The sequence below is a fragment of the Streptomyces sp. CB09001 genome, assembly GCF_003369795.1.
Classification (GTDB): Bacteria; Actinomycetota; Actinomycetes; order Streptomycetales; family Streptomycetaceae; genus Streptomyces.
Map to the genome: position 1 here is coordinate 6050644 of NZ_CP026730.1, position 115343 is coordinate 6165986.

A 115343-nucleotide genomic window follows, 5' to 3' on the forward strand; every position below is an offset into this window, starting at 1 on the left:
CGACACCCAGGGCACGGCCCGGATGCTCGACCGGCTGCTGGGCCACCGGCTGCCGCGCTTCGCCCGTCCGGTGGTCGTGCTGACCGCGCCGGTCCTGGACGGGCTGGCCTACCGGACCGAGGCCCGTACAGCCGTGGAGGTGCTGCGCCCGCGCAGTGTGCTGACCGTTCCCAGCGCGCGTGCCGTGGCCCTCGCGGCGGGCGCCGACCTGACCCGGCCGCTGCTGGTGATGGACATCGGTGCCCATCTCACGGAGGTGGTGCTCCTGGTGGACGGCGCCGTCTTCGACGCCCGCCGCACGGCGCTCGGCACGGGTGACATCGACGACGCGACCCCGTCCGCGCGGATCGGCGAGGCGCTGGCCGACATGACGACCTCGATGCTGCGCCAGGACGGCACGTCCCTCACGGTCGAAGCGCTCGGCCGGGGACCGCTGCTGGCGGGCGGGGGAGCACTGCGCCCCGAGATCACCTGCCGGCTCGCCGACCGGCTGCACGTGCCGCTGCGCGCGGTACCGGCACCGCACACGGCGGCCGTACGCGGCGCCGCCAAGCTCCTGGAGGCCGCGCACACCCACCCGTCGACCACGGGCACGGACCCACCGGACGGCCACCCGCACTGACCCGGCGCCGGGCCGGTCCCCGTCGCCGGTCCGTCTCCCGATACGGCGGGGTGCGGACCGGGGGCCGAGGTGTCGGCCGTTCGTCCGTGGCACGGGCGTCGTTCCGCCGGTGGGGTCGCGTGCACCGCTGGGGTGCCGGGCCGGTCTCGGTCGTCGGTCCGTTCCCGGTAGGGCGGGGTGCGGGCCGGGCGTCGAGGTGCGGGCCGGGCGTCGAGGTGTCGGTCGTTCGTCCGTGGCACGGGCGCGGTTCCCCGGTGGGGTCACGTGCACCGCTGGGGTGCCGGGCCGGTCTCGGTCGCAGGTACGCCGGAGCCCGGGACCCGCACTTCGGCGCCCGGTCACCCACCCCGGAAGACGGGCCCCGCCCTCCCGGCCGCCGCACGGGAACCGGTTGCCGGAACCGGTTCCGGGCCACGGCACCGGCGCGGGACGCCGGCCGTCGGGCGCGGCCCGGAGGCTCCGGTGTCCACCACTCGTCCGGCGGGCCGGGGCACCGCTCGCCCTCGGCCCGCCGGACCGGAAGCACCGCCCCCAGACCTCCCGCAAGCCGACCCCACCCCCCGATCATCGCCCCGTCCCCGTCCCCGTCCTCGTCCCCGTCCTCGTCCCCGTCCCCGTCCTCGTCCTCGTCCCCGTCCCGTCCCCGTCCCCGTCCCCGTTCGTACGGCCGGCGCCCGCCCCGGCGTCGGCCGTACCCCGCGTCTCGCGCGGGCGACCGCGCGACCCCGACGATCGTCCCGTCCAGGAAGGAGGCACCCCGTGGCCGGAGAGATTCCTCAGGCCCAGCCACCACCCGCCGATCCGGATCCCGATCCCGACCGCGGAAGGTACCCGTACCTCCTGCTGTGGCGGTGGCGGCGCAACCCGCTGCGGCGGCCGAGCGACCGGCTGCGGGCGTGGGTCTCGCTCGGGCTCGTGCTCGCCGTGCTGGTGGCGGCCCCGGCCGCGATGTTCGGGGTCGGCGACAGCGCGTACCGGCACTACCGGAGCACCGCCGAGCACGAGCAGCGGACCCGGGACCACCGCCCCGCGGTCCTGACCCACGACGCCCCACGCCATCCCGAGCCGGGTTCGGACGAGGCGAAGAAGACCCGCTACCCGGTCCCGGTCCGCTTCACCGGCCCCGACGGGGCGAGCAGGACCGGGAAGACCGAGGTCGAACCGGGCCTGCCGGCCGACAGCACCGTCCTGGTCTGGGTCGACGACGAGGGCCGGATCACCGAGCCGCCGCTGACCGCGGAGCAGATCCGCAGCCGCACCATGGGCTGGGCGATCCTCGCGTTCCTGGGCGTCGTCATCACCGGCCTCGCCGCCCACGCCGCCACCGGCCTCGTACTGCACCGGCGCAACCTCGCCCAGTGGGACGCGGCCTGGGCCAACACGGCCCCGCGCTGGAGCCGGTTCCCGTGACGCCCGTCCGGGCGCGGGTCCCTCACGCCGTCGCCGCGCCCGCCGCCGGCGGCGTCAACTGCCGCGCCAGCCACGTCGGCACGCCGCCCAGCAGCCGGAACAGCCGCCGCGCCTCCTCCCGCAGCCGGGACGCCTCCGGCTCCGACTCGGCGTCCGCGAGCGAGGCCAGCGCCGGGGCCGTACCGACGAGGTACCCCAGCTCCTCGCGGATCCGCAGCGACTCCGCGAAACCGTGCCGCGCCTCGGCCAGCTCCCCCTCCCGCAGGGCGAGTCCGGCCAGATGCCGCCAGGTGAAGGACTGGAGCAGCGGGTCGGCGTGCGCGGTGGCACCGGCATGGGCCCGCCGGTACGCCGCGCGGGCGGCCTGCGGCGAGCGGGTCAGGTTCTCCGCGAGCAGCCCCCGCCGGAAATCCAGCAGCGCCCGCCCCCCGGCCCCCGGCGCGATCAGCGCCGCCGCCCGGCCCAGCGCGGCCCGCGCCTCGTCGGCCCGGTCGCGCACCCCGTGCACCGTGGCGGCGTAGGCGAGCTGCCCCCGTTCGCACGCGGCTGCCCCGCGCTCGTCGTCGGTGTGCGCCAGGGCCTCGGCGGTGCGCAGCGCGTCCTCGGCCTCGGCCCAGCCCTGCTCGGTGTACAGGCACCGCTCCACCAGCAGCGCGGTCCGCTGCAAGGCGGTGTCCGCGGTGACCGGCTCCAGCAGGGCGGCCGCGTCGGCCCAGCAGGCGCGCGAGCGCAACCGCCATACCGCGGTCTGGAGCGGATCGTCACCTTCGGTCGTTCCCGAGCCAGAACCAGCCATGGCGGAATGCGCCACGTCGCCCTCCCCTTAGCACGCCATCGAGCTCTCGAGTGGTGGCCGCATCTCAGCACGGATCCGGCGGCCCGGCCAAGGGGATGGGTGAAAGATTTCACAAAGTCGTGGACTTCGGGCCGTCGAGGTTTGGGAAGGCGCGGGGCTCTTCGGCGCCTTCCGCGCGCCCCGCGGCCCCGGAGGTGTCGGAGGCGAAGGCCGCGCCGACGCCGCGGCCGGAACCGCCGCGCCCCGCGGGATCTTGGCGGGGTCGCGGGGTCTGGCACGCCCGTCTGCGGCGTTGTCGCCGGTTGCCAACCCCCCCCACCCTCGAAACTTCCCCCACCCTCGGCTTCCCCCACACTCGGCTCCCCCACGCGGGGACCCCGTCGCGTTGCCGCCCTCCTCCGTCTTGCAGCTGCACGCGCCGGACCCCGCCCGGATCGGCCACACGGCACCGTCTCCCGGAGCCGGCCTGATCCAGACGACGCCCCCTAGCTCATCCGCAGGGCCAGGAAGAAGTCCAGCTTGTCCTCCAGGCGCGACAGATCACGCCCCGTCAACTGCTCGATGCGTCCGACGCGGTAGCGCAGCGTGTTGACGTGCAGGTGCAGCCGGTTCGCGCAGCGCGTCCAGGATCCGTCGCTGTCGAGGAACGCCTCCAGTGTCGGAATCAGCTCGGCGCGGTGGCGCCGGTCGTAGTCCCGCAGCGGGTCCAGCAGCCGGGCGGTGAAGGCCCGCCGCACGTCGTCGGGGACGAAGGGGAGCAGCAGCACGTGCGAGGCCAGCTCCTGGTGGCCGGCCGCGCAGACCCGGCCGGGGCGGGCCGCGGCGACCCGGCGCGCGTGCCGGGCCTCCTCCAGTGCCCCGCGCAGCCCCTCCGCCGAGTGCACGGCCGCGCTGACGCCGAGCGTGACCCGCCCGTCGCCGTCCAGCCCCGCCGCCAGCGGCTCCCGCACGGATGCGAGCAGCGCCTCCGCGAGGACCCCGGTCTCGGAGCCGTCGTGCTCGCTGGAGACCGCCGGCAGCGGGACCAGGGCGACCGCCTCCTCACCGGTGTGCGCCACGGCGATACGGTCCGACTGCTCGGGGCCGGCGGCGTGCGGGTCGACGAGGATCTCCTCCAGCAGGGTCTGCGCGACCCGGCCGGTCTGCTCGTCGCCGTCCTCCCACTCCACCCGGGCCACCACGACCTGCCAGTGCGGCGCGGCGCCGAGGCCCGGCAGCAGCACCGGCGCCGCCACCCGGAGCCGGGCCGCGATCTCGGCCGGCGCGGCGCCCGTCTGCACCAGCTCCAGGACCTCCTGGGCGAGGCGCCGCCGCACCGTGCGCGCCGCGTCCCGCCGGTCCCGCTCGACCGCGATCAGCTGGGTGACGCCGTACAGCAGGTCGAGGCGCTCCTCGGCCCAGTCCCCGGCGTCCGCCTCCACCACCAGCAGCCAGTCGGACAGCACCGTCTCGCGCACGTCACGCCCCGCACCGGCGCCCTGCGGCGAACGCGCACCCGGGGGCGTGACCGGGGGCTGTCCCCGGCCGCGCACCGGGAAGAGGCTGTACGTCGTGGAGCCCACGGTCACCCGGTGCGGCGCGCGCCGGCCCGTACGGGTGGCCGCGAGGTGCTCGGCCGCCAGCTCGGCGCACACCTCAGCGGAGAGCGCGGGCTCCGCGTCCTTCGGCCCGGCGACCTGCCGCCCGGTGGGGGAGAGCACCCACGCCCGCAGGTCGAGGTCGGAGCCGAGCAGGTCCAGGACCACGTCGGGGCCGCCGCCCGCCGGTCCCGAGGTCATCATCCGGCGGTGCCGGTCCACCACCGCCGCGAGGTCCCCGGCCCGCTCGCCGGACACCTGCCGCACGACGTGCTCGGTGATCGTCGCGAAGGCCACCGACTCGTGCACCGCGAACAGCGGCAGCCGGTGCCGCGCGCACGCCACCACCAGGTCCTCCGGCACGTCCCCCAGCTCCGCCTCACCGGCGGCCAGCGCGGCCACCTGGGCCTGCACCAGGAGACGGACGAACGGCTCGGAGTCCGCGGCGCCACGACGCCAGGCCAGGCCGGTGAGCACCAGCTCGCCGCCCGAGAGGTAGCGGCTGGGGTCCCGCAGGTCGGTGGTCATCACACCCCGGACCGTGCGGTCCAGCTCGTCCTCGCCGCCGAGCAGCTTGAGGCCCAGCGCGTCGGTCTCCAGCAGTGCGCGCAGCCGCATTCTCGTCGCCGCCGTTCTTTGTCTCGAAGTGTTCCAGGTCACGCGGCTGTGTCGCCCGATTCCAGAGGAGAGCAGGGAGGCAATGGAGCACCTCCGTTCATACGAATCTACAAGATGCCCGCCCTGGCCAGCCAACTCCTTCATGGTTTCTGCGACTGACCCTGGTGGAGTACCCGACGGTGTACTGAGGCCATTCCACGTGAACAGCACATGAACGAGCCGGGCCCCCGGTACCCGCAGGTGGCTCAATCCGTACGCCCGATCAGACCCGCCCGAGCAATGCGCACCGATCAGACGAGGAAGAGAGCCGGTCATGGACTTCCTTCGCCCCGCCGGCTGGGAGGAGGCGCTCGCCGTGAAGGCCGAGCACCCCAGCGCTGTGCCGATCGCGGGCGGTACCGATGTGATGGTCGAGATCAACTTCGATCACCGCAGGCCCGAGTACCTCATGGACCTGGGCCGCATCGGCGACCTGGCCGAGTGGGAGGTCGGCGAGACCTCCGTACGGCTCGGTGCCTCCGTGCCCTATACACGGATCATGGAGAACCTGAGCACCGAGCTGCCGGGTCTCGCCCTCGCCTCGCACACGGTCGCCTCCCCGCAGATCCGCAACCGCGGCGGCGTCGGCGGGAACCTCGGCACCGCGTCCCCGGCCGGCGACGCCCACCCGGCGCTGCTCGCCGCGGGCGCCGAGGTCGAGGCCGCGTCGGTGCGCGGCGTGCGGCGCATCCCGATCGACGCGTTCTACACCGGTGTGAAGCGCAACGCGCTGGAGCCCGACGAACTGATCCGCGCCGTGCACGTCCAGAAGGCCGACGGACCGCAACAGTTCTCCAAGGTCGGCACCCGCAACGCCATGGTCATCGCCGTGTGCGCCTTCGGCCTCGCCCTGCACCCCGCCACCCGTACCGTCCGCACCGGCATCGGCTCGGCCGCGCCCACCCCGGTCCGGGCCACGGTCGCCGAGGAGTTCCTGAACGCGGCGCTCGAGGAGGGCGGCTGCTGGGAGAACGGGAAGACCATCACCCCGTCGGCCGTCCAACGGTTCGCGGACCTGTGCGCCGCCGCCTGCAACCCCGTCGACGACGTCCGGGGCACCGCGGACTACCGCCGCCACGCGGTCGGCGTCATGGCCCGCCGGACGCTCACCTGGACCTGGGAGTCGTACCGCGGCGCCCGCCGCACCACGGAAGGAGCCGCGTGATGCGCGTCAACCTCACCGTCAACGGACGTCCGCAGGAGGCCGACGACGTCTGGGAGGGCGAGTCCCTGCTGTACGTGCTGCGCGAGCGGATGGGGCTGCCCGGTTCCAAGAACGCCTGCGAGCAGGGCGAGTGCGGCTCCTGCACGGTCCGCCTGGACGGCGTGCCGGTGTGCTCCTGCCTGGTCGCGGCCGGCCAGGCCGAGGGCCGCGAGGTCGTCACGGTCGAGGGCCTGGCGGAGTCCGCCCGGCAACGCGCCGGGGGCGGCGCCGCCACCGGTGCCCGCGGCGCAGAGAGCGCCTCGCTGGACGCGGCACGGCGGTGGCAGGCCGGCGGGACCGACTCGCAGACCGGCGAGAACATCGAACTGGCCCCCGTCCAACAGGCGTTCATCGACGCCGGGGCCGTCCAGTGCGGCTTCTGCACCCCTGGACTGCTGGTCGCCGCCGACGAATTGCTGGAGCGCCATCCGAACCCGAGCGACGAGGACATCCGCGAGGCGCTGTCGGGCAACCTGTGCCGCTGCACCGGCTACGAGAAGATCATGGACGCGGTCCGCCTGGCCGCGGCCCGCCGGTCCGAGGAGGCCTGAGCATGGCTGCCAACGGCGCACCCACCGGCCTCACCCAGGGCGCCAGGACCAAGGGCGGCATCGGCGAGTCCACGCTCCGCCCGGACGGGGTCCTCAAGGTCACCGGCGAGTTCGCGTACGCGTCCGACATGTGGCACGAGGACATGCTCTGGGGCCAGATCCTGCGCTCCACCGTCGCACACGCCGAGATCGTCTCCGTCGACACGAGCGAGGCGCTGGCCACGCCGGGCGTCCACGCCGTCCTGACGTACGACGACCTGCCGACCGACGTGCGCCACTACGGGCTGGAGATCCGGGACACCCCGGTCCTCGCCCACGGCAAGGTCCGTCACCACGGCGAGCCGGTCGCGATCGTCGCCGCCGACCACCCGGAGACCGCGCGCCGCGCCGCCGCGAAGATCAAGGTGGAGTACCGGGAGCTGCCCGTCGTCACCGACGAGGCCTCCGCGACCGCCCCGGACGCGGTCCTCGTCCACGAGAACCGCACCGACCTCCCCCTCTCACCTCCGACAAGCTCCGGCGCCGGGGGGACCCCCGTCATCCCCCACGTCCCGCACCCCAACATCGTGCACCGCCAGCCGATCGTGCGCGGCGACGCCACCGCGGCCGCCGGGCGCGCCGACGTGATCGTCGAGGGCGACTACTACTTCGGCATGCAGGACCAGGCCTTCCTCGGCCCCGAGTCGGGTCTCGCCGTGCCCGGCGAGGACGGCGGCGTCGACCTCTACATCGCCACCCAGTGGCTCCACTCCGACCTGCGCCAGATCGCCCCCGTGCTCGGCCTGCCCGAGGACAAGGTGCGGATGACGCTGTCCGGCGTGGGCGGCGCGTTCGGCGGACGCGAGGACCTGTCGATGCAGATCCACGCCTGCCTGCTCGCGCTGCGCACCGGCAGACCCGTCAAGATCGTCTACAACCGCTTCGAGTCCTTCTTCGGCCATGTCCACCGCCACCCGGCCCGGCTCCACTACGAGCACGGCGCCACCCGCGACGGCCGGCTCACCCACGTGAAGTGCCGCATCGTCCTGGACGGCGGCGCCTACGCCTCCGCCTCCCCGGCGGTCGTCGGCAACGCCGCCTCGCTCTCGGTCGGACCGTACGTCGTCGACGACGTGGACATCGAGGCCCTCGCCCTCTACTCCAACAACCCGCCCTGCGGCGCGATGCGCGGCTTCGGCGCGGTCCAGGCGTGCTTCGCCTACGAGGCGCAGATGGACAAGGTGGCGGCCGAACTCGGCCTGGACCCGGTGGAGTTCCGCCGGATCAACGCCATGGAGCAGGGCACGCTCATGCCCACCGGACAGCCGGTCGACTCCCCGGCGCCGGTCGCCGAACTCCTGCGCCGCGTCAAGGCGATGCCGATGCCGCCGGAGCGCCAGTGGGAGTCCAGCGAGGGCGCCGACGTACGGCAGCTGCCCGGAGGCCTGTCCAACACCACGCACGGCGAGGGCGTCGTACGGGGCGTCGGCTACGCGGTCGGCATCAAGAACGTCGGCTTCTCCGAGGGCTTCGACGACTACTCCACGGCCCGGGTCCGCCTGGAGGCCGCGGGCGGCCGCCCCGTCGTCACCGTGCACACGGCGATGGCCGAGGTCGGCCAGGGCGGCGTCACCGTCCACGCGCAGATCGCCCGCACCGAGCTGGGCGTCAGCCAGGTCACCATCCGGCCCGCCGACACTCAGGTGGGTTCGGCCGGTTCGACGTCGGCCTCCCGGCAGACCTACGTCACCGGCGGCGCCGTGAAGCACGCCTGCGAGCTGGTGCGGGAACGGGTCCTGGAGCTCGGGCGCCGCAGGTTCGGCTCGTACCACCCCGCCTGGGCCACCGCCGAACTCCTCCTGGAGGGCGGCAAGGTCGTCACCGACGGCGGCGAGGTCCTCGCCGACCTCGTGGACGTCCTGGAGGACGAGGCGGTCGAGGTCGAGGCGGAGTGGCGGCACCGGCCGACCGAACCCTTCGACCGGCGCACCGGACAGGGCAACGGACACGTCCAGTACTCCTTCGCCGCGCACCGCGCCGTCGTCGAGGTCGACACCGAACTGGGTCTGGTCAAGGTGATCGAGCTGGCCTGCGCCCAGGACGTCGGCAAGGCGCTGAACCCCCTCTCCGTGATCGGCCAGATCCAGGGCGGCACCGTCCAGGGCCTGGGCATCGCGGTGATGGAGGAGATCGTCGTCGACCCCGTGACCGCGAAGGTCCGGAACCCGTCCTTCACGGACTATCTCCTCCCCACGATTCTCGACACGCCGGCCCTACCGGTCGACGTGCTCGAACTCGCCGACGACCACGCGCCCTACGGGCTGCGCGGCGTCGGCGAGGCACCCACCCTGTCGTCCACCCCGGCGGTCCTCGCGGCCATCAGGAACGCGACCGGGCTGGCGCTCGACCGCACGCCCGTACGCCCGGAACACCTCACCGGCACGGCGGGCGCCGACGGTACTTGAAGTACCACCAGCAAGACGATTGCCACCAGTACCACCAGTACCACCACACATGCGTTCGTCTCGGGCCGTCCCCCGGGTCGTGCATATCCCAAATCCCGCGGCCGCCCCAGCGGCCGGCCGGGTGCACCTATGAACCTTGGGAGACGACCCCATGACCCAGCAGTCAGTGGAGCCCGAGATCACCGCCGAAGACGCGGGCGCGGGCTCCCGCGTCCCCGGTGGACGGTCCTGGCTCGACCGGTACTTCCACATATCCCACCGAGGATCCACGGTCGCGCGTGAGGTGCGCGGCGGCATCACCACCTTCATGGCGATGGCGTACATCGTCCTGCTCAACCCCGTGATCCTTTCCGGCAAGGACGCCGCCGGGGACACCCTGGGGCAGAAGGCCCTGATCACCGCGACGGCGCTCGCCGCGGCGGTCACCACGCTCCTGATGGGCTTCGTCGGCAAGGTGCCGCTCGCCCTGGCCGCCGGGCTCTCGGTGTCCGGCGTGATCGCCGGACAGGTCGTCCCCCAGATGACCTGGCCGCAGGCCATGGGCATGTGTGTGATGTACGGCGTGGTGATCATGCTGCTCGTGGTCACCGGGCTCCGCGAGATGATCATGAACGCGATCCCGCTCGCCCTCAAGCACGGCATCACCATGGGCATCGGCCTGTTCATCGCCATCATCGGCCTGGTCAAGGGCGGCTTCGTCCACGCGGGCGAGGCGACCCCGCTCACCCTCGGCCCGGCCGGGGAACTCGCCGGCTGGCCCGTCCTGCTCTTCGCGGGCACGCTGCTGCTGATCTTCATGCTCCAGGCCCGCAACATGCCCGGCGCCATCCTGATCGGCATCGTCACCGGCACGATCGTCGCGGCGGTCCTCAACGCCACCGGGGTCATCGACCCCAAGCAGTGGGCCAACGGCGCCCCCGAACTGCACGGCAGCGCGGTCTCCATGCCGGACTTCTCGCTCTTCGGCGACCTGGAGTTCGGCGGCTGGGGCGAGGTCGGCGCGATGACCGTCGGCATGATCGTCTTCACCCTGGTGCTGGCCGGGTTCTTCGACGCGATGGCCACCATCATCGGCGTCGGCACCGAGGCCAAGCTCGCCGACGACAAGGGCCGCATGCCGGGACTGTCGAAGGCACTGTTCATCGACGGCGCCGGCGGTGCCATCGGCGGCGTGGCGGGCGGATCCGGCCAGACCGTCTTCGTCGAGTCCGCGACCGGCGTCGGCGAGGGCGCCCGCACCGGGCTCGCCTCGGTCGTCACCGGCGCGTTCTTCGCCGCCTGCCTCTTCTTCACCCCGATCACCGCGATCGTGCCGCAGGAGGTCGCCTCGGCGGCCCTGGTCGTCATCGGCGCGATGATGATGATGAACGCCCGGCACGTGGACTGGGCCGACCGGGCCACCGCGATCCCGGTCTTCCTGACCGTCGTCCTGATGCCGTTCACGTACTCCATCACGGCCGGTGTCGCCGCCGGAGTCATCTCCTACGTCGCCATCAAGGTCGCCCAGGGCAGGGCGCGGGAGATCGGCGCGTTCATGTGGGCCCTGACGGTGATCTTCGTCGTCTACTTCGCCCTCAACCCGATCGAGAGCTGGCTGGGCGTGCACTGACCGCCACGACGGGAACCCGTCACGTAACCCGTCGGCCGAGGAGGACCGGAAGATGCTGGACATCGCCGAAGAGCTGCACCGGTGGGTCGAGCAGGGGCGCGACTTCGCCGTGGCCACCGTGGTGGCCGTCGGCGGCAGCGCGCCCCGGCCGACCGGCGCCGCCCTCGCCGTGGACGCCGAGGGCACGGTGGTCGGCTCGGTCTCCGGCGGGTGCGTGGAGGGAGCGGTGTACGAGCTGTGCCGACAGGCCCTCCAGGACGGCGAGACCGTCCTGGAGCGCTTCGGGTACAGCGACGAGGACGCCTTCGCCGTGGGCCTGACCTGCGGCGGAGTCATCGACGTCCTCGTCACCCCCGTACGGACGGGCGACCCCGTCCGTCCGGCCCTGGCCGCGGCCCTCGCCGCCGCCGCACGCGGGGAGACGGCGGCCGTGGCACGCGTCGTGAGCGGCCCGGCGGCACTGCTGGGCCGCGCGCTCGTCGTCCGCGCGGACGGCTCCCGCACCGGCGGATTCGGTGGCCACCCCGAGCTGGACCGCACGGCGGCCGCCGAGGCGGGCGCCTTCCTGGACGCCGGGAGCACCGGCACGCTGGAGATCGGGGAGCAGGGCTCGCGCTGCGGAACACCGCTCACCCTGCTGGTCGAGTCCTCGGTCCCGGCCCCCCGCATGATCGTCTTCGGCGCGATCGACTTCGCGTCCGCGCTGGTCCGGATCGGCAAGTTCCTTGGCTACCGGGTGACGGTGTGCGACGCCCGCCCCGTCTTCGCCACCCCGGCCCGCTTCCCGGACGCGGACGACATCGTCGCCGAGTGGCCGCACGAGTTTCTGGCGCGCACCGCCGTGGACGCGCGCACGGTGCTGTGCGTCCTGACCCACGACGCCAAGTTCGACATCCCGCTGCTCCGGCTGGCGCTGCGCCTCCCGGTGGCGTACGTCGGCGCGATGGGCTCCCGCCGCACCCACCTCGACCGCGAGGCCCGCCTGCGCGAGGTTGGGGTGAGCGAGCTGGAGCTGGCCCGCCTCAGGTCGCCGATCGGTCTCGATCTCGGCGCCCGCACCCCCGAGGAGACGGCCCTGTCCGTCGCCGCCGAGATCGTCGCGACCCGCCACGGCGGCACGGGCACCTCCCTGACCGGCGCGCACACCCCCATCCACCACGACGGCCCGGCGGCCCCGACGGGGCGCATCGGGTCGGTGGCGTAGCGAGCCGGGGCTCCATGCCCTCCACCCGACAGCCACTGGCGTGCTCAGCCGGTATCAGCTACCACTTGACCTTGGTGGGAGTCCATCGTGCCGAAGGTCGTGACGTCGCGTAGCTCCACAGTGCGTACTGCCGCTCGTCGGCACTGCGATAGGTCTTGCCGAAACCGTTGTCGACAATCTCGGTCCAGCCCTCGCCCCGTCCGTAGTGGGCGAACAGCCGTTCGTTGCGGCGTGACGCCTCTGCTTCGGACTCCGCCGCGGTCTGGTAGATCACCTCATGCAGCCGACCGGGGGCCCGACGACTCGAGTTCGCCGGGGACCCGCACGTCGTCGGCGGCGCACAGCAACTCCAGCAACGGCAGGCCATCGGTGAGGTAGCCCATGAAGGAGCACCCTATGCCCTGCCCGGGGGATCAAGGAGTGTCCAGGACCGGTACGGCGGCGTGCCCTGGTGACTCCGGCCCCGTCCGCTGAGGAACTGAAGGAAGAGACCCATTCGGAGGACAACCAATCCCCCCTGCCCGTAGTCAGACCAGACAGGAGTAAATAACTCCAACGACCGCAAGGGGGAAATATGCGCATCACGCGCTCCGTTCTGTCCGCCACCGCCGTGGCGACCCTGGTCCTCGGCACCGCGACGGCGCTCGCCGCACCCGCGTCCGCCGCTCCCAACACCACACCCGAGAAGGTCTGCGGCAGCGGCTACAAGACCGTCAACTCGGCCGCCGTCGGCTCGCGCGGCACCGTCTACCTCACCTACAACGCCGCCAACGGCAAGAACTGCGTCGCGACCATCCGCAGCACCCCCGGCACCGCGACGGACATGTCCGCGTGGATCTACGTGCCCGACATCGAGGCGTACGACGAGGACTACGGGAAGTACACCTCGTACGCCGGCCCCACCTACGTCTACGGCAAGGCCCACTGCGTGGACTGGGGCGGCAGCATCGGCAACGTCAGCGTCCAGATCACCGGCTCCAACTGCGCCGCCCGCACCGAGCACAGGGTCACCACCGTCCGGTGATCCACCGCTCGTGACGGTCGCCGTCCGGCGGCGACCCACCACGGCGGCCTGCCACGTCCCCGACGCGGCAGGCCGCCCGTCGCCGTCACCTACCCCTTGTCGCGTCACACGGCCCGTCGGACAGGACCTAGCCGAGTGGCCAATTCGTCAGTTTCATCGGATTCAGCATCAGCCACACGTTCGTGACGTTTTCGTTGCAGACCTCAAAGGTGAGCATTCCGTACCGACGTCCTTCGTTTCGGAGAATGAATCCGAGGCCGTCAGCCGTGTCGCGTCGCTCGAGACGGAGAGCGGGCTGCTTGCGCATCACGCCCATGAACCACCGGGCCACATGGTCCGACCCACGGATGACCTGAGGCGCGGCATTGACGAAGCCGCCGCCGTCCACTCGTAGTTCGACGTCCGGAGCCAACACGCGGAGCAGGTCCTCGATGCCCCCTCCGGCGGTCGCGTCACGGAATGCCCGGACCGTCTCGTCGTGCTGGCGGGGAGAAACCCGTGCGCGTCTTCCTCGTCGAACGTGGCGGCGTGCGGACGTCGCCAACTGCCGTGTCGCCGCCGACGAACGGCCTACGACACCGGCGATCTCGTCGAACGGGACGCCGAACACGTCATGCAGCACGAACGTCACTCGCTCCGCCGGCGTCATGGCCTCGAGGACCGTCAGCAGTGCCATGCTGACGGCATCATCAAGGGTGACGCGTTCGAGCGGATCGGCTGCGAGCTGACCGGAGTTCAGGGACACCTTCGCCGTGTCCGCGAAGAGGTCGGCGGGAATGGGCTCCGGCAGCCATTGCCCGACGTACGTCTCCCGTCGTGCCCGCGCGGAACCCAGCAAATCGAGGGAGATGCGGCCGGCAACTCGAACCAGCCATGCGGCGGGCACGGCGATGTCGTCGCGTTCCTCGGGTGCGAGGCGGTACCACCTGACATACGTCTCCTGCACGACGTCCTCGGCGTCGGCCAGGGTGCCCGTCATGCGAAAGGCCAGCGACAGCAGACGATGCCGCTCCGACATGACCGAATCGAGAGCCCTTGATCCAGCCCGTTCGGCTCCAGTGAATTCCATGGATTCCTCGGATTCCCCGGGCTCCGTGGATTCCGCAGGAAGATCTTCCGACATGGGGCACCCTTTCCCCTGGGCGCGGCACGCCCAATCCGTTGCCTGTCACTATCGCATTCAGGCGGTGGGGATTCCTGAAACCGGGTACCGCACGGTGCCTGCCCGGTAGGAGCCGCGCGGAACCATGGCATCGAGGGGCGCCTGTCCGTCCACCGTCACCACCTCACGACCGTCTCCGCGATGGGCCAGAGTGGCACGGAAGAGGTCGTCGTGGTAGAAGCGGTCGGGTCCAGCGATCTCGACCGCACTTCCCGGCTCCGGCGTCGTGACAGCCTCGGCGAGCAGTTCGATGACCTCGTCCAAGGCGACGGGCTGGATGAACGACCTCGGAGCGAGAACTCTGCCGTCCACGGTGTGCTGGTCGATGAGGGCAGGAATGTAGCTCTGGAACTGCGTGGCCCGAATGATCGTGGCGGGGATCGAAGCGGATCGCACGGCCCTTTCCTGCGCTACCTTGCCGAGGTAGTAGCCGACCTCGGATGCGTCCCCTTCCCCGACGCCGACGATGGAGAGCACGATGTGATGACGCACGCCTGCCCGCTTTCCCTCCGCGGTCAGGTTGTCGATCGCTCCCTCGAAGAACGAGATGGCCCCCTCCGCATCGAAGCGGGGGGTGTTGAGGACGTTCACGATGGTGTCGACCCCGACGAGAGCCTCGGCGAGACCCTTGCCCGAGATGACGTCGACCCCGTCCTCAAGCCCTCCCGAGACCACCTCGATGCCCTTGGCCTCCAGGCTGTCGGCAAGGGGGGAGCCCACACGACCACGCCCACCTGCGATGAGAACCTTCATTTCCTCACTCCGTTCCGGGGCACCGGTCGCTGCCCTCGAACCATGACGACGCAGGCCGGAAGAATGTGAGGCCGAGAAGCAGAGCCTCGCCCCGTCGCTCCAAACCCGTGCGGCGGCGTCCGTGCGGGCCGGTGGCTCCGTCGCGTCGGGGGCTCCCCCCTCGTCGGGCTCAGTCCCGGCCGGGGGTCCTCCTGGGCAGGGACACGTCCGCGACCACCGGGCGGTGGTCCGAGGCCGTGGGCTCCTCCGGTACCGCGGTGTTCCGGATCCGTACACCCTTGCTCGCGGTCACGTAGTCGATGCGCTTGACGGGGGCCTCGGCCGGATACGTGGCGGGGGTCCCCGCTCCCGTGTCGCGCAGCTCCTTCCACAGGGGTGCCAGCTCGGGCGCCGAGGGCTCGGCGTTGAAGTCCCCCAGCAGGAACTGGTGCGCGCCCGGCAGCTCCGCCCGCTCCCGGGCCATGATCCGCCGGGTGTCGGCGACCTGGGCCCGGCGCACCGCCGGGTCCGCGCGGTAGTCGAGGTGGGTCACGAAGACCTGCACCGGAACCCCGCGCACCTTCAGCGTCACCTCGCCGAAGCCGGGCGCGGGGGCCGGCACCGGGTTCTCGTCCTGCGTGGACAGGCGCGTGATCTCGTGGTTCGTCGCGGAACGGACCGGGAAGCGGGACAGCACCGCCACGCCGTACTCGCGCCGGGGATCCCCCGCCGTCACGGGGTCGAGGCTGTAGATCGGCGCGAAGGACACCCGCATGCCGAGCCGCCGGGCCAGCTCCCCGGCCACGTCGAGCCCCTGACTGCGGGCTCCCCAGTGCACGTCGACCTCCTGGAGGCCGATCACGTCCGCGTCGAGGGCGCGCAGCGCGGCAGCCTGCCGGTCGAGGTCGAAGACGCCGTCCGAGCCCGCCCCGGCGTGGATGTTGTAGGTGGCGATGCGCAGCGGGACCGAGTGACCCCGGTCGGCGGCCGAGGCGGACGGTGCCGCCACGGCCAGGGTCAACAAAGCACCCGCGACGGACAGTTGGGTGAGAGTACGCGCTCTGAGAGACATGCCGGCACGGTACGCGGGAAACGGCGTCCGCGAGGCGTGCGGCGCGGTCCCGTCCGCGACCCGACTCCGGCCCGCAACCTCCGGTTCACGGGTGTCGCAGCAGGTGGTCGACCGTGCGGCCGAAGACGTGGCGCCCCGAGCCGGCGAGGAGGCCGTCGAGGAAGGGCGGGAGGAGCCGGACGTCCAGTTCCTCGCGCCACACGACGCGCGCCCGGCCGCCGGGCCCCGCCCCGACCTCGATCTCCGCCCAGCCCCTGACCACCCGGCCGCGCTTCTCCAGCCGGCACCGGCCGGGGGAGTCCTCCCGCGGCGGCCGCCAGACCGTCACCTCCATGGTGTCGTCGAAGGCGAGCGGCCCGGCCCCCGTGCGGGCCACGACCAGCGTGCCCCGGCGGGTGGGGCCGGGCGGGCCGGCGGTGACCCGGGTCAGCAGCACGGTGTCGCCGTGCCGCTCCCACCGGGTGAGGCGGCGCCAGGCCTCGTCCGGGACGAGCGGAACGGTGCGTTCGAGAGAGAAGACGGCCACGGGGCGATCGTGGCACGTCCGCCGGGGCCCGTCCGGCATGGTCCGCCGTACCCGCCCTAGCGGTAGACCTTGCCCGGCTCGGCCTTCCCCGGGGCCAGCAGCTGGGGGACCGTCACGAAGACGTAGCCCCGCTTCTTGAGCGCGTCGATGATCCCGGGCACGGCGGGCACGGTGCCGTCGTAGATGTCGTGCAGCAGGATGATGCCGTCCCGGGACGACTGGTCCAGGACCCGCTCGGTGATCAGGTCGGAGTCGTTCGTCTTGTAGTCCTTGGCGGTCACGGTCCACAGCACCTCCGCCAGACCCAGCTCGCGGGAGATGCGGTGCACCGTGTCGTCCGTGCGGCCCTGCGGCGGGCGCATCAGGGCCGGGCGCTCGCCCGTGAGGCGCTCTATCTCCTTGTTCGGGCGCTCCAGCTCCTCGCGTATCTCGTCCGGCTCGGCGTCCGTGAGGATCTTGTGCGTCCAGGTGTGGCTCGCCACCTCGTGGCCCTCGTCGGCCATGCGCCTGACAAGCTCGGGATATGTGTCGATATGCCGTTTGCCGAGCAGGAAGAAGGTCGCCGGGACCTGCTTCTCCTTCAGTATGTCGAGCAGCCGGGCGGAGTTCTCGCTCGGTCCGGCGTCGAAAGTCAGCGCGATGCACTTGGCGTGCGCGCAGTCCACGGTGCCGAGTCCGCCCGCGCGGGCCTGGGTGCCGCCCGTGCGGGCCCCGGCGTCGTCCGTGCGGGCCGCCTGGGTGCCGGCGGCATTGCGGACGGAGCTGGGCGACTCTGTCTCCAGCTTCGTGCAGCCGCTCAGCGCGAGGGTCAGCGAGGCGGCGGCCGCGAAGGTCGCGTGCACACGCAACCTGGTCCCCGTTTTCGTCATCTTCCTGGTCAGCGAAGGCATGCGAGGACTATACGCTGTGTGTATAGTCGCGGTTTATGGTACCCCCTCGCGTCAGATGTCGAATGTACGTTCGAGGTCGATCCCCCTTCTCGGGGAGTGACGTGTCTTCAAGGGTTTGAGGCAACCTCCTCGCGGCACCCGCGTCGCCGAGAGAGGAGCCCGCCCCATGCGCATCCTTGGTGTCCACGCCCTGCACGGAAAGCTGACGGTGAACTTCTCCGCCCGGGAGGTTCCGGAGCTGTCGGCGCGGTGGTTCCCGGAGCGGGCCGGAGCGCGGGCGTTCGCATGAGCACCGCCTCCGGAGCCGGCGGCCCGCGCACCGGCTACGCCGTCGTCGTCCCCACCCTCGTACGCGACACGCTGGCCGACTGCCTGGCCGCGCTGGTCGCCGCGCACGGTCCCGACCCGGACGAGATCGTCCTGGTCGACGACCGGCCGGCACCGGATGCCGACCCCGGCGCCCTGGAGCACGCCCTGACCGTCCTCGGCGACCTGCGGGAACGCACGGTGGTGCTGCGCAGCGGGGGCCGCGGGCCCGCAGCCGCCCGCAACACCGGTGTCCGCGCGGTCACCTCACCGTGGACCGCCTTCCTCGACGACGACGTCCAGGTCGGCCCGCACTGGTGCGACCAGCTGATCCAGGACCTCGCCGAGGCGGCGCCCGACACCGGCGCCGTGCAGGGCGTGATCGCCGTGCCGCTGCCGGGGGAGCGCCGCCCCACCGACTGGGAGCGCGACACCGCCTGTCTCGCGCAGGCCCGGTGGATCGCCGCCGACATGGCCTACCGCACCGACGTGCTGAAACAGGTCGGCGGCTTCGACGAACGCTTCACCCGCGCCTTCCGCGAGGACGCCGACCTCGCACTGCGCGTCCTCGACGCGGGCTGGCGCATCCGGCGGGGCCGCCGCACCACCCGCCACCCGGTACGCCCCGCCGCGCGCTGGGTCTCCTTGAAGCAGCAGCGCGGCAACGCCGACGACGCCCTGATGCGGCGGCTGCACGGTCCCGACTGGTGGGCCAAGGCGGTCGCGCCCCGGGGCCAGATCCGGCGCCACGCGGCGATCACCGCCGCCGGTACCGCGGCGCTCGCCCTCGCGGCGGCCGGACACCCCCGCGTCGCCGCCCTCGCCGGGGCCGGCTGGGCCGCGGGCACCGCCGAGTTCGCCTGGGTCCGCATCGCGCCCGGTCCGCGCACCGGGCACGAGATCACGACCGTGCTGATCACCAGCGTGCTCATCCCGCCCGCCGCGACCTGGCACCGGCTCAGCGGTCTCTGGCGCCACCGCGGCACCCCTGCCTGGCGGGAGGCGGCCGCATGAGCCGCGTGGGCAACCCGGTCAAGGCGGCCCTCTTCGACCGTGACGGCACCTTCCGTGACGGCACCTTCGACCGTGACGGCACCTTCCGTGACGGCACCCTCCTCCGCGACATCCCCTGCGACGCCGACCCGGAGCGGACCCGGCCGGTCGAAGGCGCCCGTGAGGCGGTGGCCCCGCCGCGCGCACGCGGCATCCGTGCCGGCGTCGCCGCCACCGAGGCAACCGAGGCCACCGAGACCGGAGTCACCGAGACCGGAGTCACAGGGGCCGTGCCGCCCGGCACCGGGGCGGTGTCCCACGGCATCGACGTACTGACCGACGCCGTACCCGACTTCCCCGCCGACCCGCCGCACGCGCGGGCGGCCGGTGTGGCGGTCCTGGCCCACTCCGGGCCGTCCCGCTTCCCGGCCGACCGGGAACGGCCGCTCGAGGAGGTGACCCGATGAGGATCGCCATGGTGTCCGAGCACGCGAGCCCGCTCGCCGCGCTCGGCGGCGTGGACGCCGGTGGACAGAACGTCTACGTGGCCCGTCTCGCCGAGGAGCTGGCGGGGCGCGGCCACGACGTCACGGTCTACACCCGCCGGGACGCCACCGACCTGCCCGACCGGGTGGCGCTGCCCGGCGGGGCGGTCGTCGAGCACGTGCCGGCCGGACCACCGGTGTCCGTTCCCAGGGACGAACTCCTCCCGCACATGCCCGCCTTCGGCGCCCACCTGGCCCGCGCCTGGGCCCGGGAAGGGCCCGACGTCGTACACGCCCACTTCTGGATGTCCGGCATGGCCGCGCAGATCGGCGCGGATCCGCACGGCATCCCCCTCGTCCAGACCTTCCACGCCCTCGGCACCGTCAAGCGGCGCCACCAGGGCATGCGGGACACCAGTCCCTACGAGCGCATCGGCATCGAACGGCAACTCGGCCGGGCCTGCCAACGGGTCCTGGCCACCAGCACCGACGAGGTCGACGAACTCGGCGACATGGGCGTCCCGCCCCGGCAGGTCTCCGTCGTGCCCTGCGGCGTGGACGCCGAGCACTTCCACCCCGCCGCCGACACCGGCCGCACCCCCGAGCGACACCTGCGGCACCGGTTGCTCGCCTGCGGCCGGCTCGTCCCCCGCAAGGGCTACGACCACGCCGTCCGCGCCCTGGCCCACATCCCCGACGCCGAACTCCTCATCGCCGGAGGCCCGCCGGCCGGCGCCCTGGCGGCCGAACCCGAGGCCCGGCGCCTGACCGGCATCGCCCGCCGCGCCGGCGTCGCCGACCGGGTCCGGCTGCTCGGCGCGGTCGACCCGGACGACATGCCCGCCCTGCTCCGCAGCTCCGACCTGGTGCTGTGCACCCCGGTGTACGAGCCGTTCGGCATCGTGCCGCTGGAGGCCATGGCGTGCGGCGTACCCGTCCTCGCCACCGACGTCGGCGGCCACCGCGACTCCGTGGCCGACGGCGTCACCGGCCGCCTGGTCGCCCCGCAGGACCCCGGGGCCGTCGCGGAGGCCGCCCGCGAAGTCCTCGCCGACGAACGGCTGCGCCGCCAGTACGGCAGGAACGGCCGCGAACGCGTCCTGCGGCACTACACCTGGGCACGCGTCGCCGACGGCGCCGAACAGGTGTACCGCCTGACCCGCGCCGAGCACGCGCGCACGTCGCCCGGCGCTGCCGCGGGGGTGACGTCCTGATGCCGCTGTCCAGCAGCGGCGCGGGCGAGGTACGGGTGCGGCGCCCACCGTGCGGGGGATCCGCCTGGTCGCCGTCCGCACGAGCCGTACGCCGGTCAGCGGCCGACCACCGGCCCGAAGGCGTCGCGCACGTCCCCGTCCGAGGGTGTGACGGCCATCCGCGACGGCAACGCGTCGAAGTACCGGAGGACGCCGGGGCAGCTCTCGCCGCCCATCTGCACCGTGCGGTCGACGACGAGCTTCCCGGTGCGCAGGGCGTAGCCCTTCACCCGGACCGCCAGCTTGTTGAACCTGACACTGCCGATCCGGCCGTTGTGGTCCCGGTACTGGCACGTCTCGACGACGTCTCCCGCCTCCGCCTCGTCGGCGCACACCACCAGGGAGGCGTGGGCCGTGTCGGTCCGCCACTCCTCGGGCAGCTTGTCCGTGTACTCGGTGTCGCCGACGAACACGGCGCGGATCCGGCCCTTGCGGTAGGCGGGGGCCTGGGAGTACTTCGCCGGTTTCCGGCAGTACCCGGAGCCCATGGAGTCCGCCGCCTCGACCAGCCCGCTGATCCGGTCCAGCTCGATCGCCAGCCCCGCCTTCCTGACCCCCGTGCGGGCCGCGTCCGCGTGGGTGTCGTCGGGATACTCGTCGAGCAGCCGCTGGTAGCGCTCGCGCGCGTCCGGCCAGTCCTCCGTGAACATGAAGTCGGCGGCGCAGTCCATCAGCGCCCCGGGGGCGACCCGGGCCGCGGTGGCGGCGGCGGGGCCGGTCAGGTCCTCGGGCCCGGCCGCGTGCTCCCGCAGCCAGTCCGCGATGGTCACGGTGAGGCAGCCGTCGTCGGTGGGCAGCCGGCCGAGGAAGCGGTCCAGCGTGGCCCGGACGGTCCGTTCGTTGCCGGACTCGCCGAGCACCGCGCCGAGCCGCCGGAAGCCGCTCTCCAGCGAGTCCAGGTCACCGGTCAGCCCGCCGCTGAGATAGCCCCCGGCCGTGTCCAGCCGCACGCACGCCTCGACCACCGCGTCCCCCCGGGCGGCCAACGGCGCGGCGACCAGCCGGTGCCGGAACTCCACCCCTTCCTGGGCGTCCGCGGCGGCCCCGCAGTCCCCGTCCGCGCGGGCGTCGGCGACCTCGTCCTGGACCCCCTGCGCGTCGAACCGCACCCACCCGGCGGCCGCCAGCACCGGCACGGTGAGGGCGAGCGCGAGCAGCCGCTGCGCGCGCCGGGGTCCGGCGCCCGGGTGCCGTCGCGCGAGCCACCAGCCGTGTCCGACGACCGTCGCCCACCACAGCACCACGAGCAGCTCGCACCATGTCTCCGCGCTCCGGTACGTCAGCCACAGCAGCGACGCCGTGACGACCGCGGCGGCCCAGAACAGCGCCCGGCGCCCCAGGATCAGGTAACCCGCCCCGAGCAGTGAGGCGTTGCCGACGGCCACCGCGAGCGGATCGGCCGCACGCGGCTCCCGGGGCGCCACCCGCCCGTAGTCCGGCGGGGGGTTCCAGGGCTCGGCCGGGTCAGTCCCGGGGTACCTGGTCTCGGCGGGGTCAGTCCCGGGGCACGGGGCCTCGACGGGGTCAGAACCCGGATCCGGGTACGTGGCCTCGGCCGGGTCAGTCCCAGGGTACGGGGCCTCGGCGGCGTCAGAACGCGGATCCGGGTACGCGGTTTTGGCGGGGTCAGGACCGGGACACGCGGCCTGGGCGGCGTCCGAAACAGGATGCGTGGTCTCGGCGGCGTCCGAAACAGGATGTGTGGCCTCGGCGGGATCAGGACCCGCATACGCGTCCTCGGGCGGGTCCGGTTCTTCGTGCGGCGGCTCGGTCATCCCGCGAACTCCTCGTCGGGCTCCCCGCTGCGGGCCCGCACGTACGCCTCCCCGGCCGGCAGGTACAGCAGGACCACGCCCGGGACGGCGAGCAGCGCGGCCAACAGCAGCGTGGTGCCGCCGTACAGCGGATCGTCCAGGGCGAACGGCGCGGCGACGACGAGGATCGCCGCGGTCAGACCGCTCACCGCGGTCCGGGCGGTGCGTCGGCCGCGGCCCGCCCGGATCGCGAACCAGAAGCAGACCGCCAGCAGCAGGAGCACCAGGGTCGCCGCGCCCTGCGGGCCGGCCGCCGTCGTCGCCGCGACCAGCGTCCCCAGCATCACCAGCACCACCGCCAGCGTCACGGTCCACGGCCGACGGGTCGCCGTCTCGGCGGTCATCGGATCACTTCCCTCATGTGCCTCGTCCGGACCTACGGGTGCGGGGTGGCGCGGCCGTGACGGACCCGGCGGTCGTGCCACCCCGCATTCCCCCGGTCACCGATTCCACCGCGGAACACCGTTGTTCAGCAGCCCGCACCCGGCACTGAACAATGCGGCGGGCCGCGCGGAGCGAACCGGAACCATGCGGACCCGGCGTGAAGACAGCGTGAACTCCCCGTGCGCCACCCCCCGACGAGCAGCCCGGAGCTTGCCGCCCACTGCCGCGCCTCCCTACCGTGGGCGCGCGGACGGGGACCGAGAGCGACGGCGGGGCGGGGCACACGTGGGCGGAAACGGAGTGGGACGCCGGGAGCGACGGCTGGATCCCGCGGCCGGACCGGTGGAGCGGTTCGCCGCCGAACTCCGCGCCCTGCGCGACGCGGTGGGGCGACCGACGTACCGGACGATGGCCGACAAGGTCCCGTTCTCGGTGACCGCCCTCTCGCAGGCGGCCGCCGGACGGCAGCTGCCCACCCTCGCGGTCACCCTCGCCTACGTCGACGTCTGCGGCGGCGACCCGGGGGAGTGGGAGCGGCGCTGGCGGGCGGCGAGCGCGGAGGCCGCCGCACTCGCCGGCGCCGACGACGAGACCCGCCCGCCCTACCGGGGCCTGACCCGCTACGAACCGGACGACGCCGCCCTGTTCTTCGGCCGCGACCGACTCGTGGACCGGCTGGCCGGACTGACTCGCGAGCACCGTTTCACCGCCGTCTTCGGCCCCTCGGGCAGCGGCAAGTCCTCCCTGCTGCGGGCCGGCCTGATCCCCCGCCTGCGCACCCCCGGAACCGGCGCCGACGCACCCGCCGCCCCCGCGGCCGTCCGCATCCTCACCCCCGGCGCGACGCCGGTGACCACCCACGCGGACCGGCTCGGCCCGGTGCCGGACACGGACGCCGACACCTGGCTGATCGTCGACCAGTTCGAGGAGCTGTACACCCTCTGCGCCGACCCGGCCGAGCGGAACGCCTTCGTCGACCGGCTCCTGACCGCCACCGGCCCCGGCAGCCGGCTGCGTGTGGTGGTCGCCGTACGCGCCGACTTCCTCGGGCGGTGCGCCGAACACCCCGGACTCACCGTTGCGTTGCAGGACGCGACCCTGCTGGTCGGCCCGATGAGCCGGGAGGAGCTGCGGGAGGCCGTCGTCCGCCCGGCCGCCGCGGCCTCCCTGGTCGTCGAACGCGCCCTGACCACCCGGCTGCTGGACGAGGTCGAGGACGCGCCGGGCGGACTGCCGCTGATGTCGCACGCGCTGCTGGAGACCTGGCGGCACCGCACCGGCCGCACCCTGACCGTGTCCGGTTACGAGGCGGCCGGGGGCCTGCGCGGCGCCGTCGTCCGCACCGCCGAGGAGCTGTACGGCGAACTCACCGCGCCCCAGGCCGACCTGGCCCGCCGGATCCTGCTGCGGCTGGTCGCCCCTGGCGACGGCACCCCCGACACCCGGCGCCCCGCCGAGCACGCGGAACTCGACCTCGGCGACCCCGACGGCACCCGCACCGTGCTGGACCGGCTGGTCGCCGCCCGGCTGCTCACCTTCGACGACGGCACGGTCGAACTCGCCCACGAGGCCCTCATCACCGCGTGGCCGCGGCTGCGCGGCTGGATCGACGCCGAACGCGACCGGCTCCGCGTCCACCGCGCCCTCTCGGAGGCCGCCCGCACCTGGCTGACCCTCGGCCGGGAGAACGCCGCGCTCTACGCCGGCTCACGGCTGGCCGCCGCCCGCGAGGCCTTCGCCCGGGACCACCGGGGCGGAGGGCCGGTGCCGGGTGAACTGACGCCGGTGGAGGGCGAGTTCCTGGCCGCGTCGATCCAGCGGCGGCGGCGCGCGGTGTGGATCGGACGCGGGCTGTCGGCCGTCCTCGCCCTGCTGGTGCTGGTCGCCTCGGCCACCGCCGTCGTGGCGCTCAGGGCGCGGGCCACCGCCCAGGCCGAGCGGGACGACGCCGTCTTCGGCCGGATCACCGCGGAGGCCGACCGGCTGCGCGAGACCAACGCCGCCCTCTCCGCCCGGCTGGACGTCGCCGCGCTCGGCATGCGCTCCACCCCCGAGCTGCGCACCGCGCTCACCACGGACACCGGCCGGGTGCTGTCCACCCGGCTGTCCGGACACGACGACATCGGCAGCGCCGTGGCCTTCGCCCCGGACGGCCGCACCCTCGCCAGCGGCGGCCACGACGGCACCGTACGGCTGTGGGACACGGCCGGGTCCGGCGAGCAGCTCGGGGAGCCGCTGCGGATCGCCGGCGGCCCGGTGGGCGCGGTGGCGTACGCGCCGGACGGCACCGTGCTGGTGGCGGCCGGGCACAACGGCGGCATCCGGTTGTGGGACACCCGGGACCGCACCCGGCCCCGGCCCCTGGGCGCCCCCCTCGTCAGCCACGCGGGCGAGTCCGTCACCTCCGTCGCCTTCGCCCCCGACGGCCGCACCCTCGCCACCGTCGGCGACGACGGCACCCTGCGTCTGTGGGACCTCACCGACCCCGCCCGGCCCGCACCGATCGGCGCACCGGCCCGCGCCGACGCGCGCAGCGTCCGGGACGTCGCCTTCGCCCCGGACGGCCGCACCCTGGCCACCGCCGGGCACGCCGGAACCGTACGGCTGTGGCGCCCGGACGGTGCCGCCGGACCGGTCCCGCTCGGCGAGCCCCGGCACGCGCACGACGCGGCGGTCTGGTCGGTGGCGTTCTCCCCGGACGGCGACACCCTCGCCACCGCCGGCTACGACGACACGGTGCGCCTGTGGGAGGTGTCCGACGGGGGCGGAACGGCTTCCGGTGGGCCGGCCTCCGACGGCCTGCGCCCGCTGGGCGAACCGCTGACCGCGCACACCGCCGCCGTGTGGTCGGTGGAGTTCAGCCCGGACGGAGACACGCTGGCCAGCGCCGCGCAGGACGACACCGTCATCCTGTGGAACGTGGCCAACCCCGCCTACCCGCACCGGATCGGCGAACCGCTGACCGGGCACACCGAGGGCCTGTGGGACCTGGCCTACGGCCCGGACGGCCGGACCCTCGCCACCACCGGCGCCGACCACAGCGTCCGCGTGTGGCACCTGCCGGACAGCGTCCTGACCGACTTCACCAACCCGCTCACCTCCGTGGCCTACGACCCCACGGGCAGGCTGCTCGCCGCCGCCAGCACGGACGACGCCCTGGTCCGGCTCTGGGACGTCGGCCGACCGGGGGCCCCGCGCCCGCTGCCACGCCCCCTCACCGGCCACGAGGCCCCCGTCCTGACCGCGGCGTTCGCGCCGGACGGCCGTACCGTCGCCTCCGGCGCCGAGGACGGCACGCTACGGCTGTGGGACGTCTCCGACCCGTCCCGGCCGCGCCCCGCGGCCACCGTCCCGGACGCCCATCCCGGCGGCGTCCTCACCGCGGCCTTCGCCCCCGACGGCCGCACCCTCGCCACCGGCGGCGTCGACGAGCGGGTCCGCCTGTGGGACGTCTCCGACCCCGACGACGTGCGCCCCGTCGGCACGCCGCTGACCGGCCACACCGACTGGGTCGGCTCCGTGGCCTTCGCCCCGGACGGGCGCACCCTCGCCACCGGCAGCCAGGACAAGACGGCCCGGCTGTGGGACGTGCGCGACCGCGACCGGCCCCGACCCGTCGGCGAACCCCTGACCGCCCACGGCGACTGGGTCAACGCGGTCGCCTTCGCCCCCGAGGGCCACGTCCTCGCCACCGGCGGACGGGACCGTACCGTACGGCTCTGGGACGTCACCGACCCCGGCCGGGCCCGCCCGCTGGGCGGCGAACTGACCGGCCACCGCGGCGGCGTCACCTCGGTCTCCTTCGCCCCGGACGGCCGCACCCTCGCCAGCGGCGGCGAGGACCACGCGGTCCGCCTGTGGAACGTGGCCGACCCCGGCCACGCCGAGGCCTACGGCACCGCGCTCACCGGCCACCTGGACACCGTCACGTCGGTCGCCTTCGCGCCCGGCGGCGACACGCTTGCGTCGGTGGGCAACGACCTGACGGCCAGGATCTGGACACTGGACACGGACCGGGCGCTCCGCCAGGTCTGCGACCGCACCGGCGGCGACCTCACCCCCACCCGCTGGTCCGAACTTCTGCCCCGACTGCCCTACCGGAGCACCTGCGGGTAGGGCAGCGCCACGGACGGGCCGCCATCGAGGACAGAACCTGTCCTCGATCCCCGCTACCGTGCACGACATGACGACCAAGGCAGGAACGACCGGCCCCGTCCTCGGCATCCGGGCCCTCAACCGCGCCACCCTGGCCCGCCAGTTGCTGCTGCGCCGCGCGGCGATGTCCGCCGAGGCCGCCGTCGCGCACCTCGTCGGGCTCCAGGCCCAGAACGTGAAGCCCCCGTACTACGCGCTCGCCGCCCGCCTGGAAGGCTTCACGCCCGAGGATCTGTCCGGGCCGATGGCCGACCGCCGCGTCACCCGCCTGGTCACCCTGCGCTCGACCATCCACACCCACACCGCCGATGACTGCCTCACCCTGTACCCACTGGCGCAGGCCGCCCGGGACCGGGAGCTGAGGACCTTCCGCAAGGGTCTGGCCGGCGTCGACCTCGACCGGCTGGCCCGCCTCGCCCGGGAACTGGTCGAGGCCGAGCCGCGCACCCTGGGGCAGTTGCGCGAGGCCCTCGGCGCCGAGTGGCCCGACGCCGACCCACTGGCCCTGTCCGTCGCCGCCCGCTGCCGGCTCCCGCTCGTCCAGGTGACGCCCCGCGGTCTGTGGGGCCGGAGCGGTCAGGTCACGCTCACCACGGCCGAGCACTGGCTCGGCCGCCCGGCACGCCCGGCGCCCGCACCCGACGACACCGTGCTGCGCTACCTCGCCGCGTTCGGACCCGCGTCGGTCAGGGACATGCAGACCTGGGCCGGTGTCACCCGGCTCCGGGACGCCTTCGAGCGGCTGCGCCCCCGTCTCGTCACCTTCCGGGACCCCGGCGGCACCGAACTCTTCGACCTCCCCGACGCGCCGCGTCCCGACCCGGACACCCCGGCCCCGCCGCGCTTCCTGCCCGAGTTCGACAACCTGCTCCTCTCCCACGCCGACCGCACCCGCGTCGTCCCGCCCGAGCACAAGGGCCGCACCTGGAAGAAGAACCAGGCCTACCGCGTCCTGCTCGTCGACGGCTTCGTGGCCGGACTGTGGAAGCTCGAGGACGACGCCCTGGTCGTCGAGGCCTTCGACCGTCCCTCGAAGCGGCGGCGCGACGAGATCGCGGCCGAGGGCGAGCGGATGCTCGCGACGATGCACGCCGGGACCGCGTACGACATCCGCTTCGGGACGATACGCGGCTGACCGGACTCCCACGCGGGGGCAGACATGGAAAGGGAGCGTTGCGGGCCGCTCGTGGAGGCCCGCAACGCCCCCTGGTCTTGCGCCTGAGGGGTACTCAGGGGGTCATACGGCGGCCGGTCTGGAGCGGGTGAGCCCGGACATGAGTCTCCTCAGGTGGTAGCCGGTGGGGGGTCGCACGGGCGTGGGGGGTTGGACGGGGGTCTCGGGACAGACCCCCGTTTGCCCGGGCGAGCGGCACATGCTCACGCTAGAACCGGCGGTCCGGACCGCCCAATGAGGGAACCCCCTAGGCGCGTCGGGCAGGGAAAACCCTCGGTTTACCGCCGGTAAACCCGCCCGTTGGCGGCAGGCCCTCGTCAGTCGGGGCGCCGGCCCGCCGCCAGGCGGACGATGTCGACCCGGGACCGGATCCCCAGCTTGCGGTAGACGCGCGTGAGGGTCGCCTCGACGGTCTTGACGCTGACGAACAGCCGGGCGGCGATCTCCCGGTTGGTCGCGCCCTCCATCACGAGCGCGGCCACCTGACGCTCCATCGAGGCCAGCCCCGCCAGACCGTCCGGCTCGACGGCCGGCACCGGGGCCGGTCCGGACGCCCGCACCGCGACGGCGGCCTCCACCCGCCGCAGCCAGGACAGCGCCCGGCACCGCCGGAACAGCCGCGCCGCCTCGTCGTACGACGCCGACTCCGGGGCCCGCCCCGGCCGTTCGGCGTGCAACTCGGCCAGCGCGAAGACCGCCCGGGCCTCCTCCAGGCCGAACCCCAGCCCGGCCAGCCGCTCCCGCGCCGACGTCAACCGTGCCACGGCCGCCCGGTGTTCGCCCCGCGCCGCCCGCACCAGCGCCTCGGACCGGTCGAGGACGGCGAGCACGCTCTGCCGCCCGAGTCGCAGCGCGTGCGCCCGGGCGACCTCGATGACGTCCATGGCCTCGGCCGGCTCCCCGGTGCGCACCAGCGCCTCCGCGAGATCGCCCTGCCACCGGCCGCGCGCCGGGTCGGTGATGCCCGCCCCCGCCTCCAGCTCCCGCACCCGGCGCAACGCCCGTACGGCCGCCGCCGCGTCGCCCGCCACCAGGTGCGCGTGACCGAGCGCGGCCAGCGCCCGCGACAGGTACACGGCGTCGCCGTCGCCCTCCGACCGCCGTACCGCCTCCCGGGCCAGCTCCAGGGCCCGGTCGGGGTCGCCGCCCGCGGCCTCGGCGAGCGCGGCCTGCATCGCGCCCGCGCCCTCCCCGATGCCCGCGTCGCGCGCCAGGGTGAGGCTCTCCCGGGACAACTCCAGGGCCCGGCCGCAGTGGCCGGAGTGCAGTTCGGTCTCCGCGAGGAAACGCAGGTAGTGGACCTCGCTCTCGGCCATGCCGCGCCGGCGCACCTCGCGCAGCAGCGCGGTGACGGTGGTCCGCGCCTCGGTCAGCCGGTCGCTCATCACCAGCCACCGGAACCGGGAGGAGCCGGCCCCGTTGTGATGGCACGCCACCCGCGGGTCCTGCGGCTCCTGGAGCGCCCGCTGGATGGTCGCCGGAGCACCCGGATGACCCATCAGCGTCTCCGCCTGCGCCTGGAACGCGAGCGCGAGCAGCTCGGTACGCCGGTCCCCGGCCCGCGCCGCCAGCCGGGCCGCGTGCGCGGCCTCCTCCCGGCCCTGGGCGAAGTCGCCCTGCACCACCAGGGAGCGCCAGGCCAGCTGGTAGTGGACCAGGGCGAGCAGCCGGGGATCGTCGCCCGCGTCCGCCAGGGCCTGCGGGAAGACCGCGTCGACCTCGCCGATGGCCTGCCCGGCCGCCTCGATCACCGCCATCCAGGCCCGCACCCGCTCGCCGGGCGCGGTGGCCCGGGTCAGCACCTCGCGGGCGACGTCCCGGGCCAGGTCCTGCTCGCCGGCGGTGATCGCGTCCTCGGCGGCCGTCAGCCGGCGCTCGTCCGGACCCGGCGTGCCGTCCGCCGGAGTGTGGCGCGCGGCGAGCAGCCCCAGCGAGGCGGCCACCGACGGCGCGCCGCGGTCCCGGGCCAGCGCGGCGGCCTCCGCCAGCCGGGCCGCCACCTGCGGGTCGGTGCCGGTGGTGGCCAGCGCCAGGTGCCGGGCGCGCTCGATCGGGTCGGAGGCGGCCGTGGACAGCGCCGCGTGCGCGGCCCGCCGCTCCGGCGCCGGAGCCTCGGCATACAGCGCGGCCGAGATCAGCGGGTGCGCGAACCGTACGGTCGGGCCCTCCGGGTCGGGCGTCAGCAGCCCGAGCGCCGCCGCCTGCGCGGTCTCCGCCTCGGCGTTCTCCCGGCCGGCCGCGCGCAGCAGCGCCGGGGTGGGGCGGGCGCCGGCGCTGGCCACCAGGAGGGTGCGGCGCGCCTCGCCCGACAGCATCTCCAGGCGGGACAGGACCAGGGCGCGCAGCGAGGTCGGCACCGGCAGCGGCTCGCCCGGACGGGGAGCGGCGGGACTCTCGGCCAGGGCCCGGCCCAGCTCCAGGGCGAACAGCGGGTTGCCGCCGCTGGTGCGGTGGATGTCCCGGACGGTGGAACGGTGCAGGCCCGAGTAGCCGCGTTCGTCGAGCAGCGCCGACACCTGGGCCCGGGTCAGCGGCCCGAGGCGCACCGCCCGGGTGTCCGGCGGGGAGGCCCGCAGATGGCGGTCGTACTCGGCGTCGTCCGTCTCGGGCCCCTCGGTGCGTACCGCGCACAGCAGCCGTACCGGGGTCTCGCCCAGGCGGCGGGCGGCGAAGCCGAGGAGTTCCGCGCTGGCCGGATCGAGCCACTGGAGGTCGTCGGCGACGACGAGGACGGGCCCCTCGGCGGCGAGGGCGCGCAGCGCGGACAGCACGGCCAGCCGCAGCGCCAGACCGTCGCGCTGGAGGGTGGACTCGCCGCGGCCGGTGAGCGCCGACTCCAGTGCGGTGCGCTGGGCGGCGGGCAGCGCCCCGGAGACCTCGTCCAGGACCTGGCCCAGGAGGTCGGCCAGGGCGAGGAAGGGGAGATGGGATTCGGACTCGGTCGCCGAGCAGCGCAACACGGTGCGCGCCGTGCGGGCGTATTCCGCGGCCAGGGTGCGCAGGACCGTCGACTTTCCGATTCCGGCGGGACCGTGCAGCAGCACACTGCCGCCCCGGGCGAGCTGCTCACGCGCCGCACCGAACGGCCCCTCCCGCCCGATGACCAGGTCGGAGCGGCATCCGGCAGCCTCCGCGAAGTCCCGTGGCACGGTGACCGCTCCCCTCCGTGTGGCGTGTCCGGGCCAATATTAGGCAACGGCGCATCGCGTTACGGAGGGTCGGCGAGGTGACCCGAACAACAAACGGGCCACCGCCGAAATCAAACACGGCCCGGAGATGCCCGCGCCCGCCCCGTCCCGGCCCGCCTCCTACGGCAGCCACCCCGTTCGGCGGGCCGACGCGACGGCCTCCGTGCGGGTGCGGGCACCCAGCTTGCGCATCGCCGAGCGCAGATAGCTCTTGACGGTCTCCGGACCCACCCCGAGCCGCTCCGCCGCCGCCCCGTTCGTCGCGCCCGCGGCCACGCAGGCCAGCACGTCCACCTCCCGCGGCGCCAGCCGGGGCGCCGGCACGGAGCCGCTCCCCGCCACCAGCAGTCCGCACGCGCGCAGCAGCTCGTCCCGCAGCCCCGGATCCGTGATCCTCGGTGCCAGCGCCCGCAGCGCCGCGTGCGCCTCCCGCACCTGCTCCCAGACCGCGCCGTCCGCCGGTCCGGGCGCGGCCGCCCGCGCCGACGGGGGCGAGGCCGCCGCCAGCAGCTCGTCCGCCTCGTCCCGCAGCACCAGCGCCTGCTCCGCGTCCCGCGCCGCCGCCACCGCCGCGCCGAGCGTGCGGTCGCCCAGCGGCTGGGCCGTGCGCAGGGCGCCGTACAGCACGCCGCGCACCCGGCGCCTGACGACCACCGGCACCGCGAGGACCGAGCGCAGGCCCTCGGCGGCGACGGGCAGGTCGTACTCGTGGCTGATCTGCCGGGAGACGGAGTAGTCCGTCACCGCGCACGGCCGCGACAGCGCCACCGCCCGGCCACCGAGCCCGTTGCCGGCCGTCACCGCCAGCGCGCTGAGCGCCGTCGTCGCCGTGCCGCTCAGCTCGCTGATGCGCACCTGGCGCCGCCCGGACTCGACGAGACCGCCGAAGGCGACGGGCAGCCCGGTCGTGCGCCGCAGCCGCACCAGCGCGCTGCGGATCTGAGCCGCGTCCGCCGCGTCCACCGCCACCCGTTCCGCCCTCCCTCGTGATCGTCCCGGGACGCACACCCCCGTTCGGGGGTAGTGAGACCCACATCACGGATTACACGATGGCACAGAGCCGCCCGGCAAGGTCCGGCACCGAGGAGGACAGATGACGACGGCCACGGAGCTGTTCCGCACCGCACGGGACTTCCTGCTGGAACACCGCGAGGACTACACCGCCGCCTACGAGGGGTTCCGGTGGCCCCGCCCCGAGCACTTCAACTGGGCCCTGGACTGGTTCGACGTCGTCGCCGAGGGCAACGGGCGCACCGCCCTGCACATCGTCGAGGAGGACGGCCGCGAGGTCCGGGTCTCCTTCGCCGAGATGTCCGCCCGCTCCAACCGGGTCGCGAACCGGCTGCGGGAGTGGGGCGTCGGCCCGGAGGACCGCATCCTCGTGATGCTCGGCAACCAGGCCGAGCTGTGGGAGACCGCGCTGGCCGCGATGAAACTGCGCGCGGTCGTCATCCCGGCCACCACCCTGCTCGGCCCCGCCGACCTGCGCGACCGCGTCGACCGCGGCCGGGTCGGGCACGTGATCGTGCGCGCCGAGGACACCGGCAAGTTCGACGACGTGCCCGGCGACTACACCCGCATCGCCGTGGGCGGCGGCACACCGGCCCCCGGCTGGCGGGCCTACGAGGACGTGTACGGCGCCGCCGGCACCTTCACCCCGGACGGCCCGACCGCCGCCGACGACCCGCTGATGCTGTACTTCACCTCCGGCACCACCGCCCGCCCCAAACTGGTCGAGCACACCCACGTGTCGTACCCCGTCGGCCACCTGGCGACCATGTACTGGATCGGGCTCAAGCCCGGCGACGTGCACCTCAACATCTCCTCGCCCGGCTGGGCCAAGCACGCCTGGTCGAACCTGTTCGCGCCGTGGAACGCCGAGGCGACCGTCTTCCTGTACAACTACACGCGGTTCGACGCACCCCGCCTGATGGCCGAGATGGACCGGGCCGGAGTGACCACCTTCTGCGCCCCGCCCACCGTGTGGCGCATGCTCATCCAGGCCGACCTCACCCGGCTCGCCACCCCGCCGCGCGAGGTCGTCGCCGCCGGTGAGCCGCTCAACCCCGAGGTGATCGAACAGGTCCGCCGCCTGTGGGGGAGGACCATCCGGGACGGCTTCGGCCAGACCGAGACCGCCGTCCAGGTCTCCAACAGCCCCGGCCAGGTGCTGAAGACCGGCTCCATGGGCCGCCCCAGCCCCGGCTACCGCGTCGAACTGATCGACCCGGTCACCGGCGCGCCCGGCGCCGACGAGGGCGAGATCGCCCTGGACCTGTCCGCGCGTCCCGTCGGCCTGATGACCGGCTACCACGGAGACCCCGACCGCACCGCCGAGGCGATGGCCGGCGGCTACTACCGCACCGGCGACATCGGCGCCCGCGACGAGGACGGCTACCTGACCTACGTCGGCCGGGCCGACGACGTGTTCAAGGCCTCCGACTACAAGATCAGCCCCTTCGAGCTGGAGAGCGCGCTGCTGGAGCACGAGGCGGTCGCCGAGGCCGCCGTCGTGCCCGCCCCGGACGAGCTGCGCCTCGCGGTGCCGAAGGCCTACATCGTGCTCGCGGCCGGCTGGGAGCCCGGCCCGGACACCGCGAAGGTCCTCTTCGAGCACTCCCGCGACACGCTCGCCCCCTACAAGCGCGTGCGCCGCCTGGAGTTCGGCGAGCTGCCCAAGACCGTCTCCGGCAAGATCCGCCGCATCGAGCTGCGCGAGGCCACCGCCGCCGGTTCCACCAACGAGTACCGCGAGGAGGACTTCCGGTGACCGCACCCTCGGCACAGCCGTCGTACGCCCACGGCACCAGCACCACCCCGCTCCTCGGCGACACCATCGGCGCCAACCTCGGCCGCGCCGTCGCCGCCCACCCCGGCCGCGAGGCGCTCGTCGACGTCCCCTCCGGACGGCGCTGGACCTACGCCGAGTTCGGCGCCGCCGTCGACGAGGTGGCCCGCGGACTGCTCGCCAAGGGCGTCACCAGGGGCGACCGGGTCGGCATCTGGGCGGTCAACTGCCCCGAGTGGGTCCTCGTCCAGTACGCCACCGCCCGCATAGGCGTCATCATGGTGAACGTCAACCCCGCCTACCGGGCCCACGAGCTGGAGTACGTCCTCAAGCAGTCCCGCATCACCCTGCTGGTCGCCTCCCTCGCCCACAAGAGCAGCGACTACCGGGCGATCGTGGAGCAGGTCCGCGGCCGCTGCCCCGCGCTGCGCGAGACCGTCTACATCGGCGACCCGTCCTGGGACGCGCTGACCGCGGGCGCCGCGTCGGTGCCGCAGGAGCGGGTCGACGCGCTCGCCGCCGAGCTGAGCTGCGACGACCCGGTCAACATCCAGTACACCTCCGGCACCACCGGCTTCCCGAAGGGCGCCACCCTCTCCCACCACAACATCCTCAACAACGGCTACTGGGTGGGCCGCACGGTCGGCTACACGGAGCAGGACCGGGTCTGTCTGCCAGTGCCCTTTTATCACTGTTTTGGCATGGTCATGGGCAATCTGGGTGCCACGTCCCACGGGGCCTGCGTCGTCATCCCGGCCCCGTCCTTCGAGCCGGCGGCCACGCTGGAGGCGGTGCAGCGGGAGCGGTGCACCTCCCTGTACGGCGTCCCGACCATGTTCATCGCCGAGCTGAACCTGCCCGGCTTCGCCTCCTACGACCTCACCTCGCTGCGCACCGGCATCATGGCGGGCTCCCCGTGCCCGGTGGAGGTGATGAAGCGGGTGGTCGCCGAGATGCACATGGAGCAGGTCTCCATCTGCTACGGCATGACCGAGACCTCACCGGTCTCCCTGCAGACCCGCATGGACGACGACCTCGAACACCGCACCGGCACCGTCGGCCGCGTCCTGCCGCACATCGAGGTCAAGGTCGTCGACCCGGTCACCGGCGTGACCCTGCCGCGCGGCGACGCGGGCGAACTGCGCACCCGCGGCTACAGCGTGATGCTCGGCTACTGGGAGGAGCCCGGGAAGACCGCCGAGGCCATCGACCCGGGCCGCTGGATGCACACCGGGGACCTCGCGGTGATGCGCGAGGACGGCTACGTCGAGATCGTCGGCCGCATCAAGGACATGATCATCCGGGGCGGCGAGAACATCTACCCGCGCGAGGTCGAGGAGTTCCTGTACGCCCACCCGAAGATCGCGGACGTCCAGGTCGTCGGCGTCCCGCACGAACGCTACGGCGAGGAGGTCCTCGCCTGCGTCGTCCCGCTCGACGCCGCCGACCCGCTCACCCTGGAGGAACTGCACGCCTACTGCACCGGACAGCTCGCCCACTACAAGGTGCCCAGCCGCCTCCAGCTCCTCGACTCCTTCCCGATGACCGTCTCGGGGAAGGTGCGCAAGGTGGAGTTGCGGGAGCGGTACGGCACGCGCGCCTGACGGGCCCTGAAGGAGGGTCCCGAATGTCAAGTGCTCCGGGATCGTGGCGCGGTAGTCACCGCGTCAGTCCCAGCCGGCCGTGGCGTCCAGCGCCGCGGCCGGCGCGTTCGCCGGGCGCGGCACGCCCGACGGGTCGAGCACGAACAGCGCGACGTCCAGCAAATCGCCGCGGACGCGGGCGTCCTCGGCGTACCCGGCGAGCGAGAAGTACACGCCCCGCGCCGACTCCGCCATGGCCGACAGCCACAGGCACTCCACGTCCCGGACCGAGGCCGGGCCCACCGTCGGATCCACCTGGACGACGAGGCCGGGCGCGGCCAGCCCGATGCCGGACAGGGGCCGCTGGTCGGCGCGGCGCACCTCCCGGTGGCCCAGGCCGCGCAGATACAGCACGGCGGCCGTGACCGCGTCGCGGGCGGTGCGGATCGGAACGGCCCGGTGCGCCGGGACCCGTGACCCCGGGGTGCGCCCGGACCGGCCGGTGGCCGCGGGCTCCACCGGCACGCACAGCACCGTCCCGCAGGGGCAGCCCAGCTCCGGCCGCGGCCACCGGCTCTCGGTGCCGCAGACCGCGCACCGCAGCCCGATCCACTCCTCGTCCCAGGCCCGCCGGGTGACCGCGGTGGCGGCCCCGCGCGGGTCCAGCTCCGGGGCGACGGGCGCCCCGCACACGCAGGGGTACGACGGTGCCGTGTAGCGGTGCCGGCGCCCGCAGGCGGTGCAGCACACCGAGATGGTCTCGGACATGACCCCCATCGTCCTCTCTTGACGGCCCTCGGCCGCCCACTTACATTACTTCCAGATCGTAGAAAACAGATTTCGCTATACGGAAGTTGCTACGGAAGAAGCTCACCGCGGGGCGCGACGGGAGTGCGAATCCGACAGCCGGATCAGGAGTACTCGATGGCTCGTATGACCGCTGCCCGAGCGGCAGTTGAGATCCTCAAGCGCGAGGGCGTCACCGACGCGTTCGGTGTGCCCGGTGCGGCGATCAACCCCTTCTACGCCGCGCTCAAGGCGTCCGGCGGCGTCCAGCACACCCTGGCCCGCCACGTCGAGGGTGCCTCGCACATGGCCGAGGGCTACACCCGCACCCTCCCGGGCAACATCGGCGTCTGCATCGGCACCTCGGGCCCGGCCGGCACCGACATGATCACCGGTCTCTACTCGGCGATCGGCGACTCGATCCCGATCCTGTGCATCACCGGTCAGGCACCGACCGCCGTGATCCACAAGGAGGACTTCCAGGCCGTCGACATCGCCTCGATCGCCAAGCCGGTCACGAAGATGGCGGTCACCGTCCTGGAGGCCGCGCAGGTCCCCGGCGTCTTCCAGCAGGCGTTCCACCTGATGCGCTCCGGCCGTCCCGGCCCGGTCCTGATCGACCTGCCGATCGACGTCCAGACCACCGAGATCGAGTTCGACCCGGAGACCTACCAGCCGCTCCCGGTCTACCGGCCCGTCGCCACCCGCGCCCAGATCGAGAAGGCGATCGGCCTGCTCAACGCCGCCGAGCGGCCGCTGATCGTGGCCGGCGGCGGTGTCATCAACGCCGATGCCGCCGACCTGCTCGTGGAGTTCGCCGAGCTGACCGGCACCCCGGTCGTGCCGACCCTGATGGGCTGGGGCCTGCTGCCCGACGACCACGAGCTGAACGCCGGCATGGTCGGCCTGCAGACCTCGCACCGCTACGGCAACGCGACCTTCCTGGAGTCCGACTTCGTCCTCGGCATCGGCAACCGCTGGGCCAACCGCCACACCGGCAAGCTGGACGTCTACACGGCCGGGCGGAAGTTCGTCCACGTGGACGTCGAGCCGACCCAGATCGGCAAGATCTTCGCCCCGGACTACGGCATCGCCTCCGACGCCAAGGCCGCCCTGGAGCTGTTCGTCCAGGTCGCGCGCGAGCTGAAGGCGGCCGGCCGGCTGCCGGACCGCTCCGCATGGGCCGCCTCCGCGCAGGAGCGCAAGGCCACCCTCCAGCGCCGTACGCACTTCGACGACATCCCGATCAAGCCGCAGCGCGTCTACGAGGAGATGAACAAGGCCTTCGGCCCGGAGACCCGGTACGTCTCCACCATCGGCCTGTCCCAGATCGCCGGCGCCCAGATGCTGCACGTCTACCGGCCGCGGCACTGGATCAACTGCGGCCAGGCAGGACCGCTCGGCTGGACCGTCCCGGCCGCCCTCGGCGTGGCCAAGGCCGATCCGGACGCGCAGGTCGTGGCGCTCTCCGGCGACTACGACTTCCAGTTCATGCTGGAGGAGCTGGCCGTCGGCGCGCAGCACAAGATCCCCTATGTGCACGTCCTGGTGAACAACTCCTACCTGGGCCTGATCCGCCAGGCACAGCGGGCATTCGACATCGACTTCCAGGTCAACCTGGAGTTCGAGAACATCAACTCGCCCGAACTGGGCGTCTACGGCGTGGACCACGTCAAGGTCGCCGAGGGCCTGGGCTGCAAGGCGATCCGGGTGACCGACCCGAACGAGCTGGGCGCGGCCCTGGAGCAGGCCAAGAAGCTGGCCGCCGAGCACCGGGTGCCGGTCGTCGTCGAGGCGATCCTGGAGCGCGTCACCAACATCTCCATGTCGGGCACCAACGACATCTCCAACGTGGTGGAGTTCGAGGAGGTGGCCACCGAGCCGGGGCACGCCCCGACCGCGGTCAGGACGCTGAAGGTCTGACGGACCCGGCGCCCAGCGCCGAGAGCGGCCCGTTCCCCTCCTCGGGGGGACGGGCCGCTCTCACGTATGCGCGGACCCCAGGTGTGCGCGGACCCCAGGTGTGCGCGGATCCCACGTGGTGTGCGGGACCCCACGTGTGTGCGGACCTCATGTGCGCGGACCTCATGTGTCCACTCAGTCCGAGCCGCCGCCGCCCCCCGAACCACAGCCGCCCGAGTGGTCCCCGTGACCCATGCCGCCCCAGTCGCCCGAGACCGAGTCCTCGTACTCGTCGCGCCACCTCAGGAACCTGCCCCGGCCCAGTGAGAAGCGCACCCCGTCGGCCGGGGCACCCGGGTCCATCAGCCCGGTCCGCAGCGCGAAGCGGGGGAGGAGCAGGCGCAGGGCCGCATCACCGTGCAGGGCGACCGCGAGCAGCGTGTCCTCGTCCGTCAGCCCGTGCCTGACCGCCGGCAGCGGATGCCGCTCCCGCCAGAACGCCAAGCGCCGGCGGGCGCCGCGGGTCGGCCTGAGCCAGGGGTGGGTCAGCAGTCCGTCCTCCGCGAGCGGGATGCGCGTCAGGGCCAGGGCCAGGCGCACGTCGGCGTGCCGGACCAGCTCGCGGGCGGTGAGCGGCTCGCACAGACAGTCCAGGACGGTCCCCTCGAACGGCCCCAGCCCTTCCGGCTCCGGCCCCATCGCGCACAGCGTCCTGCCCGGTCCGGTCTCCACCGCGCCCAGCAGGTGCAGGGCGACCACCGCCACCGTGACGGCGGCCCGCGGCCCGCCGCCCAGCAGCGCGACCTCGTGCGGCTCCCACCCGATCTCCGTGCCGGTGTCCACGACACCACCCCCGCGCCCCCGTGTTTCCCGGGGTTGTGCCCGCTGCGGGCGACTCCTACGCGGGCTTAGCCACCATGGTGCTCGTGGTGCTCGTGCAGCCCCGGCCAGTCCTCCGGGCCGCCGCCCTGCCACTCGACCAGGTCGCTCGACTCGACGTCGGTCACGTAGAGGTCGGCCAGCCGCAGGAGCTCGGCCACGTCGTCGATGTGCGAGGCGACGCCCAGGGTCTCCTCGCCCGAGGTGACCCGGCGGGAGCCGTCGAGGGCGGGGGAGTGGACGACGATGTGCGGACGCTCGGGTGGGTGTGCCGTTGCCATGCCTCCAGGCTGCTGCGCGGGAGGAGAATCCGCACCCGGTGAACCCGAGCAGCGCCGGATGCGGGACCGTCCGCATCCGGCGCTGCTCGGCCGGTGAAGGTTCTCGGTGAGGGGTCTTCACGTGGTGCCCGTCCGGCGGCGCGAGGCTGGGCGCGACAGGTCGTTCGCGCCGCCGGACGGAGTTTGCGGGGCCTCTCGATCACGAGAGGCGGGGTGGCTGGGACCGCGGCGGTGCGACGGGCCGGAACCGCTCCTCCCCTCAGGTCGTAGGAGAAACGTCCGTGCCCTTCACCACCGCACTGGCTCGCAGGCCGCCGCGGTCCTCGCCCTGCCCGCGCCGGCACCCGGCGCGCACCCCTCATCCGGGTCGCCTCGGTGCCTGCTCGGGCCGCGCACACGGTCCCGGCCTCCCCGCCGGGTCCCGTGCGCGAGCCGGTGGATCAGTCCTCGCGCAGGGCGCGGACCGCCTCCTCCACGCGCTTGCCGTACTCGGGGTCGGCCGCGTGGAAGTGCGCGAGGTTCTTCTCGACGACGTCGTTGCGGGAGACCTGCGACAGGCCGCCGGCCAGGTTGGCCACCAGCCGCTGCCTCTCGTCCTCGCTCATCAGCCGGTACAGCTCACCGGCCTGCACGAAGTGGTCGTCCTTGGTGTGCAGCGGCGCCTCGTGGGTGCCGGTGTGGCCGGAGACCGGGAGCGGGGCGGCCAGCGGGCGGCCGGTCTCGGCCGGGCCGTCGTAGGAGTTCGGCTCGTAGTTCTTGGCGTACCGGCCCTGCGGATTGGCCGCCATCAGGCCGTCGCGGCCGTAGTTGGCGGCGCCGCCGGGCACGGCCTTCGGGGCGTTCACCGCGAGCTGGGTGTGGTTGACGCCCAGGCGGTAGCGGTGGGCGTCCGCGTAGGCGAACAGGCGGCCCTGGAGCATCTTGTCGGGGGAGGGGCCGATGCCCGGAACGAAGTTGTTCGGGGAGAAGGCGGCCTGCTCGACCTCCGCGAAGACGTTGTCCGGGTTGCGGCCGAGCACCAGCCGGCCGACCCGCCTGAGCGGGTAGTCGGCGTGCGGCCACACCTTGGTCACGTCGAACGGGTTGAAGCGGTAGTTCGCCGCCTCGGCCACCGGCATCAGCTGCACGTGCAGCGTCCAGGACGGGTACACGCCCCGCTCGATCGCCTGCACCAGGTCGGTCTGGTGCGAGGCCGGGTCCTCGCCCGCGAGCTTCGCCGCCTGCTCGGCGGTCAGGCAGCGGATGCCCTGGTCGGTCTTGAAGTGGTACTTGACGAAGAACGACTCGCCCTTGGCGTTCGTCCACTGGTAGGTGTGCGAGCCGAAGCCGTCCATGTGGCGGTACGAGGCCGGGATGCCGCGGTCGCCCATCAGCCAGGTCACCTGGTGCGTCGCCTCGGGGGAGTGCGCCCAGAAGTCGAAGACGTTGTCCGGCTCCTGACGGCCCGTGAACGGGTCGCGCTTCTGCGAGTGGATGAAGTCGGGGAACTTGATGGGGTCCTTGATGAAGAACACCGGGGTGTTGTTGCCGACGAGGTCGTAGTTGCCCTCTTCGGTGTAGAACTTCAGCGCGAAGCCCCGCGGGTCGCGGACCGCGTCCGCGCCGCCGAGCGAGTCGGCCACCGTGGAGAAGCGCAGGAAGACCTCGGTGCGCCTGCCGACCGTGTTCAGGAAGTCGGCGTGCGTGAAGCCGGTGACGTCGTCGGTCACCTCGAAGTGGCCGTAGGCGCCGGAGCCGCGGGCGTGCACCACGCGCTCCGGGATGCGCTCGCGGTTGAAGCGGGCGAGCTTCTCGATGAGGTGCTGGTCCTGGATCAGGAGGGGGCCGCCGATGCCGGCGGAAGCGGAGTTCTGGTTGTCGGCGACCGGGGCGCCGGACTCGGTGGTGAGCACGCGCTGCGACATCGTGGACCTTCCGTGGCCTTGCAGACGAGGGTTCAGCGGGACCATTCAGTGGAAACGGGTTTCCGCTTCGTGGAGCCTAGGTTTGGGACTGTGGCACGTCAACAGTTTGTTGAAGTGGGTTCCGGGCGGCGCCGCCGCTCGGGCGCGACATGACAGGTGTCAGCGACCGCGCCGCCCGGAGGTCTCATGGGGCCGGTACGGCGGTCAGACCTGGCCGCCGGACAGGCGCTCCACGGCCCGCAGCAGGGCCGAGTGGTCCAGGCCGCCGTCGCCCTGGGCGCGCAGCGAGGCGACCAGCTGGGCCACCACGGCGCCCACCGGCAGCGCGGCGCCCACGTTGCGGGCGGCGTCGGTGACGATGCCCATGTCCTTGTGGTGCAGGTCGATGCGGAAGCCCGGCTTGAAGTCGCGGGTCAGGAAGTTGTCCTTCTTCCGCGTCAGCACGGTCGAGCCGGCCAGGCCGCCGCCCAGGACGTCCAGGGCGGCCTTCAGGTCCACGCCGGACTTCTCCAGGAAGACCACGGCCTCGGCGCACGCCTGGATGTTGACGGCGACGATCAGCTGGTTGGCGGCCTTCACGGTCTGGCCCGAGCCGTGCGGACCGCACAGCACGATGGTCTTGCCGAGCGCCTCCAGGAGCGGCTTGGCCTCGTCGAAGTCGGCCTGCTCGCCGCCGACCATGATGGACAGCACGGCCTCGATGGCGCCGGCCTCGCCGCCGGAGACGGGGGCGTCCAGGACGCGGATGCCCTTGTCCTTGGCGGCCTTCGCGAGGTCCACCGAGGTCTGCGGGGTGATCGAGGACATGTCGACCAGCAGCGCGCCGGACTTCGCGTTCTCCAGGATGCCGTCGGGGCCGTAGGCGATGGCCTCGACCTGCGGCGACGCGGGCACCATGGTCACGACGACGTCGGCGTCGCGGACGGCCTCGGCGATGGAGGCGGCCACGGTGCCGCCGGCGGCGGACAGCCGGTCCAGCTTCTCCTGCTCCAGGGTGAAGCCGGTGACCTGGTAACCCGCCTTGATCAGGTTCTCGGACATGGGGGAGCCCATGATGCCGAGACCGATCCAGGCGACCTTGGGGAGCGTGCTCATGATGGGTACCTCTCTGGAAAATCTCTGAAGAGTGCTGCGGGTGGCGCTCAGCGGGCCGCGCGGGCCTCGGCCGGCAGCCAGGAGAAGGACTGGGCGCTGGGGGTCTCGCCGGGCTTGTACTCCAGGCCGACCCAGCCGTCGTATCCGGCCTTCCGCAGGCGGTCGAGCAGGTCCTCCAGCGGGAGGGAGCCCGTGCCGGGAGCGCCGCGGCCCGGGTTGTCGGCGATCTGCACGTGGCCGGTCTTCGCGGCGTAGGCGTCGATCACCTGCGGCAGGTCCTCGCCGTTCATGGACAGGTGGTAGAGGTCCATGAGGAACTTGGCGTTGCCGAGCCCGGTGGCCTCGTTGACCTTGTCCACGACCGCGACCGCGGCCGGAGCCGACACCAGCGGGTACCGCGGCGACTCGGGCTCGTTGAGCGCCTCGATCAGCAGGATCGCGCCGATCCGGTCGGCCGCGCGGGCGGCCAGGACCAGGTTCTCCAGCGCGAGCCGGTCCTGCTCGGCCGGGTCCACGCCCTCGACACGGTTGCCGTACAGGGCGTTGAGCGCCGTGCAGCCCAGCGACTGGGCGAAGTCGGCGGCCACGTCGATGTTGGCGCGGAAGCGGTCCGACTCCGCACCGGGGACCGACAGGGCGCCCCGGTCGGGGCCGGGCAGCCGACCGGCGTAGAAGTTCAGCCCGGTGAGCCGGACGCCCGCGTCCTCGATGGCCGACTTGAGGGCGTCCAGCTCGGACTGCGCGGGGGTGGGCGAGTCGATCCAGGGCCACCACAGCTCGACCGCGGTGAAGCCGGCCGCGGCGGCGGCCGCGGGACGCTCCAGGAGCGGGAGTTCCGTGTAGAGGATCGACAGGTTGACGTTGAAGCGCTGGTCTGCGAATCCCATCGGGTGCCGCGCTCCCTTCCGCTCGAGGGTGTTTCCGTATTACGGAAGTTCGTTTCTGCTTAATGGAAGATTGCCGGTGGAGCGGCGCACTTGTCAAGAGGGGGCGGCGCAATGCCGTCACCCCGCGTTAGGTTGACCGCGTGCGATTGAGAGTGGAGTTCACGACCGAACCCTTCGACCTCGACGAGGCGCCCGCCCACGCGGTGGTGGCCCGGGAGGTCGTCGAGGCCGCCGAGCTGGACGCGGTCGACGTCGGCCCCTTCGGCAACACCGCCGAGGGCGGCGCCGACCAGGTGCTCACCGCCGTGGACGAGCTGCTGCGCCGGTCCCTGGAGGCCGGTGCCACCCGGATCTCGCTCCAGGTCAACGTGGTCGGACAAGACGCCGAAGGGAAGGGTGAGCGGTGACCGGTCCCGCCGAGGAGCCGTTCATCGCGGCCGTCAAGCCCCTGGTCGACGCCATGGGCGGCGAGATGCTGCCGCCGGACGAGGCGGGTCTTGAGGATGTCGTGCTCTCCTGGGAGGGTGCCGACGTCGTCGCCGTACGCCTGCCCCAGCTCGCCGACTCCCTCGACCACATCCTGGCCGCCATGGAACGCCGGCGGGGCAGGCCGCTGGCCGACCTGGACCGCCGTACCAAGCAGGAGGTCGTCCGGGCCCTGGAGGCGCGCGGCGCCTTCGCCGTACGGCACGGCGTGGAGACCGTCGCGAGCGCCCTCGGTGTCAGCCGCTTCACCGTGTACAACTACCTCAACCGCGAGAAGGGCACCTGACCTGCACGGTTCCTTCGCGCCTCCAGTCGCCGTCCGGTAACCGGGCGGCGGCTTTTCCGACCCCGAATTTTCAACAAAGTGTTGACGGCTTGTTTCCGAGGGCGTTAGCTATCGGCACGCCCGCCCAGCACAAGGCCACGGAGGCTCCCGTGACGTCCACTTCCGCGTCGGGCCTGGCCCGCTTCAACACCCTCGAGGAGACCGCGGCACTCGCGGAACTCCACGAGGCGTGCGCCGCCACGGCGTGGGCCCGGTACCTGCTCGCCGCCCGCCCCTTCGCCACCCCCGAGGATCTGTACGCCGCAGGCGACGCCGCCATGGCCGAGCTGACCGCGGACGACCTCGCCCAGGCGATGGCCGGACACCCGCCGATCGGCCGCCCCAAACCGGGCGACCCGACCTCGTCCCGCGAACAGGCGGGCATGTCCGGCGCCACAGAGGAACTCAAGGCGGAGATGCTCGAACTGAACCTGGCCTACCAGGAGAAGTTCGGCCACGTCTTCCTCGTCTGCGCCACCGGGCGGACCGGTGAGCAGATGCGGGACGCGCTCAAGGAGCGGATCGGGAACCCGCCCGAGCAGGAGTGGGAGATCGTCCGCACCGAACTGGGGAAGATCAACCGCATCCGCCTGACCCGACTCGTCGAACAGGACGCCCGACCATGAGCACCAGCACCACCGCCTCCGTGTCCACGCACATTTTGGACACCAGCGCCGGCCGCCCCGCCGGGGACGTCGCCGTCCACCTCGCAGCCCGTGCGGGCCGCGAGGGGGACTGGCAGACGCTCGGCGGCTCCGCGACCGACGCCGACGGCCGGTGCAAGGACCTCCCGGCCCTGCCGGAGGGCACCACCCACGTACGGCTCGACTTCGACACCGAGACGTACTTCGCCAAGAAACAAGCCGCGGCCCAGCAGGACGCCCCCGCGCTCCGGGACAGCGAGAACGGCCGGCCCGTGTTCTTCCCCGAGGTCACCATCACCTTCGCGGTGGTGCCCGGCGAGCACTACCACGTTCCGCTGCTGCTCAACCCGTTCGGCTACTCCGTTTACCGAGGGAGCTGACCGAATCATGACCCGTTTCGTCCTGGGACAGAACCAGTACGGCAAGGCGGAGAACCGCGTCGTCAAGATCACGCGCGACGGCGACACGCACCACATCAAGGACCTGAACGTCTCCGTCGCCCTGTCCGGCGACATGGAGGAGGTCCACCGCAGCGGTTCCAACGCCAACGTCCTGCCGACCGACACCACCAAGAACACGGTGTTCGCCTTCGCCAAGGAGCACGGGATCGAGAGCGCCGAGGACCTCGGCGTCAAGCTCGCCCGCCACTTCGTGGACAACAACGAGCCGATCCACCGGGCCCGCATCCGCATCGAGCAGTACGGCTGGGAGCGGATCGAGACGTCGAAGGGCGGCGCCCGCTTCGTCGGTGCGGACGAGATCGCCCACTCCTTCGTCCGCACCGGCCAGGAGACCCGCGTCGCGCAGATCACCTACGACGGCCACGGCATCCAGGTGCTCTCCGGCTTCAAGGACCTGACCGTCCTGAACTCGACCAACTCCGAGTTCTTCGGCTTCCTCAAGGACAAGTACACGACCCTCCCGGAGGACCACGACCGCATCCTCGCCACCACCGTCTCCACCTGGTGGCGGCACAACTGGGACGGCATCGACTCGCACGCCCCCGACTGGGACCGCTCCTACGGCGGGGTGCGCAAGCACGCGCTCCAGGCGTTCGCCGAGACCTACTCGTACTCACTCCAGCAGACCCTCTTCGAGATGGGTGTGCGGGTGCTCAACTCGCGCGACGAGGTCGACGAGATCCGCTTCTCGATGCCCAACAAGCACCACTTCCGCTCGGACCTGTCGCCCTTCGGAATCGACAACGAGGCCAAGGACGGCGCCGTGTACTACGCCGCCGACCGCCCCTACGGCCTGATCGAGGCCACCATCCTGCGCGACGGCGCCGAGCAACTCATCCCGGTCGACATGACCAACCTCTGACGCGGGACGCGCGCCACCGCCCCGCCCCCCGGGACGGTGGCGCGCCACACCGGAGGACAAGGAAGCAGCATGGCAGCATCATCGGCAGCCGAGCGCACCGTCATCGAGAACTGTGCCGTCGCGACCGTCGACGCGGACGACACCGAGTACGCCTCGGGCCACGTCGTCCTCGCCGGCAACCGGATCGAGTCGGTCGGCGCGGGACGGGCACCCGAGGGCCTCGGGAACGTCGTACGCCGGATCGACGCGACCGGACACCTGGTCACGCCCGGACTGGTCAACACCCACCACCACTTCTACCAGTGGCTCACCCGGGGCCTGGCCACCGACCACAACCTGTTCGACTGGCTGGTCGCCCTGTACCCCACCTGGGCGCGCCTCGACGAACCGATGGCCCACGCGGCGGCCCAGGGATCGCTCGCGATGATGGCCAGAGGCGGCGTCACCACCGCCGCGGACCACCACTACATCCACCCGCGCGGCGCCGGTGACCTGTCCGGGGCGATCATCCGCGCCGCCCGCGACATGGGCGTGCGCTTCACCCTCGCCCGCGGCTCCATGGACCGCGGCGAGTCCGAGGGCGGGCTGCCGCCGGACTTCGCGGTCGAGAGCCTGGACGACGCGCTCGCCGCCACCGAGGCCACCGTCCGGGAGCACCACGACCCCTCCTCCGACGCGATGACCCAGGTCGCCGTCGCCCCCTGCTCGCCCTTCTCCGTCTCCACCGAACTGATGCGCCAGGGCGCCGAGCTGGCCCGCCGGCTCGGCGTGCGGCTGCACACCCACGGTTCGGAGACCGTCGAGGAGGAGAAGTTCTGCCACGAGCTGTTCGGCATGGGACCCACCGACTACTTCGAGTCCACCGGCTGGCTCGGCGAGGACGTGTGGATGGCGCACTGCGTCCACATGAACGACGCCGACATCGCCGCCTTCGCCCGCACCGGAACCGGCGTCGCCCACTGCCCGTCCTCCAACGCCCGCCTGGCCGCCGGCATCGCCCGGGTCCCCGACCTGATCGCCGCCGGAGTCCCGGTCGGTCTCGGCGTCGACGGCACCGCCTCCAACGAGTCCGGCGAACTCCACACCGAACTCCGCAACGCCCTGCTGATCAACCGCCTCGGCGCCCACCGCGAGGCCGCGCTGGACGCCCGCAAGGCGCTGCGCCTGGGCACCCACGGCGGCGCCCGGGTCCTCGGCCGGGCCGAGGAGACCGGCTCCCTGGAGGCGGGCAAGCTCGCCGACCTGGTGCTGTGGCGGATGGACACCCTCGCCCACTCCTCCATCGCCGACCCGGTGACCGCCCTGGTCTTCGGCGCCGCCGCCCCGGTCACGGCGTCGTTCGTGGACGGCCGGCAGATCGTCGAGGACGGCAGGCTGCTCACGGTCGACGAGGACGCCGTCGCCCGCGCCACCCGCGACGAGGCACGACGCCTGGCGCGGACCGCGGCGCAGGGCTGAGACAGAAGCTGCCGAACGCCGCACAAGAGAACACCACTTGATCTCCGGCCGGGAGGGACGGCTCCCGGGCGGTAACCGTGGACCCGAGCGGGGTCCACGGTGGCCTACTCCGGGGTGTGCGCCCCTGCGCGCACGCCCCGGAGCGGTCGCCCGTTTCCCCGAACGGTCCGTCCGGGTCCCGCACGACCACCAGTTCCACCTCCCTGACACCCACGTCAGAGCCGACGTGCAACCGACCGGAGGAACGCCGCCGTGGCCGACCACCCTGTTGACGAGAAACTCCCGCCGCTGAAGATGGCGACGACCGGCCTGCAACACGTGGCCGCCATGTACGCCGGGGTCGTCGCCCCGCCCCTGATCGTCGGCGCGGCCATCGGCCTGAGCGCCACCGAACTGACCTTCCTCACCGGCGCCTGCCTGTTCACCGCGGGCCTGGCGACCTTCCTCCAAACCCTCGGCATCTGGAAGATCGGCGCCCGCCTGCCCTTCGTCAACGGCGTCACCTTCGCGGGCGTCGCCCCCATGACCGCGGTCGTCGCCTCCACCGACGACAAGTCCGACGCGCTGCCGATCATCTTCGGCGCGGTCATCGTCGCCGGACTCCTCGGCTTCGTCGCCGCCCCCTTCTTCAGCAAGGCGATCCGCTTCTTCCCGCCGGTCGTCACCGGCACCGTCATCACGCTGATAGGCATATCCCTGCTCCCCGTGGCCTTCGGCTGGGCACAGGGCCCCAGCCCCACGGCGGACGACTTCGGCTCGGCGACCAACCTCGGCCTGGCCGCGATCACCCTCGTCGTCGTCCTGTTCCTGCGCCGCTTCACCCGGGGCTTCGTCAAGCAGATCGCGGTGCTGCTCGGCCTGGTCGCGGGCACGCTCATCGCGATCCCGTTCGGCGTCACGGACTTTGGTCCGGTCGCGGACGCGGACGTCGTCGGCTTCCCGACGCCGTTCCACTTCGGCGCGCCGCAGTTCCAGATCGCCGCGATCATCTCCATGTGTGTGGTGATGGTGGTCTCGATGACCGAGTCCACGGCCGACATGCTCGCCCTCGGCGAGATCGTGGAGCGCCCCGCCGACGAGAAGACCATCGCGGCCGGCCTGCGCGCCGACACCCTCGGCTCCGCACTCAGCCCGGTCTTCAACGGCTTCATGTGCAGCGCCTTCGCCCAGAACATCGGCCTGGTCGCGATGACGAAGATCCGCAGCCGCTACGTCGTCGCGGTGGGCGGCGGCTTCCTGGTCCTGATGGGCCTGTGCCCGATGGCGGCCTCGCTCATCGCCGTCGTCCCGCGTCCGGTCCTGGGCGGCGCCGGCGTGGTCCTCTTCGGCTCCGTCGCGGCCAGCGGCATCCAGACCCTGGTCCGGGCGAGCCTGGACAAGGACAACAACGTCCTGATCGTGGCGGTCTCCCTGGCCGTCGGCATCATCCCGATCGCGGCGCCGGAGTTCTACCACTCGTTCCCGGAGAACGCGCGGATCATCCTCGACTCGGGCATCTCCACCGGCTGTGTGGCCGCCGTCCTGCTCAACCTGGTCTTCAACCACATCGGCGGCCGGGAACGCGAGGCGGAGGACGTCACCCACCCGATGGAGGCGGGCGACGAGATCACCGAGTCGTCCCGGGCCGCGGCGATGCCGTGACCCGTGGCTCCGACACACCGCGGCGGGTGGGGGCGGGTGCCTCTGATTCAGAGGCACCCGCCCCCACCCGCCGTCAACGTCCCCACGGGCCACCGTGCCTGCCGGTCGTGGTGCCTCCGGGTCGTGGTCTTTGCCGGTCGTGGCCCTGGCGAGCACGGTCGTTCCCGGCGTGGGCCCGTCCAGTCGGCGTGCGGCGGTCGTGTCCGTGTCCGTGTCCGTTACGGCGTCCGCCGGAGTCGGGCCGGCGGGGGCGGGGCCCTGCCGTCACCGGCCGGGTCACCGTGCCCGGCGGGTCAGTGTGCCCGGCGGGTCAGAGTCGACGTCCCGCGCGGTCCCGCAGGACCACCGCCGCCAGGGCCAGGGCGGCCGTCGCGATCGCCGCCGCCGCCCGGAACGCCAGCTGATAGCCCTCGGCCGTGGCAGGCACCGCGGTCACGCCCCGGCCGAGCAGCCCGTCCGTGCGGGCCGCGGCCAGTGCCGACAACGCCGCCAGTCCCAGCGAACCGCCCACCACCTGCGTGGTGTTGAACAATCCGGATGCCAGCCCCGCGTCCTCCTCGCGCGCCCCTGACATCGCCAGCCCCGTCAGCGCGGGCATCGCCGCGGCGAAGCCCACGGCCAGGAGCAGCATCGGCGGCAGTACGTCCGTGAGGTAGCCGCCGTCCACCGGCGCACGGCTCAGCAGCGCCATGCCGGCCACGATCAGCACCAGCCCGGCCAGCAGCACCCGGTACGCCCCGAACCGCCCGATGGTGCGGGCCGAGAGCCCCAGCATCAGCACACCGATCACGACCGGCGCCGGAAGGAACGCCGTCCCCGTCGCCAACTCCCCGTAGCCCAGCACCCGCTGGAGGTACAGCGCGCCGATGAACTGGAAGCCGTACATCGTCGCCACCATCAGCACCTGCACGGTGTTCGCCCCCGTCAGCAGCCGTGAGCGCAGCATGCGCAGCCGCAGCAGCGGACGAGCGGCCCGCGCCTGCCGGACGGCGAACGCGGCGAACAGGGCGAGCGCGGCCAGGGAGAGGAGCACCGTGGTGAGGGTGCCCGGCCCGCCGGCACCGGTGATCGTGTACACCGTCAGCATCAGCGCGCCCGTGACCAGGGCCGCCCCGGGGTAGTCCACACCGCGACCGCGACCGCGACCGCGACCGCGACCGCGACCGGGGCCCGCGGCCTCGTCGGGGGCGAGGACCCGGACCGCCGCCGCCCAGGCGGCCGCCCCGATCGGCAGGTTGATCAGGAAGATCCAGTGCCAGCTCAGGGCCTCGGTCAGGGCCCCGCCCAGGAAGGTGCCCAGTGCCCCGCCCGCCGCGCCGACCGCGCTGAACACCGCGATGGCGCGGGCCCGTTCGCGCGGCTCGGGGAAGAGCGCGACCACCATGCCCAGCACCACGGCCATGGTCATCGCGCCGCCGACCCCCTGGACGGCACGGGCCGCGACCAGCACCTCCCGTCCGGTGGCCACCCCGCACAGCACGGAGGCCGCCGTGAACAGCGCGAGACCGGCGGTGAACATCCGCTTGCGGCCCACCAGGTCGCCGAGCCGGCCCGCGAGCAGCAGCAGCCCGCCGAACGGGATCAGGTACGCGTTCACGACCCACGCGAGGCCCGGCCCCGTGAAGCCGAGGTCGCGCTGGACGGCGGGCATGGCCACCGTGACGATGTTGCCGTCCAGGATTGTCATCAGCGCCCCGGTGCACAGGACGACGAGCGACGTCCAGCGGGAGTACGTCCGCCCGCGTGCCGCGGCCGGTGACTCGGTCGTGATCGTCATGGTGACGTGCCCTCCGTTTCTCCGTGCCCCCTTGGGGCACGACTTGTAACGGGGACCATCGTGGGTAACCCTGGAGTCCGGCATAAGGAGGCAGTCCGATGTCCCAGAGGAACACCCGTGTTACCTCGCAGGTGGTGAACGCGCACGCGTGCCCGGTCCGGGAAGTTCTTGACAGGGTCGCGGGGAAGTGGAGCGTGCAGATTTTGGTAGCCGCGGCGCACGGCCCGATCCGGTTCACCGAACTGGAGCGCGGCATCGAGGGCATCAGCCGCCGCATGCTGACCCTGACCCTGCGCAACCTGGAGCGCGACGGCCTGGTGACGCGCACCGTCCACCCGACGGTGCCGCCGAAGGTGGAGTACGCCCTGACGCCCGTGGCCCGTGAACTGCACGCCTCGCTGCAACAGCTGACGGACTGGGCCGAGCGCAACCGGCTGTACGTCGCCGAGGCCCGCGCGGCCTACGACACCGAGCACCAGCCGGAGCTGACGGACGCCTGACGCGGCACCCCTCGGCCTACAGTCCGAACAGCTCCGGCCGGGCCGCCAGCTCCTTGAAACGCTGCCGCGGGTCGGGCACCAGCCTGCGCTCGCTCAGGTCCATCAGCCCGCCGACGGCCTCGACCTCGGCGGCGACCGTGCCGTCCGTTTTGGTGATGAGCTGCCGGATCCGGAAGGTCTTGCCCTCCCCCCACTCGAAGGCACAGCTCACCGTGACCTCGTCACCGGCGAGCAGCTCCCGCTGGAACCGGAGGGTCGTCTCCAGCGCCACCGGCCCGACCCCGCGGGCGACCAGGTCCGCCTGCCGGATACCGGCCGCCTGGAGCATCGACCAGCGGGCGTGCTCGGCGTAGTTCAGGTACACCGACTGGTTCAGATGGCCCTGGGTGTCGGTCTCGTACCCGCGGACGGTCACGGGAACGGAGAACGGTTCGCTCACGGCTGCTGCCTCTCCTCGCACACGTACGGACGGACCGATCCTGACATGCGGGTGTCACACCTTCCGCGGGGAGGCCAGCAGGTAACGGGCCCGCGTGCGCGGCTCGGTGTGCTCCCCGGTCTGCCAGCCCGCCCGCTCCAGCGTCGCGGCGCACTCCCGCAGCGCGGCGCCGTCCCCTTCGTACACGGCGACCGCCTCGGGCTGCGGCGTCGCCCGCACCCGGTACCCGTCCGCGCCGTCCGGACCGGCGGGGCGGTGCCCGGCCGCCTCCAGGGCGAGCGCGGCGGCCCGCACGAGATGCGACCGCTCCCACCCGCACGGCCGGTCCGTGCTCCCGTCGGGATGCGTCATCCGGCGCAGCTCCAGCAGCCCCTGCCAGGCGCCGTGCACCTCGCGCAGCCGCGCGGGCCCCGAGCCGCCAGGTGCGGCCTCCTCCCCGCCGACCCGCGCGGCGAACACACCCTCGGCGGCCGGGGCCCCGGCGGGCTCCGGCGCCACCGGCTCTTCCGGCGCGTCGGCCGCCTCCCGTATCCGGTGCCCGGCCGGGGTCAGGAAGTGGTCGTGCGGGGGGCGCGGATGCCGGAAGGCGAGCCCCCGCTTCACCAGCGCCGCGAGCTGGGCCTCCGTACCCTTCAGCCGTCCGGTGACGGGATCGGCGGCGTCGACGACACGCCGCTGCGCGGCGGTGGGCGACAGTGCCACGGCGTCCCTCCTTCCCCCATCGGTCACGCCTTCGAAGACTACGACGGAGGTCTGACATTCCAGGCGGCGATCACCGGCCGCCCGTGCTCCGTGCCCAGCCGGCACAACGTCCCCGTGCCCAGCTGGAACAGCGCCCCGTGCGAGGGCGGAAGGCCCAGGTGCCGGGCGGTCAGCACCCGCAGGAAGTGCCCGTGCGCCACCAGCACCACGCACCCCTCGGTGTTGGCGAACGCGGCCTCCACCGTGGCGAGCACCCGGTCGGCCCGCTCGCCCACCTGCTCGGGCGTCTCCCCGGGGCGGTCCGGCGGCCCGGGCGCGACCCCGTCCGTGAACAGGAACCAGTCCGGTCGGCTCCGGTGGATCTCGACGGTCGTGATCCCCTCGTAGCCGCCGTAGTCCCACTCGTGCAGGTCCGGCTCGATCCGCACCTCGTGCAGCCCGATCAGCTCGGCCGTCTCCCGGGCCCGCTGGAAAGGGCTGACGAAGGCGGCCCCGATCCGGTGCGACCGGATCAACGGCACCAGGCTCCGCGCCTGCTCCCGTCCCTTCTCGGTCAGCGGGACGTCCGTCAGCCCGGTGTGCCGCCCGGACCGCGACCACTCGGTCTCACCGTGCCGGACCAGAAAAAGATCACCCATGCCCCCAGGCTACGGCGGGGGACGCCGCTACTGCCGGTACCCGCTCAGGAACCGCCCGATGCGCCCGATCGCCGCCTCCAGGTCCTCCGCGTGGGGCAGCGTCAGGATGCGGAAGTGGTCCGGGCTCGGCCAGTTGAAGCCGGTGCCCTGGACGACCTGGATCTTCTCGCGGAGCAGCAGGTCCAGGACGAAGCGCTCGTCGTCGTGGATCTTGTGGACGGCCGGGTCGATGCGCGGGAAAGCGTACAGCGCGCCCTTGGGCTTGACGCAGGAGACGCCGGGGATCTCGTTGAGCTTCTCCCAGGCCACGTCCCGCTGTTCGTGCAGCCGTCCGCCGCGAGCGGTCAGCTCGCGGATGGACTGGCGGCCGCCGAGCGCGGCCTGGATGGCGTACTGGGCGGGCGCGTTGGCGCACAGGCGCATGGAGGCCAGCATGGTCAGGCCCTCCAGGTAGTCCTTCGCGTGCTGCTTCGGCCCGGTCACCACCAGCCAGCCGGAGCGGAAGCCCGCCACCCGGTACGTCTTGGACAGGCCGCAGAAGGTCAGCACCACCAGGTCGGGGGCGAGGGACGCGGCCGAGTGGTGCACGGCGTCGTCGTACAGGATCTGGTCGTAGATCTCGTCGGCGAAGACCATCAGGCCGTGCCGGCGGGCGAGGTCGAGGATGCCCTCGACGATCTCCTTGGGGTAGACGGCGCCGGTGGGGTTGTTCGGGTTGATGATGACGACCGCCTTGGTGCGGTCGGTGATCTTCGACTCCATGTCGGCCAGGTCCGGGTACCACTCCGCCTGCTCGTCGCACAGGTAGTGGACCGCCCTGCCGCCCGCGAGGGTGGTCACCGCCGTCCAGAGGGGGAAGTCGGGGGCGGGGATCAGGACCTCGTCGCCGTCCTCCAGCAGGGCCTGTACGGCCATGGAGATCAGCTCGGAGACGCCGTTGCCCAGGAAGACGTCGTCCACGTCCACCTCCAGGCCGAGCGCCTGGTAGCGCTGGGCGACGGCGCGGCGGGCGGAGAGGATGCCGCGCGAGTCCGTGTAGCCGTGCGCCCGGGGCAGCATGCGGATCATGTCCTGCACGATCTCCTCCGGCGCCTCGAAGCCGAAGAGGGCCGGGTTGCCGGTGTTCAGGCGCAGGACGCTGTGGCCCGCCTCCTCCAGCGCGTTGGCCTGCTCGATGACCGGGCCGCGGATCTCGTAACAGACCTCGCTGAGCTTGTTCGACTGCCGGAACTCCATGCGCGGCTTCCCCTCCGGAATCTGGTGTTGCTTGGTTTTACCAAGTAGCAGCTTGGAAAGTCCAACAAGTTGTCTACACTGCGTCGCATGTCACCACGTCCTCGCCGTAGCTACGACCAGTACTGTTCCGCCGCCCGCGCGCTCGACGCCGTCGGCGACCGCTGGACCCTGCTGATCGTCCGGGAGTTGCTCGCCGGTCCGCGGCGCTACACCGACCTGCACGCCGACCTGCCCGGCGTCAGCACGGACGTACTCGCCTCGCGGCTCAAGGACATGGAGCGCGAGGGGCTGACGACCAGGCGCCGGCTGCCCCCGCCCGGCGCGGCGTACGTCTACGAACTCAGCGCGCGGGGACGCGGTCTGCTGCCCGTGCTGGAGGCGCTCGGCGCGTGGGGCGCGGGCGAGCTGGGGGAGCGGCGGCCCACGGACGCGGTGCGCGCGCACTGGTTCGCCCTGCCGCTGCTGCGGGCCCTGCGGGAGGCCGGCGCGGCGGAGGGGCTCGTGGAGATCCGGCTGGAGGAGGGGGACTTCCACCTGTACGCCGACGCCCGCGCGGAGGGGAGGACGGTCCCGTGTACGGCGAGGGGCCCGCACCGGGGGAGCCCGACGCCCGGCTCGTGCTGGACGCCGCGACGTGCGCGGCCCTCGGCCGCGGCGAGGTCGGTCTGCGGGACGCGGTGCGCGACGGCCGCGTCGCGGTGACCGGCGACGGCACGGCGGCCAAGGCGCTGCGGGAGGGCTGAGACGACAGAAGGCCCGCCACGGGCGGGCCTTCTGAGGGAAGGTCAGACGCCCGGCGGCACCCGGGACGGCCGCCCCGAGCCCCGGGTCAGCGCGTAGCCGCCGATGCCCGCGAGCGCGGCCAGCACGGCCCCGATCCCGCTCCACACCCAGCGGTCCGACCACCAGCCCGACGACCAGCCGTCCTCCGGCTCGATCGCGGACAGTACGGCGCTGCCCTCGCCGTCGTCGCCCTCGGAACCGTTGTCGGTGCCGGACGCCACCGCGATGCCCGGCACCAGCGGCTCCGCCAGCGAACCGTCCACCGCCGCGGCCCCGCCGATGTCCTTGGAGTCCGCCCGGACCTCGGCGGAGACCGGCACGCCGAGGTCGGAGGTGGGCACGTCCACCGCCGTGAGCCGGACGTAATAGGTGCCCGGCAGCGGGTCGTTGGCCCACGGCTCGGTCCAGGCGCGCACGGTGCGCAGCACGCAGGCCAGCTCGACGGAGGAGGTGCCCGCGTCCGCGGTGCGGGCCTGGGCGCCCCACTGGCAGGCCTGGCGGCGGCGCAGACCGTCGTACACGTCGACCCGCCAGGTCTGGGCGGCGTGCGTCTCGGGCAGCTTCACCGTGGCCTTCACGGTGGGCCGCTGCCCGGCGTCGGCCGGGAACGACCAGTACAGGTAGTCGCCCGCGGCCCCGTTCGCCGTGGCCGCCTGCCCCTGCTCGAACTCGGTCGCCGTACGGAAGGACGTGCCGGCCGTGGTCGGCGCGTCACCGTCCCCCGAAGGGCTCGGGGAGGGCGAGGAGTCGGCCGCCGCGGGAGCCGCGGCCAGGCCGAGCAGCAGCACGGCCGCGCTCAACGCTCGGGTGAATCGCATCAGTTGGTCCTCCAGATCGCGAACCGCCAGCGAGAGAGCCAGCCCCACAGCAGACCGGCGACGAAGCCGACCAGCACCAGCAGGCCGAGCAGCCACCAGCCGCGCCCGAGGCCGAAGGCGGCCACGTCGTCGGAGTCGCCCGGGCCGTCCACGACGTCGACGGTCAGCTCCAGCGGCAGACCGGGCGCGGTCTTCACGCCGGCGGCCACCGAGAAGGAGTTGGTGACCTGGAGGCACACGGCCTCGGCCGCCGCGGACGCCTCGTCGTCGTTGTCGCTCTCCGCCTTCGGGTACCGCAGCCCCGTCGAGAGCACGTCGGTACGGCCGTCGCCCGCCGCCTCACCGCGCACGATCTCCCGGCCGTGCACCGTCACCGCGCGCAGCAGCACCCCGTAGGACGGGTTCACGGCCCGGTCGGCGCCCACGCTCACCGAGGCGCGCAGCTCCTGGCCGGGCTCCACGTCCACCCGGTACCAGCGCTGCTGCCCGAACTCCTCGCGATCGGTGTACAGCCCGGACTTGAGCGTCGGCGCCTTCGCGCACGCGTCCGCGCCCTCGGTGGCCACCGGCGTCACCACCGGGTCGGCCGCCCGGTCCACCAACTGGTTGACCTTGTCGGTCAGCTCGTCGGTGTGCTCGACCGAGGTGTACGTGCCGCCGGTCGCCTCGGCGATGCAGCTGAGCTGCTGCCGCATCTTGGCGTTGGGGACCAGGCCCAGGGTGTCGATGGTCAGCCCGATGCCCTTGGCGGCGATCTCACGGGCCACCTCGCACGGGTCGAGCGGGGCGCAGGTGTCCTCGCCGTCGCTGATCAGCACGATCCGCTTGGAGCCGTCGCCGCCGTCGAGGTCGTCCGCCGCCTTGAGCAGCGCGGGCCCGATCGGCGTCCAGCCGGTCGGCGACAGGGTCGCCACCGCCGTCTTCGCCTCGGTGCGGTCCAGCGGGCCGACCGGGTAGAGCTGCGCGGTGTCCTTGCAGCCGGTCTTGCGGTCGTCGCCCGGGTAGTCCGCGCCGAGCGTCCGGATGCCCAGCTCCACCTCTTCCGGCGTCGCGTCGAGCACCTCGTTGAACGCCTGCTTCGCCGCCGCCATGCGCGTACCGCCGTCGATGTCCCGCGTCCGCATCGAACCGCTGACGTCGAGCACGAGGTCGACCTTCGGCGCGTCCTCACCCGTGGGTTCACCGGCGCTCGCCCCGGCCGGGAACGCCATCCCGGCCGCCAGCGCGGCGAGCAGGGCACAGGCACCCGCCGCCAGCCGTGTTCTTGTGATCATCGGCGGATCCTATTGATCAGTGGTGCCGCGCTCCAAAACGAGACCGCGCCGATGCCCGGGCTTCACCTCCACCGCAGCGGATTGGGCAGCTCCGTCCACAGATCGCCCGTACTCCCCGGCGAAGTCCGCATCGCGGTCAGCGCCTTGACCGGCAGCGGCCCCTCGCACAGGGCCACGACGTCGTCGCCGCCGGGCAGTTCGGGCACCGCCGCCTCCAGGGCCTTCCGCAGTGCCGGGCCCGAACCCGCCGTGGCCGCCAGCGCGCCTCCCACCAGCGAACCGAACAACTTCCGGCGCAGCGCGAGCGGTTCGTCGGTCAGCACCCGCGCGGGCAGGCCGTGGGCCGCGATGCCGTGCCGGGACAGCCGGGCCGGGGAGACGCGGATGTCGGCCAGGTCGCGGTAGACCAGGCGCAGCGGGTCGCCCGTCGCGGACAGCACGACCAGGAGGTTCTGCCCGTGCGCCTCGAGGGCCACGCCCAGTTCCAGGGCGCGCAGTCCGACGGTGAGCGCGAGACGGGCGAAGGCGGCGAGCCACGCGGGGGAGCGCGGCAGTTCGGTGGTCGCCAGCGCGGCCACCGGCACGACGTGCTCGCCCGTCGAGGCGTACGCCTCGGGCGCTTCGCGCAGTACGGCGGCCAGGTCGGGGGAGTGGGCGGTGGCCGCGCCCAGCGTGCGGGTCACGTGGAGCAGGCCGTCCAGGCGCGCCGCCAACCCCTCCCCGAACGACGACAGGTCGGCCGACGCGACGATCGAGGCGATCGAGATGTCCCGCACCGAGGACGTCAGCCGCGCGCTCAGCGCGGTCTTGACGTGCACCGAGCCGGGCACGGCGAGAGTCCGCAGGGACATCAGCGGATGCGCGGCGGGCCCGGCCCCGCAGGACTGCTTGAGCACGTGCGCGGCCTGCCACGGATGCACCGGCACCAGCAGTCGTGCCCCGTCCCGCCACTCCCCGGGCCACACCCCCGTCACCAGGCACTCCGCCACCGGGACCGGCACGAGCCCCAGCTCCACCACCGGCCCGTGTTCGGGCCCGTACGCGAGCTGCTCCGCCACCGAGAAGCCGGGCCGCGCACGGCAGCCGGGGTGGTACGGGTGCCCGTCGACCACCCGCCGCTCCCAGCCCCAGCCGCTGTCCGGCCACTCGTCCGGGTGATTCTCCGGCGCCCCCTCCCGCGCCGTCCGGGGCTGTGCCGCGCGCGACAGCGCCAAGGACGCCGCACTGTGCCCGAGTTCCGCCGCGAAGGAGGCCGACCCCGCTACGGAGAGGTCGGTCATCAGCCGCTCCGGATCGTCGTACGCGACCTGGTCCAGCCGTACGACCGGGACGTACGCGTCCGTGCGGTACGGGTCGGCGGCCGGACCGCTCAGCCGGCGGCCGTCCCGCAGGCGCAGGACGAGCCCGTCCCCGGACCGCTCCCGGCCCTCGACCCACGGCAGCGGTTCGAAGGCGAGGGCACGCCACAGCCGGGACAGCACGGCCGCACGGGCCCCTGGCCGCTCGGCCTCGAACCGGGCGACCAGACCGGGACGGACGGCCGCCAGCTCCTCGGCGACCTCGGCCGCCACGCTGGGGGGACGGTGCACGGGCAGGCTCCTCGGGGTGCGGCTACGGGTACGGGTACGACGTCACGGCGGAGGACCGGCAACGGTCATGACGAGAGACATACTGATCGTCTCCGACCTCTCCACCATGGACCGACCGTAGGGAACGAGTGGAACGCGTGGATCTCCTGCCCCCGCCCACCGGCGCCGACGCCCCCTTCCGGGACGGCGCCGCCGCCCGGGACGACGTCGCGCGCCGCGCCGACGCCCACGCGGCCGTACCGCTGCTGAACTGCCTGCTGCGCGAGGTGGCCGAACCCCTGCCGGGCCCCGGCGCCCGCCCCGTGTACCGGCTGCCCGGCGGCAGGCTGCTGCGGGTGCGGCCCGGCCGCCGCCCCGCCGAACCGGAGGTCCGCACGGCGGACGGCTGGCACCGGGTCGACCACGCCGAACTGGTGAAGCTCGTCGCCGAGGCCCTGCGCCGGCACACCGGGGTGCCCAACCACGAACTGCCCACCGAGATGACCGACAGCCGCGACGCGGTGGCCGCCCTGCTGACGGCACGCGCGCGTGCCACCCCGCCCGCCGACCCGTACCTCCGCTCCGAGCAGGCCCTGCTCACCGGCCACACCCACCACCCCGCCCCGAAGGCACGCGGCGGCGGCCCGCACACCGGATGGCTGCCGTACGCGCCCGAGGCACACGCCCGCTTCCCGCTGACGCTGCTCGCCGTGCGCGAGGACACCGTCGTCGACGAGGGCGACACCGCCGCGCTGGACGCCCTCGGCAAGGCCCCGCCCGGCTACCGCCTGCTGCCCGCCCACCCCTGGCAACTGGACCTGACGGCAGCGGCGCTCGCCCCCGCCTTCGCCGACGGCCGGCTCGTCCGGGTGGGCACGACCGGCTTCTTCGCCTGGCCGACGGCCGCGATCCGCACGGTGTACGCGCCCGAGTACCTCCCCGGACGGGACCTGTTCCTGAAGTTCAGCCTCGACGTGCGCGTCACCAACGACATCCGCCGCCTGTGGCGCCACGACCTGCTGAGACTGCGCCGCACCGACACGGCCGCCAGCGAGGCCTTCGCCTCCCTGGGACCTCCCGCCGCCTGGCTCGGCGACCGCGGCCACCGCACCGCGGACTTCGCCTTCGAGGAACTGGCCGTCGTCGTCCGCGACGGCCTGCGCGACCACCTGCTGCCCGGCGCGACCCCGCTTCTGGCCGCCGCGCTCGTGGAGGGCTTCCCCGGCAGCCCGCTCGCGGCCGCCACCGACCCGGCCCCCTGGTGGGAGGCGTATCTCGCCGCCGTCGTCCCGCCCGTCCTGACCGCCTTCGCCGAGGACGGCGTCGTCCTGGAGGCTCACCTGCAGAACACCCTGGTGGCCGTGGACGCGGCCGGCACCCCGGTGCAGGCCCTGTTCCGGGACGCGGAAGGCGTCAAACTGCTGCCGGACACCCCCCGGGCGGCCGGCTGGGAGCGCCTGGTCTACTGCCTGGTCGTCAACCACCTGTACGAGATCGCCGCCGCCCTCACCGAACACCACCCCGCCTTCGACCCCTGGCCCGCCGTCCGCCGCACCCTGGCCCGCCACGACCTCCCCGAAATCCCGGCCCTGCTCACCGCCCCCACCCTTCCCGCCAAGACCAACCTCCTGCTGCGCTGGACCGGCGCGGACGGCGCCGACGCCCGCTACCGCCCGCTGCCCAACCCGCTGCGCGGGGCCTGAGCGCCGGCCCGCCACGGGCCCGGAAATGCCGTGCCGTACCGCTCCCCGGTGGTGCACACTCACCGCATGGCGGACATGGACGCGTTCCGGGACGAGATCGCCCGCTGGGCGGCGGGCGGCGCCGGAGACACCGCGGGTGACCTGGCGGCCGACCTGGTCGGGGATCTCGGCCTGCGGACGGCGGTGCTGCTGGAGGGCCCCAGCGACCTCGCGGCCGTCGAGGCCCTGGCGGCCCGCGCGGACCGCGACCTGACCGCCGAAGGTGTGGCGGTGGTGTCGATGGGCGGCGCGATGAGCGTCGGCCGCTTCGCGGGGCTGCTCGGCCCGCCCGGCCTCGGCCTGCGCCTGACCGGCCTCTGCGACGCCCGGGAGGAGCCGTTCTACGTCCGCGGCTGGCAACGGGCCGGTGCCCCACGGGACTTCCACGTCTGCGTGGCCGACCTGGAGGACGAGCTGATCCGCGCGCTGGGCACGGAGCGGGTCGAGGAAGTCATACGGGCCGAGGACGAACTCCGGCCCTGGCAGACCTTCCTGGCCCAGCCCGCGCAGCACGGCCGCTCCCGGCAACAGCAGTTGCGCCGCTTCCTCAGCACCAGGAAGGGCCGCAAGATCCGCTACGGCAGCCTCCTGGTGGAGGCCCTCGACACCGGACGGCCACCGGCACCGCTCGCGGATCTCCTCGCGGGGCTGTGACCGCCGGTGTCGAGGGGGAGGGCCTCAGGCGGGAAGTCCGGTGATGCTCAGGGAGAAGTCCAGGTTCCCCACCCCGTGGTTGGCGAGGCCCACCGTGACCACGCCCGCTCCTTCCAGCCAGTGCGCCATCCTCAGGCCGCCGACGTCCAGCGGGCGCAGTCCGAGGCTCTCGACGAACGCCCCCACCGTCGCCTTGGCCCGCGCGTCGTCACCGGCGATGAAGACGTCGGGCCGGCCCTTCTCCAGGACGTGGCGGAAGACGGTGTTGAACGCCTTCACCACGCTGGCGCCGGCCGGGGCCACCTTGGCGACCTCCTGTGCGATCGAGGTCTCCTCGCCGTGGGCCAGCCCGTCGAAGGTGGAGTTGAAGGGGTTGCTGATGTCGACGACGACCTTGCCCGCGAGAGCGTCTCCGTACTGGGTGACGGCCGACACGACGCCGTCGTACAGCAGGGCGACGACGACGATGTCCCCGGCCGGGGCGGTGCCCCATTCCCCCGTCGTGGCGCCTTGTCCGAGGGTCTTGGCCAGGGCGGCGGCCTTGGCCCGGTCGCGGCCCATGACCTCGACGGTGTTGCCGCCCGCTATCGCCCGCGCGCCGATGGTGCGGGCCATGTTCCCGGTGCCGATGATGCTGATGCCGCTCATGAGTTGTCCTGTCCTGGTCGTGTGTTGTTCCGGGGTCAGGATGCCGACGCACGCACCTGGGGCACGGCGTTATGTACACAACCCTGAGTACTTACGGTACGGGGCATCCGGCCTGGACGCAAACTATGTACACCGGCCGTTATCTGGCTCGGGTACGATGGACTCATGACGGAGTTGGAGAAGGGCCCCACGGGCCGTCGCCGCGGCCGGGGCGCCCGCGAGCGCATCCTCGGCGCGTCCCGGCAGCTGTTCCGCGAGCAGGGCATCAACCGCACGGGCATGGACCAGCTCTGTGCGGCGGCCGAGGTGTCCAAGCGCACGGTGTACCAGCACTTCGCAGGCAAGGACGAACTCGTCGCCGAGTACCTGCGCCGGTTCGACCCCACCGTGCTGTCCAACGTGTTCGACCGCACCGACCTCACGCCCCGCGAACGACTCCTCGCCGCCTTCGACGTCCCCGCCAGCACCCCGCTGTGCCCCTACATCGCCGCGGCCGTCGAACTGCACGACCCCGAGCACCCCGCGTCCCAGTACGCACGCGAGTACAAGAAGGCCGTCGCCGGGCGGCTCGCCGACACCGCCCGCGAGGCCGGCGCCGCCGACCCCGAGCAGCTCGGCGAGCAGCTCGCGCTGCTCATCGACGGCGCCGCGGCGCGCACCCGGGTCCTCGACGCCGACGCCTTTCCCGCGGCCGCCGCCATCGCCGCGGTCCTCATCGACAACGCCCTCCCCGCGGCGGTCGGCGACGACCGGCGGCGGGAGGTGGTGTCCAGCTGACTCGGCACTCCGGCCGGGCGACTCGTCGGTCGGACCGCTCAGGCGTGCCGTGTGGCGGCGTCGCCGCCGAGCTGCCACATCTCGTAGTTCCCGCACTCCGCCGTGATCTCGGCCGTCGACCGGGCCGCAGCGACGAAGTCGTCCGCCACCGGCGAGGTGTGCGATGCCGCCACCGCGAGACACACCTGCTCGGGCACCAGATCCGGGATCGGCACGTAGACGACGTCCGGATGCGAGTAGAACACGCTCGCCGAACGGGCCAGGAAGGAGATGCCCCGGCCGGCCGCGACATGCTCGAGCGTCTCGTCCACCCCGCGCACCGGATACCCGGCATTGGGGAACGGGTGCCGGGTGGGCTGCATGCTCGCGTCACCGTGCCAGACCAGCGATTCGCCGACCAGGTCGGCCTCGGTGACCTCGGCCTTGCCGGCGAACCGGTGCCCGGCGGGCAGCACCGCCACCCGAGGCTCGGTGTACAGCGGGATGACGCGCAGGCCGGTCTCGTCGATGGGCAGCCGCACATAGCCGACGTCGATGCGGCCGTCGAGCAGCATCGCGGCCTGGTCGTCCCCTTCGATGCGCTGCACGTCCACGACCACGTCCGGGTGCCGTTCCTCGAACGCCCGCGCCGCCGGGGTGACCGCGACGCCGGCCCGGAAGCCGACCATCAGGCGCCGCTTGCCACCGGCGGCCGCGGACACCCGGCGGCGGACCGCTTCGGTCGATGCGAGGAGCGGACCTGCGTCGGTCAGCAGTTGCCGGCCCGCATCCGTCAGTGCCACGCCGTGGCGGTCCCTGGTGAACAGCGGGACGCCGAGATCCTGCTCGAGCGCGCGGATCTGCCGGCTCAGCACCGGCTGCGCGATATGCAGCTCTTCCGCGGCGCGGCCGAAATGAAGCAGGTCGGCCACGGCGACGAAGTAGCGCAGCTTGCGCAGATCCAGATCCATAGATCCCCCAGCCCGGTGATACCTCCAGGTTAGCCCGTGCAACCGGGACGGGCGGCCGGGGCGTTTATGGAGGTGCCGGGGCCACCATGGCCGAGACCAGGTGAGTGGCGCCGGCCGGACGGTGTGGAGCGAAGGAGGCGTGCCCGACGTGTCGTGGAGATGGGCGATCATCGGTGCGGTCGCGGGGGCCGGGGCCGCAATTGGTGCGGTGCGGGTGAACAGAGCGCTGAGCAGCCCCTTCGCCCGGGCGGAGAAGGAGCTGGACCAGCGAGACCGGGCGCTGCGCGAAGAGCATCCCGACACCGTGGCGCTCCGGCACCGAGCCCACCATCTGAGCGAGACCGGGGACCTCGGCGGCGCCGTGGAGGCCTCCGAGCAGCTGCTCGCCGACCGGGTGCGGGCGCTGGGTGCAGATCACCCTCAGGTCCTCATCACCCGGCACAACCTGGCCAACCTGCGCGGCAGGGCGGGGGACGCGGCCGGTGCCGCCGAGGCGTTCGAACGGCTGGTGCCCGACATGGAGCGGGTGCACGGAGCCGACTTCGTCTACACCGTCCTGTCCCGGCGGGCCGCCGTCCTCTGGCGGGAGGAAGCGGACGGCGGCAGCCGGGGCGCCGAGTGACGACGGCGGCGCCGCCGCCGGACGGGGTCGGGCGCCGGTCGGGTACGTGAGGAACCGGGTCCAGGCCGCCGGCGGCACGGCGGAGCGCCGCCCGCGCCGCCCGTACCGTTCGACATCCAGGACACCTCCCGCACGTACACCCACTTCCACTCGGGCCGACCCGCCCAACGGGCCCATGCTCACGGATGGTTACCACTACCGCCCACCCTCCGTACCCGTGCGCTGACCCCGCGTACCGGTCGCCGAGCAGGTGCCACCCATCCCACCTGCGATGCGTCACCCGACCCGGGTCGCTTGACGCCGTATTTTTCGGTTTTGCCCGGCATGGCGGAATTCATTGGGTCGAATGGGTTCGGCGCTTTTCTATCCGCGTTATTGGTCAAATTTTCCTATGACTCATGTCACAGTGCATGGGTAAATGGACGCACGTTCACGTGTCCACATCGCGGGATCCCTGTGAAAAGATGCCGAGTGCACGTCCTCGATCAAGGCGCAAACGATCATCCGATCCATTGACGGGTTTGAATCGAAAGCGGGGGGCGACAATGCCGAGAATGATCGTCATCGGGTATCGGGGCGATCTGGACCAGGCGTTACGGCGTCGTGGTCTCGATCCCTTCTATCTCGTGCAGGATCCCAACGGTGCGCCGGCCGACCGGCAGTCCTGCCGGGTTGCCGACTTCGAGAACGCTCAGGAGGTGCTGCGTGCAGTGCTCGCCCGGCGACTCGACGATGTCGTCGGTGCCCTGTCCGTCCACGAAATGGGAGTGTTCACCGCCGCTTTTCTGCGGCAGCAGCTGAATCTTCCGGGAAACGCGGACCCGCGCACCATTCTCTCTTTCCGCGACAAGTATCTCCAGAAGAGTGGTCTTCCGCCCGAGGTGCCGAGGGCGCGTTGCCTGCATGTGCCCACGGGGACCTCCTACCGGCGGCTCGCCGACGATCTGGGTGAGACCTTCGTGATCAAGCCGGCCGCCGGAGCCGGCGCCCAGCGCACGAGCGTCATCCATTCCGCGCAGGAGTACGAGGACGCCGTCGCGCTCTTCCCGGGAGCCTCGGACGTGGCGATCGCCGCCGAGTCGTTCGTCGCCGGGCCCGAGGTCTTCATCGACGGCATCTGGGAGCGCGGTGAACTCCGCTGGTCGTGCATGAGCCGCTACCACGAGGCGCCGGTCGACGCCGCGCGCGGCGGGACCATGGCCGCATGGGTGCTGGACAGAACACTCCACCCCGGGCTGTTCCGGCAGGCGGAGACCATCGCCCACCAGGTTCTGGGAAGTCTGCGCGCCCCCGACTGCGTATTCCATCTCGAGCTCTTCGAGGCAGACACGGCCCTGACGTTCGGAGAGTGCGCCGTCCGGATTCCCGGCGGGCTTTCCCCGCGCGCCAACGAATTGACCTACGGCGTCGACCTCTTCGATGCCGAGATCAGCCTGGCGCTCGGCGAGTCGCCCTCCCTGACGGGACGCGACGGACCGCCCGAGCGTTTCTACGGGTACGTCCTCCTGCGGCGCCCCGACAGCGGGCACCTGACCCAGGCGGATTTCGAGCATGCCTTCCAGCTCGACGAGATCCACTACGACTCGTCACCCGACGCACCGGTCGGCCCCTACGGCCTTATCGGCCATGCGATGGTGTCGGACCCGGACGAATCAAAACTGGAGAAGACGATTCACGAAATCGTCCGCTTCAACGTGACCGGCGGAGCGTAGCGGGAAGTTCCGCAACCCGAGGGAAGGCGTGGCGCACCCCTGCCCTGTATTCCCCTGCCTTCGAACCGGAGGTTTCTCTTCGCATGCCTGAAATTCCCACACCTGACCTACGTCCGGCCGCGACGCTCGTCGACCTGCTCGACCGCGCGGCGCTCGAAACATCCCGTGGCGTCACCTTCGCGGGTGACACGAGTGACACATTCCTTTCCTACGCGGAACTGCGCGAGTCCGCCGCCCGCATCGCACAGGGACTGCGCGACCACGGCACCGCCCCGGGCGACCGCGCCCTCGTCACGGCCACCGAACCCAGGAGTTTCCTTCCGGCGTTCTGGGGCTGCGTGCTGAGCGGCGTCGTTCCGTGCCCGGTCGCACCGGCGGCCGACCCGGCACGGTGGCACGCCCAGTCGGAGCATCTGCGCGCACTGCTCGGCGACCCGCTGGTGATCGACTCGAAGGCGGCTCCACGCGAACTGCCCGAGGTGGGGCTGAGGTCGGTGACCGTCGAGGAACTGGGCCGGTCGGTGGGCGGGACGCGGCCGCCGTACGCGAGCGCTCCGGACGACCTCGCCCTGCTGATGCTCACCTCCGGGTCCACCGGATCGAGCAAGGCAGTCCGGCTCACCCACGCCAACCTCCTCGCCGCGCAGGCCGGGAAGGCGGGAGCACTCGGACTCGGTCCCGCGGACACCTCCCTGAACTGGATCTCGGCCGACCACATCGCCGCCGTGGAGGCCCACCTGCTGCCCATGTTCAACGGAGCGAACCAGGTCACGACGGACCCGGCCACGGTCCTCTCCGACCCCTTGGAGTTCCTCCGGCTGATCCACGCCCACCGGGTGCGGGTGACCTTCACCCCCAACTTCCTGTTCGGGCAGTTGAATCAGGAGCTCGCCGGGCGGCCGCCCGTGGCCGACGCGTGGGACCTGTCGCAGGTCCGCCACATCATCTCCGGCGGCGAGGCCACCGTGACCGCCACCGTGCGCGGCTTCGTGGAGGCGCTCGCCCCGTACGGGCTGAGCGGCGACGTGGTCGTGCCCGCCTTCGGCATGACCGAGACCTGCGCGGGCAGCGTGTTCAACCGCGAGTTCGCCGCACGGGACCTGGGCGCGGAGTTCCCGCCGCTCGGCCACCCGGTGCGCGGACTGGAGATCCGCGTCGTCGGCGGAGACGGCACCGTGTTCTCCTCCACCCGGCAGCCCGGCCGCACCGACCCGGGCGAGGTGCAGTTGCGCGGACCGATGGTCACCGGCGGCTACTACGGCAACAAGGAGGCCACCGCCGAGGCGTTCACCGGGGACGGCTGGTTCCGCACCGGTGACCTCGGGCGCCTGGGCGCCGACGGCCGGTTGACCCTCGTCGGCCGCACCAAGGACTCCATCATCGTCAACGGCGTCAATTACTACAGCCACGACCTGGAGGCCGCGCTCGACACCCTGGAGGGCGTGCGGCCCGGACAGGTCGCCGCGTTCCCGGTCCGGCCCGAAGGCGCCGACTCCGAACAGCTCGCCGTCGCCTTCGTCCCGGCCGGGGCCGCGGCGGACGAGACGTCCCTGTACCGGACGCTCGTCGCGATCCGCAGCTCCACCGTCATGCACTGGGGATTCAGACCGCACCTGATCCTGCCCGTGGGCGAGTCGGACCTCCCCCGCAGCAACCTGAACAAGATCCTGCGGACGCGGCTGCGCGCCGCCGTCGAGGCCGGCGACCTGGACGCCGCGGCGCGAAGGGCGGACGGAGTGAGCACCCGGTTCCTGGGCGCTCACGTGGCTCCGCGGGGCGACGTCGAGACCAGGCTCGCCGACCTCTACGCCCGGGTACTGAAGGTCGAGCGGGTGCCCGCGACCACCAGCTTCTTCGACCTGGGCGGCACCTCTCTCGACGTACTCCGGCTCAAGCTGCGGATCCGGACGGCGTTCGGCATCGACGACGTACCGATGGCGACCCTGCTGCAGGCGCCCACCGTGCGAGCGCTCGCCCACCGGCTGACCACCGGCCGCGAGGCCGGGGGCAACGCCGCCTACGATCCGCTGGTACCCCTCCAGGTGACCGGGGACGGCACGCCGTTGTTCTGCGTGCACCCGGGCCTGGGCGAAGTGCTCGTCTTCGTGAACCTCGCCCAGTACTTCACCGGCGAGCGGCCCTTCCACGCGCTGCGCGCACGCGGATTCGGCAGCGGCGAGACGCCCTTCGCCTCGTTCGACGAGATGGTCACCACGTACGTCGCCGCGATCCGGCGGACCCAGCGCAACGGGCCCTACGCGGTCGCCGGTTACTCCTACGGCGGCGCCGTGGCCTTCGAGATCGCCAAACGCCTGGAGGCCGAGGGCGACGAGGTGAAGTTCGTCGGCGTCTTCAACCTGCCCCCGTCGATCTCCGGCCGGATGAACGAGATCACCTTCACCGACGGCGCCCTCAACCTCGCCCTCTTCCTCGAACTGGTCGAACCCGCCCGGGTCCCGGACCTCACCGCGGCACTGCGCCCCCTGCCGGAGGCGGACCAGCTGGCGTACCTCGTCGAGCACGCCCCCGAGCGCCGGCTGACCGAACTCGACCTCACCCTCGAACGGTTCACCGCCTGGGTCCATCTGGCGCAGGGCATGGTGCACCTGGGCCGCAGCTACGAACCGTCCGGTTCGGTCGAGCGGGTCGACGTCTTCTACTGCACCCCGCTGAAGGGCACGAAGCAGGACTGGCTCGACCAACAGCTGCGGCACTGGGACCGGTTCACCCGCCGGCCCAACACGTACACCGAGGTCGACGGGGAGCACTACACCCTCATGAGCCCACGGCACGTACAGACCTTCCAGGCGACCCTGCGGCGCGAGCTGGCCCGCGCCCTCGAGCGATGAGGGCGACGCAGACGATGAACGGGGAGCGAATGAGCGTGCACGGCAAGAGGATCCTCGTCACCGGCGGCACCGGGCAGGTCGCGCGGCCGGTCGCGGAGGCACTCGCCCGCGACAACGAGGTGTGGTGCCTGGGCCGCTTCGGTGACCCCGCGGCCCGCCAGGCGCTCGAGGCCGCGGGCGCCCGCACCGTCGTCTGGGACATGGGCGACGGCGCACTGCCCGACCTGCCCCGGGACTTCACCCACGTCCTGCACTCCGCGGTGCACCGCGGCGACGGCCGGGACTTCGAGCGGACCGCCCGCGTCAACACCGTGGGCACGGCGCGGCTGATGACGCACTGCGCGGGCGCGGAGGGCTTCCTCTACGTGTCGTCGGGTGTCGTCTACCACCGGGACGAGCCGACCCACCGCTACCGGGAGGACGACCCGCTCGGCGGTGCGGTGCCCTGGCTGCCCACCTATCCCGTGGCCAAGCTCTCGGCCGAGGGCGTCGTCCGCGGCCTGTCCGAAGCGCTCGGACTGCCGTCGGTGATCGCCCGGCTCAACATCGCCTACGGCCCGTACGGCCACGGCGGAGTCCCCATGATCCTCTTCCGGCGGATGCACGAGGGAAAACCGGCCCCCGTGCCGCACCGGGGCCAGAACTACTGCAACCTCCTGCACACCGACGACGTCGTCCGTCAGGTGCCGCTGCTGTGGCAGGTGGCGCAGACCCCCGCACGGGTCGTGAACTGGGGCGGAGACGAGGAGGTCGGCGTCACCGACCTCCTGGAGTACATGTCCGCCCTCACCGGAGTACCACTGCGGCTGGAGCGCAGCGACTACAGCCGGGAGACGGCGGTCTTCGACCACGAGGTCCGGCGAGGCCTGATCGGTGACTGCACCGTGGGGTGGAAGTCCGGAATCGCCCGCACGCTGGGCGAGCTGTTCGAGGAGTACCACGACCGCGTCCACGCGTACCGGGAGACGGCCCCGGAAGGGGGACGGCATGCGCAGAGCCACTGACACGGCCGAGCTGCGGCGGGTGCTGTGCGCGGCTCTTGGATCCCCCGGCCCGGTGTGCTCCCCGGCCCGACTGGGCCTGGACGCCGACGGGCTTACCGACCCCGACGTCATGCACCGCCCCACCCTGGTGGCCGGCGCCGCGTGGTTCGGCCCGACGAGCCCCGCTCCCACCGCGCACGAGATCGACACGCTCGTCCGCCGGGCCCGGGACCTGGCGGCAGAGCAGATCCTGGTACCCGGTGTGCGCCGGTCGGACGACACGCGAGCGCTCGGCGCGGCGGGCTTCGTCCCGGTCGCGGCGGCCTCCGAGTGCGTGACCCGGCTGGGCGGCGACGTGGACGAGCTGCTGCGAGGCCGCCTCGGCGCCGGGCACATCGCCGACCTGCGCCGAAGCAGCCACGCCGTCTCCGAGGAGCTGACCTGGGAACGGATCCCGCTGGCCGGACTCGACGAGGTGCCGTGGCCACCCGACGCCGCCTTGACGGGCCCGCACGGCGCTCTCCTCGACCCGGCGGCCCTGAAGGCCCTGGCGCAGGGCCCGTTGGCGGTCCGCGCCGAACTGCTCGTACGGCGCCGCGGGGACGTGGTCCAGGCGGGGCTCCTCCTGGGCTCCCACAGCGGCCGGGGCACGTACTGTCTCGCCCTGGTCGCCGACCGCGACGACCCCGCCGCCCGCCACGACCTCCACGCGGCCTTCCTGTACCGGCTGTACACCGACGCGCGCAGCGCCGGTCTCGACTGGGTCCACCTCGGCCGCGGCGAGCCCCGCCACCTCCGGGCCCTGGGCGCCGACCTCTTCGTCCCGCTCGACCACTGGCTGCGTGCCCCGGGCCTCACGGCACCCGGACAGGCACACACGCAGGCCGAGCCGACCCGGTTCGCGACACCGCCCGTCACCACCGTCGCGGTACCCGGACCGGCCCGCTTCCGGCACCGGCCGAGGTTCGACCTCGTCGATCTGTCGAGCAACACCAATCCCTTCCTCGGCCCGGACGGCCGCTATCCCGATCTCGACACGGCGGATCTCGCCCGCATGTACCTCACCACCGTGGGCGACCTGCCCGGCCAGGACGGCATGGGCGCTCTGACGGAGGACCACCTGCTCTTCTCCAGTGGGGCGGTGGACGCCGTCAGCCTGCTGCTGACGGCACTGGCGTCGCCGGGCGACCGGGTCTGCGTGACACCCCCCACCTTCGAGCTCTACGCCCACTTCGCCCGGGTCCAGGGGCTGTCGGTCACGGAAGTCCCCCTCGGCGGTGCCGACTTCACCCGGCTCGACGTGGACCGCATTCTCGCCGTCGGCCCCCGCGTCACGTTCCTGTGCGACCCCAACAACCCCGTGGGCACCCGGCCCGACCCCGGGCAGGTCCGCGAACTCGTCGCCGGGGCCGAGGGGCTGGTGGTGATCGACGAGGCCTACGTCGAGTTCAGTGACCGGCCCTCCCACGCCGGTCTGGTCGCCGAGCACGACAACCTCGTCGTACTGCGCACCCTGTCGAAGGCGTGGGGGCTCGCCGGAGCCCGCTGCGGTGTGGCGCTCGCCCGTCCCGGCATCGTCGAGGCGCTGCGCCGGGTACAGGTGCCCTTCGGATTCACCGACGCGTCGCAGCGCGCCGTGCGGGAACGGCTCGTGGACACGGACCGCGTGCGCGACAGCGTCGCCCGCATCCTGGCCGAGCGGGACCGAATGGCCGCGCTGCTGGCCCAAGAACCCGCGGTGGAGCGGGTGTTCCCGTCCCAGGCCAACTTCCTGCTGGTCCGGCTGCACGAACACGAACGCGTCATGGAACGCCTGCGGTCCGCGGGCATCCTCGTCGCGGACGTCGGGAGCCTGGTCCCCGGCACGTGCCGCGTCTCCGTCGGCGAGCGGTCCGCGAACGAGGCGTTCCTCGACACCCTGACCTCCGTCCGGTGAGACCGGGGCCGGCGCCGGCCCGACCACGCCGGCCCCTTCCTCAGCCGTGCGCCCCTTCCCCGCCACCCGTCGTCTCGACGGTCAGAAAGGAAAGGGGCTCGTCGCCGATGTTCTTCAGATCGTGCAGGTGACACTGCCCCTCATCGAAAGTGAAGTACTGGGTGCGGCCGCGCTCGAAGGAGATCTCCCGGCTGGTCCCGTCGCTTTCGTGCTGCCGTGCCGTGCCCCCGGTCAGGGCTATCCAGAAGTAGTCCCGCGCGTGGCGATGGACGGGAAGGCGCTCACCGGGCTCGAGTCGGGTCTGCCAGATGCGCAGTTCAGGGGTGTCGTGGAGCAGTGTCCGACCGCACTGGTCGCGATCCGTGTTCGTGTCGAATTCCTTGTGGAGCGGCGGACTCCAGCGATCGAACGCCTCGGCCACGACAGTGTTCACCAGTGAGAGAGCTGCGGCGGAATCAGTACCCATGAACCGAATCCTTTCGATGGTGGCGCCCTTGGCACAGGCCGCCTCAGGCTACTGGAGGGCGCCCCGGTGACGCTGTGCGTGGCGGGCGCTCGGCCCCGGTGGTCACCTTTGGTTACCATGCAGGACATGAGACAGGTCACCGCCATCCGCTACATCGAGCCCCTGCGCTCAGGTGGCTCCGTGCCCGCCGTGGTCGAGGCCGACGACCTCGGCACCTACGTCCTGAAGTTCACCGGCTCCGCGCAGGGCCGCAAGGCGCTGGTCGCGGAGGTGGTGGTCGGGGAGCTGGCCCGGGAGCTCGGGCTGCGGGTGCCGGAGCTGGTGCTCGCGCACTTCGACCCGGCGATCGCCGACGCCGAACCGCACCAGGAGGTGCGCGACCTGCTGCACGCCAGCGCGGGACTCAACCTCGGCATGGACTACCTGTCGGGCGGCGCCGACCTCACGCCCGAGCTGGCCGAGGCGTTCCCGGTGGACGCGCGGGAGGCCGGACGGGTCGTCTGGCTGGACGCCCTCACCGTCAACGTCGACCGGACGGTGCACAGCTCCAACCTCATGGTCTGGCCCACCCTCGGCACCGTCCCCCCGCGTCTGTGGCTGATCGACCACGGCGCGGCCCTCGTCTTCCACCACCGCTGGGGCGCCTCCCCGCCGGAGAAGGCGTACGACTTCCGGCACCACGCGCTGGGCCACTACGCCCCCGACCTCCCGGCCGCCGACGCCGAGCTGGCGCCGAAGGTGACGCGGGAGCTGCTGCGCGAGGTGGTGGACCGGGTGCCGGAGGCCTGGCTGACCTGCGAGGGCGACCTCGACACGCCGGACAAGGTGCGCGCCGCCTATGTGGACTACCTGTACGCGCGCGTACGGGCCTCCCGGCAGTGGCTGCCCGGCGGTTTCCCCAGCCGCGAGGAGCTCGCCGCCGAGAACGCCGCCCGCGCGGCGCGCACGCAGCGGGGCCGGCCCGACTGGCTGAAGCGGGTCCCCGACCTGCACGGCAAGCCGCCCGCGGAGCAGGACTGGTCGGTCCACCTGGGCTGACCGCACCGGGTCCGACGCACGACCGCGCCCCCCGGTGCCGTGCTTCGGCACCGGGGGGCGCGGACCATCGAGCGCGTGCGGCGTCAGCCCGTCAGCTGCTCGTACGCCGGCAGCGTCAGGAAGTCGGCGTAGTCCTCGTCGAGCGACACCGTGAGCAGCAGGTCGTGGGCCCGCTGCCAGTTGCCGGCCGCGAAGGCCTCGTCGCCGATCTCGGCGCGGATGTTCGTCAGTTCCCCGGCGGCGACCTCGCGGGCCAGGTCGGCGGTGACCTGCTCGCCGTTGTCGAGGACGACCTCCGCGTTGATCCACTGCCAGATCTGCGAGCGGGAGATCTCGGCGGTGGCGGCGTCCTCCATCAGGTTGAAGATGGCCACGGCGCCGAGGCCACGCAGCCACGCCTCGATGTAACGGATGCCGACCTGCACGGCGTTGACCAGACCGGCGTACGTCGGCTTGGCGTCGAGCGAGTCGACGGCGATGAGGTCGGCCGCCTCGACGTGGACGTCCTCGCGCAGGCGGTCCTTCTGGTTGGGCCTGTCGCCGAGGACCTTGTCGAAGGACTCCATGGCGATCGGGACCAGGTCGGGGTGGGCGACCCAGGAGCCGTCGAAGCCGTCGCCGGCCTCGCGGTCCTTGTCGGCGCGGACCTTCTCGAAGGCGACCTTGTTGACCTCCGCGTCCCGCCGCGAGGGGATGAACGCCGCCATGCCGCCGATCGCGTGCGCGCCCCGCCTGTGGCAGGTGCGGACGAGGAGTTCGGTGTACGCCCGCATGAACGGGGCGGTCATCGTCACCGCGTTGCGGTCCGGCAGGACGAACCTGGCACCGCCGTCACGGAAGTTCTTGACGATGGAGAACAGGTAGTCCCAGCGCCCGGCGTTCAGCCCGGAGGCGTGGTCGCGCAGTTCGTAGAGGATCTCCTCCATCTCGTACGCGGCCGTGATCGTCTCGATCAGGACGGTGGCGCGGACCGTGCCCTGCGGGATGCCGACGTAGTCCTGCGCGAAGACGAACACCTCGTTCCAGAGGCGGGCCTCCAGGTGGGACTCCGTCTTCGGAAGGTAGAAGTACGGGCCCTTGCCGAGGTCGATCAGGTGCTGGGCGTTGTGGAAGAAGTACAGGCCGAAGTCGACCAGGGCGCCGGGGACCGGGCGGCCGTCCACCTGGAGGTGGCGCTCGTCGAGGTGCCAGCCGCGCGGGCGCATGACGACCGTCGCCAGTTCGGCGTCCGGGCGCAGCGCGTAGGACTTGCCGGTGCGCTCGTCGGTGAAGTCGATGGCGCGGGTGTACGCCGAGGCCAGGTTGAGCTGGCCGAGGACCACGTTCTCCCAGGTCGGCGCTGAGGCGTCCTCGAAGTCCGCGAGCCACACCTTCGCGCCCGAGTTGAGCGCGTTGATGGTCATCTTGCGGTCGGTGGGGCCGGTGATCTCGACGCGGCGGTCCTGCAGTGCGGCCGGAGCGGGGGCCACCTTCCAGGAGTCGTCCGCGCGGATCGCGGCGGTCTCCGGGAGGAAGTCGAGCGTGGAGGTGCGGGCGATCTCGGCGCGGCGCTCCGCACGGCGGGCGAGGAGCTCGTCACGCCGGGGCGTGAACCGCCGGTGCAGCTCGGCCACGAAGGCGAGCGCCGCATCGGTGAGGACCTCCTCCTGCCGGGGCAGGGGCTCGGCGTCGACGATGGCCAGCGTGGACGGCGCTGGTGCGGACATGAGCTGTCACTTCCTTCAGCGGTGGCACCGGGTGCCAGAGGGTGCGTATGGGGCATTACGCACTCGCCGTGCAGCGGAGTGCTTCTGGTCAGTGGATAGTAGTTTCCTCATCGTGGAACTTCAATGGTTTGTTGATGTCGAGATTCTCCGGGTCGAGGGAAGGTGGCGCTGGGTGCCACCTCCCTCACTCAAGGTGGACCAGGTCCGCCTCGGTGTCGATGTCGTACGGCCGCGCCACGTCCCCGCACTCGACGAGGGCGATCTCCGCCTCGTGTTCCCTCAGATAGGCGCGGGCACCCCGGTCGCCGGTGGCGGTCGCCGCGATCCCCGCCCAGTGTGCGGCGCCCAGCAGTACGGGATGCCCGCGCACGCCCGCGTACGCCGCCGAGGCCAGCGACGTCTCGTCCCGGAATCCGGCGCGCACCCGGGCCGCCGCCTCCGCGCCGATGCCGGGCTGGTCCACCAGGGCGACCAGCGCCGCCCGCGCGCCGGTCCCCGCCAGTGAGCCGAGTCCGGCCCGCAGCGAGGACCCCATGCCCCGCTCCCAGTCGGGGTTGTCCACGAGGACGCAGCCGTCGAGCGCGGCCCGGGCGCGTACCTCCTCGGCGTGCGCCCCCAGGACGACGTGCACGCGGGCGCAGCCGGCCGCGCGCAGCACGTCGGCCGCGTGTTCGACGAGTGGGTGTCCGCGATGTTCGAGCAGCGCCTTGGGGCGGCCGCCGAGGCGCCTGCCGCCCCCGGCGGCCAGCAGCAGCCCCGCCACCCGGTCGCCCACCTGGTCTTCTGTCAGGGCCTCGTTGTCGGTCATGGCTCCTGCATACCTGACCGACCGCCAAACCCTCCGGCGTACGCGGGTTTCCGGAGACTTTCCGGAGACTGAATTTCGGTCCGCGCGGTGGCGCGTCCGGTGCGCGGTGGCGTTTACTGGCCCGCGCACAACGGAGTGCGAGGGGGAGGACTGTGTTGCGGAGCTTGGGGCAGAGGCGCGTGACCGTCGGCGACGAGGACGTGAGGGTGGTGGCGCTGCGGACCGCGGTGTCGCGGTTGCGCCGCCAACTCGCGCTGTTGCCCGCCGACTTCCCGGACCGGCAGATCGCGGAGGACGAGTTGGCCGACCTCGCCGCCATGGCGGGCCACGGCGTCCCCGAGGTGCCGCGGCTGCGCCGCTCACTGCTGCTGATAGCGGGCGCGATCGGCTCCGTCAGCGCCCTCGCACCGGGGCTGACGGAGGTCCGTCACGCCGTGGAACTCTTCGGGGACCCGCCGCGCCGCTGAGTCCCGGAAGCGGAGGGCGCCTACGGGAGGGCCGCCTCAGACGGCCGGATTGCTGTTCGAGCCGTTCGAGCCGTTCGAGGTCAGCAGGGCCTCGGACAGCTCCGCCGCCACCTGCTGGAGCAGGGGCACGATCCGGTCGGTCGCGGCCTCGGTGACGCGGCCCGCGGGGCCGGAGATCGAGATGGCCGCGGCGGTGGGGGAGTCCGGCACCGGGACGGCCAGGCACCGGACGCCGATCTCCTGCTCGTTGTCGTCGATCGCGTAGCCCTGGCGCCGCACGTCCTCGAGCGCCGCGATGAAGCCGTCCGGCGTGGTGATGGTCTTGTCGGTCGCGGCCGGCATGCCGGTGCGGCCCAGCAGGGCCCGCACCTCGTCCGCCGGGAAGCTCGCGAGCAGTGCCTTGCCGACACCCGTGGAGTGCGGCAGGACGCGCCGGCCGACCTCGGTGAACATGCGCATGGAGTGCTTGGACGGCACCTGGGCGACGTACACGATCTCGTCCCCGTCGAGCAGGGCCATGTTCGCCGTCTCGCCGGTCTCCTCGACCAGGCGGGCCAGGTGCGGGCGGGCCCAGGTGCCGAGCAGCCGGGAGGCGGACTCGCCCAGGCGGATCAGACGCGGGCCGAGCGCGTACCGCCGGTTGGGCTGCTGGCGTACGTATCCGCAGGCCACGAGCGTGCGCATCAGGCGGTGGATGGTCGGCAGCGGCAGCCCGCTGCTGGCCGAGAGCTCGCTCAGGCCGACCTCGCCCCCCGCGTCCGCCATCCGTTCGAGCAGGTCGAAGGCGCGCTCCAGGGACTGGACGCCACCGGTGGCGGACCTGGCGGAGTCGGTGGTGCTGGCGCTGGACGTCGGCACGGCACGTTCCTTTCGGGGCTGGCGGGAGGAAAGAAGCGTACCCGGCACCCGGTTGACTACCGGCTTGTACGTAGCTACGTTCTGCTTGCTGGAATTCTAATTCCGCTTTGTGGAAAGGTCCAGAGCGGGGTCATTGGGCATGCCGTCACAAAGGGTGCCTCTTGACGGCCTCGGAGCGGGAGTGAAGACTCCTTCAACAGAACGTTGAAATCCGTCGGCCGAGGCAGACACGTACAGGCAGAGAAGGGGATCCGGGTGTCCGAAGCTGAACTGGTGCTGCGCTCGACGCGCGTCATCACTCCCGAGGGGACCCGTGCCGCGTCCGTCGCGGTGACCGGGGAGAAGATCACGGCCGTCCGGCCGTACGACGCCCCCGTCCCGGCGGGCGCCCGGCTGGAGGACGTCGGCGACCACGTCGTCCTGCCCGGCCTGGTCGACACCCACGTGCACGTGAACGACCCCGGGCGCACCGAGTGGGAGGGCTTCTGGACCGCCACCCGCGCCGCGGCGGCCGGCGGCATCACCACCCTCGTCGACATGCCGCTCAACTCCATCCCGCCGACCACCACGGTCGACAACCTGCGCACCAAGCGCGAGGTCGCCGCCGACAAGGCGCACATCGACGTCGGCTTCTGGGGCGGCGCCCTGCCGGACAACGTCAAGGACCTGCGTCCGCTGCACGAGGCCGGGGTCTTCGGCTTCAAGGCGTTCCTGTCGCCGTCCGGCGTGGACGAGTTCCCGCACCTCGACCAGGAGCAGCTCGCCCGCTCGCTGGCGGAGATCGCCGCCTTCGACGGACTGCTGATCGTGCACGCCGAGGACCCGCACCACCTGGCGGCGGCCCCGCAGCGGGGCGGCCCCGAGTACACCCACTTCCTGGCCAGCCGCCCGCGCGACGCCGAGGACACCGCGATCGCGACCCTGCTCGCGCAGGCCAAGCGGTTCAACGCGCGCGTGCACGTCCTCCACCTGTCCTCCAGCGACGCCCTGCCGCTGATCGCCGAGGCCCGCGCCGACGGCGTCAAGGTGACGGTCGAGACCTGCCCGCACTACCTCACGCTCACCGCCGAGGAAGTGCCGGACGGCGCCAGCGAGTTCAAGTGCTGCCCGCCCATCCGCGAGGCCGCCAACCAGGACCTGCTCTGGCAGGCACTGGCGGACGGCACGATCGACTGCGTCGTCACCGACCACTCGCCCTCCACCGCCGACCTCAAGACCGACGACTTCGCCACCGCCTGGGGCGGCATCGCCGGCCTCCAGCTCAGCCTGCCGGCCATGTGGACCGCGGCCCGCGGACGGGGCCTCGGCCTGGAGGACGTCGTGCGCTGGATGTCGGCGCGCACGGCCGCCCTGGTCGGGCTCGACGCGCGCAAGGGCGCCATCGCGCCGGGCCACGACGCGGACTTCGCCGTCCTGGCCCCCGACGAGACCTTCACCGTCGACCCGGCCGCCCTCCAGCACCGCAACCGCGTCACCGCGTACGCGGGCAAGACCCTGTACGGCGTCGTGAAGTCCACCTGGCTGCGCGGCGAGCGCATCGTGGCGGACGGCGCGTTCACCGACCCGAAGGGACAGCTCCTCGACCGGGCCTGACGTGCCCGGCCACTCCCTGAACCCAGCACCCCCCGAACAGCCCCGAAAGGAACACCTGATCACCGTGACGGCCCAGCAGAACACCTCGTTGGCCAGCTTCACCGGCGACGCCCGGCCCTACGGAGGCGGCGACCCGTACGCGGACTACCGCACCGCCGACCTCCCCTTCACCCAGTACGCCAACCTTGCCGACCGGCAGCTCGGCGCGGGTGTCGTCGCCGCCAACGACGAGTTCTTCGCCCAGCGCGAGAACCTGCTGGTGCCCGAGCCCGCCGAGTTCGACCCCGAGCACTTCGGGCACAAGGGCAAGGTCATGGACGGCTGGGAGACCCGCCGGCGCCGCGGTGCCTCGGCCGAGCAGCCCTGGCCCGCCGAGGACGACCACGACTGGGCGCTGATCCGCCTCGGCGCCCCCGGCGTGATCCGCGGCATCGTCGTCGACACCGCCCACTTCCGCGGCAACTACCCGCAGGCCGTCTCCGTCGAGGGCACCTCGGTCCCGGGCTCCCCCTCCCCGGAGGAACTGCTCGCCGACGACGTGAAGTGGACGACCCTCGTCCCGCGCACCCCGGTCGGCGGCCACGCCGCCAACGGCTTCGCCGTCTTGGCCGAGCAGCGCTTCACCCACCTGCGCCTCAAGCAGCACCCCGACGGCGGCATCGCCCGCCTGCGCGTGTACGGCGAGGTCGTCCCGGACCCCGCCTGGCTCACCGCGCTGGGCACCTTCGACGTGGTCGCCCTGGAGAACGGCGGCCAGGTCGAGGACGCCTCCAACCTCTTCTACTCGCCGGCCACCAACACCATCCAGCCGGGCCGCTCCCGCAAGATGGACGACGGCTGGGAGACCCGCCGCCGCCGTGACCGGGGCAACGACTGGATCCAGTACCGCCTGGTGGACCGCGCGCAGATCCGCGCCGTCGAGATCGACACGGCGTACCTGAAGGGCAACAGCGCGGGCTGGGCCTCCGTCTCCGTGAAGGACGGCGAGGCGGGCGAGTGGCGCGAGGTGCTCCCGCGCACCCGGATGCAGCCCGACACCAACCACCGCTTCGTCCTGCCGGAGGCGGCCGTCGGCACCCACGCGCGCGTGGACATCTTCCCCGACGGCGGCATCTCCCGGCTGCGCCTGTTCGGCTCCCTGACCGAGGACGGCGTGGCCCACCTCGCCGCCCGCCACCAGGAACTGGGCGGCTGACCCGCCGCACACCGGCCCGCGGGGCGCACCGGCAGGACAGCACCGGTGCGCCCCGCGCGTACGTTCCGGGGGCGGTTACGCGGCGTGGCCGCCGTCCACCGCGAACTCCGCGCCGGTGACGTACGTGGCGGTCGCCAGGTACGCCACCGTCGACGCCACCTCGTCCGCCGTGCCGAAGCGGCCCAGCGCCGTCAGCGCCGCCTGCCCGTCCGCGTGGGGGCCGTCCGCCGGGTTCATGTCGGTGTCGATCGGACCCGGGTGCACGATGTTCGCCGTGATCCCGCGCGGGCCCAGTTCCCGGGCCAGCGCCTTGGTCAGCCCGATCAGCGCCGACTTGCTCGTCGCGTACAGCGTCCCGCCGGGCCCCGGCACCCGCTGGGTCATGCAGGTGCCGACGGTGATGATCCGTCCGCCCTCGGTCATGCGGGCCGCGGCCGCCTGCGAGGCCAGGAAGACGCCGCGGACATTCACGGCCAGCAGCCGGTCGACGTCGGCGGGGGAGAGGCTCTCCAGCGGGCCGAGCAGGCCCACGCCCACGTTGTTGACCAGCACGTCCAGGCGGCCGCCGAGCGCCGTGGCGGCCCGCTCGACCGCCGCCGAGGCCTCGTCCGCGTCGGCGGAGTCGGCCCGCAGGGCCACCGCCCGGCGCCCCAGCGCCTCGGCGGCCCGTACGACGTCCTCGGCCGCGTCCTTGCCGTTCACGTAGGTGAGGGCCACGTCCGCGCCCTCCCGTGCCAGTCGCAGGACGGTCGCCGCGCCGATGCCCCGGCTGCCGCCGGTCACGAGGGCGGTGCGGCCGGCCAGGGGAGCGGTGGCGGTGGCGGGGGCGAGCGGGTTGGTGTGCGTGTTCGTGTTCATGGGTCCATCCCAGCCGGGCCGGGCGGCCCGTGCTGGCGGCGAACGGACATCGACCTGACCGGCTGGTCCGGCCCGGCCGCGCCGGACCAGCTCGCCTGAACGCCCAGGACCTTCGCTGGTTGACCTGTCGATCTCCGACCCCCTGCGTGGGTGACGCGTCAACCGTCCTGGAGGAGTACGGCGGCCTCGTCCTCCCCGGCTCTGCAGGCGGTGTTCCCGGTGCGAACCGTCGGGGTGCACGTCCGGCACGCGTGGTCAGCCGGGCTGCTTCTCCATGTGGTCCAGAATGCGCTGGGAGAGGTGACCGAATGTCTTGAGCTGGCTCGGGGTCAGGGCGTCGACGAAGAGGCGGCGGACGTGATCGACGTGCTGGGGTGCGGCTTCCTCGATCGCCCGGTAGCCGGCCGGGGTGGCGACGATGAATGCGCCGCGTCCGTCGTCGGGACACTCCTCCCTGGCCACCAGGCCGCGTTTCGCCATCCGGGTGACCTGGTGGGACATCCGGCTCTTCTCCCATTCCGCGAGTTTGGCCAGGTCCAGGAAGCGCATCCGCCCGTCTCCCCGTTCGGTGAGGTTGACGAGCACGATGTAGTCGGACGCGGACAGTCCGGAGTCCGCCTGGATGTGCCGGGACAGCCGTCCGACGAGCGTCTCCTGCATGCGGATGAAGCTGTCCCAGGCGGCCTTCTGCTCCGGGTCGAGCCAGCGCGGCGGTGCGTCCATGCGTTTCAGTCTAACGAAATTGTTGACACCTCATCTACTGGTGGTGGCGGGATCAGGGCCTCGTCGTGCGGTGTCCGCTCAGGTCGGGTTCTCGCCGCCGCCGCCGACGACGTAGACGGAGACGTGGACGTTCGAGCCGACGACCCGACCGCTACTGCCCCCGGTGACCACCGGCGTCCTGCCCGCCAGCTGTCCCCTGCGGGTGGCTCCCTCACTCTCGATGCCGATCCGTTCGCCACCCGGACCGCGGGACACCGGAGGCGCGAGCCCTGACGCGGCGTCCGCCATGCTTTACGTACCGTCCTGCGATGCGGGCTCCCACCCGCGTCCCAGGGTGTCGTACACGTACCGGGGCAGGCCTTCGACGGCGCTGGTACGGAACGGGCGGCCGTCGTCGTCGACGCGCACGGTGCCCGTGCGGCCCTGGGAGGACCAGTCCAGTTCCAGGTACCAGCGGCAGTCGCACGAGGAGGTCCCGGCCGTGACCAGCAGCACCTCGGGGTCCTCGGCGGAGACGCGGTAGGGCATGCGCACGGCCGGGATCGGCGTGCCGGAGTCGTTCCCGGGGACCGCGCGGGCGATGGGCCGGTCCTTGTCCAGGTCCACGGCGAAGGACCGGGGAGTGATCGAGCCGCCGCAGCCCTGGTCCATGGCGTAGGTGTTGCCCTCGGCCGGAGACGTACGGCCGACCACCCGCACGCGCAGCGCCTCCAGTACGACGGCGGTGTCGCTGCGGCCCTGCACCGACAGCTGTACGAGTGTCTCGCCGCCGTGGACCGCGTTCTGCGTCGCCGCCCAGGGCGCCGCGTCCTGCGGGGCAGGGGGAGGGGGGACCTGGCCCGGTGGCCTGGCGATGACGTAGTCGTGGCCGCAACCGAGCTTCCAGGCCTGGGAGTTCACGGCCCAGGTGAGCGGCGAACCGGTGGGCTGTGCGCCGCGGGGCGCGGCGGATGTCGCGCCGGGCGGGCGGGCAGCGCTTGGCTTCTCCCTCGCGGCGGCGGAGCCCGAAGGCCGCTCGGAGGCCTCGGCGGTGGGGGTGCCGCTCGGGCCGGGAGAGGCACTCCGTCGCTCAGGCACCCCGGCCGCGGGCGTGCCGGACGCCGTCGGACCGGCGACCTGGCCGTGACTGTCGACGGACGGCCGCCGCCCGTCCGGCAGTGCGGACAGGGTCCCGAGCGTGGCGAGCACGGCACCGACCGAGGCCAGGGCGACCGCGAGACGTCTACGGCGGTACCAGGGGCGGCGCGGCGGCGCCGCCGCGGGGACCCGGGGCGGGCCGGACGCGGGGTCCGTTTCGGCGGCCGGACCGCCGGCGGTCTTCGGTGCTGCCCACGGTCCGCCCGCCGCGTCGTCCGCCGCCTCCGCCGTGTCGTCCGCCGCCGCCTCCGCCGTGGCGCCGGGCGCGCTCCCCGCCGTCCCCGTTGTCCCCGGCGTACGAGGCCGACGGCGGGCCGCCACCGCCAGGAGCCAACGGCGGTGGAGTTCCAGGCGTTGCTCCGAGGTCGCCCCGCACAGGGCCGCGAAGCGTTCCACGGGGGCGAAGTCGAGCGGTACCGCGTCGCCCGCGCAGTAGCGGTGCAGCGTCGAGGTGTTCATGCCCAGACGGCGGGCCAGCGAGCCGTAGCTGCGGTCCGTGCGCTCCTTCAGCGCGCGCAGCAGCGCCGCGAACTCGGCCACCTCGTCGATGCCGTCGCCGTCGTCCTGTGCCGGCACAGGTCCACCCATCCTCGTACCACCCCAACAGGCCCGGGACGGCATCCCAGGCACCCCATGTACCTGCACGTCGGACGGGCTGGGATGGTTCCACCGTGCCCGGACGGCCGTCGGCTGTTGCGCCCGGCCGCCGTGACCGCCGATGCTCTTGGTGCCGCACCGACCAGGCCCTGGCCGACCAGCCGGCCTCTCGCCGCCGCATCCGTGACCACGCATCACCCACCGGGGGTACGCCCATGTCCCTGCGCATCCGAACGAGCACGCTCACCGCACTCACCGTCGCCGCCCTCGCGGCGGGCACGGTCCTCGTGGCCCCGTCCGCCGGCGCCGCGCCGAAGGCCGCCGCGCCCACGTTCCTGTCGGCGTCCCAGCTGCCGCCGCACCCGTCGTCGTCCTGGACCGCCGGGCCCGTCACCGACGGGTTCCCGGAGGAACTGGGCCTCTGCTTGAGCACCGAGGGCGTGCCCGCCCACGACTACCGGCACCGACGGTTCTGGACGGAGCTGGACACCGGTGCCGTGCAGTTGACCGTCGTCGCGGAGAGCGCCGTCCGGGCCAAGGCTCTGGCGAAGCACTACGACGACCTGATCCGCACCTGCGCCGACCGCATCGAGGAGTCCTCGCCCGACGTGGAGGCCGAGGGGCGCGACTTCGGCAGGCTGCCGGTCGAGGAGGGCGCCCGCGTCCGCGGCCTGCACACCGAGACGTCCTGGGGTGCCACCGACATCGCCCTGCTGTCGGTCGGGCGGGACGGCAGGACGGTCACCGTCCTCAAGTGGGGCCAGCTGGGCGACTTCAAGAACGCGCCCGTGGCCGCCTTCAAGAGGACCACGAGAACGGCCGTCGACCAGCTGTACTGACCGGGCGGCTCGTTGAAGGACCAGGGCCGTCCTCCCGCCACGGGGGTCGGGAGGACGGTCCTCGACTTTCGTCCGCGGCCGAGCGCTCAGGTTGCCGTGACCGGCTGCGGAACCGTGTGGGCGATGAGCCGACCACGCGGCGGACGGCGGTGCTGAAGGCGCGAAGGCGCTCTCGGACCGGTAGCCGGTGGCCTGTGCCCGCTCTGAGATCGGCAGGGTGTCGCGGGCGAGGGCGTCGCGCGCGAGGCTCGTCCGCCATTGGACCAGGTACTCCAACGGCGGGACCCCGACGTGGCGTTCGAAGGCCTGGGCGAACGCGGACCGCGACAGGTGGCTGTGGCTGATGTCGGCGAGCTCCTCGGCGGCGGGGCCCCCGACCTCGGTGGCCAGGAGATCGGTCAGCTGCGCGAGCCGCCCGCCGTGCGGGTCGGCGGCGGTGCCGCGCACCAGGCCCCCGATCCGCACGTGCGGGAACCTGTCGAAGCGCGGGGCCCGGTCTCCCGCGGCCCGCAGGCCGGGCCCGATCGCCGTGCGGGGTGCCGGCGTTGCCCGCCGAGAGCACCCTCACCCGATCTGGTTGTTACATCAACCATGGTGCCATGGACCAGGTGCCTACGCCTGCGCTCCCGCCGTACCCGGCCCGTCAGTCACTGACCTTGCTGCGGGACTGGTACAGCAGGTCCTGGTACTCGGGGTGCCGGCTGACCCAGCCCGCGAAGAAGGGGCGCGCGTCGCTCACTTCGACCGTCATGTGTCCTCCTGGCGGGGTTCGAACCGGCCGGCCGACGGAAATCCGCGAGCCGGAGCGTCACCCAACCCATATGGTTGACCCACCAACTTGCCAAGTGGCGTGCTCCTCCCCGATCTTCCGGGGGCCGCTTTCCGGCCATGGTCGACGCGTGTGTCATACTCGGCGCCGCTCGTAGCACTATCGGACCGGGGGGCCGCATGCACGCCGTATCTCTGCAAGCCCCCTACCTGGATACGGCCGCGGATCAGCTCTGCTTCTCTCTGGACCTGACCGAACGGCCGGCGCTTGCCGAACGTGAGGTGTTCGTGGGAGGGCTCACCGTGCGACTGAGGCTGCTCGGGGCGTCCCACCAGGTCTTCGCGGGCCCGGTGCGGGAGACCGTGGCGTGCCTGCCGGAGGCGGTGAGGGGACTCCCGGCGACGCACACCCGGCGGTGGGCGGGGTGGACGTACGACTTCAGCGCCACCACGGCACGCCTGGACCCCGGGGAGTTCAGCGCCCGGGTCGCGGACGCCCTGAGCCGCGCCGACGAGGCGGAGCACAGCCTGTGCGGGGTCTTCCCCGGGTCTCCGGACGCGGTGACGGCGGTGGTCGTCGAGGCGCGCGACAAGCGGTCCGGCGCGGGGCTGGCCTGGCGTACCTGGCACAGCTATCCGCAGGACGGGCACATCGTATCGACGCACAGCCGGCTGGAGGCCCGATGAACAGCACCCGACTCCTTCGCGGGGCGGTGGCGGCCGTGCTGGTCACGGTCCTGCTCTCCGCCTGCTCCAGTGACGGGGAGGACGGCGTCCCGCGCAGCTGGATCGGCAAGACGTACTCCGCCGGCGGGAGCGGGTGGCTCGACAGGAACAGCTCACCGGTCAAGGTCGCCGACGCGATCGACGGCCACCGCGACGCCCTCGACCGGGCGTCCGGCGGCGGCAGCGAATTCCTGCGCTACGGCGACGACATGGTGACCGTCTCACCGTATCCGAGCGGCGGCAGCACGATCGAGATCGAGGACTACCGCAACGGCTACCGCCGGCACCACCAGCACCTCACCTACTGGCCCAACCCGAGCAGCTTCCGCGGCGGCGGCCCCGGCTCCGGCAAGTGACGCCGGCGCCCCCGACCCCAACGACGCCCTCCAGAAAGGCAACGCAGTGACCGAGATCTTCGAGTCGGCCGGGCAGGCCCTGCTCTACGGGGTCGTGGGCCTCGCCGTGATGGCCGTCGGCTTCGGCGCCCTCGACCTCGTCACGCCGGGCAAGCTCTTCCACGTGGTGTGGCGGGACCGCAACCGCGGCGCGGCCGTGCTCCTCGGCAGCCAGTCCCTCGCGGTCGGGCTCGTCATCATGTCGGCCATCCAGGCCAGCGAGTCCGAAGAGGGCCTGGGATACGGCCTGTTCAGCACGCTCCTCTACGGTCTGGCCGGGGTGCTGGTGATGACGCTGGTCGGTATCGTCATCGGCATGCTGACGCCGGGTCGGATGGGCGCGGTGGCCCTCGACGACGGCGACGACCACCGCCCGCACCCCGCCGCCTGGGTCCAGGCCGGCATGTACCTGGGCACCGCCGTCATGGTCGGCGCGGCCCTCTCCTAGGACCACCACGAGGACCACCCCCATGAGCTCCACCCTGGACGACCGCGCCACCGCGACGCCCGCGCGCCCCCCGGCCGACCGTCACACCCGGGGGGCGCGGTTCCTGCTGCTGCTCGCCGTCTTCCTCTGCGCCGCCTGCGGCCTCGTCTACGAACTGGCCCTGACCGCGCTGGGCAGCTACCTCATCGGCAACTCGGTGCTCCAGACCTCCGTGGTCATCTCCGTGATGGTCTTCGCGATGGGCGTGGGCTCGCTGGCCGCCAAACCGCTGCGCCGCCGTCCCGTCGTCGCCTTCGCGGTGGTGGAGGGGGTGCTCGCGCTGGTCGGCGGCCTGTCGGTCCTGATGCTCTACGCGGCCTTCGCCTGGCTCCAGCTCTACATGCCCGCGATGATCGTGGTGTCCCTGGTGGTGGGCCTGCTCATCGGCGCCGAGATCCCGCTGCTGATGACGCTGCTCCAGCGCATCCGCAAGCAGGAGGCGAGCAGTGCGGTCGCCGACATGTTCGCCGTCGACTACATCGGCGCCCTCGTCGGCGGCCTGTGCTTCCCGCTGTTCCTGCTGCCGACCTTCGGCCAGTTGAAGGGCGCGCTGGTGGTCGGCGTGGTCAACGCGGTCGCCGGGGTCATCGTCGTGGTGTTCATCTTCCGCCGCCAGACCGGCCGGCTGGCCAAGGCCGGGCTGCTGGCCGGCGTCACCGTGGTGCTCGCCGTGCTCGGCACCACGTATGTGCTGGCCGACGACCTGGAGATGACCGCGCGGCAGCACATGTACGCGGACCCGATCATCCACTCCGAGACCACGCAGTACCAGGACATCGTGGTCACCCGCTCCACCGCCTTCACCGGCGAGCCCGATGTACGGCTCTTCCTCAACGGCGACCTCCAGTTCAGCTCGGTCGACGAGTACCGGTACCACGAGTCGCTGGTCCACCCCGCGTTGTCCGGCCGCCGCTCCAACGTGCTGATCATGGGCGGCGGCGACGGGCTCGCACTGCGCGAGGTGCTGCGTTACGAGGACGTCCGGCACGCCACCCTGGTCGAACTGGACCCGGCGATGACCCGGTTGGCGCGTACCTTCGAGCCGCTGCGGAAGCTCAACCACGGTTCGCTGGACGATCCGCGGGCCGAGATCGTCAACGCGGACGCCTTCACCTGGCTGCGCGAGGCCCGGCAGCGGTACGACGCGGTGGTCATCGACTTCCCGGACCCGGACTCGGCGTCGCTGGCGAAGCTGTACTCGGTGGAGTTCTACGACCTGCTCCGCCGGGTGCTGGCGCCGCACGGCCAGGTCATGGTGCAGAGCGGATCGCCGTTCTTCGCCCCCAAGACCTACTGGTCGATCGCGAAGACCATCGAGACGGCCGGGTACGCGACGACGGAGTTCCAGATCGACGTGCCGAGCTTCGGCAACTGGGGTTTCGTCCTCGCCACCCCCGGCACCGAGGCCCCGCCGCTGCGGCTCGCCCCCGACACGCCGAAGCTCCGCTACCTGGACGAGGCGGTGCTGAAGGCGGCCACCGTGTTCCCCGTCGACCGCCGCCGCACCGACGTACGGCCCAGCACCCTGATGGATCCCGCGGTGCTCGAATACGTTCAGGACGAGTGGCGCGACTACTGAGCCGGGCGGGGAGCCCCGCCCACGCAGGCAGCCGGGCCACGTCGCTCCGTGCTCAACCTGACTTGCCGCTCTCGGCGGCGGCGAACAGCGAGCCGCCGAGAGCGAGCAGCGCCACGCTCGCGTAGACCTCGTAGCCGTCGAGGAAATCGATCACCTTCCACGCGGAAACAGGTGCTGCGTGCCCTGCGCGCCGGAGCCGCCGGGTTCGTGCTCAAGGACACGCCGCCCGCGGAGATCCTCGACGCGGTCCGCAGGGTCGCGGCCGGCGACCCCGTCCTGTCCCCGGCCGTCACCCGACGGCTGAAGGAGCAGGCGGCCGGTACCGCCCCCGACGCGCGCCACACACGCCACGCGCGCCACACACGCGCGCGTGCCCGCGTGGACACCCTCAGCGACCGCGAGCGCGAGGTCGCCGTCGCGGTCGGCCGCGGCATGGCCAACGCCGACATCGCGCCCCACCTCTTCATGAGCGTCGCCACGGTCAAGGCCCACGTCTCCCGCATCCTGGCCAGACTCGACCTCGACAACCGGGTGCAGATCGCGCTGCTGGCGTACGACGCGGGGCTCCTGGACGATTTCCTGGACGACGCCCCCTAACGGGTGAGCGCCTCCGGCACCTCCGCCAGCCGTACGGGTCTGCGCTCGCGCCGGGAGACGTCGCAGGCCTCCGCGATCCGCAGGGCCTGCAGCGCCTCGCGCCCGTCGCAGGGATTGGCGTGCTCGCCCCGCACCACCTGCACGAAGGTGGTCAGCTCGGCCTCGTAGGCGGGCCCGAAGCGCTCCACGAAGCCGGTCCAGGGCTTGTCCGCGGCCGGCGGACCGGTCGGCTCGGTGGACGCGATCGGCGTACGGTCGTCCAGGCCCACGACGATCTGGTCCAGCTCCCCGGCCAGCTCCATGCGCACGTCGTACCCCGCCCCGTTCAGCCGCGTCGCCGTGGCCGTGGCCAGCGTGCCGTCGTCCAGCGTGAGCAGCGCCGCGCCGGTGTCCACGTCGTCCGCCGCGCGGAACACCGGCGGACCGGCGTCGGACCCGGCGGCGTACACGTCGACGACCTCCCGCCCGGTCACCCAGCGCAGGACGTCGAAGTCGTGGATGAGCGTGTCCCGGTAGAGCCCGCCGGACTGCGGCAGGTACTCGGCCGGCGGCGGGGTCTGGTCGCTGGTCACCGCCCGGACGGTGTGCAGCCGGCCGAGCCGCCCGGACCGCACCGCCTCCCTGGCCCCCGTGTAGCCGGTGTCGAAGCGCCGCTGGAAGCCCATCTGGAGGATCGTCCCCGCGGCCTCCACCTCGGCGATCGCCTGTAACGTGCCCGGCAGGTCCAGCGCGATGGGCTTCTCGCAGAACACCGGGAGCCCCGAGCGGGCCGCCCGGCCGATCAGCTCGGCGTGGGCCGGCGTCGCCGTGGTGATCACCACCGCGTCCACGCCCCACTGGAAGATCTCGTCCACTCCTGGTGCCGCCGTCTCGCCCAGCCGGTGGGCCAGGTCCTGCGCCCGCGTGATGTCGGCGTCCGTGAGGATCAGGGATCCGACGTCGCGGTGGCGGCTGAGCGTGTTGGCGTGAACGGTACCGATGCGGCCCGTTCCGATGACCCCGATGCGCATGGAATCAAAGTGGGCTCACAGCCGCTCCCTGTCAATGCGTATGTCCGGACAATCGAACCGCGCAGCTTCCCGTCACCTCGGCACGGAGCTACGCTCGGCCCGTGCCGAAACCAGAAGTGGACCCGACCGTGTCGCTGGACCTCAGCGTGGATCGCAGCAGCCCGGTGCCGCTGTACTTCCAGCTGTCGCAGCAGCTGGAGGCGGCGATCGAGCACGGCGCGCTGACCCCCGGCAGCCTGCTGGGCAACGAGATCGAGCTGGCCGCGCGGCTCGGTCTGTCCCGGCCCACCGTCCGCCAGGCCATCCAGTCGCTCGTCGACAAGGGCCTGCTCGTGCGCCGCCGCGGCGTCGGCACCCAGGTCGTGCACAGCAAGGTGCGGCGCCCCCTGGAACTCAGCAGCCTCTACGACGACCTGGAGGCGGCGGGCCAGCGCCCCGCCACGAAGGTCCTGGTCAACACCGTCGTCCCGGCCGCCGCGGAGATCGCCGCCGCCCTCGGCGTGGCCGAGGACAGCGAGGTGCACCGCATCGAGCGGCTGCGGCTGACGCACGGGGAACCGATGGCGTACCTCTGCAACTACCTGCCGCCCGGCCTCGTGGACCTGGACACCGGGCAGCTGGAGGCCACCGGCCTCTACCGGCTGATGCGCGCCGCCGGGATCACCCTGCACAGCGCCCGGCAGTCCATCGGCGCCCGCGCCGCGACCTCCGGTGAGGCCGAGCGGCTCGGCGAGGAGACCGGCGCCCCGCTGCTCACCATGGAGCGCATCACCTTCGACGACACGGGACGCGCGGTCGAGTTCGGCACCCACACCTACCGGCCGTCCCGCTACTCCTTCGAGTTCCAGCTGCTCGTGCGGCCCTGAGCGACTCCGGCCGGGGTCCGTGCCCGCCGGCGGCTCCCGGCAGCGGCTCCCACCGTGCGGGTTCGTCGCAATGTCCGGACAATGTGACCGTCGGCCGCTCCCCGGAGGCGAGCGCTCCGCTTGTGTGTCGGACAATGGGGCGTTTGGGGTTTCCAGAACCCGGCCGGGGCCGGGAAGGCCCCGCACGCACAGCACGGCACAGCAAGAAGGGCACGGCCTCGTGGCACGGTTTCGGACATGGGTGGGCATCGCGCTGGCAGGGGCACTGTCGGTGTCCCTGGCCGGCTGCAGCAGTACCGGCGGCAAGCGCGCCGAGGACGCCCGCAAGGCCGCGTCGGCCGAGGGCAGGGCGGCGGTGAACACCCCCCGCTGGACCTTCGCGATGATCACCCACTCGGGCGACGGCGACACCTTCTGGGACATCGTCCAGAGCGGCGCCGAGCAGGCCGCGGTCAAGGACAACATCAACTTCCTGTACTCCCACGACGACGAGGCGCAGCAGCAGGCCCAGCTCGTGGACGCGGCCATCGACAAGAAGGTCGACGGCATCATCGTCACGCTCGCCAAGCCCGACGCGATGAAGTCCGCCCTCGCCCGGGCGCACAAGGCGGGCATCCCGGTGATCACGGTGAACTCCGGCTCCGAGGAGTCCAAGGAGTTCGGCGCGCTCACCCACGTCGGCCAGGACGAGACGATCGCCGGTGAGGCCGTCGGCGAGGAGCTGAACCAGCGGGGCCGCGAGCAGGCGGTCTGCGTGCTCCACGAGCAGGGCAACATCGGCCACGAGCAGCGCTGCGACGGAGTGGAGAAGACCTTCGACGGCAAGGTCCAGCGGCTCTACGTCAACGGCACCAGCATGCCGGACGTGCAGTCCGCCATCGAGGCCAAGCTCCAGACCGACAAGTCCGTCGACGCCGTCGTCACGCTCGGCGCCCCCTACGCCGACACCGCCGTCAAGGCCAAGCAGGGCGCGGGAAGCAAGGCCGAGATCGACACCTTCGACCTCAACGCCAAGGTCGCCGCCGGACTGGCGGACGGCACCCTCGGCTTCGCCGTCGACCAGCAGCCCTACCTCCAGGGCTACGAGGCCGTCGACCTGCTGTGGCTGTACAAGTACAACGCCGACGTCCTCGGCGGCGGCCGTCCGGTGCTCACCGGGCCGCAGATCATCACCAAGGACGACGCCGCCGCGCTGGCCGACTACACGAAGCGGGGCACGCGATGAACGCCACGCAGGTGAAGGCGGTTGACGAAAGGATTCTGCAGACCTCTCCGCTGCGGAAACTCCTCGGCCGCCCCGAGCTGGGCTCCGTCGTCGGCGCGATCGCCGTGTTCGTCTTCTTCGCGTTCTTCGCCGACAGCTTCCTGCACGCCGCCAGCCTCAGCACGGTGCTCTACGCCGCCTCCACGATCGGCATCATGGCCGTCCCGGTGGCGCTGCTGATGATCGGCGGGGAGTTCGACCTGTCCGCCGGCGTCATGGTCACCTCCTCGGCGCTGGTGTCGTCGATGTTCAGCTACCAGATGACCGCCAACGTCTGGGTCGGCGTGGGCGTGTCCCTGCTGGTGACGCTGGCGATCGGTGCCTTCAACGGCTTCATGCTCACCCGCACCAAACTGCCCAGCTTCATCATCACGCTCGGCACGTTCCTCATGCTGACCGGCCTGAACCTGGGCTTCACCAAGCTCGTCGACGGCACCGTCTCCACCAAGTCGATCGCCGACATGGAGGGCTTCCCCTCCGCCCACGACGTCTTCGCCTCCACCATCACCATCGGCGGCGTCGGCTTCAAGGTGACCATCCTGTGGTGGCTCGCCCTGGTGGCCGTCGCCAGCTGGATCCTGCTGCGCACCCGCGCCGGCAACTGGATCTTCGCGGTCGGCGGCAACCGGGACGCCGCCCGCGCGGTGGGCGTCCCGGTCACCAGGACCAAGATCGGCCTCTACATGGGCGTCGGCCTCGGCGCCTGGATCTCCGGCCAGCACCTGCTCTTCTCCTACGACGTCGTCCAGTCCGGCGAGGGCGTCGGCAACGAGCTGATCTACATCATCGCGGCCGTCATCGGCGGCTGTCTGATCACCGGCGGCTACGGCAGCGCGGTCGGCTCCGCGGTCGGCGCGTTCATCTTCGGCATGACCAGCAAGGGCATCGTCTTCGCCGAATGGAACCCCGACTGGTTCAAGTTCTTCCTCGGAGCGATGCTGCTCCTCGCGACCCTGCTCAACGCCTGGGTCCGCAAGCGCGCGGAGGCCACCAAGTGACGCGGAACCAAGACCGTACGGCGCTCGTCGAGCTGTCCGGCGTCAGCAAGAACTACGGCCACGTCCGCGCCCTCGAAGGCGTGTCCCTGGAGGTCCACGCCGGGGAGATCACCTGCGTGCTGGGCGACAACGGGGCGGGCAAGTCCACCCTCATCAAGATCATCGCAGGGCTGCACCAGCACGACGGCGGCACGCTGAGCCTGGACGGGCAGGAGACCCGGCTCTCCTCCCCGCGCGAGGCCCTGGACCGCGGCATCGCCACCGTCTACCAGGACCTGGCCGTCGTCCCCCTCATGCCGGTCTGGCGCAACTTCTTCCTCGGCTCCGAGCCGCGCAAGGGCGTCGCCCCGTTCAAGCGCATGGACGTCGACCACATGCGCCGCACCACCCACGCGGAGCTCCTGCGCATGGGCATCGACCTGCGCGACGTCGACCAGCCCATCGGCACCCTCTCCGGCGGCGAACGCCAGTGCGTGGCGATCGCCCGCGCGGTGTACTTCGGCGCGAAGGTACTCGTCCTGGACGAGCCGACGGCGGCGCTTGGCGTCAAGCAGTCGGGTGTGGTCCTGAAGTACGTGGCGGCGGCACGTGACCAGGGACTGGGTGTTGTCCTGATCACCCACAACCCGCACCACGCGTACCTGGTGGGCGACCGCTTCGTGCTGCTGAAGCGGGGCACGATGGTGGGCAACCACGAGCGCGAGGACATCACCCTGGACGAGCTGACGAGGCAGATGGCAGGCGGGAACGAACTGGACGATCTACGCCATGAACTGCAACGGACCCAGGGGCGCGGGGAACGGCGCGAGTAACCACGACGCACCCGCACCCGGCAACGAACCCATCACGCCACCCCCTGTCCCATTCGGCACCCGGCGGAGCCGTGCGGCACAATCGCACCCGATGAGCACCTACCGCGACTTCACCGCCCCCATCGGCTCCCGCCGCGCCCCGGTCCTGCGCACCGTGGGCACGAGGGAACGCCGCTCGCACCTCACGGCACCCCGCGTGCCCACGGTCGGCATCGACATCGGCGGCACGAAGGTCATGGCGGGTGTCGTCGACGCCGATGGCAACATCCTGGAGAAGCTCCGCACGGAGACCCCGGACAAGTCCAAGAGCCCGAAGGTCGTCGAGGACACGATCGTCGAACTGGTCCTGGACCTGTCCGACCGGCACGACGTGCACGCCGTGGGCATCGGCGCGGCCGGCTGGGTCGACGCCGACCGCAACCGCGTGCTGTTCGCCCCCCACCTGTCCTGGCGCAACGAACCGCTGCGCGACCGCATCGCCGGCCGACTCGCGGTGCCCGTCCTGGTGGACAACGACGCCAACACCGCGGCCTGGGCCGAGTGGCGCTTCGGCGCCGGCCGCGGTGAGGACCACCTCGTCATGATCACGCTCGGCACCGGCATCGGCGGCGCGATCCTGGAGGACGGCCAGGTCAAGCGCGGCAAGTACGGCGTCGCCGGCGAGTTCGGACACATGCAGGTCGTCCCCGGCGGCCATCGCTGCCCGTGCGGCAACCGCGGCTGCTGGGAGCAGTACAGCTCCGGAAACGCCCTGGTCAGGGAGGCCCGCGAGCTGGCGGCGGCCGACTCGCCGGTGGCGTACGGAATCATCGAGCACGTCAAGGGCAGCATCGGCGACATCACCGGCCCGATGATCACCGAGCTGGCCCGCGAGGGCGACGCCATGTGCGTCGAGCTGCTCCAGGACATCGGACAGTGGCTAGGCGTCGGCATCGCGAACCTCGCCGCGGCCCTGGACCCGTCCTGCTTCGTGATCGGCGGTGGGGTCAGCGCCGCCGACGACCTGCTGATCGGCCCCGCGCGCGACGCCTTCAAGCGCCAGCTCACCGGCCGCGGCTACCGCCCCGAGGCTCGCATCGTCCGCGCCCAGCTCGGCCCCGAGGCCGGCATGGTGGGCGCCGCCGACCTGTCCCGGCTGGTCGCCCGCCGCTTCCGCCGCGCCAAGCGGCGCCGGGTGGAGCGGTACGAGCGCTACGAGCGCTACGCCGAGGCCCGCCGTGAGTCCCGGGAGTCGCTGTGACGGAGTCCCTGCCCCACCAGCCCGGCCCCCCGGAGCCGGCCGGCGCCGCGGCCGAGGGCCGCCGGCACATGATCCGCCGCCGTACGCTCACCCTGCTCATCATCGTGCTGCTCATCGGCGTCCCGGCCGGCTACCTCGCGATCTCCGCGAGCCAGAGCCGCGACAGCGGCAGGGACAAGGAGGCGAAGTACGCGGCGACCGGAATGACCAGCGGCTGGCCCTCCAAGCTGCAGCGCCGCATCTACGAGGTGCCCGTCCCGGTCCCGGCCGAAGAGGTCGCGTACTACGAGACGAACAACTGGAAGACCAGCCGGCTCTACGTCCAGTTCGAGACCACCGGTGCCGGTCTCGACGTCTTCCTGGCGGGCCTCGGCGTCGACCGGGACGCGCTGAGGAAGGGCAAGATCGCGATCAGCGACCGCGCCCAGCGGGTCACCGGCTGGCAGTTCGGCGGGTCCGGCTCCTGGTGGGGCGTCGTCAACGAGCAGGCGAACCCGGCGCCGACCCAGGACGTCGTCGTGAACATGGAGAACCCGGACTACCCGATGGTGTACGTCGTCTCGCACACCGTTCCGTAGGGCCTCCGTCCTCGTGCCCGTCTCCGTCTCCGCCTCCGGACCCGTCTCCGTCTCCGCCTCCGGACCCGTCTCCGTCTCCGCCTCCGGACCCGTCTCCGTCTCCGCCTCCGGACCCGTCTCCGTCTCCGCCTCCGGACCCGCCTCCGTCTCCGCCTCCGTCTCGCCTCCGTCTCCGCCTCCGTCTCGCCTCCGCCCCCGGACCCGGCGGCAGGCCCGTCGGAGCCGATTGTCGGACCCCGCCCGTAGAGTCGAAGACATCTGATCGGGCAGACGGGCGGGAGGTGACAGAACGTATGGGCGACATGGCCGTGACGGAGGCAGGGCGGGCCGGGACGCCGACGGCGTCCGTCCCCGTCGGGCTCGCGGCCGTCTTCCTGCCCGCACCACTGCCCCGCGAGGGACGGATCGCCTTCTGGGACCCCGACGGCGGGCCGGTCGACGCGGCCCCGGACTCGGGGGAGCCGGCGGAGTTGACGGTCGTCCGCCCGCACGGCACCGGGGTGCGGCGCGGGACCGCGCCCGCGCTGTCGCTGCCGCTCGCCGAGGCGCTGCCCCACCTGGTGCGCGCCCGGCACGACCGGGCCGCCCACCCGGCCACCGCCTGCTGGGGCGCGGCGGCCCTGCACGCCCTGCGGCTCACCGCGCGCGGCCGGCTGCTGCCCGGCCTCACCGCGACCGGTCACGACGCCTGGCGGGCCGGTCCCCTCGACCCCGACGACATCGCGCACCTGCGCGCGGTGGCCGCCGCCCTGCCGCCGGAGGGCCACGCGGTTCCGCTCGACGGCCCCGGACCGATCCGGCTGCCGGAGCCGGAAGCGCTGGTCCGCGCCTTCCTGGACGCCGTCGCCGACACCCTGCCCCGCACCCCGGCCGCGCCCCACGCCTCAGGGCGGCCGTTCGCCGCACCTGAGGGCCGGCGCCTGCCCGACGCCCACGACTGGGCCGCGGAGGTCGCCGCCGGCATGGACGCGGGGGTGCGGATCTCGCTGCGCCTGGACCTGTCGGCGTACGACCTGTTCGACCGGGAGGGGGCGGGGACCCTGGGGAGCGGAAGCGGCGTCGCCGCCGCGCGCAACGCCGGCGCGGCCGTCGTCCAGGTGCACAGTCTCGCGGACCCCACCCTCGTGGCCGACGCGGCGGACCTGTGGTCGGGGGTGGCCGACACGGCGTTCGGCGCCCGCGCGCGCGTGGACACCGCCCTGGCGGTGCGCCGCGCGGCGCGGGTCTGGCCGCCGCTGGACCGGCTCACCGAGCAGGACGTGCCCGACGTGCTCGCCCTGTCCGAGGACGAGGTCACCGACCTGCTGGGGGTGGCGGCCGGCCGGCTGGCCGCCGCGGGGGTCGCCGTGCACTGGCCGCGCGACCTGGCCCAGGACCTCACCGCGACCGCGGTGATCAGGACCGCGCCCGGTTCCGCGACCGACGGCACGGGCTTCTTCGAGAGCGAGGACCTCCTCCAGTTCCGCTGGCAGCTCGCGATCGGCGGCGATCCGCTCACCGAGGCCGAGATGGACACCCTCGCCGAGGCCCACCGCCCGGTCGTCCGCCTCCGCGACCGCTGGGTGCTGGTCGACCCGGGGCTCGTCCGCCGGGCCCGCAAGCGCGACCTGGGCCTGCTCGACCCGGTCGACGCCCTCGCCGTAGCCCTCACCGGCAGCGCGGAGGCCGACGGCGAGACGGTCGACGTGGTGCCCGTCGGCGCGCTCGCCGCCCTGCGCGACCGGCTCACCGCGGGGGTGCGCCCCGCCGAACCGCCTCCCGGCCTGCACGCCACCCTCCGCGACTACCAGTCGCGCGGCCTGGCCTGGCTCGACCTCATGACCTCGCTCGGCCTCGGCGGCTGCCTCGCCGATGACATGGGCCTCGGCAAGACCGTCACCGTCATCGCCCTGCACCTGAGGCGCGCCCGCACCGAACCGACCCTCGTGGTCTGCCCCGCCTCCCTCCTGGGGAACTGGCAGCGGGAGATCAACCGGTTCGCGCCCGGCGTCCCGGTCCGTCGCTTCCACGGCCCCGACCGCACCCTCGACGACCTGACGGGCGGCTTCGTCCTCACCACCTACGGCACCATGCGGTCCGCCGCCACGACCCTGGCCGAGCAGCCCTGGGGCATGGTCGTCGCGGACGAGGCCCAGCACGTCAAGAACCCGTACTCGGCGACGGCGAAGGCCCTGCGCACGATCCCGTCCCCGGCGCGGGTGGCCCTGACCGGCACGCCCGTGGAGAACAACCTCTCCGAGCTGTGGGCGCTGCTCGACTGGACCACCCCCGGGCTGCTCGGCCCCCTGAAGTCATTCCGGTCCCGGCACGCCCGTGCGGTGGAGAACGGCGAGGACGACCAGGCCGTGGAGCGCCTCGCCCGGCTGATCCGCCCCTTCCTGCTGCGCCGCAGGAAGTCCGACCCGGGCATCGTCCCCGAACTGCCGCCGAAGACCGAGACGGACCGCCCCGTCCCGCTCACCCGCGAGCAGGCCGCGCTGTACGAGGCGGTGGTGCGCGAGTCGATGCTCGCCATCGAGGAGGCCGAGGGCATGGGCCGCCGCGGCCTCGTCCTCAAGCTGCTGACCTCGCTGAAGCAGATCTGCGACCACCCCGCGCTGTTCCTGAAGGAGGAGCACTCGCCGGGCGGGGCCGACCGGATGACCGCCCGCTCGGGCAAACTCGCCCTGCTGGACGAACTGCTGGACACGGTGCTCGCGGAGGACGGCTCGGTGCTGGTCTTCACGCAGTACGTCGGCATGGCCCGCCTCATCACCTCCCACCTGGCCGCCCGCGCGGTCCCCGTCGACCTGCTGCACGGCGGTACGCCGGTGCCGGAGCGCGAGCGGATGGTGGACCGCTTCCAGAGCGGGGCGACTCCCGTGCTCGTCCTGTCCCTGAAGGCCGCCGGCACCGGCCTGAACCTCACCCGCGCCGGACACGTCGTGCACTTCGACCGCTGGTGGAACCCGGCCGTGGAGGAACAGGCCACCGACCGCGCGTACCGCATCGGCCAGACCCAGCCGGTGCAGGTCCACCGGCTCATCACCGAGGGCACGGTCGAGGACCGCATCGCCGAGATGCTCCAGTCCAAGCGGGCCCTGGCCGACGCGATCCTCGGCTCCGGAGAGTCGGCCCTCACCGAACTGACGGCACGTGAACTGTCCGACCTGGTGTCCCTGCGGAGGCCGTCATGACCCCCCGGCCCGCCGACGAGGCCCGCCGCGCCCTGCGGGAGGCACGCGAGCGCGGCGAGGTCACGGCCGCGGATGCGGACGGCGGGCTCGCGTCGACGCCGACGCCGACGGCATCGTCTCCGCCACCGACGGAGCCTGGGGCGGAGCCGGGCGCGGAGTCGGCACGGGGCCAGGAAGGGGACCAGGACCAGGAAGGGGACCAGGACCGGAAGCCGCCGGAGCACACCCGGCCGCGCCCCGGAGACGTCGCCCGTGCCGCGCTGCGCAGCGCACTGACCGCGCGGCGGAGGGAAGCCCACACTCCCGCGGACGCCGCCGACGCCCCGGGCACCCCCGTCGCCCCGGGCGTCCAGGACACCCCTGGCACCCCGGATATCCCGGACATCCCTGGTACCCCGGACACATCCAAGGCTGATCCGGGAGATCGTCCGGGCGCGACGGCGCACCAGCCCGACGGCACGCCCGAGCCGACCGCCCCTACGGCCCCTGCCGCCTCCACCGGGCCGACCGCCTTTACGGATCCCACCGGGTCGACCGTCCCGCCCGTTCCCGACGGGGTGTGCCTCCCCGGATCCGGTGACGCGGGTGGCGGCCGACCGGCGGATGTGGCGCGTGAGGCGTTGCGGGCGGCTCGTCGACAGGCGAAGGCGGACGCGGCGGCCCAGGGCGCGTCCGCCCAGGGCGCCGCGCACGCGCGGCGGTCGTCCGGTCCCGCCGGTCGTCAGCGGCGGACGGGCGGTCCGGGCACCGCCGACGCCCGAGCCCGCGCCGTACGGGACTTCGCCGCGGACGCGTTCCGGCTCCCCCCGGAGGCGGACCCGGCCGAAGAGGCCCTGCCCGCAGGGGAACAGGCCGATGCACCCTCCGCCGAGGGCGGGGCCACGGCCCCGGCCGAGCCCGACCCGTCGCCCGGCGCGGCTTCCTCTCGGGACGGGTATGCGTCGGGTGTTGAAGATCCGTCCGGCGGCGTCGGTCGGCCGAGGGAGCCCGAGGACGCGCGGGCGGCGCGTGGACGGGTGGGGGGTCCGGTCGCGCACGCGGAGTCCGGGCGGCCGCCCGGTGCGGGTTCTGCCGCCGGTTCCGATTCGGTGGTCCCCCGGGACGGCGACTCGACCGGCCCCGGAGGTTCGGCGTCCCCCGGCGGGCGGCCCGGGCAGCATGCGTCGGCGGCGCGTGGCCGGGCCGGCTCCGCCGCGCCGGCCGCGAAACCTCGCGCGCCCCGCTCGATGGCCGCCCCGGACCGTGACGGCGATCTCCGGCGCACCTTTCCCGCGCTGCCGCCCCGGGAGGCCGCGGACGAGGGCTTCGCCGGTACCTGGTGGGGAAACGCCTGGGTGACCGCGTTGGAGGAGGGCGCCCTGGACGCCGCCCGGCTGGAACGCGGGCGCGGATACGCCGAGCGCGGGCACGTCGACGCCATCACCGTGACGCCCGGGCTGGTCCTCGCCTACGTGCAGGGCAGCCGGGCCCGGCCATACCGGGTGCAGGTGCGGCTGCGTACGCTGGGCGACTCCGACTGGGACCGGTTCCTCGATGCCGCCGTCGAACGCCCCGGGCACATCGCGGCGCTGCTCGACAGGGAGCTTCCCCACTCCCTGGCCGACCTGGCCGACCGCGGCGTCCCGCTGCTCCCCGGACCCGGCGACCTGACCCCCCAGTGCAGCTGCCCCGACTCCGGGCACCCCTGCAAGCACGCCGCCGCCCTGTGCTACCAGACGGCACGTCTGCTCGACGCCGACCCTTTCGTCCTGCTGCTGCTCCGCGGCCGGGGCGAACACGCGCTGCTCGACGCCCTGTCCCGGCGGAACGCGGCCCGCGCGGCACGCGCGGCGCAGGAACGCGGCCCGGCGCCGCTGCCCGGCGTCCGGGCCGGTGAGGCGCTCACCTCGCGTGCTCTGCCGCCCCTCCCGGCGCCGTTGCCCGCGCCCCCGCACCCCGAACAGCCGCCGGCCTACCCGGCCGCCCCGGGCGGCCCCGACCCCTTCGCGCTGGACCAGCTGGCCACCGACGCGGCCGCCCGCGCCCACGCCCTGCTCACCACGGGGCGGGACCCGGTCGGTGGACTGACGCTGTGGCAGGACGCCGTCCGGCTCGCCGCCGCGCGTCCCGGCGCCGGCCTCACCGTGGGCACCCGGGCGCTCTACGCGTCCCTCGCCTCGGCCGCCGGAAGGGACACGGCTGAGCTGGCGCGGGCCGTAGCCGCCTGGCGGCAGGGCGGGTCGGAGGGCCTCGACGTCCTGGAGGAGCCCTGGGACCCGCCGGCCGGCCGTTTCGACCGGGCCCGCCCCCTGCTGCTCTCCGCCGACCTCCCCGCCTTCCGCCCCTGGCGCAACCGCCTCACCCACCCGCGCGGCCATGTCCAGCTCAGACTCGGCCGGACAGGGCTCTGGTACGCCTACGAGTCGGAGCCCGGCCGCGAGGACTGGTGGCCGCGCGGCACTCCCGACCTCGACCCGGTCGGCGCCCTGACCGGCCTGGGCACCCGAGTCGATCTCTGAACGGCTCCGACCGCCGGCCGCGAAGTGGGCATTGTCTTCCGCCTGTCGGATGTATAGCCTCACTCATGGCATGTGACATTGCACAGCGAGGTGCGTGCACGGAGGAGGAGCCGTTGACCCTGAAGGTCGTCGTCGTGGGCGCGGGAGTCGTCGGGGCCGCCTGTGCCTTCCACGCCGTCTCGGCGGGCATGGACGTCACGGTCACCGACCGCGGACCCGTCGGCGCCGGGACGACCAGCCGCGGAGAGGGCAACGTCCTCCTCTCCGACAAGGAGCCCGGCCCGGAACTCGCCCTGGCACAGCTGAGCCGCACCTTGTGGGACGAGGCCGGCCGGGAGCTCGGACCGGACTCCTTCGAACTGGAGGCCAAGGGCGGCCTGGTGGTCGCGAGCGGTGCCGAGAACCTCGCGGCTCTCCAGGAGTTCGCCGCCCGGCAGGAGGCAGCCGGCGTCCGCGTCGAGCAGGTCGACCGGGTGCGGGACCTCGAACCCCACCTTGCGCCCGACATCCCCGGCGGCGTCCACTACCCGCAGGACGCGCAGGTGCAGCCGGTGCTGGCGGCGGCGGCGCTGCTGCGGGCCGCCGTACGGCGCGGCGCGCGCTTCCACCAGGGCGAGGTCGCCGGGGCGTTGACCGGCCGGGACGGCAGCGTGACCGGTGTCCGGACGGCCGCCGGTGACGTGCTGCCCGCCGACGCCGTCGTCAACGCCGCCGGGACCTGGGGCGGTGAGGTCGGACGGCGGCTCGGCGCCCCCGTCGAGGTGCTGCCGCGCCGCGGCTTCGTCCTGGTGACCGAACCGCTGCCGCCGATGGTCCGGCACAAGGTCTACTCCGCCGACTACGTCGCCAACGTGGCCTCCTCCGACGCCGGACTGGAGACCTCGTGCGTCGTGGAGGGCACGCGCGGCGGCACGATCCTCATCGGCGCCAGCCGGGAACGCGTGGGCTTCGACACCACGATGAACACCGCCGTGGTCGCACGGCTCGCGGCCCGGGCGTGCCGGCTCTTCCCCTTCCTGCGCGGAGTCCATCTGATGCGCGCCTACCGCGGGTTCCGGCCGTACTGCCCCGACCACCTGCCGGTGGTGGGCCCCGACCCGCGGGTGCCGGGCGTCGTCCACGCGTGCGGCCACGAGGGGGCGGGCATCGGCCTCGCCCCCGCCACCGGCGCGCTGGTGACGGCCCACCTGCTCGGCCGGCCCTGGCGCGGCGCCGACCCGGCCGCCCACACCGCCCTTCTCCCCGACCGCTTCCTCACCCCCGGAGGTGCGCCCCAGTGAGCGAGATCGTCGTCGACGGCGAGCCCCTGCCGTTCGTCGAGGGCCAGACCGTCGCCGCGGCCCTCGTGGCCACGGGCCGGGTCGCCTGGCGCACCACCCGCGTCGGACACCGCCCGCGTGGCGTCTTCTGCGGCATCGGCGTCTGCTTCGACTGCCTCGTCACCGTGGACGGAGCCCGCGGGCAGCGCGCCTGCCTGGTGCCGGCCCGGCCCGGCATGACCGTCACGACCGGGGAGGGCGACGATGACTGAGCCCCCGGACCTCGTCGTCGTCGGCGCCGGCCCGGCAGGCATGGCCGCCGCGGCCACGGCGCTGGCCGGTGGACTGCGCGTCGCCCTGCTGGACTCCGGAACCGCCCTCGGCGGCCAGTACTGGCGCCACCCGCCCGAGCACGCGCGAGCGGCCCTGCCGACCGACGACCTGCACCACGGACTGGACCGGTACCGCGCCCTGTGCGAGGCGCTGGCCGCGCACCGGACGGCGGGCCGGCTCGACCTGCGCCTGGGACATCACGCGTGGTCCGCGGTCCGCGAGGGCGACGGATTCGCGGTCCACGCGGTCGACCGCCGCGAGGCACCGCGGGAGAGCGCCGTCGTCCTGCGGGCGCCGAGACTCCTGGTGGCCACCGGCGCCTACGACCGTCAACTGCCCTTCCCGGGATGGGACCTGCCCGGCGTGCTGACCGCCGGCGGGATGCAGGCCCTGCTCAAGGGCGGCGGAGTGGCGGCCGGGAGTCGCGTCGTGCTGGGCGGCACCGGCCCGTTCCTGCTGCCGGTCGCCGCCGGTCTCGCGGCGCGCGGCGTCGAGGTGGTCGCGGTGTGCGAGGCGGCCAGTCCGCGGGCCTGGCTGCGGCACCCCGGCCCGCTGCTGCGCAACCCCGGCAAATGGGCCGAGGGAGCGGGGTACGCCGCCACGCTCGTGCGCCACCGCGTCCCGGTCAGCCCGCGCACGGCCATCGTCGCCGCGGAGGGCGGCGAACGCGTGACGTCGGTACGGATCGCCTCGCTGGCCGCGGACGGCAGCCCGCGCCCGGGCACGGAACGACGCGTCGAGGTCGACGCCGTCGGCGTCGGCTGGGGCTTCGCCCCCCAGCTAGACCTGCTCGCCCCCCTCGGCTGTTCCGTCACGGACTCGGCGGACGGCAACGCGGTGGTCGCGGTCGACGGGGGCCAGCGCACCACCGTCCCCGGCCTCTACACGGCGGGGGAGACCTGCGGGGTGGGCGGGGCGGCACTCGCCGTGAACGAGGGCCGGCTGGCCGCGGCGTCGGTCCTCGCCGACTCCCGCGCCACCCTCGTACCCGCGACCAAGCCTCTGGCAGCGCTGCGTTCGGCGGTGGCCCGGCAACGCGCCTTCGCCCGGGCGATGGCGCTGGCCCACCCGATTCCTCCGGCCTGGTCCTCGTGGCTGACCGACGAGACCGTCGTGTGCCGCTGCGAGGAGGTGACCGCCGGTTCGATCCGGGCAGCGTGCGCCGACGGCGCACACGACCACCGGCAGATCAAGCAACTGACCCGGGCCGGCATGGGCTGGTGCCAGGGGCGGATGTGCGGACCCGCCGTGCACTGCCTCACGGCGCGGCGCCGGGCCTACGAGCCCGCGGAACGGCTCGTCGCGACGCCCGTCACCCTCGGAGCCCTCGCCGACCTCGACGAAGGCCCGCCGGCATCGGCGGCATCGGCGGACAGCAGTGAAACCGACAAGGAGTGTCCATGAGCGAGACCCGCAAGCCCTGGCACGGCGTCATCGTCGCCACCAGCCTGCCGTTCGACGACGACCTCTCGGTCGACTTCGGCGCGTACGGCGAGAGCGTCGCCCACCTCGCCGCCCAGGGGATGCACGGCGTCGCGCCGAACGGATCGCTGGGCGAGTACCAGACCCTCACGTACGAGGAGCGCGACCGCGTCGTCGAGACCGCCGTAGCGAACGCCCCCGAAGGCTTCACCGTCATGCCGGGCGTCGGCGCCTACGGCGGTCGCGAGGCCGAGCGGCACGCGAGGTTCGCCAAGGACGCGGGCTGCCAGGCCGTCATGTGCCTGCCGCCCAACGCCTACCGCGCCGACGACCGCGCGGTGCTCCAGCACTTCGAACGGGTGGCCTCGGTGGGCCTGCCCGTCACCGCCTACAACAACCCCATCGACACCAAGGTGGACCTGCGCCCCGACCTGCTGGCCAAGCTGCACGCCGAGGGGTACATCGTCGGCGTCAAGGAGTTCTCCGGCGACGTCCGGCGCTGCTACGAGATCTCCGAACTGGCCCCCGGCCTCGACCTCATGATCGGCACCGACGACACCGTGCTCGAGGTCGCCCTCGCCGGCGCCAAGGGCTGGGTCGCCGGGTACCCGCAGGTCTTCCCCCGGGCCTGTCTCGCGCTGTACGAGGCCTCCGTCCGGGGCGACCTGGAGACGGCGCTGCCGCTCTACCGCCAACTGCACCCGGTGCTGCGCTGGGACAGCAAGACGGAGTTCGTCCAGGCCATCAAGCTCGGCCAGGAGCTGACCGGCCGCCGCGGTGGTGCCTGCCGCCCGCCGCGACAGCCGCTCGGCCCCGAGACCGAGGCCGTCGTGCGCGCCGCCACCCTGGCCCTCGTCGACGCCGGGGTGAACTGACGATGCGTTCGACGGTCTGCTATCACGCCGTCGACTCGCACACCGAGGGGATGCCCACCCGCGTGATCACGGGCGGGGTGGGCGTCCTCCCCGGCGCGACGATGTTCGAGCGGCGGCAGCGGTTCGTCGCGGAACGCGACCACCTGCGCACCCTGCTCATGTGCGAACCGCGCGGACACGCGTCGATGTCCGGCGCCATCCTGCAGCCCCCCACCCGACCGGACGCCGACTACGGCGTGCTCTTCATCGAGGTCTCCGGCTGCCTGCCGATGTGCGGGCACGGAACCATCGGTGTCGCGACGGTCCTGGTCGAGACCGGCATGGTCGAGGTGACCGAGCCGGAGACCCTGGTCCGGCTGGACACCCCGGCCGGACTGGTCACGGCCCGGGTGCGGGTGCGCGACGGCCACGCCGAGTCGGTGACCCTGGAGAACGTGGCGTCGTACTGCCACGCACTCGACCAGGTCGTCGACGTCCCCGGACACGGGGAAGTGCGCTACGACATCGCCTACGGCGGCAACTTCTACGCCTTCGTCCGGACCGACGACCTCGGCATCCCCTTCGAGCGGGCGCACAAGCAGCCGCTGCTGGACGCCGGACTGGCCGTCATGGACGCGATCAACAAGCAGAACCCGGTCTCCCACCCCGAGAATCCGGACATCGACGTGTGCCACCACGTCTACCTCGAAGCGCCCGGCTCGACCGCGGAGCACTCACGGCACGCCATGGCGATCCATCCGGGATGGTTCGACCGGTCCCCCTGCGGTACGGGCACCAGCGCCCGCATGGCGCAACTGCACGCCCGTGGCCTGCTGCCGGCCGGCCAGGACTTCGTCAACGAGTCGTTCATCGGCTCCCGCTTCGTCGGGCGCGTCCTGGGGGAGGCGACGGTCGGGGGCCGCCCGGCCGTCCTGCCCTCCGTCACCGGCCGGGCCTGGATCACCGGCACCGCGCAGTACCTGCTCGACCCCTCGGACCCCTACCCGGCCGGTTTCACCCTCTGAGCACGGGACCCACGCCTGCGGCCCGGGGCGGCTTCGCGCCGCCCCGGGCCTCGGTGCGTCGGTCGTTCCCGTGCCGGGTCCGCGCCGGGTCAGTAGCCGGTGGCGACGGTCACCCCGTCGAAGCCGTCCACCGCGTACAGGCTGATGTAGTGGGCGCCGGCCGCCGGGTGGTCGACGGTCAGGGTGTGGCTGTTGCCGCCCCCCGTGTCCCGCCGCGTGTATCCGGTGGTACCGGGCCAGCCGCTGTCGCTGTAGTACAGGTCCGCGTCACCCGTGCCGCCGGAGGTGGTGATCGTCAGCCGCGTGGTGCCGGCCGGGACGTAGAGATAGAGGTACGCGTAGTTCCCGGTGGTGGCGGACTGGCCGCTCCGCCGGCAGTTCTGACCCAGCTCCCTGGTGTCGGTGCCGGTGCACTCGGTGCCGGTGCCGCCGCTGACGGCGACCGTCCTCGTCGCGGTGGCGGTTGCGCCCCTGTCGTCGGTGACGGTGAGCCGCACCGTGTAGGCGCCGGCGGTGCCGTAGGTCTTGCTCGGGTCGGCGGCGGTGGAGGTGGTGCCGTCGCCGAAGTCCCAGGAGCGGGAGGCGATGGTGCCGTCCAAGTCCGTCGACCGGTCGGTGAAGGCGACGTTCAGGCCCTGTACGTCGGTGGTGAACGCGGCGGTGGGTGCCTGGTTGCCGGGCGGGTTGGTGCCCCCGCCGCAGTCACCGGCGGCGCAGCCCGCCAGCCAGGTGTACCAGTCGTCGTCGTAGCGGGTGCCGATGGTGCCGGTCAGGTAGGAGCGGGCGGCGTTCCAGTCGCCGGCGCGGTAGTGGCCGAGCACCGTGTCCAGGTCGGCGCGGTGCTTGTCGAGCAGGTACCGGGTGGCGAGGTAGCCCCAGCGGTAGACGCGGTTGGTGTCGTGGCTGTACGTGGTGTCGAAGAGGGTGCTCAGGGCGTAGGTGCCGCGGCCGGCCTCGGTCATCGCCTCCGTGTACGGAACGCCGCGGTAGGAGTAGGAGACGTACTCGGCGAATCCTTCGACCCACCAGATGGTCGGGGTGGTGATGTTGGCGTTGAAGTCGCCGTACATGTCGAAGCGGCCGTCGAGGTAGTGGGTGTACTCGTGGTTGAGGTTCCAGATCTGGAAGTCGGGGCGCAGCCATTCGGCCTCGTAGGCGATGAAGCGCGGCTGGTTGCCGGTCGCCGACGGGTCGCCCTCCAGGTACATGCCGCCGTTGTTGGTGTCGATTCCGAACATGGCACCGGCGTAGGTCTGGTAGTCGGTGCTCGAGTCGAAGACCACGACCTCGATCGTGTCGTTCCGGTCGCCGGCGACCGGCCCGCCGTCCCGGGCGACCGAGTGGAAGTAGGCGTCCTGGCCGCGCAGGCTGTCACAGGCGGCGGACAGCTCGCCCGAGGTCATCTGCTGGGCCCTGATGGTGATGCTTGAACTGCACGTGTACGTCACGGGCAGCACCGCCTTCTCCAGCTGCGCGGGCAGGTCGCAGGTGCCGTAGGAGGAGCAGTTGGCGGGGTCGTGGTAGGCGGTCATCTCGGCCACGCCGACCCAGAGCGGGGCGGTGGCGCCGGTGATCGCGCTCGAGTTCAGCAGGCCGGCGGCGAGCGGGCGGACCTTGCCCCGCAGAGCGGAGTGCTGCAGGAACCTGCCGAGTTCACGTCCGGCGTTGGACGTGAGGTAGGACTGGTCCGTACCCAGGAGTGCGAGGTGACCGGACGCGAAGCCGTACAGGGCGTCGATCAGGCTGGGATCCGACTGGACGGCGCTCACGAACGCGGGCACCTGGTGACCGCGGAAGGTCACCGTGTAGACGTTGTTGACCGCGTTGAGCATCCACCAGGAGGAGTTCCAGGAGGAGTCGTAGTCCGCCAGGAGCCGTTTGACGACGTGGATGTAGCGGGCGTTCTCCTCGGCGCTGTCGATGAGGGTCACGGCCTCCGCGAGGGTCTCGCCGTTGGCGTCGCCGACGTCGCGGGAGTGCGGACTGGCGAAGAAGGCGTCGAGCCCCGCGCGTATGGCTGTCCGCAGGCCGCTGCCGTAGGAGCCCACCGTGTCGGCGTTGTAGTAGTGCACGTAGTAGCCGGCCCGGAGATAGAGCACGAGCTGCGGCATGCCGGTACTCGCGTTGCCGGGGTAGGACGCCGAACCGTCGCGCAGGGCGTGGGCGACCGTGGTCATCTGCGCTTCGTGGAAGGCCTGGTGGGCGTCGCTTCCGGTCAGGTTGAACAGGGTGTTGACGCAGTCGGTCGTGGATGACTCGATCTGCCGCACCAGTGCGCTGCCGGTGCGGGTGGTGAAGGCGGAGACGTCGCACGCGGCGGCCGCGGCGGTGGTCTTCTTCCGGTCCGCGGCCTGCGGTTCCGCGTGCTCTTCGTGCTGCCCGTAGGACTGCTTGAGCACGTCCTTGCTCGCCGCCAGCGGAGGAAGCGCAGAGGCCTTCAGCCGCCCCTTGCCCACATGCTCGGTCGGGGCGGCGACGGACTGGGCCACGGGCGGGGGACCGGCGTGCTGCTGTCCCGTGTGCGCGGCCCGTGCGGCGGACACGGGGGCCGGGGGCAGGGCCCCGGCCGGCTGCGCCAGAAGACCGATGCCCATGGCGGCGGTCAGGGCAAGCGGCAGGGCCGCTCCCAGACGCCGCCGGACACTTGACTTTCTCACTGTGCCTCCCATGAGGGTGGGGACCACGCGATGCGGGGCCCATGGAGGTGAAGGGGCCGTGGATCGGGGAGGGCCGCGCCGTCGAACGGACGGGGGCACGGCCGATGCCTTGAGATTGGCATGACCACAACCTGTGCCATGTACCATTGCACAGGTGACATGACACGCGGAAGTGGTCTGACGGAATCACCGTCCAACGGTTTCCGCCGTCGCCAAGTAGCCTGCGGCGAAGGGGACTTGCGCGCGCTTTCGGCTCAGTCCTCGGTGTTCGTCCTGCCGTCCGCCCACAGTGTGCGGACGTGCGCGAGATGGCGGCGCATGCACTCCTCGGCCTCGTCGCCACGGCCGGCCACCATCAGGTCCAGCAGGTCGACGTGCTCCTGCGCGGAGGCGACCAGCCGCCCCGCCTCGTTCAGACTGCTCAGCCCGAACAGGCGCGAACGCTTGCGCAGATCGGCCACCACGTCCACGAGGTGGTGGTTGCCGGCCAGGGCCAGCAGCTCCAGGTGGAACCGGTGATCGGCTTCGAGGTACTTGAGGACGTCGTGCTTCCGGGCCGCGGTGACGATCTGCTGTGCCAGCGGGCGCAGCGCCTCCAGTTGCTCCGCGGTCGCCGTCGCGGCGACGCGGCCCACGGTGGGAACCTCGATCAGGGTCCGGATCTCGGTGAACTCGTCGAGGTCCCGCTCGGTCATCTCGGTCACCCGGAACCCCTTGTTGCGCACCGCCTCGACCAGGCCCTCCCTGGCCAGGTCCAGCATGGCCTCGCGCACCGGAGTCGCGGAGACGCCCAGTTCCGCGGCGAGGGTGGGGGCGGAGTAGACGACACCCGGACGCAGGTCACCGGCGATGAGGGCGGCCCGGAGCGCGTCGGCGACCTGATCACGCAGATGGGTCTGCACGGAGATCGCCCGGGACTTGAGATGCGGCATCCGTGCTCCTGCGTCCGACCAGTCAATGACCTCCCACTCTACAATGTCACGTTGCGCCGACGGTCGGTGCGGGCCCGCTCCGCCAGGTCAGCGAAGCGACGCCATCCAGGTCTCCACCTCGTCGGCGCCCCGGGGAAGTTCGGACGACAGGCACAGGGCCCCGTCGGCGGTGACGAGGAAGTCGTCCTCGATCCGTACGCCGATGCCGCGCAGTTCCGCGGGTACCGTCAGGTCGTCGGGCTGGAAGTACAGCCCCGGCTCGACGGTGAGGACGTGACCGGCCTCGAGCACACCGTCCGGGTAGGTCTCCCGGCGGGCGCCGGCGCAGTCGTGGCAGTCGAGTCCCAGCATGTGCCCCGAGCCGCAGAGGGTGTACCGGCGGTACAGGTCGGACTCGGCGGTGGTGGACGTGCTGCCGTACGGCCGCAGGCCCCACGCGTCGAGTCCCTCGGCGACGACGCGCATCGCGGCCTCGTGGAAGTCGCCGTACCGCGCCCCGGGCCGGAGCGCGGCGATGCCGGCCGCCTGGGCGGCCCACACCAGGTCGTAGACCCGGCGCTGGACATCGGTGAAACGGCCGCCGGCCGGCAGTGTCCGGGTGACGTCCCCGGTGTAGAAGGAGTCGGCCTCCACACCCGCGTCCAGCAGCAGCAGATCCCCCTCCCGCACCGGGCCGTGGTTGCGCGTCCAGTGCAGGACGCAGGCGTGGGCGCCGGCCGCCGCGATGGTCTCGAATCCCAGTCCGTGACCACCGAGCCGGGCACGCCGGTTGAAGGTCCCCTCGATCCAGCGTTCTCCCCGGGCGAGGCGCGTCGCCTGAGGCAGTTCACCGACGGCGTCCCGGAAACCGGCGACCGTCCAGTCCACGGCCGAACACAGCTGCGCGACCTCCCACTCGTCCTTGACCAGTCTCAACTCCGCCAGAAACGCGTCCAGTTCCGAGTCGCCGCGGGGATTCGGGGCCACCGTCGCGTCGACGTGCGCGTCCACGCCGCGCAGCACACGGGTCGGTACCCTCCCGCGCAGGGCCCGCTCCAGGCCGTCGCGCGCGGCGGCCTCGATGCCGAGCGCGGCCGAGGTCTCCGGCAGCGTCCGGCGGCGACCGGTCCAGAACTCGCCGTACCGCCGGTCGCCGTGGAACTCCGCGCCGTTCGGCCCACCGTCGCGCGGGGACCGCGGCCGGGTGAACAGGGTCGTCGTGTGCCCGACTCCGGTGGGTTCGAGGACGAGGACGCTGTCGGGCACCGCATGCGTCCCGAGTTCGGCGGTGAGATGGACGAACGCGGAGTGCGGCCGGAAGGCGTGGTCGAAGTCGTTGCTCCTGACCTTCAACCCACCCGCCGGGACGACGACGCGTTCACCGGGGAATCGCTCGGACACCGCCGAGCGCCGCTTGGACGCGTACGCGGCGCCCGCCAGGAGCGGCAGACTACGGCCCGTGTCCGCCCACCCGCCGTCGAAGGCGTTCAGCTCTGTCATCCGGTGACTCCTTGGGCATGGACGTACCTCCACCGCAGGAGGAGCAGGAGGCGGAGTCGAGATTTCCACGGCGGATTCGGCCGGACAACGGGCCCGGGCATAAGAGAACACGCGGACCATGCATAACCTTCGGCTTCCCGGCCGGGAGCCGCCGGTCGGCGAACGCATAATGGACGCCCGTTCCCGCCACACAGCGAGGTGTACCGATGGAGCTGGAGCTGCGCCACTTGCGTGTGCTGTGCGCGATCGCCGATTCCGGGAGCGTCGGCCGGGCGGCGGCCGCCCTCGGGTACACCCAGCCGGCGCTGAGCACCCAGCTGCGCCGGATCGAGCGACTGCTCGGCGAAGGGCTGTTCGCGCGCAGCAGCACGGGCGTGGAGCTGACCGCCTACGGTGCCGACGTCGTGAGCCGGGCCCGGGACATCGTGACCCGCGCCGACGCCCTCGGACGGCGACGGAGGACGGGCGGCTCGCCCGCGCCGGTCCGCAGACTCCGGCTCGGCGTCACCAACACACCGGTGGTGCCGACGCTCCTGGACGCCCTCCGCGAGGCCTGCCCGGATCTCGCGGTCTCCGTCAGCAGCGTCTACGCCACCGGCGAACTCCTCGGGCTCCTGGAGGCCGGCGAACTCGACGCCGCCCTGGGCGTCGACTACCCGGGGCTGCCGGTGCGGTACTCCTCCGCGCTCGCACATCGCGCCATCAACACCGTGCCGGTCTTCGTGGCCCTGCACGTCGGCCACCCGCTGGCGCACCGCATCGAGGTCCCGCTGGAGGAACTGTCCGAGGACACCTGGTTCGTCTCCCACGACGACGGAGTGGGCTGGCCCGGTGCCTTCTACGACGCCTGCCGGGCCGCGGGGTTCCGGCCCGCCGACACACACGAGTTCCACGTACTCGACCAGTTGCAGTCGATGATCGCCAAGGGCCTCGGGGTGGCGCTCGTCCAGCCCACCGTGTGCCCTGTCGACGGGGTACTGGTCAAGCCGCTGGCGGGAGATCCCCTGTGGCAGCGGCACCTGCTCCTGTGGCGCCGCGAGCTGGTCGGAGCGCCGGTCGTCGAGGCACTCCACCACCATGCCGTCCACACCTACCGGAACCTGCTGGCCGGAGCCCCGCACCTGCAGAAGTGGGTGACGCGCGGCTACACGTCCGCGCGCGTGCCCGACGGGTTGAAGCTCGCGCGGTAGGCCGTGGGCGTCAGCCCGATCCGGGCGACCAGGTGCTTGCGGAGGGAGTCCGCACTGCCCAGACCGCTCTGCCGGGCCACCTGGTCCATGGGCAGCCGGGTGGTCTCCAGCAGTTCCCTCGCCCGGTCGACGCGCCGGTGCAACAGCCATTGCAGCGGGCTCAGTCCGGTCTCCGCGTGGAAGCGCCGGGTGAGGGTGCGCACGCTCGTCCCGGCGTGCCGCGCCAGGTCGGTCAGGGTGAGCGGGCGGTCCAGGTGTTCGAGCGCCCAGGCACGGGTGGGCGCGAAGGACGTGCCGCGCTCCGGCGGCAGCGGGGTCTCGATGAACTGGGACTGGCCGCCCGGCCGTACGGGAGGGACGACCGCGAGCCGCGCGGCCGCGTTGGCCGCCGAGGCGCCGTGGTCGACCCTGATCAGGTGCAGGCACAGGTCGATGGCGGCCGCGGCGCCCGCCGAGGTGAAGACGCCGCCGTCCTCGACGAAGAGAAGGTCGGGCTGCACGTCGACGGCCGGGAAACGGGTGGCGAGGTCGGCCGCCAGCCCCCAGTGGGTGGTGGCGCGCAGCCCGTCGAGCAGGCCGGCCTGCGCCAGGACGAACGCGCCCGTGCACAGGGAGGCGATCCGCGCGCCCCCGGCCGCGGCCTTCCGCAGGACGTCGAGGACCTCCTCGGGAGCCGGCTCGCCCCCGCTGCCGACGGCGAGCACCGTGTCGGCGCCGTCCACCGCGTCCAGGCCGTCGGGAACCACGATGTCGGGGCCGCCCACGGTCGGCGTCGGACCGGGCCGCGCCGTGCAGACCCGCACGTCGTAGTGCTCGACGTTGTGGAACACCATCAGCGGGATCGAGACGTCGAAGCTCAGCACGGGCGGCACGACGACCGCTGTGACGCGATGCATGGCCAGAACCTCCGGACGGTTGGCATTGCAGCCACTATGGCACGGGGCCGTGGGACGGCACCGTGGTCGGTATGACATCTCATGTGATCGTCGGGCGCGGGGCAGCCGCGTCGAGGACCGCGCTTCTCCTCGCCGGGGACGGCGAGCGGGTGCGCATGATCAGCAGGACCGGCCGCGGGCCCGACCACCCGCTCGTCGAGAGGGTGGCCGCGGACGCGACCGACACCGGCCGGCTCACCGAACTGACGGAGGGCGCCGACACGCTGTTCACCACCGCCGCGCCGCCGTACCACCAGTGGCCCGAACGGTTCCCCGCCCTGTCGGCGTCGCTCCTGAGCGCGGTGCGGCGGACCGGGGCCGCGTACGTCATGCTCGGCAACCACTACGGCTACGGCCCGGTGAGCGGGCCGATCACTCCCGACCTGCCCCTGGCCGCCACCGGTCCCAAGGGACGGGTCAGAGCACGGGTGTGGGAGGAGGCCGCCGCCTCGGGGGTGAAGGTCACCGAGGTGCGGGCCGCCCAGTTCTACGGCGCCGGCGCCTTCTCGGTGTTCAGCCTCATGGTGCAGGAGCCGGTCCTGGCCGGCCGGCTTGCCCTGGTGCCCCAGGAACTCGACGTGCCGCACAGCTACTCCGCGATCGGCGACACCGCCCGCACGCTGGTCGCCGCGAGCCGCACCGAGCAGGCGTACGGCCGGGCCTGGCACGTCCCCGCCTCGACCCTGCCGGTGCGGGAACTGGCCGGACGGCTCGCCGGACTCGCGGGTGCGCCGACCCCGCGGTTGGAGGAGATGACCGAACGCGACCTCACCATGCTGGCCTTCACCGATCCGTTCTGGGCGGAAATGCACGAGGTGCTCACCGAGCCCGGTCACCCGTTCGTCGTCGACCACTCGGAGACCGGGAAGATCCTGGGCGTGCACGCCACCCCGGTGGACGACGTCCTCGGGGAGGTCGTCCCGGACCCGGGGGTGTAGACACCCGCGGGCACCGGCCGCCCGGTGTCCGGTTCTCGCCGGTCCGGGCTAAATGCCTGGACTGCGGCCCCCGTCCGACGGGAGACTTCCGGCTTCCGAACCTCGGGGAGTGTGACGGTGACGACAGACACGCGAGGGCCGGCGCCGGGCAGGAGCGCGGTCGTCCTGGCGCTGCGCCACTACGGCCGGGAACTGCTGCGCCTGCGACGGCTGGCCCTGCCCGCGCTGCTGCTGCCGGCCGTGGGCAACATCGGCATCCGCTACGTCGCGCCCCTGCTCATCGCCAAGCTGGCCGGACAGGCCGCCGACGACGGCGGTCTGACCCTCGGCCGGGCGCTGCCGCACGTGCTGGGTTTCGGCCTGACGCTGCTGCTCGCCGAGGCCGTCTGGCGGGTCGGGCAGCACTGCCTGAACCGGGTGGACGCCCTCGGCATGGAGCACCTGTACGTGAGCGGTATGGACGAACTCCTCGCCAAGGACGCCGCGTTCTTCCACGACAACTTCGCCGGCTCCCTGACCAAACGAGTACTCAGCTTCGGCAAGCGCTTCGAGGACTTCGTCGACACCGTGACGTACCGGATCGTGGGCAGTCTCGTCCCCCTGGTCTTCGGTGCCGTGGTCCTGTGGAGCTACGAACCGATGCTCGTCGTCGGCCTGTTCCTGATGATCGCGCTGACGGTGGTGGCGGCGACACCGCTGATCCGGCGCAGGCAACGGCTCGTCAACGACCGGGAGGCCGCGATCGCCCGGGTCTCCGGCCATGTCGCCGACACCCTCATGAACATGGAGACCGTCCGGGCTTTCGCGGCCGAGCGGCGGGAGGCGGCCGAACACCGCAGCAGGGTCGCGGACTCCCGCCGCCTGACACTGAGGTCGTGGGACTACGGCAACCTGCGCGTCGACACCCTGATCGCGCCCATGTCCGTACTGACCAACGTCCTGGGCCTGTTGGTCGCCATCGCCTTCGGCGGCCCGGGCCAGGGAGTGGAGGAGGTCGTCGTCGCCTTCACCTACTACTCCAACGCCACCCAGATCATGTTCGAGTTCAACCAGATCTACCGGCGGCTGGAGAGCTCGATGACCGAGGCCGCCCAGTTCACCGAGCTACTGCTTGACCCGCCCACCGTGGTCGACGCCGACCCGCCCGCACCCCTCGCACCGCGGGACTCCGGCATCCGCTTCGAGGCGGTGACCTTCGCCCACGCCGGCGCGAAGCCG

At 72.9% G+C, this 115343-nt stretch carries 99 protein-coding genes and 4 pseudogenes (2 of these 103 only partly in view); 60 read left to right on the top strand and 43 right to left on the bottom strand.

Annotation, left to right across the window (positions count from 1 at the left end; genetic code table 11):
- Both C4J65_RS28090 and C4J65_RS28100 read left to right on the top strand, forming a co-directional pair.
- Positions 1–622: the 3' portion of a rod shape-determining protein gene (locus C4J65_RS28090; protein ID WP_162833391.1), read on the top strand. 203 nt of this gene lie to the left of the window's left edge; 622 of the gene's 825 nt are visible here — the last part of the coding sequence; its start codon lies off the left edge, out of view; the stop codon is at positions 620–622.
- A gap of 759 nt (positions 623–1381) precedes the next feature.
- Positions 1382–2032 (top strand): hypothetical protein, encoded by a 651-nt coding sequence (locus C4J65_RS28100; protein WP_115744904.1) that lies wholly within the window; start codon positions 1382–1384, stop codon positions 2030–2032.
- Between the two features lie 22 nt (positions 2033–2054).
- On the opposite strand, the gene C4J65_RS28105 is transcribed toward C4J65_RS28100, so the two are convergent.
- Both C4J65_RS28105 and C4J65_RS28110 read right to left on the bottom strand, forming a co-directional pair.
- Complete coding sequence (locus C4J65_RS28105) at positions 2055–2843, bottom strand: hypothetical protein (protein ID WP_115744905.1); 789 nt, start codon at positions 2841–2843, stop codon at positions 2055–2057.
- Positions 2844–3313: 470 nt separating this feature from the next.
- Positions 3314–5023: a PucR family transcriptional regulator gene (locus C4J65_RS28110; RefSeq protein WP_115744906.1), complete on the bottom strand. Its 1710-nt coding sequence runs from the start codon at positions 5021–5023 to the stop codon at positions 3314–3316.
- 313 nt (positions 5024–5336) lie between these two features.
- On the opposite strand from C4J65_RS28110, the gene C4J65_RS28120 reads away from it, so the two are divergent.
- From C4J65_RS28120 to C4J65_RS28140, 5 genes are all read left to right on the top strand, one after another.
- Positions 5337–6227 carry an FAD binding domain-containing protein gene (locus C4J65_RS28120; protein ID WP_115744908.1) on the top strand — a complete coding sequence of 297 codons (891 nt, stop codon included), beginning with the start codon at positions 5337–5339 and terminating at the stop codon, positions 6225–6227.
- Positions 6227–6817: a (2Fe-2S)-binding protein gene (locus C4J65_RS28125; RefSeq protein ID WP_115744909.1), complete on the top strand. Its 591-nt coding sequence runs from the start codon at positions 6227–6229 to the stop codon at positions 6815–6817. The genes C4J65_RS28120 and C4J65_RS28125 overlap by 1 nt, the downstream gene beginning before the upstream one ends.
- Before the next feature lie 2 nt (positions 6818–6819).
- Positions 6820–9261 carry a molybdopterin cofactor-binding domain-containing protein gene (locus tag C4J65_RS28130; RefSeq protein WP_115744910.1) on the top strand — a complete coding sequence of 814 codons (2442 nt, stop codon included), beginning with the start codon at positions 6820–6822 and terminating at the stop codon, positions 9259–9261.
- A gap of 151 nt (positions 9262–9412) precedes the next feature.
- The gene (locus C4J65_RS28135; protein WP_115744911.1) at positions 9413–10870 is read left to right on the top strand and encodes an NCS2 family permease; all 1458 of its coding nucleotides are present in this window, start codon (positions 9413–9415) and stop codon (positions 10868–10870) included.
- A 52-nt stretch (positions 10871–10922) separates the two neighbouring features.
- Positions 10923–12074 carry an XdhC/CoxI family protein gene (locus C4J65_RS28140; protein WP_115744912.1) on the top strand — a complete coding sequence of 384 codons (1152 nt, stop codon included), beginning with the start codon at positions 10923–10925 and terminating at the stop codon, positions 12072–12074.
- 58 nt (positions 12075–12132) lie between these two features.
- On the opposite strand, the gene C4J65_RS36865 is transcribed toward C4J65_RS28140, so the two are convergent.
- A complete protein-coding gene (locus tag C4J65_RS36865) occupies positions 12133–12348 on the bottom strand; it encodes a hypothetical protein (protein WP_240330540.1) in 216 nt (71 codons plus the stop codon).
- Between the two features lie 300 nt (positions 12349–12648).
- Here C4J65_RS36865 and C4J65_RS28150 point away from each other — a divergent pair, with 300 nt between their 5' ends.
- A complete protein-coding gene (locus C4J65_RS28150) occupies positions 12649–13098 on the top strand; it encodes a spore-associated protein (protein WP_115744913.1) in 450 nt (149 codons plus the stop codon).
- A gap of 127 nt (positions 13099–13225) precedes the next feature.
- Here C4J65_RS28150 and sigJ read toward each other — a convergent pair whose 3' ends face one another.
- From sigJ to C4J65_RS28175, 5 genes are all read right to left on the bottom strand, one after another.
- Positions 13226–14221, bottom strand: coding sequence for an RNA polymerase sigma factor SigJ (gene sigJ, locus C4J65_RS28155; RefSeq protein WP_162833392.1), 996 nt, complete (start codon positions 14219–14221; stop codon positions 13226–13228).
- 57 nt (positions 14222–14278) lie between these two features.
- Positions 14279–15013 carry an NAD(P)H-binding protein gene (locus tag C4J65_RS28160; protein WP_115744915.1) on the bottom strand — a complete coding sequence of 245 codons (735 nt, stop codon included), beginning with the start codon at positions 15011–15013 and terminating at the stop codon, positions 14279–14281.
- Between the two features lie 169 nt (positions 15014–15182).
- Positions 15183–16064 carry an endonuclease/exonuclease/phosphatase family protein gene (locus C4J65_RS28165; protein ID WP_205351081.1) on the bottom strand — a complete coding sequence of 294 codons (882 nt, stop codon included), beginning with the start codon at positions 16062–16064 and terminating at the stop codon, positions 15183–15185.
- An 85-nt stretch (positions 16065–16149) separates the two neighbouring features.
- Positions 16150–16590, bottom strand: coding sequence for an SRPBCC family protein (locus C4J65_RS28170; protein WP_115744917.1), 441 nt, complete (start codon positions 16588–16590; stop codon positions 16150–16152).
- Positions 16591–16646: 56 nt separating this feature from the next.
- Positions 16647–17480 (bottom strand): polysaccharide deacetylase family protein, encoded by an 834-nt coding sequence (locus tag C4J65_RS28175; RefSeq protein ID WP_162833393.1) that lies wholly within the window; start codon positions 17478–17480, stop codon positions 16647–16649.
- Between the two features lie 166 nt (positions 17481–17646).
- Between C4J65_RS28175 and C4J65_RS37110 the strand changes: the two genes are divergently transcribed.
- The 4 genes from C4J65_RS37110 to C4J65_RS28190 are packed head-to-tail and all read left to right on the top strand — an operon-like array spanning position 17647 to position 20478.
- Positions 17647–17769: a hypothetical protein gene (locus C4J65_RS37110; RefSeq protein WP_275898169.1), complete on the top strand. Its 123-nt coding sequence runs from the start codon at positions 17647–17649 to the stop codon at positions 17767–17769.
- A complete protein-coding gene (locus C4J65_RS28180) occupies positions 17766–18800 on the top strand; it encodes a glycosyltransferase (protein ID WP_115744919.1) in 1035 nt (344 codons plus the stop codon). The genes C4J65_RS37110 and C4J65_RS28180 overlap by 4 nt, the downstream gene beginning before the upstream one ends.
- Complete coding sequence (locus C4J65_RS36870; protein ID WP_240330541.1) at positions 18797–19246, top strand: hypothetical protein; 450 nt, start codon at positions 18797–18799, stop codon at positions 19244–19246. The genes C4J65_RS28180 and C4J65_RS36870 overlap by 4 nt, the downstream gene beginning before the upstream one ends.
- Entirely contained in the window at positions 19243–20478 is a 1236-nt protein-coding gene (locus tag C4J65_RS28190; RefSeq protein WP_115744920.1) for a glycosyltransferase family 1 protein, read from the top strand. The genes C4J65_RS36870 and C4J65_RS28190 overlap by 4 nt, the downstream gene beginning before the upstream one ends.
- A gap of 95 nt (positions 20479–20573) precedes the next feature.
- Here the strand turns inward: C4J65_RS28190 and C4J65_RS28195 are convergent, their stop codons facing one another.
- Entirely contained in the window at positions 20574–21941 is a 1368-nt protein-coding gene (locus C4J65_RS28195) for a hypothetical protein (protein WP_115744921.1), read from the bottom strand.
- A gap of 347 nt (positions 21942–22288) precedes the next feature.
- Positions 22289–22675 carry a hypothetical protein gene (locus tag C4J65_RS28200; RefSeq protein ID WP_115744922.1) on the bottom strand — a complete coding sequence of 129 codons (387 nt, stop codon included), beginning with the start codon at positions 22673–22675 and terminating at the stop codon, positions 22289–22291.
- A gap of 340 nt (positions 22676–23015) precedes the next feature.
- Between C4J65_RS28200 and C4J65_RS28205 the strand changes: the two genes are divergently transcribed.
- Positions 23016–26831 carry a WD40 repeat domain-containing protein gene (locus C4J65_RS28205; protein WP_240330542.1) on the top strand — a complete coding sequence of 1272 codons (3816 nt, stop codon included), beginning with the start codon at positions 23016–23018 and terminating at the stop codon, positions 26829–26831.
- Positions 26832–26898: 67 nt separating this feature from the next.
- Complete coding sequence (locus C4J65_RS28210; protein WP_115746666.1) at positions 26899–28005, top strand: winged helix DNA-binding domain-containing protein; 1107 nt, start codon at positions 26899–26901, stop codon at positions 28003–28005.
- 356 nt (positions 28006–28361) lie between these two features.
- On the opposite strand, the gene C4J65_RS28215 is transcribed toward C4J65_RS28210, so the two are convergent.
- Positions 28362–31193 (bottom strand): LuxR family transcriptional regulator, encoded by a 2832-nt coding sequence (locus C4J65_RS28215; RefSeq protein ID WP_115744924.1) that lies wholly within the window; start codon positions 31191–31193, stop codon positions 28362–28364.
- Positions 31194–31352: 159 nt separating this feature from the next.
- Positions 31353–32201, bottom strand: a complete 849-nt coding sequence (locus C4J65_RS28220; protein WP_115744925.1) for a helix-turn-helix transcriptional regulator — start codon at positions 32199–32201, stop codon at positions 31353–31355.
- A 124-nt stretch (positions 32202–32325) separates the two neighbouring features.
- Here C4J65_RS28220 and ibuL point away from each other — a divergent pair, with 124 nt between their 5' ends.
- Together ibuL and lbuL are read left to right on the top strand one after the other, a co-directional pair.
- Positions 32326–34002 (top strand): isobutyrate:CoA ligase IbuL, encoded by a 1677-nt coding sequence (gene ibuL, locus C4J65_RS28225; RefSeq protein WP_115744926.1) that lies wholly within the window; start codon positions 32326–32328, stop codon positions 34000–34002.
- Positions 33999–35624, top strand: a complete 1626-nt coding sequence (gene lbuL, locus C4J65_RS28230) for a linear/branched/unsaturated fatty acid:CoA ligase LbuL (RefSeq protein WP_115744927.1) — start codon at positions 33999–34001, stop codon at positions 35622–35624. Before ibuL ends, lbuL begins: the two co-directional genes overlap by 4 nt.
- Positions 35625–35687: 63 nt before the next feature.
- Here lbuL and C4J65_RS28235 read toward each other — a convergent pair whose 3' ends face one another.
- The gene (locus C4J65_RS28235) at positions 35688–36380 is read right to left on the bottom strand and encodes a hypothetical protein (RefSeq protein WP_115744928.1); all 693 of its coding nucleotides are present in this window, start codon (positions 36378–36380) and stop codon (positions 35688–35690) included.
- Between the two features lie 147 nt (positions 36381–36527).
- Between C4J65_RS28235 and gcl the strand changes: the two genes are divergently transcribed.
- Complete coding sequence (gcl, locus tag C4J65_RS28240; protein ID WP_115744929.1) at positions 36528–38312, top strand: glyoxylate carboligase; 1785 nt, start codon at positions 36528–36530, stop codon at positions 38310–38312.
- 174 nt (positions 38313–38486) lie between these two features.
- Here the strand turns inward: gcl and C4J65_RS28245 are convergent, their stop codons facing one another.
- The 5 genes from C4J65_RS28245 to C4J65_RS28265 all read right to left on the bottom strand — a co-directional run bounded on the left by C4J65_RS28245 (position 38487) and on the right by C4J65_RS28265 (position 43337).
- Entirely contained in the window at positions 38487–39134 is a 648-nt protein-coding gene (locus tag C4J65_RS28245) for a TIGR04222 domain-containing membrane protein (RefSeq protein WP_115744930.1), read from the bottom strand.
- Positions 39135–39199: 65 nt separating this feature from the next.
- Positions 39200–39451 (bottom strand): hypothetical protein, encoded by a 252-nt coding sequence (locus C4J65_RS28250; protein ID WP_115744931.1) that lies wholly within the window; start codon positions 39449–39451, stop codon positions 39200–39202.
- A 440-nt stretch (positions 39452–39891) separates the two neighbouring features.
- Entirely contained in the window at positions 39892–41355 is a 1464-nt protein-coding gene (locus C4J65_RS28255; protein ID WP_115744932.1) for a catalase, read from the bottom strand.
- A 204-nt stretch (positions 41356–41559) separates the two neighbouring features.
- Positions 41560–42450 carry a 2-hydroxy-3-oxopropionate reductase gene (locus C4J65_RS28260; RefSeq protein WP_115744933.1) on the bottom strand — a complete coding sequence of 297 codons (891 nt, stop codon included), beginning with the start codon at positions 42448–42450 and terminating at the stop codon, positions 41560–41562.
- Positions 42451–42497: 47 nt separating this feature from the next.
- Entirely contained in the window at positions 42498–43337 is an 840-nt protein-coding gene (locus tag C4J65_RS28265) for a TIM barrel protein (RefSeq protein WP_115744934.1), read from the bottom strand.
- A gap of 140 nt (positions 43338–43477) precedes the next feature.
- Between C4J65_RS28265 and C4J65_RS28270 the strand changes: the two genes are divergently transcribed.
- From C4J65_RS28270 to C4J65_RS28300, 7 genes are all read left to right on the top strand, one after another.
- On the top strand, positions 43478–43744 hold the full coding sequence (locus tag C4J65_RS28270) for a hypothetical protein (protein ID WP_162833394.1): 267 nt from the start codon (positions 43478–43480) through the stop codon (positions 43742–43744).
- A complete protein-coding gene (locus C4J65_RS28275; RefSeq protein ID WP_115744936.1) occupies positions 43741–44109 on the top strand; it encodes a helix-turn-helix domain-containing protein in 369 nt (122 codons plus the stop codon). Before C4J65_RS28270 ends, C4J65_RS28275 begins: the two co-directional genes overlap by 4 nt.
- Positions 44110–44258: 149 nt before the next feature.
- The gene (gene uraD / locus C4J65_RS28280) at positions 44259–44774 is read left to right on the top strand and encodes a 2-oxo-4-hydroxy-4-carboxy-5-ureidoimidazoline decarboxylase (protein WP_162833395.1); all 516 of its coding nucleotides are present in this window, start codon (positions 44259–44261) and stop codon (positions 44772–44774) included.
- Complete coding sequence (uraH, locus tag C4J65_RS28285; RefSeq protein WP_115744938.1) at positions 44771–45172, top strand: hydroxyisourate hydrolase; 402 nt, start codon at positions 44771–44773, stop codon at positions 45170–45172. The genes uraD and uraH overlap by 4 nt, the downstream gene beginning before the upstream one ends.
- Positions 45173–45179: 7 nt before the next feature.
- Complete coding sequence (gene pucL, locus C4J65_RS28290; RefSeq protein ID WP_115744939.1) at positions 45180–46115, top strand: factor-independent urate hydroxylase; 936 nt, start codon at positions 45180–45182, stop codon at positions 46113–46115.
- A 69-nt stretch (positions 46116–46184) separates the two neighbouring features.
- Positions 46185–47573, top strand: a complete 1389-nt coding sequence (locus C4J65_RS28295) for an 8-oxoguanine deaminase (protein WP_115744940.1) — start codon at positions 46185–46187, stop codon at positions 47571–47573.
- A 252-nt stretch (positions 47574–47825) separates the two neighbouring features.
- Entirely contained in the window at positions 47826–49214 is a 1389-nt protein-coding gene (locus tag C4J65_RS28300; RefSeq protein ID WP_115744941.1) for a nucleobase:cation symporter-2 family protein, read from the top strand.
- 310 nt (positions 49215–49524) lie between these two features.
- On the opposite strand, the gene C4J65_RS28305 is transcribed toward C4J65_RS28300, so the two are convergent.
- On the bottom strand, positions 49525–50991 hold the full coding sequence (locus tag C4J65_RS28305; RefSeq protein ID WP_115744942.1) for an MFS transporter: 1467 nt from the start codon (positions 50989–50991) through the stop codon (positions 49525–49527).
- Between the two features lie 98 nt (positions 50992–51089).
- On the opposite strand from C4J65_RS28305, the gene C4J65_RS28310 reads away from it, so the two are divergent.
- Positions 51090–51491, top strand: a complete 402-nt coding sequence (locus C4J65_RS28310; RefSeq protein ID WP_162833396.1) for a helix-turn-helix domain-containing protein — start codon at positions 51090–51092, stop codon at positions 51489–51491.
- A 16-nt stretch (positions 51492–51507) separates the two neighbouring features.
- Here C4J65_RS28310 and C4J65_RS28315 read toward each other — a convergent pair whose 3' ends face one another.
- From C4J65_RS28315 to C4J65_RS28330, 4 genes are read right to left on the bottom strand one after another with little or no spacing between them, the layout of a single operon-like run.
- Complete coding sequence (locus C4J65_RS28315) at positions 51508–51930, bottom strand: acyl-CoA thioesterase (RefSeq protein ID WP_115744943.1); 423 nt, start codon at positions 51928–51930, stop codon at positions 51508–51510.
- A 54-nt stretch (positions 51931–51984) separates the two neighbouring features.
- On the bottom strand, positions 51985–52632 hold the full coding sequence (locus tag C4J65_RS28320) for a hypothetical protein (RefSeq protein WP_115744944.1): 648 nt from the start codon (positions 52630–52632) through the stop codon (positions 51985–51987).
- A 38-nt stretch (positions 52633–52670) separates the two neighbouring features.
- Entirely contained in the window at positions 52671–53270 is a 600-nt protein-coding gene (locus tag C4J65_RS28325) for a histidine phosphatase family protein (protein ID WP_115744945.1), read from the bottom strand.
- A 27-nt stretch (positions 53271–53297) separates the two neighbouring features.
- The gene (locus C4J65_RS28330; RefSeq protein WP_115744946.1) at positions 53298–54506 is read right to left on the bottom strand and encodes a pyridoxal phosphate-dependent aminotransferase; all 1209 of its coding nucleotides are present in this window, start codon (positions 54504–54506) and stop codon (positions 53298–53300) included.
- Between the two features lie 87 nt (positions 54507–54593).
- On the opposite strand from C4J65_RS28330, the pseudogene C4J65_RS28335 reads away from it, so the two are divergent.
- A pseudogene (locus tag C4J65_RS28335) lies at positions 54594–55249 on the top strand (helix-turn-helix domain-containing protein).
- Positions 55250–55291: 42 nt separating this feature from the next.
- On the opposite strand, the gene C4J65_RS28340 reads toward C4J65_RS28335, so the two are convergent.
- The 3 genes from C4J65_RS28340 to C4J65_RS28350 all read right to left on the bottom strand — a co-directional run bounded on the left by C4J65_RS28340 (position 55292) and on the right by C4J65_RS28350 (position 58970).
- Positions 55292–56107, bottom strand: coding sequence for a hypothetical protein (locus tag C4J65_RS28340; protein ID WP_115744947.1), 816 nt, complete (start codon positions 56105–56107; stop codon positions 55292–55294).
- Positions 56107–57381, bottom strand: a complete 1275-nt coding sequence (locus C4J65_RS28345) for a VWA domain-containing protein (protein ID WP_115744948.1) — start codon at positions 57379–57381, stop codon at positions 56107–56109. The genes C4J65_RS28340 and C4J65_RS28345 overlap by 1 nt, the downstream gene beginning before the upstream one ends.
- A 62-nt stretch (positions 57382–57443) precedes the next feature.
- Positions 57444–58970: an IucA/IucC family siderophore biosynthesis protein gene (locus tag C4J65_RS28350; RefSeq protein WP_115744949.1), complete on the bottom strand. Its 1527-nt coding sequence runs from the start codon at positions 58968–58970 to the stop codon at positions 57444–57446.
- Between the two features lie 128 nt (positions 58971–59098).
- Between C4J65_RS28350 and C4J65_RS28355 the strand changes: the two genes are divergently transcribed.
- Together C4J65_RS28355 and C4J65_RS28360 are read left to right on the top strand one after the other, a co-directional pair.
- Positions 59099–60652, top strand: a complete 1554-nt coding sequence (locus C4J65_RS28355; protein ID WP_115744950.1) for an IucA/IucC family protein — start codon at positions 59099–59101, stop codon at positions 60650–60652.
- Between the two features lie 66 nt (positions 60653–60718).
- Complete coding sequence (locus C4J65_RS28360; RefSeq protein ID WP_115746668.1) at positions 60719–61345, top strand: TOPRIM nucleotidyl transferase/hydrolase domain-containing protein; 627 nt, start codon at positions 60719–60721, stop codon at positions 61343–61345.
- Between the two features lie 24 nt (positions 61346–61369).
- Here the strand turns inward: C4J65_RS28360 and C4J65_RS28365 are convergent, their stop codons facing one another.
- On the bottom strand, positions 61370–61993 hold the full coding sequence (locus tag C4J65_RS28365) for an NAD(P)-binding domain-containing protein (RefSeq protein ID WP_115744951.1): 624 nt from the start codon (positions 61991–61993) through the stop codon (positions 61370–61372).
- A 165-nt stretch (positions 61994–62158) separates the two neighbouring features.
- On the opposite strand from C4J65_RS28365, the gene C4J65_RS28370 reads away from it, so the two are divergent.
- A complete protein-coding gene (locus tag C4J65_RS28370) occupies positions 62159–62770 on the top strand; it encodes a TetR/AcrR family transcriptional regulator (protein WP_115744952.1) in 612 nt (203 codons plus the stop codon).
- A gap of 38 nt (positions 62771–62808) precedes the next feature.
- Here the strand turns inward: C4J65_RS28370 and C4J65_RS28375 are convergent, their stop codons facing one another.
- A complete protein-coding gene (locus C4J65_RS28375) occupies positions 62809–63720 on the bottom strand; it encodes a LysR family transcriptional regulator (RefSeq protein WP_115744953.1) in 912 nt (303 codons plus the stop codon).
- 148 nt (positions 63721–63868) lie between these two features.
- Here C4J65_RS28375 and C4J65_RS28380 point away from each other — a divergent pair, with 148 nt between their 5' ends.
- The 5 genes from C4J65_RS28380 to C4J65_RS28400 all read left to right on the top strand — a co-directional run bounded on the left by C4J65_RS28380 (position 63869) and on the right by C4J65_RS28400 (position 71822).
- Positions 63869–64342, top strand: a complete 474-nt coding sequence (locus C4J65_RS28380) for a tetratricopeptide repeat protein (protein ID WP_115746669.1) — start codon at positions 63869–63871, stop codon at positions 64340–64342.
- 554 nt (positions 64343–64896) lie between these two features.
- A complete protein-coding gene (locus C4J65_RS28385) occupies positions 64897–66054 on the top strand; it encodes an ATP-grasp domain-containing protein (protein WP_346265886.1) in 1158 nt (385 codons plus the stop codon).
- Between the two features lie 83 nt (positions 66055–66137).
- On the top strand, positions 66138–68903 hold the full coding sequence (locus C4J65_RS28390; protein ID WP_115744955.1) for a non-ribosomal peptide synthetase: 2766 nt from the start codon (positions 66138–66140) through the stop codon (positions 68901–68903).
- Positions 68904–68938: 35 nt separating this feature from the next.
- A complete protein-coding gene (locus C4J65_RS28395; protein ID WP_115746670.1) occupies positions 68939–69907 on the top strand; it encodes an NAD(P)-dependent oxidoreductase in 969 nt (322 codons plus the stop codon).
- Entirely contained in the window at positions 69891–71822 is a 1932-nt protein-coding gene (locus tag C4J65_RS28400; RefSeq protein WP_115744956.1) for an aminotransferase class I/II-fold pyridoxal phosphate-dependent enzyme, read from the top strand. Before C4J65_RS28395 ends, C4J65_RS28400 begins: the two co-directional genes overlap by 17 nt.
- Before the next feature lie 40 nt (positions 71823–71862).
- On the opposite strand, the gene C4J65_RS28405 is transcribed toward C4J65_RS28400, so the two are convergent.
- Entirely contained in the window at positions 71863–72288 is a 426-nt protein-coding gene (locus tag C4J65_RS28405; RefSeq protein WP_115744957.1) for a hypothetical protein, read from the bottom strand.
- Positions 72289–72414: 126 nt separating this feature from the next.
- Between C4J65_RS28405 and C4J65_RS28410 the strand changes: the two genes are divergently transcribed.
- Complete coding sequence (locus C4J65_RS28410; RefSeq protein WP_115744958.1) at positions 72415–73326, top strand: HipA family kinase; 912 nt, start codon at positions 72415–72417, stop codon at positions 73324–73326.
- Positions 73327–73409: 83 nt separating this feature from the next.
- On the opposite strand, the gene aceB is transcribed toward C4J65_RS28410, so the two are convergent.
- Positions 73410–75032: a malate synthase A gene (gene aceB, locus C4J65_RS28415; RefSeq protein ID WP_115744959.1), complete on the bottom strand. Its 1623-nt coding sequence runs from the start codon at positions 75030–75032 to the stop codon at positions 73410–73412.
- 184 nt (positions 75033–75216) lie between these two features.
- A complete protein-coding gene (locus C4J65_RS28420; protein ID WP_115744960.1) occupies positions 75217–75840 on the bottom strand; it encodes a nucleotidyltransferase family protein in 624 nt (207 codons plus the stop codon).
- 152 nt (positions 75841–75992) lie between these two features.
- On the opposite strand from C4J65_RS28420, the gene C4J65_RS28425 reads away from it, so the two are divergent.
- Positions 75993–76307 (top strand): DUF5955 family protein, encoded by a 315-nt coding sequence (locus C4J65_RS28425; protein ID WP_115744961.1) that lies wholly within the window; start codon positions 75993–75995, stop codon positions 76305–76307.
- A 36-nt stretch (positions 76308–76343) separates the two neighbouring features.
- Here the strand turns inward: C4J65_RS28425 and allR are convergent, their stop codons facing one another.
- Positions 76344–77165, bottom strand: a complete 822-nt coding sequence (gene allR, locus C4J65_RS28430; protein ID WP_115744962.1) for an allantoin degradation transcriptional regulator AllR — start codon at positions 77163–77165, stop codon at positions 76344–76346.
- Between the two features lie 255 nt (positions 77166–77420).
- On the opposite strand from allR, the gene allB reads away from it, so the two are divergent.
- A complete protein-coding gene (gene allB / locus C4J65_RS28435; RefSeq protein ID WP_115744963.1) occupies positions 77421–78758 on the top strand; it encodes an allantoinase AllB in 1338 nt (445 codons plus the stop codon).
- 64 nt (positions 78759–78822) lie between these two features.
- A complete protein-coding gene (gene alc, locus C4J65_RS28440; protein WP_115744964.1) occupies positions 78823–79953 on the top strand; it encodes an allantoicase in 1131 nt (376 codons plus the stop codon).
- A gap of 75 nt (positions 79954–80028) precedes the next feature.
- On the opposite strand, the gene C4J65_RS28445 is transcribed toward alc, so the two are convergent.
- The 4 genes from C4J65_RS28445 to C4J65_RS28460 form a co-directional block, all read right to left on the bottom strand.
- Positions 80029–80811, bottom strand: a complete 783-nt coding sequence (locus C4J65_RS28445) for an SDR family oxidoreductase (protein WP_115744965.1) — start codon at positions 80809–80811, stop codon at positions 80029–80031.
- Positions 80812–81066: 255 nt separating this feature from the next.
- Positions 81067–81534: a MarR family winged helix-turn-helix transcriptional regulator gene (locus tag C4J65_RS28450; RefSeq protein ID WP_115744966.1), complete on the bottom strand. Its 468-nt coding sequence runs from the start codon at positions 81532–81534 to the stop codon at positions 81067–81069.
- A 78-nt stretch (positions 81535–81612) separates the two neighbouring features.
- Positions 81613–81822, bottom strand: a complete 210-nt coding sequence (locus C4J65_RS28455) for a hypothetical protein (protein ID WP_115744967.1) — start codon at positions 81820–81822, stop codon at positions 81613–81615.
- A 3-nt stretch (positions 81823–81825) separates the two neighbouring features.
- Positions 81826–83259 (bottom strand): helix-turn-helix transcriptional regulator, encoded by a 1434-nt coding sequence (locus C4J65_RS28460; protein WP_115744968.1) that lies wholly within the window; start codon positions 83257–83259, stop codon positions 81826–81828.
- A gap of 224 nt (positions 83260–83483) precedes the next feature.
- Here C4J65_RS28460 and C4J65_RS28465 point away from each other — a divergent pair, with 224 nt between their 5' ends.
- Positions 83484–84107: a hypothetical protein gene (locus tag C4J65_RS28465; protein WP_162833398.1), complete on the top strand. Its 624-nt coding sequence runs from the start codon at positions 83484–83486 to the stop codon at positions 84105–84107.
- A 219-nt stretch (positions 84108–84326) separates the two neighbouring features.
- Here the strand turns inward: C4J65_RS28465 and C4J65_RS36875 are convergent.
- A pseudogene (locus tag C4J65_RS36875) lies at positions 84327–84572 on the bottom strand (hypothetical protein); the annotation flags it as partial.
- Positions 84573–84750: 178 nt separating this feature from the next.
- Positions 84751–84831 (bottom strand): annotated as a pseudogene (locus tag C4J65_RS28475) (GNAT family N-acetyltransferase); the annotation flags it as partial.
- A gap of 224 nt (positions 84832–85055) precedes the next feature.
- Between C4J65_RS28475 and C4J65_RS28480 the strand changes: the two are divergent.
- From C4J65_RS28480 to C4J65_RS28500, 5 genes and pseudogenes are all read left to right on the top strand, one after another.
- Positions 85056–85562 (top strand): DUF2617 family protein, encoded by a 507-nt coding sequence (locus tag C4J65_RS28480; RefSeq protein WP_115744970.1) that lies wholly within the window; start codon positions 85056–85058, stop codon positions 85560–85562.
- Entirely contained in the window at positions 85559–85957 is a 399-nt protein-coding gene (locus tag C4J65_RS28485; RefSeq protein WP_115744971.1) for a DUF4247 domain-containing protein, read from the top strand. The genes C4J65_RS28480 and C4J65_RS28485 overlap by 4 nt, the downstream gene beginning before the upstream one ends.
- Positions 85958–86003: 46 nt before the next feature.
- Positions 86004–86444, top strand: a complete 441-nt coding sequence (locus C4J65_RS28490) for a DUF350 domain-containing protein (RefSeq protein ID WP_115744972.1) — start codon at positions 86004–86006, stop codon at positions 86442–86444.
- Positions 86445–86466: 22 nt separating this feature from the next.
- Positions 86467–88062, top strand: a complete 1596-nt coding sequence (locus C4J65_RS28495; RefSeq protein WP_115744973.1) for a polyamine aminopropyltransferase — start codon at positions 86467–86469, stop codon at positions 88060–88062.
- Positions 88063–88227: 165 nt separating this feature from the next.
- Positions 88228–88659, top strand: a pseudogene (locus C4J65_RS28500) (response regulator transcription factor); the annotation flags it as partial.
- Here the strand turns inward: C4J65_RS28500 and C4J65_RS28505 are convergent.
- Positions 88656–89669, bottom strand: a complete 1014-nt coding sequence (locus tag C4J65_RS28505) for a Gfo/Idh/MocA family oxidoreductase (RefSeq protein ID WP_115744974.1) — start codon at positions 89667–89669, stop codon at positions 88656–88658. The pseudogene C4J65_RS28500 and the gene C4J65_RS28505 sit on opposite strands and share 4 nt — an antisense overlap.
- 128 nt (positions 89670–89797) lie before the next feature.
- Between C4J65_RS28505 and C4J65_RS28510 the strand changes: the two genes are divergently transcribed.
- The 13 genes from C4J65_RS28510 (at position 89798) to C4J65_RS28570 (ending at position 105994) form a co-directional block, all read left to right on the top strand.
- Positions 89798–90535 (top strand): myo-inositol degradation transcriptional regulator, encoded by a 738-nt coding sequence (locus C4J65_RS28510; RefSeq protein ID WP_115746671.1) that lies wholly within the window; start codon positions 89798–89800, stop codon positions 90533–90535.
- 220 nt (positions 90536–90755) lie between these two features.
- Positions 90756–91760 carry a sugar ABC transporter substrate-binding protein gene (locus C4J65_RS28515; RefSeq protein WP_115744975.1) on the top strand — a complete coding sequence of 335 codons (1005 nt, stop codon included), beginning with the start codon at positions 90756–90758 and terminating at the stop codon, positions 91758–91760.
- Positions 91757–92797: an ABC transporter permease gene (locus tag C4J65_RS28520; RefSeq protein ID WP_115744976.1), complete on the top strand. Its 1041-nt coding sequence runs from the start codon at positions 91757–91759 to the stop codon at positions 92795–92797. Before C4J65_RS28515 ends, C4J65_RS28520 begins: the two co-directional genes overlap by 4 nt.
- Entirely contained in the window at positions 92794–93609 is an 816-nt protein-coding gene (locus tag C4J65_RS28525; RefSeq protein WP_115744977.1) for an ATP-binding cassette domain-containing protein, read from the top strand. The genes C4J65_RS28520 and C4J65_RS28525 overlap by 4 nt, the downstream gene beginning before the upstream one ends.
- A 91-nt stretch (positions 93610–93700) precedes the next feature.
- On the top strand, positions 93701–94849 hold the full coding sequence (locus C4J65_RS28530; protein ID WP_011030775.1) for an ROK family glucokinase: 1149 nt from the start codon (positions 93701–93703) through the stop codon (positions 94847–94849).
- Positions 94846–95427 carry a sugar kinase gene (locus C4J65_RS28535; RefSeq protein ID WP_115744978.1) on the top strand — a complete coding sequence of 194 codons (582 nt, stop codon included), beginning with the start codon at positions 94846–94848 and terminating at the stop codon, positions 95425–95427. The genes C4J65_RS28530 and C4J65_RS28535 overlap by 4 nt, the downstream gene beginning before the upstream one ends.
- A 293-nt stretch (positions 95428–95720) precedes the next feature.
- A complete protein-coding gene (locus C4J65_RS28540; protein ID WP_115744979.1) occupies positions 95721–98603 on the top strand; it encodes a DEAD/DEAH box helicase in 2883 nt (960 codons plus the stop codon).
- 557 nt (positions 98604–99160) lie between these two features.
- Entirely contained in the window at positions 99161–101101 is a 1941-nt protein-coding gene (locus C4J65_RS36200; RefSeq protein WP_240330649.1) for an SWIM zinc finger family protein, read from the top strand.
- 113 nt (positions 101102–101214) lie between these two features.
- Positions 101215–102381, top strand: a complete 1167-nt coding sequence (locus C4J65_RS28550; protein WP_115744981.1) for an FAD-dependent oxidoreductase — start codon at positions 101215–101217, stop codon at positions 102379–102381.
- Positions 102378–102632 carry a (2Fe-2S)-binding protein gene (locus tag C4J65_RS28555; protein WP_115744982.1) on the top strand — a complete coding sequence of 85 codons (255 nt, stop codon included), beginning with the start codon at positions 102378–102380 and terminating at the stop codon, positions 102630–102632. Before C4J65_RS28550 ends, C4J65_RS28555 begins: the two co-directional genes overlap by 4 nt.
- Positions 102625–104097 carry an FAD-dependent oxidoreductase gene (locus tag C4J65_RS28560; RefSeq protein ID WP_115744983.1) on the top strand — a complete coding sequence of 491 codons (1473 nt, stop codon included), beginning with the start codon at positions 102625–102627 and terminating at the stop codon, positions 104095–104097. The genes C4J65_RS28555 and C4J65_RS28560 overlap by 8 nt, the downstream gene beginning before the upstream one ends.
- The gene (locus C4J65_RS28565; RefSeq protein ID WP_115744984.1) at positions 104094–104990 is read left to right on the top strand and encodes a dihydrodipicolinate synthase family protein; all 897 of its coding nucleotides are present in this window, start codon (positions 104094–104096) and stop codon (positions 104988–104990) included. Before C4J65_RS28560 ends, C4J65_RS28565 begins: the two co-directional genes overlap by 4 nt.
- Positions 104991–104992: 2 nt before the next feature.
- Positions 104993–105994 (top strand): proline racemase family protein, encoded by a 1002-nt coding sequence (locus C4J65_RS28570; protein WP_115744985.1) that lies wholly within the window; start codon positions 104993–104995, stop codon positions 105992–105994.
- A gap of 89 nt (positions 105995–106083) precedes the next feature.
- Here the strand turns inward: C4J65_RS28570 and C4J65_RS28575 are convergent, their stop codons facing one another.
- The 3 genes from C4J65_RS28575 to C4J65_RS28585 all read right to left on the bottom strand — a co-directional run bounded on the left by C4J65_RS28575 (position 106084) and on the right by C4J65_RS28585 (position 111062).
- Complete coding sequence (locus C4J65_RS28575; RefSeq protein ID WP_115744986.1) at positions 106084–108651, bottom strand: collagenase; 2568 nt, start codon at positions 108649–108651, stop codon at positions 106084–106086.
- Positions 108652–108905: 254 nt separating this feature from the next.
- A complete protein-coding gene (locus C4J65_RS28580; RefSeq protein ID WP_115744987.1) occupies positions 108906–109583 on the bottom strand; it encodes a GntR family transcriptional regulator in 678 nt (225 codons plus the stop codon).
- 87 nt (positions 109584–109670) lie between these two features.
- Positions 109671–111062 carry an aminopeptidase P family protein gene (locus tag C4J65_RS28585; protein WP_115744988.1) on the bottom strand — a complete coding sequence of 464 codons (1392 nt, stop codon included), beginning with the start codon at positions 111060–111062 and terminating at the stop codon, positions 109671–109673.
- A 206-nt stretch (positions 111063–111268) separates the two neighbouring features.
- Between C4J65_RS28585 and C4J65_RS28590 the strand changes: the two genes are divergently transcribed.
- On the top strand, positions 111269–112252 hold the full coding sequence (locus tag C4J65_RS28590; protein WP_115744989.1) for a LysR family transcriptional regulator: 984 nt from the start codon (positions 111269–111271) through the stop codon (positions 112250–112252).
- Here the strand turns inward: C4J65_RS28590 and C4J65_RS28595 are convergent.
- Complete coding sequence (locus C4J65_RS28595) at positions 112207–113148, bottom strand: helix-turn-helix domain-containing protein (protein WP_115744990.1); 942 nt, start codon at positions 113146–113148, stop codon at positions 112207–112209. The two genes, C4J65_RS28590 and C4J65_RS28595, sit on opposite strands and share 46 nt — an antisense overlap.
- A gap of 71 nt (positions 113149–113219) precedes the next feature.
- On the opposite strand from C4J65_RS28595, the gene C4J65_RS28600 reads away from it, so the two are divergent.
- Together C4J65_RS28600 and C4J65_RS28605 are read left to right on the top strand one after the other, a co-directional pair.
- Complete coding sequence (locus C4J65_RS28600) at positions 113220–114125, top strand: NAD-dependent epimerase (protein WP_240330543.1); 906 nt, start codon at positions 113220–113222, stop codon at positions 114123–114125.
- 117 nt (positions 114126–114242) lie between these two features.
- Positions 114243–115343, top strand: the 5' portion of a protein-coding gene (locus C4J65_RS28605; protein WP_115746672.1) for an ABC transporter ATP-binding protein. 798 nt of this gene lie beyond the right edge of the window; the window shows 1101 of its 1899 coding nt (coding positions 1–1101); the start codon lies at positions 114243–114245; the stop codon falls past the right edge of the window.

Coding starts and splice junctions, on each gene's coding strand:
- C4J65_RS28110 (WP_115744906.1), bottom strand. CDS start 5,023: ATGCGGCTGCGCGCACTGCTGGAGACCGACGCGCTGGGCCTCAAGCTG.
- C4J65_RS28120 (WP_115744908.1), top strand. CDS start 5,337: ATGGACTTCCTTCGCCCCGCCGGCTGGGAGGAGGCGCTCGCCGTGAAG.
- C4J65_RS28125 (WP_115744909.1), top strand. CDS start 6,227: ATGCGCGTCAACCTCACCGTCAACGGACGTCCGCAGGAGGCCGACGAC.
- C4J65_RS28130 (WP_115744910.1), top strand. CDS start 6,820: ATGGCTGCCAACGGCGCACCCACCGGCCTCACCCAGGGCGCCAGGACC.
- C4J65_RS28135 (WP_115744911.1), top strand. CDS start 9,413: ATGACCCAGCAGTCAGTGGAGCCCGAGATCACCGCCGAAGACGCGGGC.
- C4J65_RS28140 (WP_115744912.1), top strand. CDS start 10,923: ATGCTGGACATCGCCGAAGAGCTGCACCGGTGGGTCGAGCAGGGGCGC.
- C4J65_RS28150 (WP_115744913.1), top strand. CDS start 12,649: ATGCGCATCACGCGCTCCGTTCTGTCCGCCACCGCCGTGGCGACCCTG.
- sigJ (WP_162833392.1), bottom strand. CDS start 14,221: ATGTCGGAAGATCTTCCTGCGGAATCCACGGAGCCCGGGGAATCCGAG.
- C4J65_RS28160 (WP_115744915.1), bottom strand. CDS start 15,013: ATGAAGGTTCTCATCGCAGGTGGGCGTGGTCGTGTGGGCTCCCCCCTT.
- C4J65_RS28165 (WP_205351081.1), bottom strand. CDS start 16,064: ATGTCTCTCAGAGCGCGTACTCTCACCCAACTGTCCGTCGCGGGTGCT.
- C4J65_RS28175 (WP_162833393.1), bottom strand. CDS start 17,480: ATGCCTTCGCTGACCAGGAAGATGACGAAAACGGGGACCAGGTTGCGT.
- C4J65_RS37110 (WP_275898169.1), top strand. CDS start 17,647: ATGCGCATCCTTGGTGTCCACGCCCTGCACGGAAAGCTGACGGTGAAC.
- C4J65_RS28180 (WP_115744919.1), top strand. CDS start 17,766: ATGAGCACCGCCTCCGGAGCCGGCGGCCCGCGCACCGGCTACGCCGTC.
- C4J65_RS36870 (WP_240330541.1), top strand. CDS start 18,797: ATGAGCCGCGTGGGCAACCCGGTCAAGGCGGCCCTCTTCGACCGTGAC.
- C4J65_RS28190 (WP_115744920.1), top strand. CDS start 19,243: ATGAGGATCGCCATGGTGTCCGAGCACGCGAGCCCGCTCGCCGCGCTC.
- C4J65_RS28200 (WP_115744922.1), bottom strand. CDS start 22,675: ATGACCGCCGAGACGGCGACCCGTCGGCCGTGGACCGTGACGCTGGCG.
- C4J65_RS28210 (WP_115746666.1), top strand. CDS start 26,899: ATGACGACCAAGGCAGGAACGACCGGCCCCGTCCTCGGCATCCGGGCC.
- ibuL (WP_115744926.1), top strand. CDS start 32,326: ATGACGACGGCCACGGAGCTGTTCCGCACCGCACGGGACTTCCTGCTG.
- C4J65_RS28235 (WP_115744928.1), bottom strand. CDS start 36,380: ATGGGGGTCATGTCCGAGACCATCTCGGTGTGCTGCACCGCCTGCGGG.
- gcl (WP_115744929.1), top strand. CDS start 36,528: ATGGCTCGTATGACCGCTGCCCGAGCGGCAGTTGAGATCCTCAAGCGC.
- C4J65_RS28250 (WP_115744931.1), bottom strand. CDS start 39,451: ATGGCAACGGCACACCCACCCGAGCGTCCGCACATCGTCGTCCACTCC.
- C4J65_RS28255 (WP_115744932.1), bottom strand. CDS start 41,355: ATGTCGCAGCGCGTGCTCACCACCGAGTCCGGCGCCCCGGTCGCCGAC.
- C4J65_RS28260 (WP_115744933.1), bottom strand. CDS start 42,450: ATGAGCACGCTCCCCAAGGTCGCCTGGATCGGTCTCGGCATCATGGGC.
- C4J65_RS28265 (WP_115744934.1), bottom strand. CDS start 43,337: ATGGGATTCGCAGACCAGCGCTTCAACGTCAACCTGTCGATCCTCTAC.
- uraH (WP_115744938.1), top strand. CDS start 44,771: ATGAGCACCAGCACCACCGCCTCCGTGTCCACGCACATTTTGGACACC.
- pucL (WP_115744939.1), top strand. CDS start 45,180: ATGACCCGTTTCGTCCTGGGACAGAACCAGTACGGCAAGGCGGAGAAC.
- C4J65_RS28295 (WP_115744940.1), top strand. CDS start 46,185: ATGGCAGCATCATCGGCAGCCGAGCGCACCGTCATCGAGAACTGTGCC.
- C4J65_RS28305 (WP_115744942.1), bottom strand. CDS start 50,991: ATGACGATCACGACCGAGTCACCGGCCGCGGCACGCGGGCGGACGTAC.
- C4J65_RS28310 (WP_162833396.1), top strand. CDS start 51,090: ATGTCCCAGAGGAACACCCGTGTTACCTCGCAGGTGGTGAACGCGCAC.
- C4J65_RS28325 (WP_115744945.1), bottom strand. CDS start 53,270: ATGGGTGATCTTTTTCTGGTCCGGCACGGTGAGACCGAGTGGTCGCGG.
- C4J65_RS28330 (WP_115744946.1), bottom strand. CDS start 54,506: ATGGAGTTCCGGCAGTCGAACAAGCTCAGCGAGGTCTGTTACGAGATC.
- C4J65_RS28340 (WP_115744947.1), bottom strand. CDS start 56,107: ATGCGATTCACCCGAGCGTTGAGCGCGGCCGTGCTGCTGCTCGGCCTG.
- C4J65_RS28345 (WP_115744948.1), bottom strand. CDS start 57,381: ATGATCACAAGAACACGGCTGGCGGCGGGTGCCTGTGCCCTGCTCGCC.
- C4J65_RS28360 (WP_115746668.1), top strand. CDS start 60,719: ATGGCGGACATGGACGCGTTCCGGGACGAGATCGCCCGCTGGGCGGCG.
- C4J65_RS28365 (WP_115744951.1), bottom strand. CDS start 61,993: ATGAGCGGCATCAGCATCATCGGCACCGGGAACATGGCCCGCACCATC.
- C4J65_RS28370 (WP_115744952.1), top strand. CDS start 62,159: ATGACGGAGTTGGAGAAGGGCCCCACGGGCCGTCGCCGCGGCCGGGGC.
- C4J65_RS28375 (WP_115744953.1), bottom strand. CDS start 63,720: ATGGATCTGGATCTGCGCAAGCTGCGCTACTTCGTCGCCGTGGCCGAC.
- C4J65_RS28385 (WP_346265886.1), top strand. CDS start 64,897: ATGATCGTCATCGGGTATCGGGGCGATCTGGACCAGGCGTTACGGCGT.
- C4J65_RS28390 (WP_115744955.1), top strand. CDS start 66,138: ATGCCTGAAATTCCCACACCTGACCTACGTCCGGCCGCGACGCTCGTC.
- C4J65_RS28400 (WP_115744956.1), top strand. CDS start 69,891: ATGCGCAGAGCCACTGACACGGCCGAGCTGCGGCGGGTGCTGTGCGCG.
- C4J65_RS28405 (WP_115744957.1), bottom strand. CDS start 72,288: ATGGGTACTGATTCCGCCGCAGCTCTCTCACTGGTGAACACTGTCGTG.
- C4J65_RS28410 (WP_115744958.1), top strand. CDS start 72,415: ATGAGACAGGTCACCGCCATCCGCTACATCGAGCCCCTGCGCTCAGGT.
- aceB (WP_115744959.1), bottom strand. CDS start 75,032: ATGTCCGCACCAGCGCCGTCCACGCTGGCCATCGTCGACGCCGAGCCC.
- C4J65_RS28420 (WP_115744960.1), bottom strand. CDS start 75,840: ATGACCGACAACGAGGCCCTGACAGAAGACCAGGTGGGCGACCGGGTG.
- C4J65_RS28445 (WP_115744965.1), bottom strand. CDS start 80,811: ATGAACACGAACACGCACACCAACCCGCTCGCCCCCGCCACCGCCACC.
- C4J65_RS28450 (WP_115744966.1), bottom strand. CDS start 81,534: ATGGACGCACCGCCGCGCTGGCTCGACCCGGAGCAGAAGGCCGCCTGG.
- C4J65_RS28455 (WP_115744967.1), bottom strand. CDS start 81,822: ATGGCGGACGCCGCGTCAGGGCTCGCGCCTCCGGTGTCCCGCGGTCCG.
- C4J65_RS28460 (WP_115744968.1), bottom strand. CDS start 83,259: ATGGGTGGACCTGTGCCGGCACAGGACGACGGCGACGGCATCGACGAG.
- C4J65_RS28465 (WP_162833398.1), top strand. CDS start 83,484: ATGTCCCTGCGCATCCGAACGAGCACGCTCACCGCACTCACCGTCGCC.
- C4J65_RS28480 (WP_115744970.1), top strand. CDS start 85,056: ATGCACGCCGTATCTCTGCAAGCCCCCTACCTGGATACGGCCGCGGAT.
- C4J65_RS28485 (WP_115744971.1), top strand. CDS start 85,559: ATGAACAGCACCCGACTCCTTCGCGGGGCGGTGGCGGCCGTGCTGGTC.
- C4J65_RS28495 (WP_115744973.1), top strand. CDS start 86,467: ATGAGCTCCACCCTGGACGACCGCGCCACCGCGACGCCCGCGCGCCCC.
- C4J65_RS28505 (WP_115744974.1), bottom strand. CDS start 89,669: ATGCGCATCGGGGTCATCGGAACGGGCCGCATCGGTACCGTTCACGCC.
- C4J65_RS28520 (WP_115744976.1), top strand. CDS start 91,757: ATGAACGCCACGCAGGTGAAGGCGGTTGACGAAAGGATTCTGCAGACC.
- C4J65_RS28530 (WP_011030775.1), top strand. CDS start 93,701: ATGAGCACCTACCGCGACTTCACCGCCCCCATCGGCTCCCGCCGCGCC.
- C4J65_RS28540 (WP_115744979.1), top strand. CDS start 95,721: ATGGGCGACATGGCCGTGACGGAGGCAGGGCGGGCCGGGACGCCGACG.
- C4J65_RS28560 (WP_115744983.1), top strand. CDS start 102,625: ATGACTGAGCCCCCGGACCTCGTCGTCGTCGGCGCCGGCCCGGCAGGC.
- C4J65_RS28565 (WP_115744984.1), top strand. CDS start 104,094: ATGAGCGAGACCCGCAAGCCCTGGCACGGCGTCATCGTCGCCACCAGC.
- C4J65_RS28570 (WP_115744985.1), top strand. CDS start 104,993: ATGCGTTCGACGGTCTGCTATCACGCCGTCGACTCGCACACCGAGGGG.
- C4J65_RS28580 (WP_115744987.1), bottom strand. CDS start 109,583: ATGCCGCATCTCAAGTCCCGGGCGATCTCCGTGCAGACCCATCTGCGT.
- C4J65_RS28585 (WP_115744988.1), bottom strand. CDS start 111,062: ATGACAGAGCTGAACGCCTTCGACGGCGGGTGGGCGGACACGGGCCGT.
- C4J65_RS28590 (WP_115744989.1), top strand. CDS start 111,269: ATGGAGCTGGAGCTGCGCCACTTGCGTGTGCTGTGCGCGATCGCCGAT.
- C4J65_RS28595 (WP_115744990.1), bottom strand. CDS start 113,148: ATGCATCGCGTCACAGCGGTCGTCGTGCCGCCCGTGCTGAGCTTCGAC.
- C4J65_RS28600 (WP_240330543.1), top strand. CDS start 113,220: ATGACATCTCATGTGATCGTCGGGCGCGGGGCAGCCGCGTCGAGGACC.